The organism is Treponema pectinovorum, assembly GCF_900497595.1.
GTDB lineage: Bacteria > Spirochaetota > Spirochaetia > Treponematales > Treponemataceae > Treponema_D > Treponema_D pectinovorum.
Genome location: NZ_UFQO01000001.1, coordinates 461,372 through 542,463, shown reverse-complemented (window position 1 = coordinate 542,463; position 81,092 = coordinate 461,372). Strand labels below are relative to the sequence as shown.

The window sequence follows — 81,092 nt, the reverse complement described above, 5'->3', positions numbered from 1 at the left end:
CACTGTTTAATTTGCTGGTGGCCATAGTGGAGAGGTAATACCCGTTCCCATTCCGAACACGGAAGTCAAGCTCTCTTACGCCGATGATACTGCTCTTCGCGGGAAAGTAGGTAGCTGCCAGCTTTTTTCTTTTTAAATACTTTTTCTGCGCTTAAAAAATAGCTTATAGTTTAATCAACCTTTGTTACTTTCTCGAGAAATTGCGGTGGCGGTTGTGCCAACTTTTGCACAAGCGATTGGAAGGGCGCCGATGTGGCCACCGCAGCGAGCGTAAGCGTGTGAGGAGGCTGGAGCGCAAGCGTAACCCTGCAAAGCGCGCTCTTGTGCCTGTGAGCAACGCGAATTGGCTCAAGATGTGCCCTGATTTTTACAGCACGCTTTTTTCTGTTGTATTTTTGAATTATAACAAATGAGCGTTTACTTGATTTTTATGACGAACAAAATATAATTGGCATATGAATTTCCTTAGATTTTTTACGGTCTTTATTTTTGTTTGCACTGTCGCTGGATGCAATCTTTCTAATTATGACGGCGATGACAGGAACTCGATTCCAAAAACTGACAGTTCAAATTTTGTTTCGACAACAAAAATTATTTTTCCAAAAGATACAGACGCTTTGCACATATATAACTGTCTTTTTGAAAAATATGGTGAAGGAACTCATTCTGTAACAGCAGTTTATTCTCGTACAGTGACGGCAACTTTAAACGGAACTGCTTATTCAAATACGATTACGAAAAACATAGTTCAAATAAAAATAAGTAAAGAAATCTCTCCACCCACAAGCAAATTTATTGTTGATTTTATTACCGACACAAACGAAGTTTTGAGATTTTTTTATGAATGGCAATATCACAACACTAATGAGTGGAACAACAACAAAACCGACGGCTCTATTACTATTACACTTTGATCCTCAAATAGTTTTTGCTGTCTATTCAGATTGTATTTTGTTCATTTGGAATATTTGGTGCAAGGTTGAAATTTTGCTTTTTCTACACAGAAAGATGCAAGTAAACGGCTGGAATCCATTTGTTTTTTTCTTCGCCGTAAAATTTGTATTGCAAATAGGTTCCAAACGAAGTTTTGTACGCGCCTGAAGCAAAATAGCTTGTTCCAGGTCCTAAAACTATTTCCAGCGAAAATCTTAAAAGGTCGGAATAATCTTCTTTTGATATGTTTTTTGCAATTAGATAAAAATTTACAAAATCAATATAATCTTCACTTTTGTATTTAAAAGCGCCAGCATACATGGCTTTTAAATTTATGCGATAAGCGTATAAAGAAAAAAATGGGATTCCTTTTTGAATCTCAAAAGAATGTAAAATTGCCGAAAGAGAAAATTGCGAAAAATAATTTTTTTGAGGAAAAAAACTCTGCACAAATGAAACTGGAACCACGCCTGGAATTTTTATTCCATATTCGATGCCAATGTTTGCATATTGATTTTTATTCAAGTCTTTTTTGCCAACGCTCTCTGTATCTACAAAAAGCGACTCATATTGATAATCAAAAAAAGTTTTTGCATAAAAACCCGCATAATCTAAATATCTCGGGGACGCTTTGTGTAAAGATGAATATTGTGCAAAAAATTTTACATCGATATTTTTTCCGCCATAGATGCAGTTGTCCTCAAAAAAAGAAAGAGTCGATTCATCTTGCAATTTAACTTTTGTTTTTTTGTTTTCCTTTCCTAAAAATGTTTGTGCGTTTATTCCAAGCGATGCACTATCGATGAGCGAACGCCAGAATACGAGCGATAAAGTTCCTTTTGAATACGATTGAAGAAATCCTTTTTGATTAAAATTCAAACTTTCGCTGATTTCGTAAGAAAATAAATCATTTCGACTGCTTATAGAAGCGTATAAGCCTCCAGACGAAAAAGATGAATCTATTCCTGCGGATAAAATTGTAAATTTATCAACCCAGGGAGTTGAGCTTATGAAAGTTATTCCCAGTGGCGAAATTGACGAAGATGAAAAATCGCTTTTATATGTGCCTGCAATCGAGAAAGGAAGTTTTATTCCTTTGAAAAAATGATTGCTTGCACTGTAGTCTTTAAAAACGATTTGTTTTTTGAGCTGGCTTTCAATTTGACCGCGAGCATTTTTTTGCTCTTCCGCAGATTTTTTTTGTGAGCTTGGATTTTTTCTGCTTTCATCAAAATCTTCTTTTATAAAAGTTTCTGGATAAAAAAGATTCCAACCGCTTTCTTCCAACGAAAAATAACGCAATGGTTTTGAATAAAACTCTTCACTTACTACTGCATAATTTTTTCCGTCAAAAACACAGTTTAAAATTCCTGCTGGATTGTCTTGAGATTGCAGATAAGCTTTTGCTTCAAGAGTTTTTTTATTTATAACAATTCGCCCGATTCGGCTCAGCATTGTTGTTTTTAGCTCTGCCCAAGTAAATACAAATGAAATTTCTTCTTCTGTTTCTCTTTCAAAATGAAGGTTGTGGAGGATTTTTTCTTTAAAATCGTATCGAGCATTTTTGTTTGAATTTGTTGGTGAATATAAAAGGCTCCAGTTCAATCCTTCTTTTTTTATCTGACAGCCAAAAACTTCGTCAAATCTTTTTCGTTCGTGTTTTAGAGGTAATTTTTTTTGAGAAGCAAAATCATATTGGAAATCTTCACTTTTTACATTTGAATGTTCAACAAAATGATTTACAAAAAGTTTTTTTCCATCTTCTGAAAATCTCAATTTTTGGACAGAAAAGGCAGAAAAAAGTTTTTTACCGTCCAGATAGACCGCATTTGAAAAGGAATCATACCAGACGAGTTTTGATTTTCCTGTTGATTCTTCGTAAAACAAATCCAGCGCAACGATTGCAGTGTTATTTTTAGAAATTAAATTTTTTGACGAAATAAAATTTTTTCTATCTTGCGCTTTTATATTTTGAGGCAAAATTATGCTCTCTTTAAAATCGTTCCAGACCTCATCAAGTTTTAAATTGTATGTTCTCTTAAAAACGCCTGCACAAAAAGAAAGATTCGTGGAAGTTCCTGCGTTTTTCCAGAATTGAGCATATTTTTCAAAACCATAGGTTTTTACAAGATATTGAGCAAAAGTTGAACCAAAGGCGTAGGCATCGTTTCCGTAAGGATAGGTATCCCTTGCTCCGCTTACATCGCGCCAGGATGGGAAGTTTTTTTCGTTAAAATAATCCTTTAGTTTCGCTTCAACTGCTATCTGTGTAAAAAACGGATCGTTTAATCTGCCACCGTTTCCAAAGCTTTCAAACAAAACAGCTGCACCTTCAAACCAAAAAGATGTGAGCGAAAGTCCTGCCGGCGTAAAAAAATCTGCAAAAAAACTCATTTCCTGCCAAAACGGCGATTTTGCATTTAAAGTTACCGCATGAGTCAATTCGTGATAAAAAATCGACTGAACAGTGTCTTCATACATGTCTAAATGTTCGCCGAATTCCGTATCGTAAAAAACTATCAAATTGTAAGGAGCTAAAGAGAAGAACGCATTTGTTCGTTCAACCTGGCGCGTTATAGAAACTGGAAATCTTTGATACGGCTTTAATCCTAACTTTTGTGAAATTTCCAGATAGTAACTATCGCAAACATCTGCGATTTTTAAAGCAGTTTTTTCGCATTCAATAGGGAAGATAAGGTCAAAATATTTTGTAGAAAAGGTTTTTAGAGTTTTTTCTCCAGACATTATTCCGCCGTAAGAAAAAATCTTTAGAGAAAATAGCAAGAATAAAACTGTCCAAATACTTTTTTTCATCGTTTAATTTATTTTTTTTGCTACTAGGAAAATTAAAAAAGAAGACCTGCCCTTGCAGTTCCTATTATTATGTCGTCTTGTATAAAAATAGTTTCAAAGTGGATTCCTCGTTTTTTTGTAGCCCAGAGGTAAAGATATTTTTCAATTCGCTCCCTTACTTTAAAAGTTTTATAAAAAGTTGTTCCATTGCATACTATGCAAACTTTTTTTTCAGGCGATTTTCCTTTTCCACAAGTTACAAGAGCTGCTGCTAAAATTGACGCTGCATAATGAGCGCACCTGTCGATACAAGAATCTATAAGTAAAAAAGCGATTTTTATATCTTTTTTATTGGCACAGCAAAGCGAGATTGGATTTTTTGAATCTTTTGGAAGGTAGAACTTTCCAGTTTTATAAAATTGAATAAAATCGTCTGCTTCGATTGTAGAAAGCTCTTTTAATTCCAGTAATTTTTTTGCTGCAACAGGCGAAAAAAGTCCCTCGCGCGCAGCAAAATACAAAACAGACAGAACTGTGTTACCAAGATATGCACCAGAGCAGCATTTTTCCAATGGAAACTGATGAGGAACTGCCGTCCTTAAATCCGCATCCATATCGAAATCGCTGAGTTGGAAAGTGTCGCATTTTCCGCTTTCACAAACGATAATTTGTCCATCTTCTGTATTTTTTGAATAGTCCACAAAGGCTGCGTTCATTCCTGTTCCAAGAATAAAGCCAATGTACGAATCGTATTCGTTCAATGCACTTTTTCCTGCAAGCAAAGCGCTTACTGTGTCGTTGCAGACTGTAATCTTCTCTATGGATTTCCATCCGCGCCTTAAAAGTTCTTCTTTGAGGCATTTTCCCACTGCGAGCCCTATTATAGAACGCGCTTTTACTTCTTTGCTCAAAGCGTTTACTATGGCATCGTGATTTCTTTTCATATCAAGCGAATAAGAAAAACAAAAACCTATTTTTTGTGCCTTGTCCTTTAGATAATCTATTCTATCTGCAATCGCAGAGAAAAATTCATCCTTTGAATATTCACGCTCTAGAGCAGGCATAGAATTTTTTCTGTATTCGGTAATTTCAGGTTTCCCATCTTTCCCAAACGAAATAAGACAACTTCTAAAATTTGTTCCACCAGCATCTATTACAATAACTTTTTTTCCTTCTACATCTTTTTGAGGAACGCTCATCCAAGTTTCGCTCATATCCTGCCCACTTTTTTTAGGTTTTGGCTTTTTCATATCGGTCAGGATTTCATCAACAATCATCTTTGAATAAAAATGATGGCGCTTTAAAAATGATTTAACGACAAACTTTTGAAGAAACAAGGTATTAAAAATAAAATTCATAATTTAACTTTTATTATATCAATTTGCTATCGTTTCACAAATCTTTTTTGTAAGAGTATGTATTTGACGCGATTAAGTGCGGACAAAATCAAAAAAAATCACTATATTCATTTAACTATGCTGGCAGATTTACAAGATTTAAAAAATGAATTAAATCCAGAGCAGTACGAAGCGGTTATAACTGTAAACGGACCAATTTTGATAATCGCAGGCGCTGGTTCTGGAAAAACTCGCGTCATAACTTTTAGAATCGCTCACATGCTGGATTCTGGAATTCCGCAGAGTCAGATTCTTGCGTTAACATTTACAAATAAAGCTGCAAAGGAGATGACACAGCGCATAAAGGAATTGACTGGCAAAAAACTTCCGCTTTTGACGATTTCAACTTTTCATGCTTTTGGCGTAAAGGTTTTAAGGCAGGATATTGAAAAACTCGGCTGGCGAGCAAATTTTTCTATATATGATGAAACAGACAGAAATTCGCTGATAAAAGAAACTGGTCGGGAATTGCGATATTCACAGGAAGCGCTAGACATTTACAAGATTGGGATTTTGATTTCGGATATAAAGACCGGAAGAAAGCATTGGAATGCGGAAAACCAAATGTATCGTCAACTTTATGAAGGCTATCAGGAAGGATTAAAACTTTACAATGCAGTTGATTTTGATGATTTAATAGTTCTTCCGATAAGGCTTTTTAAAGAATTTCCTGAGATTCTCCAAAGTTACAAGCAACGCTATCGCTACATAATGGTTGATGAATTTCAAGACACAAGCCATCAACAATACGAGATGATGCATCTTTTGGCAGAAAACAACATTGCAGTTGTTGGCGATGACGACCAGAGCATTTATTCTTGGAGAGGGGCAGACTATCAAAACATAATCAACTTTGAAAAAGATTTTCCAAACGTAAAAGAAATTCGTCTCGAACAAAATTACCGCTCAACAGGAACGATACTCGCTGCGGCAAATGGCGTTATAAAACACAATACAAACCGCAAAGACAAAAATCTTTGGTCTGGAAATGGCGAAGGAAGACCGATAGAAGTTTATTCTCCAGATAACGAAACTTCCGAAGCGGATTTTGTGATAGAAACGATTCAATCAATTTGTGTGGAAGAAAAAAGAAAATACGACGATTTTTGCGTTTTGATGCGGGCGAATACTCAGTCCAGAGCTATTGAAGAAGCGTTTTTGCAGGAAAATGTGCCATATACGATGAGCGGCGGAACTTCATTTTTTCAGCGCAAAGAGATAAAAGATATAATTTCGTATTTAAGGGTGATTTCAAATCACGATGACGATGTAAATCTTTTAAGGATAATAAACACGCCAAGAAGGGGAATCGGCAGAAGCACTATCGAAAAATTAAATCAAATTTCAAAAAATCTGGGTTGCTCGCTGTATGAAGGCATAAAATCTCTGCTTGAAATTCCAGAAGACGAGGCTCAAGCATTTATGGAAAAAACTCCTTCATCATTTAAAGTTGGAATTGAAGAGATAGATTTTTCGGACGGCACAAAGGATTCTCTAAAATCTTTTGTAGAAATAATCGAAGGGAATAAAAGCATGCTCGGAGGTCATGGACTTTCTAAAAAAGTTAGAGCTATGGTTGAAGATATTCACTATTTTGATTATTTGATTAGCGAAAATCCCAAATCTGAAAAAGCAGCCAGATTCAAGTTTTTAAATATCGAATCGCTCGTAAATTCTATTGAAATGTGGGAAAACAATCCTGAAAATTCCGAGCCAACTCTCTACAACTATTTAAACAGGATAACCTTGCTTTCAAGGGACGATATGGAAGATGAAGATGATAAAGGAAAGGTCAATCTGATGACAATTCACGCTTCAAAGGGGCTTGAATTTCCTGTCGTTTTTATAATCGGCTGCGAAGAAGGGCTTATTCCACATGGGAGAGCGATTGATGAAGCTGGGGATGCTGCGGTAGAGGAGGAGCGAAGGCTTTTTTATGTTGCAATAACGCGAGCTCGCGACAAACTTTACATTTCGTCCTGTAAGCAAAGAAGGCATTTGCAATCGGTTGTCGAATCAACTACGAGCAGATTTTTAGAGGAAATTCCTGCAAATCTTGTAAAATATCATGAACCTGCCAAAGATGTTGAACCCCAAACCGCAGAAGAATTTTTTGCTCAGATGAGAAAGCGTTTTTCTGCTCCAAGAGTTCCTGGATTTTCGCACAATTAAATTTCAATCTCATAAAAATGAATATCGTAATTTTACAAAATAAAGACAGTAAAAAAAACAGATTGAACATTATTATAGAAATATCTCAAATATGGAGGAGATATAAAATGAAATTAGTTACAAAAGTAACAACAGTTATTGCAGCACTCGCAACAGTTGCAATGCTTGCATCATGTGGCTCAACAAGCGGAGCTGCTCCTAAAACATCTAGTTCAAAATCGACTGCATCAAAGGTTTCAGTTTGGGAATGGGCTACAATTCCTTTATCTGATATTGGCACAAGCGATACAGTAATTGACGATCGTTTTGTTCTTGACGCAGTTTCTAATCCTCTAGAAGCAGAATTTGCAGCAGTTGCAGGAAAAGCAAAATTTAAGACAGAAGAACTTGGAACAGCTCTTTATATGGGAAACAAAGGTGCAACAAACCTTTCTAACATCAAAGATGTTTTTCAGGCACAGTTTGAAATCGTAGTAAAGGCTCCAGCAAAAGTTACTTTGACAATCTCTGGAAACGGAGATGCAACTCCAGCTCGTGCATTTGCAATTTATGCTCCAGACGGAACAGTTCTTGCACAGGTTGATAACCTTGGAAAAGAAGCAAAATCAACACTCGAATTCAACGCTGCAACAGCAGGTGCTTACAAAATCAATACTTCAGGTACACGTATTTACGCTGTAAGAATTGAATAGGTTTTAATACAAGTGTAGACAAACCAAAGACCGGGTTCTATTATAGACCCGGTTTTTTTTTGACTTTTTATTTGGAGGAAAAATGGAATTAGTTTACGGAATAAAAGATAAACCAAGTTTTGGCAAAGTCTTTTTGTTTTCGCTACAGCAGTTGCTTGCAGTAATAGCAGCAACAATCGCAGTTCCAGCGATTGTTGGTAACGGACTTTCAGCATCAGCGGCACTTTTTGGAGCAGGAATAGGAACTTTCATCTATTTATTGTTTACAAAAAGTTCAAGTCCTGTCTTTCTTGGAAGCTCTTTCGCATTTATAGGTTCTATGTTCAGTGCCTTCGGAGGAGCGGCTTCGGTTGCTATAGGAACTTGGGGACTTATAATCGGTGCCATAATGGCAGGTCTTGTATATGTCATAATAGCGATAATCGTAAAATATTGCGGAATACGATGGATAGATAAACTCATGCCACCTGTAATAATAGGGCCTACGGTTTCAATAATTGGTTTAAGCCTCTCTTCTAATGCTGTAAGCGATTTGATGAAATCATCTGTCTCTGGCGGAAGCACCTATGTAGCGTTGATATGCGGTCTTATAACGCTTGCCGTTACTATGATATGCTCAACTTACGGTAAAAAAATAGGAAGATTGATTCCATTTATAATCGGCATTCTTGCAGGCTATCTTTGCGCATCGATTTTTTCGCTGATAGGATACACGACAAACAACCAAAACCTCATCGTAATAAATTACAGCGCATTTTTAGAAGTTACGAGTTTTTTTGCACTTCCAAAATTCACTTTTTTGTTGGGCGGTTTTGAAGGCTTAAAAGGAATTACTCCTACATACTTGCTCACAATTTTTGCAGCATACGTTCCTGTCGCTTTTGTAGTTTTTGCAGAGCACCTTGCAGACCATAAAAATCTTTCATCAATAGTCGAAGTCGATTTGCTAAAAGAGCCTGGTCTTACGAGAACCCTTCTTGGCGACGGAATTGGCACGATATTTTCAACCTTTTTTGGAGGTTGTCCAAGCACAACTTACGGAGAATCAATCGGTTGCGTAGCAATAACACGCAATGCTTCAACAATTTCAATTTGGGGCTGCGCTATAATGTGCATAGTTTTTTCATTGATAAGCCCTTTGGTAGCATTTTTAGAGACAATTCCAAACTGCGTAATGGGCGGAGTCTGCATCGCACTTTACGGATTTATTTCGATTTCCGGCTTTAAAATGTTTCAAAAAGTTGATTTAAATCTGAACAAAAATCTATTTGTCGCTTCGGTAATATTCATAACGGGAGTTGGCGGAATGGTTGTAAAATTTGGCAAGGTTGAAATTCGCACCGTTGCCTGCGCTTTGATATTGGGAATTTTAACAAACATTCTATTAAGTGGAAAATCTGCGGATGAAGAAGTAAAAAAGGGAGATTAAATTTATCAATAAAAATTGAAATAAAAATTTTTTACTAAAGATGCACCTATTAATTTCATATTGATGAAGTTTAAAAGGTGCATTTTATTTTTATCTTCATCTTGTCGATAATATGGGCATGAAAAAACTAAATCTTGTAAAAGGCGCAATAATTTTTTTTAGTATTGCGATGATTTCCTGTACTACAATACAAAAAAACAATGACAATATAAACTATAAACCGAACGAGCCGTGCGAGACTTTAGAATTCAATGAATTATGGGGATACGTTATGAGCGAAAGGGAAGGTGCATGGAACAATGAACTTCCTCTTACCGATATCTGCTATTTTTCGCCTGCAATAACAACTTTTAGCGAGGTTCCCTCATCTCCTCCAAAACAAAAATTCTTTTCAGAGACGAATGCTCGCGTTCACCTTGTAACAAGTTGTGACTCAAAAGCACAGACACATCTTCTTCTTTCCCCAAAACTTCCGCTTAGAGATAAAATTATAGACGATTTGGTAAAGGCAAGCGAAAGTTACGACGGACTTCAAATAGACTGGGAACTTGTAACTGCTTCTGATGATGAAAATTTTTTGGAATTTCTTTCTATTTTGAAAAAAAAGTTGGGCAGGAAAATTTTGAGCATTGCAGTTCCTGCCCGCCTGCGAACGCTGCAAAAAGATGCTTACAATTATGAAAAAATTGCTTCTCTTGTCGATAAGATAATCGTTATGGCATACGACCAACATTGGTCTACAAGCGAGCCAGGCCCTGTTGCAGGAACTTTATGGTGTCAAAAAATCGCAGAATATGCAAAAACGCAAATCCCTCGGGAAAAACTTGTGATGGGACTTTCGTTTTATGGCAGAGCATGGCGGGATGACAATTTAGGAGGCAAAGCCTACACTTATCCAACCTTAGAAGAAATTTTTGCAGAGCACGATATAAAACACTTTACAAGGGATGAATTTGATACGCCAAGTTTTAAAATCACAAAAAAACTTACGATAACGACGTGGTTCGATGATGAAAAATCTCTCGTAACGAGAACCAAGATGTACAAAGAAAATGGAATAAACGCATTGAGTTTTTGGCGAGTTGGACAGGAAGACAAATGCTATTGGAATCATTTAAAAATAAAAAATCAGGAAAGTTTTTATACGGGCACATCTGAGCCGTTCTAAATACGAACGGCTTCAGACCGCGCTTTGCAGGGTTGCGCTTACGCTTCAGCCTCCTCGCTCGCTTATGCTCGCTGCGGTGGCCGCTGTGCGCCCTTCCAATCGCTTGTGCAAATGTTTTTGCGAATATTGCGTGGTCACAAAAAATAAGTTAAACTAAATCTGTTATTCTGTGCGAGGGGAAAATGGCGAGAGGCAGTGGCTTAGGAAAATCTATAGTTTTGCTCATCCTTATAATTATTCTGATGCTGGGTGGGCTTTTGTGGTTTGACTATTTGGGAGCAATCAATTCAAAATCATTTTTTTCTCCAATTTATAAACTTTTAAGACTCCAAACCCAAACTTCGCAGACAGCAACGCAGACAAAACCACTCGAAGCCAATTTAGAAGATGACAGGCTTGCAAAACGCCTTGAAGCACTCGAAATACGAAAGCAAGAGTTGGATAAAAGAGAAGCCGATATTTCGCGTTCAGAAAATGCAAATGAATCCATAGCAAAAGAATTACAAGACAGACAGAAATTTCAGGAAGAAAGAGAAAAAACATTCAACACAGAGGTCAAAAAGTACGATGATAGAAATAGTAACATCGAACAAATTTCGGCCTATTTGACAAGCATGCCACCAAAAACTGCTGTAGAGCAACTTTTGGGAATGAGCGATCAGGATGTAATAGACATCCTTCGAAAGACCGACGCACTTGCGGAAGCTGCTAGAAAAACTTCTATGACTTCCGTTTGGCTTATGAATATGCCTGCGGAACGGGCGGCTATTATTCAAAGGAAGATGGCGAATAAACCAGAAACCTTGGACTAATCGCTCCAGTCAATTCAAAAAAGGCTTGATTTCTTCGATTTTGCTAAAAAAAGGAGGATCTTGCCAATGCAAGTAGTTGCTCTTGAAAACATTTTACCTGCAACAAATTTAAAAGAAACTTCTCCAAAGTTTTTTACTAATGAAGGAATCTCTTTTGAAGTTGCACTTAAAGAAGTAAAAAAAGAACTAGAAAGCGAAGATTCAAAAAGACTTGAAAAAGAAAAATCTAATCTGGGAAAAGATGAAAAATCAAAAAAAGAAAGTGATTTTTCTTTAAAAGAAAACGAAACTCCTCAAGTAAATCCTGTAGCAGTACAAGAAAATTCTCAAAAAATTGAAGAACAACTTGCGATTGAAGATTTTAAAGATTTAAAAGTTGAAGATTCAAAAATTCTCTCTCAAAAAAATGCAAAAGATGATATTGAACTTTCAGCAAAACAGTTTTTGTGGCTCGGAAACACGAATTTAACCGATTTTGAGCAGAATGAAATTTTATCAGAAGATTTTTCTTCGATGATAGATTCTGTAATCGATTTTATTCCGCATGAAGCCGATTCAAAAGAACTTTTAGAAACGGCACAAGAACTTTCCGTTGCAAATCCTTCTATGTTTTTGCAAAATTCAGAAAAAAATATTGAAAATCTTGCAATCGATTTTGATGAATTAAACTTAGAAAACAAAAATTTGCAACTCACAAAAAAAAGCGAAGATAAAGAAAAAATTGAACCTTTAAAAGAGCACAAAAAAGATTTAAAAATTGATGTTACAGATTTACGAACTCAAAATAAAATCAAAATTGAAGAAAGCCAAAATTTAAAAGTTAATTCTAAAAAAGACTACAATCTTTCTTATAAGAGAGAAGGCGAAAAAGATTTTCAGGTGAGTTTGGACTTATCTGCACTTTCTAAACAAAACATAACTTCTAGCGACAGCCAAACTGCAAGTGCAACAAGTTCGAATTTTCAGAATATGATTTCAAATGCTGTCCAAGAAAATGCTTTGGATTTTGTAAAAGTGGGCAACATCATTCTGAAAGACAACAACCAGGGAAACATCAATTTGATTTTGCATCCAGAAAAACTTGGAAATGTGAAAATTTCACTCAACCTTTCAGAAAAGATGATTTCTGCTTCTATAACCGTTCACTCACAGGAAGCGTATGAGGCAATGAAAGAAAGCCTTGAATCGTTAAAAAATGCTTTTGCTTCGAACGGATTTCAAACAGGCGAATTTAATTTGAATTTTTCCAATCAAAACCCTCAATTTGCTCAAGGCGGTTACGGTCATGGGCAAGAAGATAGTCAATCGTCATTTAGGGCAAATGCAACTTATGGCGAGTACGTCGCAGAAAAAGGAGTGGTTGAAACTTCCTCCGAAGTTTCATATACGGGTGGTGCAAAATATTCAGTAAATATTGTTGCATAATTTTCTAAACAAGGCGTTTTAAATGCCGAAATTCTTTATAGGGTTTGCCATCATGGTGAACAAACATGCACAGGAGAACTAAAAAGATGGATTTTACCGCTAAGATGAATGCATCTGAAAAACTTTATACACAGAATGCAGTTGATTCATTCAACAAAACGCTGACTGTAAACGGACGTAAAGCCAGTAATGAATTGGGCAAGGATGATTTTCTAAAAATTTTGATTGCACAACTTTCAAATCAAGATCCAACAAATCCGCTTGAAAATACTGAATTCATAGCACAGATGGCGCAATTCAGTTCTCTCGAGCAAATGACAAACATGAGCCAGAGTTTTGAAAAGATGTCACAATTTATCTCTTCAAACGAAGCACAGTCCATGCTTGGAAAAACAGTAGAACTTGACCTTGGCGATACAAGTGCAACAGGACTTGTAGAAGGAGCGACACGAGGTACAAATCCACAGGTTTTGGTAAACGGAATGTATTATAGCATGAACCAAATAAAGACAGTTTACGGTAACTGATATTAACACGAGGGTAGATATATGATGAGATCACTTTATTCAGGAGTTTCAGGATTGCAAAACCATCAGACAAGGATGGACGTAATTGGAAACAACATTTCAAACGTAAATACGACGGGATTTAAACGCGGTCGTGTAAATTTTCAGGATATGATAAGTCAGCAAACCGCAGGAGCTGCAAAGCCAACCGAAGAAAAGGGTGGGGTAAATCCTAAAGAAGTTGGGCTTGGAATGACAGTTGCTTCTATAGATACTGTATTTACACAGGGAAACTTGCAGTCAACAGGGGTTGCAACAGATGTTGCAATTCAAGGAAACGGTTTTTTCTTGGAAAAAAATGGTGAAAAATCCTACTATACTCGTGCAGGCGCATTTTCTTTAGATTCAAATGGAACACTTGTAAACCCAGCAAACGGTTTTCGTGTTCAAGGTTGGATGGCTCGTACAATAGACGGTGAAACAGTTTTGCAGACAGCAGCAACGCCAGAAGATTTAGTTATACCAGTAGGTTCAAAAGACCCAGCAAAAGAAACAAACCTCGTAAATTTTGCTTGCAACTTGAACAAGAATACTCCAGAAATTCCAGAAGGCGCAAACGCCGCAGATATAGCAAAGGGGACTTGGAATACAGAATTTAAAGTTTACGACAGTTTTGGAAATACTCATCTCCTTTCTGTAAATTTTACTCGTGTCACAGGAAATCCAAATCAGTGGCAAGCAACTGTAAATGTTGATGCAGACAATGCAGAATTTACACAGACAAGAGTTGGACTTGGCTCAACAGACGGAATGTCAAACGCTTTCCTTATAAACTTTGACAACACAGGAACTTTACAGTCTGTAACGGACAGTGCAGGAAATATCACAAATCCAGCAGGTCAGATAATTCTACAGGCAAGTTACACAGTTCCAGGAGCAAATCCAAATGCAGACGGAACTCCTTACCGCCAGACTATGAACATAAACCTTGGCACAATCGGGAGCCAGAAAAATACAGTAACTCAAAGTGCATCGCAGTCATCAACAAAGGCATTCTATCAAGACGGCTATACAATGGGCTATCTCGACAATTTTAAGATAGATTCATCGGGAATAATCACTGGAGTATATTCAAACGGAACAAACAGAACTTTAGGACAACTCGCGCTTGCAACCTTTACAAATCAGAACGGACTTGAAAAGGCAGGCGACAATACATATGTTCAAAGTAATAACTCAGGACTTGCAAATATAGGAGCATCTGGAATTGCAGGCAAGGGAAGCCTTCTTGCAGGAGCGCTGGAAATGTCAAACGTAGACCTTTCTGAACAATTTACAGATATGATAGTAACCCAGCGTGGATTCCAATCTAACGCAAAAACAATCCAAACTGCTGACACGCTTTTAGAAACAGTTCTTTCATTAAAACGCTAGTTTTAAGTAAAAGTCTTTTATAAAACAATTTAGGAGCATATCATAAAAAAATGGTATGCTCTTTTTTTAGGCAAATGCCACTAAAAAATACCCGCTTTTCGTGGTTGCGCTATCGCTTCATTGCTTCGTTCGCACAGGAGTGCTCACTATGCAACTTGCCTCCGGCAAGCCACTACAATCGGGGCTATAATTCTTTACTATGCCTCCTTAAGCGTAAAAAAAATAAAATTTATTTATGCAAAAAAATGTATTGTTTTTACAGATAAAATTCTATTAGTTGTTAATATATCTCCTATATAAGATGTTGACTAAATAAAAATGATAATAGATTATTTGAAAAAATACTTAAGGATAAATTCATGAGAAACAAATTTTTTATTTATGCTATGTTTATTGGTATTTTGCTTTCTTCATGTAAGGATAATTACGAGCAAAATGATTCTTCTGAGGCTAAGGTTGTTAAGGTACAAGATATTTCTATAAAAAATCTTACAAATCCTATTTCTTTGGTAAAAGATACGAAATATCAAATTGAGGCAACTGTATTGCCTGAAAATGCGACCGATAAGAAAATTTCATATTCTTCAAGCGATAAAAATATTGCCGCTGTCAATGAAAAAGGGCTCATCTTTGCAAAGTCTGTCGGAACTGCGTCTATCACGCTAAAAGCGGCAGATGGCGTTTCTAAAACGATAAGCGTAACCGTAACTGCGGCACGCATAAACGTAACGGAAATTGCCGTTCCTTCTACTGACGAAAATATTTCTATTGTAAAAGGCAGAACTCATCGGCTTAACGCCACAGTCAAGCCTGATAACGCAACCGATAAAACTCTGACATATTCTTCCGACCATAAAGATATTGCATCTGTTGATACAAACGGTTTGATTACCGCAAAGAAAGTCGGTGCTGCGGCACTGACGATAACCGCCGCAGATGGCATCACAAAAACTGTAAACGTGACCGTAACAGAAGCCGAAGTTGCCGTTACTGGCATTGAATTTGACCCGCCGCTTCCTGCGCAGCCGATTGAGTTGGGTATTGGTCAAGAATATAAAATCAATGCAAAAGTAAAACCTGACAACGCTACAAATAAATATGTCCGCATTACTAACAATGCTCCGGACTATATTTCTGTAAATGATAAAACTGTAGAAGGCTCAAAAGAAGGCGATGCAGAGGTGACTGTTGAATCTGTGTCCAATTCTGAAGTCAAAAAAATTATAAAATTTAAGATAACACAAAAACCTTCGATAAAAATAAAAACGATTCCTGCTTTGTGCGAAAGCAACGGTGGGGAAGTTACGTTTAAACTAGAAACGCTCAACGGAAAATTGAACTATGAGCTAGATGTTGTGAAAGGCGGCTCAAAGTGGATAAGTTTTGTCAGTAAAGACTCCTCAAATCCTGCTGAAGATACGATAAAACTAAACGTTTCTCAAAACAAAACAGTGTGGGCTAGAACTGCGGATATAAAGTTCATAGACAAAAGCACAAATCAATACGTCAAGGGCGACGATAAAAAAGACTTAACAGTGAAACTTGAGCAAAAAGCAAACGAGAATCCTACTGTGACAACAAAATGGGTTTCTGGAGTCGAAAAGCCGAATAATGGAGAAAAGGTTCCTGTTCTGGGCGAGGATGGAGCTCCATTACAAGAAGGTGGACAGACGCTCTACTACAATTCTGATTATGTCTCTGTGTGGGAAGAAAATTCAGATACAACGTTCTTCAATGTGCGAAAACTGAAATTTGTAATGCATGCTACTATGGCTCCTTATTGCTATCAAGGCTCTGACTCCAATATGTGTTGGGCAATGACTGCGAGCAATATGCTGCATTGGTGGGGTGAGCAAAACAAAGAGTTAATAAATAGATACAAAAATAAATACGGCTCTACCTACGATTTTTCATATACGAAAGGATTGCAAGATGACCAAGAATACGAGAAAAGTAAAATTGCGGCTTTATTCAGACGCAATTGTGTAAATAGCGGAAACGAGATTAGAAACGGTCTTGAAGGATTTTTATTTTCATCTGCTAACAGCCCATTTAAGGGAATCCCAAGTCCAAAATATTTTGATAAAGTTTTCAGTAAAGATAATAATATCGTGAATGTAGAGACACCTCACTCAAAGAAAGAGTTTGAAAGAATTTTAAAAGAAGCATTCAATTCTAAAAAAGCGATAGGATTAGATACGCGCGATGGACGTGGGAATTTGCACGCTATAACACTTTGGGGTGCTGCATTTGATGGAGATGAAAATATTATTGCAATTTATATTGCAGATAACAACAATCCGAACAATGAAATGATTACCTATGGAATTCGTTATCAAAAGAATATCTATGAAGAAAACGAAGAAGAAAACAATTATCCGTACCTTATAAACTATGCAGTAAAAAAGTCTATTATCAATATAGATAAATGGATAGATAGAATCACCACGCTCGATAAGGGTGAAAAGCAATGGCAAAAATGGCTTAATGAAAATTAGTAAGTGATTTGTGGACTTAAAAAGTTATAGGTTTTATAAATAACCAAAAAAAGGCTAAAGTAAAAGAAAATGCTTTAGCTTTTTTTATTTTGCCTAGCAGTTAATTTGTAAGCGAGTTTTAACTTAAAATCTAAATTTTAAGGTTAAATATAAACTTTAAGAAAAGCCTTCTATAAATATTTTTTAGTTTTTCGATTGCTTAAAATCATGCAATTTGTTATATTATCCAAATATGAGACTGTAGCTCAGCTGGATTAGAGCATCTGCCTTCTAAGCAGAGGGTCGGCAGTTCGAACCTGCCCAGTCTCATTTTTTATGTATTTGTGCCTAAATCTGCACAAGCGATTGTAAGGGCGCGTAGCGGCCACCGCAGCGAGCTAAAGCGAGCGAGGAGGCTGGAGCGAAAGCGCAACCCTGTAAAGCGCGGTCTTAAGCCGTTCTCTTCTGAATGGCTTAAGATGTGCCCGTATAAAAAATCTGATTTTTTATTTTTCTATTTCGTATGGCCAGTCTAAAATTCCGCCCATGTCTAAGATATTTTTGTAGCCCATTGAACTGAGTTTTTTTGCGGCGACTGCGCTTCTTCTTCCTGAGCGGCAGTAGATTATTATTTTGGTGTCTAAATTTGGCAGTTCTTTTGGACGAGTTGATTTTATTTCTTCGTTTGGAATTAAGATTGCTCCTGGAATGTGGCCTGTTTCGTATTCGCTTTTTGTGCGCACATCTACCAATATCACCTTTTCTTGTCCTTTAAGAAGTTTATTGCCTTCTTCCGCGCTTATTTTTTTGTAATTTTGTGCTGTGCTGCACGCTCCAAATGCAAGCATTGCGGTAAGAACACTGATTATATAACGCATTTTCATAGTTTCTTCCTTTTTGTCCTTAAAATTTTAATTTGATTTGAGATTTTTTGAAAATATTGCAAAAGTTCCTAATGCACATTTTATGTATTTTTTACTTTTGCGTATTTTCAACATAAAAAATGTAATGTTGCCGATTTTATAAGTCAAATAAAGCCTTTGTTATTGAACTTTTTATTGAAAAATCCGATTTGCCTTATTTTTGATTTTTGGGATATTGCAAAAATTTGCACTGTTGTTACTATTGCAAAATTTCATGCTTGAAGTTTTTTGTTTCAAGACTGTATAATTGATTTATGCAAGACACTACGATTGTTACAGATTCTCCTGTTGGGCAGCATTTGGAAAAAATTGCAGATTCTCAGCAGGTTTCTTACCTTATGTTCAACAAAAAAAAGATTAATCTCGTTGCGAAAATGACTATCGGTCGCTCGCCAGATTGCAGCATAGTTGTTGACAACAAATTGGCTAGCAGAGTTCACGCTTCGATTCAAAAGATTAAAGATGTCTTTTTTATTAAAGATGAAAATTCCACAAACGGAACTTTTATAAACGGAAAGCGAATTCCCAACGACAAATACGTAAAATTGAACGCGAACGATAAAATTACAATCGGTTCTGTAAATCTCATCATTTCTTAGGTTTTGCTGTGTCTTTAAGAGAAAATCTTCTCGATATTTGCAATTCAAACTTTCTTCCAGATTATTCTGTGCTTATGGATTTATCTTCTGCCTGCGTTAATCTGCTCGAAAACGAAGATTCTTCCTATCGTCCTCGTGAGCGAACGCAAAAAAAACTTTCTGGAGGACTTTTAAATTTTTGTAAAGAAAGCAAAAATCTTCCTGTTATAGTTATTCCTGATATTCACGCACGGTTTTATTTTTTAATGCACATTCTAGACTTTAAAATAGATGTTGATTGCAAAAAGATGTCTGTTTTACAGGCTTTGGAAAAAAATCTTATCTATGTGATTTGCGTCGGAGATTTGTTTCATTCTGAGGTTAGGGCTTATTCAAGATGGAAAAAAGCGTATGCGGCATTTAAAGATGGAAACCCAACCAGCGAGCCCATGTGCGAAGAGATGATTGAAAATTTAAAGACTGTTCAAATCGTTATGAAGTTAAAGCTTGCTTTTCCGGGAAATTTTCACTGTTTAAAAGGGAATCACGAAAATATCTTAAACGAAGAGGGGCGTGGAAATCATTCTTTTTACAAGATGGCTTTGGAAGGCGAAATGTTTTACAATTTTATGCGCGAAAAATATGACGATGCGCTTATCTACATGTGGAGTTGTTTTGAGCATTCGCTCCCTTTGTGTGCGGTTTTTCCAAATCTTGTTGTAAGCCATGCCGAACCCGCCTTTGTTCTAAATAAAACGAAAATAATAAATTTTAGAGACAATCCTGAAGTTGTTCTTGCTTTGACGTGGACTGCAAACGGCAAAGCGCAAGTTGGTTCCGTCTCTAAATCGATTAAAAATCTTGTTGGGAAAGATTGTGCAAAAGTGGTTTGGCTTGCAGGGCACAGACCTGTTGTTCAACGATATGCTTTAAGGCAGAGGGGAAAATTCATTCAAATTCATAATCCCAATATGGAAAACATCGCTTTTGTTCGGCCTTTTCAAAAATTTAATCCAGAAACCGATATTTTAAGCGTTCTAAAAGAGGAATAAGTTATGGCAGAAAAAATTCCTGAAATAATTGGTAAGTATAAGATTATGGGGCTTTTGGCTAAGGGCGGAATGGGCGCAGTCTATAAAGCGGTTCATCCTTCATTAAAGCGACTTGTAATTTTAAAAAAGCTTACGATACGAAATAATGCAACTGTTCGCGAGCGTTTTAAAAGGGAAGCACAGATTTTGCTCGACATGCAAAGTCCATATATCGTTCACCTTTTTGACTATTTTGTTGAAGGTCAAAGCCATTACATCGTTGAAGAATTTGTAGACGGACTTTCTCTTGCCCAAATTTTAGAAAAACAGGTTGCACTCTCTCCAGAAATCGCGCTTTTGATATTTCAAGATGCTTGCCTTGCCTTAAAATTTGCTCATGCTCATTCTATCGTGCACAGGGATATTAAACCTGGAAATATTTTGATTTCAAAAAGGGCAGGCGTTAAACTTGCTGATTTTGGAATTGCTTCTTCTGAAAGTGGCGATGACCTTTTAAAAGAAAAACCTTCGTCTAAAATACAAACTTCGACACAGGTGGATTCTTCGTTGACTAAGCATGGTGTTACTTTGGGAACTCCTGCTTATATGTCGCCAGAGCAGATTACCGACAGCCGAAATGTCGACAAGCGGGCAGACATCTATTCGATGGGCGTAATGCTTTACGAAATGCTTACTGGCAAAAAACCGTTTCCATCTAATATAAGCGAAGAAACCTTGCAAAAGATTAAAAAAGGCAAGTATGTTAATCCAAGAAAGATTGACAAATCGATTCCTCCAGAAATTTGTAGGATGATAAAAAAGATGCTAAAGGCAAATCCTGCAAGGAGATTTCAGTCTATAGAATCTGTCCTAAAAATCGTAAAAAAATATCTTTCGCATTACGACACTCATTCAATAAGGGTGGCACTTGCACAGACTGTAATTACAAAAAATCAGTTTTCGCCTCCAGCCTTTGAAAGAAAATCTCACCGTTTTAGAAACATTTTTTTTGCTTGTAGTGCTTGCGTTACGGTTTTGTTTTTGTTTTTTTGGGTCTGGTCTAAAGGCTATGTTCATAAAACGATTTTAAGCCATTGGTATACGCAGGTTGTGCTTAATATGGAGCTGCCGTCTACATCTTCTGTTGATTCTGATTTACCTGTGCGTTCTTTTTTCTTTGTTGATGACGGAAAGGATTTGCCAGAAGTAAAAAATACAAGGCGAGTTTTTGCCGAAAAAAAAGAAGTTTTGTTAAAAAATGGAGCAAAGACCACTGTAAAAACGAGTTCAGGCCGCGTTAAAAATTACGAAACCTATCCGATTTATCTTCGACCGGGAAAATACAGGATAAAAATCGCAGTTGGTTCTTATGTCATGTGGAATACTGTTGAAGTTGGAAAGAAAAATTTGAATTTTAAAATTTCAAATTTAAAAAATGCAAAAAGACCTTTAACCGTTCACGCTTTGAGTTATGATATTGATTCTAAAAAAGATATTTCTCAATCATCAAAATTTCAGGTGCTTTATCGGGGAAAATGGATTTTGCTTCAAGATTTGCCAGAAGCAGAATTAAAAACTGGAACTGTGCTAAAATTTCTTGTGAGTTGCGATGGCTACGAAGACGCTTTTTATTCGCTCATAATCGACTGGTATCAGGATGAACTTTTTATAACAGCTTCTCTTAAACGCAAACTCTAGAATAATATTTTCTTGTCGTCTTTGTTTTTTGTGAGTAGATTATATCTATGACAAAAGACAATAACGATGAAGATATTTCTATAGAAGAGCAGTTAAAAAATGCTATCGATGATGTGATTTCAAAAAATATTGATCCAAATGTTCCTGTGGACGTTGAAGTTACAGTGGAAAGTAAAGATAAAAATTCATCTTTAAAAAATGAAGATTCTATCGAAAATCCTTCAGAAAATTCAGAAAACTCGTCAAATTCTCAAAATAAAGAGCAAGCGCAGCCTTCAAAAAAAACAGGCTCAAAGCCAAAAGACAAAAATGATTTTGCAAGTGCTCTGGGTTCTATAATTCCTGTAGAGCAGACTTTGCCTGTAAAACTTTCAATTTTGGGGCTGAATGGGCATCCGATTTTTCCTGGAATCTTTACTCCTCTTATGATTTCAAATCAAGAAGACGTTAAAACTGTTGAGGACGCTTTTAATGGCTCTGGTTTTATAGGGCTCGTGCTTACAAAAGATGAAGTTGAAAGTGCAACTGTAAACGATATGTATGAAATTGGAACGGTTGCAAGGATTATTAAAAAAATAAATCTTCCTGACGGTGGAATCAACATCTTTGTTTCAACAATAAAGCGTTTTAAAATACGAAAATCTCTTTCTGTAAAAAATCCTGTGGTAGTTGCGGTTGAATATCTTGATGATGAAGAAGGTGAAACCTTTGAAACAAAAGCCTTGACTCGTGCTTTGATAAGCGAGATGAAAGAGATAAGCGACAATAATCCACTTTTTTCAGAAGAAATGCGATTGAATATGGTAAATATCGACAATCCTGGAAAAATTGCAGATTTTGTTGCTTCCATTTTGAATGTCGATAAAACCGACCAGCAAAAAGTTTTGGAGCAGTTGAATATTCGCTCAAGACTTGAACAAGTTCTTGTTTTTATCAAAAAAGAACAGGAACTTTTGCGCATGCAAAAGAAGATCCAAAACGAATTAAACGAAAAAATTGAAAAAAATCAACGTGAATATTTTTTAAGAGAAGAGATGAAGTCAATCCAAGATGAACTTGGAATTGGAGCGGATGGCGAAGGAAACGACTACACAAAATTTAAAGAAAAAATTGAAAGTTTTAAATTCTCTGGAGAATTAAAAGAAGAGACAGAAAGCGAACTTGAAAAATTTAAACTGATGGATCCAAGTTCTTCAGAATATTTTGTTTCTAGAAACTATCTTGAACTTATCTGCGCTCTTCCTTGGAACGAAGAAAAAAAAGAAAAACTCGACCTTGCAAAAGCGTATAAAATTTTGGAAAGAGATCACTACGGTCTTGACGATGTAAAAAAACGAATTCTCGAATACCTTGCTGTGCGAAAGATGAAAAATGACAATAAAGGTTCCATAATGATTTTGGTTGGACCTCCTGGTGTTGGAAAAACATCCATTGGTCATTCTATCGCAGATGCTATGGCAAAACCCTTTTACAGGTTTAGCGTAGGAGGAATGCGCGATGAGGCAGAAATTAAGGGGCACAGGCGAACCTATATAGGTGCAATGCCAGGAAAAATACTTCAAGGGTTAAAAATTACAAAGACAAAATCTCCAGTTTTTATGATTGATGAAGTTGATAAGATGGGCGTAAGTGCTCAAGGAGATCCTGCAAGTGCACTCTTGGAAGTATTGGACCCAGAGCAAAATATAAATTTCCGTGATAATTATCTTGATTTGCCTTTTGATGTCAGCAATGTTTTTTTTATCTTAACAGCAAACACTTTGGACAGCATTCCAGAGCCACTTTTAGACAGGGCGGAGATAATTCAACTTTCAGGCTATATAGATCAGGAAAAACTTGAAATTGCACGCAAATATCTTATTCCCAAAAATCTTGTAAAAAATGGACTTGCTCGAAATCAAGTAAAATACACAAAATCAGCACTTGCTCGCATAGCAGAAGAATATGCGCGAGAAGCTGGAGTGAGAAAATACGAAAAGTTAGTTGATAAGATTCATAGAAAAATCATCGCGGAAAAGCTTGCAGGTATTCCTGCAAATGTAAAAAAGTTAAGCGAGGTTGAAAAGATTTCTCAAGTTGAGCCTGAAAGTATAAAGGATTCAACTTATACGATTGATGCAAAAGATTTGGATAAATATCTTGGAAAGCCTGTGTTTGACGAAAGCGAGATAAAAAAAGCGGATATTCCTGGAACTTGCATAGGTCTTGCTTGGACTAGTATGGGTGGGGATACGCTTTTGATAGAAACCATAACTTTTCCGGATTCAAAAGGTGGGCTGGTGCTTACAGGGCAGATGGGCAATGTTATGAAGGAATCTTCTCAAATCGCTTTTAACTGGGCAAAAAAGTATGCGATAGAAAACAAGATAAAAAATCAAACTTGGTTCGAACAAAATGTTATTCATCTGCATATTCCAGAAGGGGCAACTCCAAAAGACGGTCCAAGTGCAGGAATAACGATGGCAACAACTTTTATGTCGCTGTTTACAGGAAGGATTGTAAAGCCGCACGTTGCGATGACGGGCGAACTAGACTTAACAGGAAGTGTTATGCCGATTGGAGGCTTGAGGGAAAAAACTGTCGCAGCAAAACGCAACGGAATCAAAACGATTTTTATTCCAAAGGCGAATCAAAGGGATTTGGAAGAAATTCCAGAAATCGTAAAAAGCGGAATAACTTTTATTCCTGTAAAAAATGCAATGGAAGTTATGACTCAAGTGTTTGTTCCAGCGAAAAAAACTGTTACAACTTTGAATTACGGTTTTTAATCTTTGATTTGAATTGTTAAAATCCGATGGGAAACACTTCTTGCCATAAGTTAAAACGCTCTGTTACAAGGGCGTTTTTTTTTGTATATTTATCGTAGTTATTTTTATCGAGGCATTTATGTTTCCACGCATATTTTTAAAACCAAAAGAGGATATGGAAGTTGCTCAGGGGTTTCCTTGGGTTTTTGACAACGAAATTGATTATGTAAAATTTGAACAAAAAAACGGTGTGAATAAATCTTCGCTTGAAGAATGCAAGGTTCAAGACGGGCAGGTTGTAGAAGTTTTTGCAAATGCCGGCGGATTTTTGGGAAGCGGTGTAATCAATCGAAAGTCAAAGATAACCGTCCGCCTTATCGGCCGCGAACATGCAGATAAAATCACTCAAGACACTTTTGCCTATTATGAAGAAAAAATTCAAAACGCTTATGACCTTAGAAAACTTTATTACGACATAAAAGACAGTTATCGTCTTGTTTACGGAGAAGCAGATTTTATTCCCGGGTTAATCGTTGAACGCTATTGCGACATAAAAAAGAATGTTTATCTTGTAGTTCAGTTTTTGTCATTGAGTGCAGAAGTTTTTAGAAAAGAAATTCTTTCAGCGCTTACAAAAATAATTCATCCTTATGGAATTTACGAAAGGGATGATGCAGGAGTTCGTGAAAAGGAAGGTTTGCAGGAAAAATCTTGCTGGCTTGGAGAAGTTCGGCAAGAAATCATAACGATAAAAGAAAACGATGTTCTTTTGGAAGTTGACCTTGCTCATGGGCAAAAAACTGGATATTTTTTGGATCAAAAATTTAATCGCGCTCAAGTTGCAAAACTCGCACAAGGAAAAAGGGTTTTAGATACTTTTACGCACACGGGGTCTTTTGGGCTTAACTGTTTTAAAGGCGGCGCAAAAGAAGTTATAAGCGTAGATTTGAGCCAGGAAGCGATTGACGTTGTAAACAAAAACATAAAATTGAACGGCGCAGAAAAAAAGATGACTGCGGTCTGTGCAGATGTTTTTGACCTTTTAAAAGATTATGAAGCAAAAAGCGAAAAATTTGACCTCATAATACTAGACCCACCAGCATTTACAAAAAATGCAAAAAATATTCAAAAGGCTTACGGTGGCTATAAAGAAATAAACTTACGCGCGATGAGGCTTTTAAATCCAAACGGAATACTTGTGACCTGTTCTTGCTCATATTTTTTTGATTCCCAGCATTTTTATGGAATGCTGATGAAGGCAGCCGAAGACAGTAAGAAAAAAGTTCAGATACTTGCAAAATACGGTGCAGGTCCAGATCATCCTGTTTTGGAAGGTTATCCAAAATCCGAATATCTAAAGTGTGCAGTCTGCCGCGTTATATAGTTTAAAATGGAACAGATGTCGTATAACTGTATCTTTGTAATAGGTCCAACAGCTCTAGGCAAAACTGCAATCGGTGTAAGGCTTGCAGCAAATCTTGGAGGAGAAATTTTAAGTGCAGACAGCAGACAGGTTTACAAAGGTTTGGACATTGGAAGCGGAAAAGATCTTTCAGATTTTAAAATTGAAAAAAATCTAGCTTTAAAATTAAATCTGTCACTTACGTCAAAAATAAAAGATGGATTCTATAATCTTCCGTATCATCTTATTGATGTTACTGATTTAAGTTACGAATACAGCCTTTTTGATTTTACCCGTGATTTTTATAAAGCATTTGCCGATTGCAAGGATAGGGGAGTTCTTCCTGTGATAGTTGGCGGAACCGGGATGTATCTGGATTCAATCTTGAGAAATTACGAGATGATTCCTTTTAATCCAAAAAAAGAGAAAATAGAGCAGCTTGAAAGTTTTTCTTTTGAAGATTTAAAATTGATTTTGATAAGGGAAAAAGAAAAAATTCACAACATAACAGAATTTGGCGATAAGGATAGATTGATAAAGGCAATTTTGCTGAACAGATTCAATAAATCAGAAGAATATAAAAAACTTCGAGATGAAATTCTTTCAAAAAGGCCAAAAGTAAATCCTCTGGTTTTAGGAACGACTTTGGACAGAAAAATCGTGCGGCAGAGAATCGAAAAACGGCTTAGAGCGCGAATTGATGAAGGTCTTATTGAAGAAGTAAAAAATCTTCACGAAGAAAAACATTTTTCGTGGCAAAGACTAGAATCTTTGGGGCTTGAATATCGCTTTGTAAGTGAATATTTGCAGGGAAAAATCGAAAGCAAAGAAAAAATGATAGAACTTTTAAATCTTGCAATAGGGCAGTTTGCTAAGCGTCAGGAAACCTGGTTTTTTGGAATGGAAAGAAAGGGGGTAAAAATAAACTGGCTGCCGCAAGACGAAAGCATAGATACTCGCTTTTTGGCAGCCTTAAATATTGTAAAACAAAATCTTAACCTTCCTGCGGAAAATAAAGATTAAAATTCAGATTAAAACGCGTTATGCTATTGCTTCAACAACAGCGGCAACCTTTGTAAGATAGCCAGTTCGTATGCAAGATTCAAAAAGAGCCTTGCTTATGTAATCTGTTGTGATGTCTTCGTATCCGTCTTCGTCGCGCACTATGCGTACAACATATCCATCTTCCATTTCTTTTACTACAGTCATATAGTCTGTTGTTTTGCCAATGCTTTTAAGAGTGTATGTACCCATTTTTTTCCTCCTACGCTTTTTTTCGCAAAAAATAATGTGCCGTACATAAATATTTTCGGTATAATAAAAAAAACATTAAGGTTTTTTGAAAAATTTGCCGGGATTTTATGAAAATTTTTGACAGCCATCTCCATTTAGTTCCTTCCGCCTCGATTCCAGACTTTAGTTCTTGTTCAAACGAAAAAATTGAATATTATGGAATAACCTGTGCGTTTTCTGAAGAAGAATTTAAAAAGCAGAACGAGATGATAAATTCAATCCCGAAAGATTCAAATATTTTTTTTTACAAAGCGTTTGGAATCCATCCTCAATGGCCTGATATTTCACAAAAAAATCAACTTGAAAAATTGCTAAAGGAAGGAAAAATCGATGCGATTGGAGAATGTGGCTTTGATTTTTTTACGCAGGAATTTAAAGATACGCTTTTGATGCAGGAAGAATGCTGGAAAGTTCAACTCGAATTTTCAGTCGAATACGAAAAACCTCTTATCATTCACGGAAGGAAATGTACAAATTATTTTTTTAGGGATGTCAAATTGCTAAAAAAAGTCCCAAAAGTAATCTTTCATTCGTGGGCGGGAACTTACAGGGAAGCACTCTCTCTGATTGAAAAAAATGTAGATGCGTATTTTTCGTTTGGAAAACCTTTGATAAACGGCAAAAAATCGGCGATTGAATGCGTGCAAAAACTTCCAGAAAAAAACATACTTTTAGAAACGGATAGCCCGTATCAGGCTTTAAAAGGCGAAAAAAAAACGTCTTTAGAAGATATTCTGCGTGTTTACAAAAAAGCATTTGAAATCAGGGGAAAAGAATTTTTTCCGCTTCCAGAACAGATTTTTAAATCTCCAGAGCAGAACTCCAGTGATTAAAGATTTAAAAAGCTACCTTTATAGTTTGAACGGTTTTTTCATAATCTGAATAAAAAGTTTCAATCAAGGTTTTTAAATCGCCTGTTTTTTTCCCTCGTAAGACATCTTCCAAAGCCTGTCCAGTAGAAGCGAGGGTTTCCATTGCAAGTTGCCGAGCGGCTCCTTTTATCCTGTGAACATAGCTTGCAGCTTCAACCAATTTTCTGTTTGCTATTAAATTGTTAAGCGTTTCTACAGAGAATTCCGTATCCAAAAATGACTTGAGTAAAATTTTTAAGAGTTCTTCGTCGTTATCCACAAAGGAAATCGCTTTTTCTTTATCAAATATTTTTTCCATAACTAAACTTCCTTTTTTGACGCATTATAGATTTTCATAAAAATCATTTCCGTTTTTATCGATAAGCACAAAGCACGGCAAATCTTTTACTGTTATCAGGCGGACTGCTTCCATTCCAAGTTCTTCGTAGTCGATTACTTCCTGCTCGGTTATATAGTTTGAAGCTATCAATGCGGCAATTCCTCCTGGCGTTCCAAGATAAAATCCACCGTATTTTTTACAGGCGTTTTTCCAGACGGCACTGCGGTTTCCTTTTGCAAGCGTTACCAAAGAAGCGTTATTTTCCATAAGTAAGTCTGCATAGCTGTCCATTCTACCTGCAGTTGTAGGCCCAAAAGAGCCGATTATTTTTGAATGAGGGGTGCGAGAAGGACCTGCGTAGCAGATAGGATATTTTTTTGTGTATTCGGGCAGTTTTCCTGTTGTATCGAACATTTTTTTCCAGCGAAGGTGTGCCGCATCGCGTGCAACTAAAATTTTTCCAGAAAGCAACAGCCTTTGTCCTGTTTTACAATCCGAAAGCTGTTGCAGGAGAAAATCCATCCCTTTATCTGTTTGTATGTGCTTTTCAGAACTTGAATTATTTTTTTCTTCGTCCAAGTAAGATATGCATTTATCAAAACCTTTTAATGCGGAAGGCTTATCAACGGTTTTTTCAAGGTAAATTCCTTCACCTGTAACGACCGCCTTTAGATTTCTGTGAGCACAGCAGCTAACTCCAATGCTCATTGGGCAACTGGCTCCGTGCCTGGAAAGTCGAATTACAATCGCTTCTAAGGCGAATTTTTTGCCACCGAATTGCGAGCCAAATCCTGTTTTTTCCGCAATCTGTAAAACTTGTTTTTCAAGTTCGCTATCCCTAAAGCCATCTGGACATGGAGCGTTTTGCATATTGTCGTAAGCACCTGCCGTCGCAAGTTTTAGTGTGAGTAGATTTTGCTCTGGGCTTAAACCTCCTACAACAACGGCAATCGTATAAGGAGGACAGGCGCTTGTTCCAAGTTTTTTTATCTGTTCTTCTAAAAATGTTTTTATAGATTCAGGATTTAAAAGCGCTTTTGTTCCCTGTATAAAACTCGTCTTATTGGAAGAACCGCCACCTTTGGCACAAAATATAAAACTCATAGAAGATTTGGGGGCAGCGCGAACAAAATCTGGAATGGGTGCAAGGCAGGCGTTATCTTCAAAGATTGAAATTTGAGCAGGCAGGTTATTTTTTGGATCTTTTTCTTCATAAAAAGAAGTGGGGCAAGTTGTAGAAAATCTGAGTTTGCATTCATCATAAACTTGAGCGCAGCCAGAAGAAAGCGCTTCAAAATCATTTTTTTCGTTCTGAGGTAAAGTTAAAAAAAGACCTTTTTGCCATGCAAATACATTTGCAATTCCGGTGTCCTGACATATAGGAAAAACATTTTGGCTTGCAATTTCTGCATTTTTTAGGATACAGGCAAGAACGTATTTGTCGTTTTCGCTTGTTTGGGGAGAAAGACAGGCATTTATAAGATTTTCGAGGTGATTTTTTGTAAAAGTAAAAGAAAGCCTTTTAAAAGCGTCATACGACAAGTTTTTTAAAACTTCACAATCTAAAACTGTTATCTTGAGTTTTGGGGAAAACTCAATTTTTTGTGAAGATTTATCTTTAAATGGGAAAAAATCAAAATCATTTTTCAGCGATATTTTTGTGTAACTCATCTGCACAGTATAGTTTGTTTCGATTCATTTTGCTATAATCGTCTCCAATCATGAATAAAACCAAATTAAAAACACTTTCGCTTGCGCTGTTTTTTTCTTCGGCGTTGTTTTCCTTGTTCAGTTTTCCAAATCACATAGATGTCTGCGTTCTTGCTCTTCCGCTTTCTCTATTATTCACCTTTTTTCTTTATTATGCAGGATATAACAGACTCTTTTGTCTTGGCGATTTAAAATTTTTAGGCGTTTACAGAACCCTCCTCCAATACGCACCTTATGTTTTTTTGATAGCATTTATAATTCGCCGCGCCGGCAATTTTTCTTCACCGTTTTTCATAGATTTTATTCAGGTAATTTTTTGGTGTGTTACAGGAATTTTAGATTTGATAATCTTGCACAATCTAAACCCAAAAAAGCTTTCAAAAATAGACGAAGCTTGGCACAAATACAGCCAGTCTCACAGTCTTTCGCGCAAAAAAGGTTTAAAAAGATTTTTCCTTGAAATTTTAAGCTGGATTGATGCTCTTGTTCAGGCGGTTTTTATGGTTCTTCTCTTGAACATTTTTATAGTGCAGTTGTACGAAATTCCTTCAGAATCCATGGTTCCAGAATTTTTGATAAAGGACAGGGTTGTAGTTTTTAAAACTTTGAGCGGACCAAGGTTTCCACTTTCTAAAGTTGGACTTCCGTATATAAAAGATTACAAACGAGGCGATATTGTAGTTTTTAGAAATCCTCATTATTCAGACGACAGAAAAAGCGAGGTTAAAACTTTTTTGAGCCAGCTCGTTTATATGTGCACTTTGACCAGCGTAAATTTAAATGTGGATTCAGACGGAAATCCTAAAGCAGACCCTCTTGTAAAAAGAATAGTTGGTGTTCACGGCGAACAGCTTATGATGCAGGACGGAATTCTTTATTCGCGTACACAAAAATCAGACGAGTGGGCTGCCGTAAAAGAAGATTCAAAATATGCTGAATGGAATCTCAATTCCCTAAAAAACTCAATAAAGCGAAGGCTTTCAAAAGAAAGTTTTATCGTAAGCCAAAGCGAATACGATTCGATGATTGAATGCGAAAAACTCAGAAATGACTTTGATATTTCTCTTTTTAAAATAGAAGCTGGAAGCCTTGCCCGCCAGTTTGAAGAAATTTCAAAATTTTACAAGGCAGAAAAAACAGATGAGAGTTTAGATTCATTCTTTAACGAAAAAACTCTCTTTGAATATTCACTTTTTGCAAGCCACCAGACTTATGCAAAAAAACTCCTTGCTTCCGCTAATGGTGCCTCTCTTTTTAACAATTTTATGACTTCGTGGATAGAAAAATCACCAAAGGATTTTTCAGGCGATTTATACAGCGAAGCAAATTTTAAATTCAACCTGATGATAAAAAAGACAGTTGCAAAACTCGTAATCCGCGACGCACAGCTTTTAGTGAACAATCAAGAACAAAACATCTCGACAGATGCTAAAATTCAAGAGCTTATGAGCGAAGCGCAAATGTTAAACTCTTACGCATTTTTGACGGACAGACGCAATATGCCGATTTTCCCTGCAAACGACAAAGACGGAAAACCTCAGTACATTCCAGAAAATTCTTATTTTATGATGGGCGACAACAGATTCAACTCGCTTGATATGAGGCATTCTTACGACGAGTGGCTGGCCCCCCTAACAGCACACGACCCTTATTCTGTAACCTATTACACAAATATGGCTCCGCAATATGTAAATAAATCGAAGATGCTTGGAACAACTAGCTACAGATTCTGGCCTTTGGACAGGCGTGGAGTTCCGGGGCATACAGGAAAATAATTTTATTTATAAGGGCGCATCTGCCTTTGGCAGACCAGGCTTTTCGGGGCTACGGCTTAAAGCCTCCGAACAAACGCAGTTCTTCGCCCTGCGTTTGTTTTCGCTTGCGCTCACCCCTACAATCCTTTGCGCAAATTTTAAAATCTTCCAATTCAATAAAAATTTCTTTTATAATCACCATTTAGTTTATTTTAAGGATTATAGAAAATTTGAAAAACCGCAAAAAATCGCTATAATTTGTCTGTAAAGAATTTTAGATTTTAGAGATTATGTGAGTACGCAATGAAAAAATCAGGCAGTGCAGGAGTAAAAGTCAAGTTTCCTATTGGTGTAAAACTTGCTTTCATTTTGGGTATTATAATTCTTGTTTCGCTTGGAACTGTAACAGTTCTTTCCAGCGTCCTTATGGGGCAGGATGTAAAAATAACTGCGGAGCGAAACAATCTTGCGCTAAACTCAAGGGCAAGCGACACGATCGAAGACAAACTTTCTTCTGTGCGTTCAAATGTTTTTCAGCTTTTAGATTTGATGAACGCTGTTTCTGGCGGAAAAAATGCAGGAAACGCAAAGCAAGCAATTTCTTTATTCTTAGAACGAAATGCCGACATAGCTTGCATCTATGTTCTTTCAAAAGATTCACTCACTCTAAAGAATCCTACAGACGACAGAATCGTAAACAACCGTTTTTTTATTTCCAACGAAATTGACACCTCTACGATTGACCTTTTCTTAAAACAAAATAGCCAAGCGCTAACAAGGGCGTGTTCTGGAGAAACAGTTGCTTTAAATGCAAGCCCATTTATCGGCATGCCAGTTCTTGCCCTATTTTTCCCGTGGAAAGAAAATGGGCGCGACCAAGCCTGCGTAATCATGTTTTCTATGGAAAGCATAACAGAGATTTTGGGCGTTGGAAGTGAAAATACAACTTTTGTCATAAACGACAACGACGACCTTCTTTCGCATCCTCAAACTGAGCGAATTTTAGCTGGCGAATCTTTTAAAAATCATCCGCTCATACAAGCGATGCGAAAAAATAACCAGAATAATCAGGATTCCAGACAAATTCCTTTTGTCTATACGGATTCTAATGGCAAAAAGCACAACTTTTACGGCGCGTACGAAAAACTTTCTTTTGGCGATATTGTTGTTCTTACTACAGTTGGACTTGAAACCGTTTTAGAAGGCGTTAGAAATACGCGAACGAACAACATCTTTATAACAGGCATAGTATTTTTCCTTGCAATCTTAATCATTCTCTTTTTTAGCCGATTTGCAATTTCAAACCACCTTAGAAAACTCTCTTCTGCTGCAAATGAAATTCAAAAAGGAAATTTCGATACAGATATAATCGACACTCTCAATACAAAGCGTCAGGACGAAATTGGCGTTTTAAACGAAGCGACAAAAAATGAGCGAGAATTCTTGAACACTTTTGCAAAATTTACAAACAAAGGCGTTGCAAAGGCTATTGCTCGCAAAGAGATTGATTTTACTCCTCACCTTAAAGATGTAACAATTTTTTTTAGCGATATTCGAGGATTTACCGCAATTTCTGACGGATTTAAAAATAAATTTGGAAACGAATCGCCTAAAGAGATAATCGGTTTTTTAAACGACTATATGGGGCGCATGGTCGAATGCATAACTTTGAGCGGAGGAAACGTAGATAAGTTTGAAGGCGATGCTATAATGGCTGTTTGGGGAATCTTAAGAGATGAAAGTTTAGATTTTGAAAAGATGAGCGATACAGACCCACAAAAAAAAGAATTAAAACAAAAGCACTACGCAAATGTTCTAGAAGATGCTTTGAATGCCGTAAAAGGCACTATTGCAATGCGCTACGCTTTGATGAAATACAACAAAGATGCTCAGGCGTTTACAAAACAGCACGAATCAGAAGAAAATGCAAAGTACAAGCCTCATATTCAGATTGGATGTGGTTTAAATACAGGGCGTGCGACCTGTGGAATTATGGGCGGAGAGGATAAACTTGAATACACGGCGATTGGAGATGCTGTAAACTTTGCAAGCCGCACAGAAAGTTCTAACAAAGCCTGTGGAACGGATATTTTAATTACAGAAGACACTTATCGTCTTTTAAAGACGAGATACATAAAAAACGAGACTAATAATTTTACCCTTAACGAAAAATTTATTGAGGATGAAATTGTTGTTGAAAAAATTCCGGTTGAGTTTGAGGTAAAAGGCAAAGGAGCTCAACATTTTTACGGTGTTGTAAATATGCCTAACTTTGACATAGAAAAGTTTTTTAAAGTAGAAAATGACTCTTTTGTCTTAGATGAAGATTGTGCAAGAGCTGTTGGAAAAACAGGACCTAAGACTTTAAACGAAGTGCGAACTTTGCTTGGAATTCCAATTCCTGATTTTGAAAAGGTCAACTTAAATGAAGAAGAAAACAAAGTCAAAGTCAAACAATAATATACAAAAAACATTCTTGCTTTCTGTGTTTGCTTGCATTTTGGGAGCGAGTATAAATTCAATTCTCTTTTACAATAACTTTTTTCAAACTCTTTCAAAGTTAAACGAAGAACCCATTGCGACAATCACTTTTAAGTATAAAACTGCACAACGAAAATTTTTGGAGAGGATGATTTGGGATCGCTTAAAACAAAATTCGCCTCTCTATAATGGCGACACCGTTCACACTTCGCCTTCTGCCGAGGCAACAATAACTTTTAACGATGGCAATGTTATGGTTTTGTCCGAAAGCACTATGGCTCAAGTTTTTGTCGATGAACAAAACTCTGCGTCTGCCCGTCTTTCTGGTGGCGAAGCGATGGTCGATTCTTCAAACTCTAATAATGGTTTTTCGCTTTCGTCTGGCTCTACTTTTATGAGCCTTGCTTCTGGTGCTCAGGTAAATGCTGCTACTGGAATTGATGCTGACATGAGAAAAGGCTTTGGACTTGAAGAAAAGAGCTCTTTATCAACATCGAGCGAAGAGTCTTTGCAAGAAAATCAATCTGGAAAAGCTTTAATTCAAGTCATAAAAGGCGAAGCGACGGTTTTAACTTCTTCCGGAGAAGAAAAAACTGTTCAAGAAGGGCAGAGCATTGAAATTTCAAAATCGGCTTTTGATAGCCCAAAACTTTCTGTAAAATCGCCACTGCCAAATCAAAAAATAATCTATTATACGCAAGGGCTTTGTGATGTTGATTTTAAATGGGAAGCGGAAAATTTAACTCCAATGGCAAAACTCTTTTTGGAAATTTCAAAAGATAAGTCTTTTAAAGAGCTTATAGATTCCAAAGAAGTGCAAGATTTAAAAGACTATTCAGTTTCTCTTGAAGATGGAAATTATTTTTGGAGGCTTTCTTTAGAAGATTCAGGAGAAAAAAATAGTTTAACTGGAAAATTCAATCTTACAAAAAGCCTTCCTCCAGATTTAGTTGCTCCTGCGAAGGACAATATTTTTATTTATAGAACAAAAAATCCTTCAGTTCGTTTTGTATGGACCGATTCACCTTTGGCTCAAAATTATAAACTTGAAATAAGCGATAACGAAAAGATGGAAAATCCGATTTTAACTCAACGGGTAAATTCAACTTCCAGCATTATCTCGACTTTAACCGAAGGAAAATATTTTTGGCAGGTAACTCCGTATTACAAAATAAATAATTTGGGCTTTGCTGCACAATCTATTGTACACTCGTTTGTTATAGAAAAAAAAGGCGGCTTAAATCCTGTTGAAATTTTTATTCCAGCAGACTCTAGCCTAGTCGATAACGATTCGCTTGCAGACAAAGCGTATTTTTCGTGGAAGAGCGATGTTGAAGCAGAAGAATACAATTTTAAAGCTTCAAAAAATCCAGACCTTTCAAATCCAAAGGTAAACTTAAAAACAAAAGAAAACTATGTTTCCTTAAAAGCCGCGGATTTTTTTGAGGAAGGAAAATGGTACTGGGGTGTAACTTTTAGCGATAGCGAAAAAAATGTTTCTCCGCCTTCTGCGATTCGTTCTTTTTATTCGATAAAAGGAAAGCCCAGCATTAGAGCAGTTGAACCTGCAAATATGTATCAGGTTTCAGAAAGCCTTGTTCAAGATTTGCGTTTTACATGGAAGAAAAATCTTCCGTCGTTTTACGAAAGCGAAATTCGAATAAGCACTGACGAAGCGATGAAAAACATAATCTATCGCTCAAAAATCGAAGGACACAGGCTTTCTGGATTAAAACTTGGTCTGGGAACTTATTATTGGAATTTGGTTGCATCGGCCTCGGATTCTTCCTTAACGATAGAAACTTCTCCGAGTCGTTTTTCTGTAATAGGAAATTTGAGTAAAGCAGAGTTAAAATCGCCTTTAGTTCGTGCTGTCGCAAGGGAAACCACGCCTTTTAAATTTGAATGGGATGCAGTCCCGGATGCAGATTCATACAAATTTGAAATTTATAAAGATTCTTCTGGCGAAGTAGTCTATACGGATACGATACTTGGAACTAGCACACAAGTCGATATGTTTTACGGTAAAGGCTTTGATGATAAGACCGATTACCGCTGGACTGTGCAGGCTAGGGCAAACGCAATTCCGGGGCTTGCTAGCCGAAGAATAGGTAATATTGCAGAAGAGAAATTTCTTCTTTTAAAATTGCGACCAGTTGAGATTTTGCTTCCGGGAAAAAATGCACAGATAAGTGGAGAAGATGCAATCTTGCGTCCAGGAAAAATAAAGTGGGATAGCGTTGACGCTGTTGAATATGCACAGCTTGTACTTACAAAAGTCGATGAAAAACCTGCAAAAGTTATCATAAAAACGCCTTCAGACGAGGTTATGCAGGCTCAAAATGCGGTAAAGATTGCACCAAAGGAGATTCCTCTTGACGCTCCAAATGGAATGCAAAGCGGTTCCTATGAAGTTGTAGTTTATGCAAAGACTTTAGACGGAATCGATATTTCAAACACAGAAGATGTGTATAAGGGACGGTTTACAATTCTTCCAATTCCAAAGCTTGAAACGGTTACGGCTTTAATCTCAAAACCTCAAAAATTTGATATAGATTATCTGCGTAATTTAAACAATAAGCGTTCTATCACACTTGAATGGGCAAAAGTTCCTAAGGCAACTTCTTATCTGGTAAAGGTTTATCTTGAACAATCGCGCTCAAAACAAACTCTCTTAATCGAAGACGAAATAGAAAAAAATTCTTATGCTATCGAATTTGAAAAAATGGATGAAAACTTGCGGGCTAAATTTCAGAGAGGAAACTTTTTATGGACAGTGCAGGCTATACGCAGGGTTGATTTTGACAATGATGGAATAAATGACAAAATTTTCCAGACGAGCGAAGTTTCTCCAAAAGCAAATTTTGTAACGGAAGTTCCCGAGGTAAGAAGAACTAGAAATATGGGAGCATCGAATACTTATGGCAAAAATTAAGTTTTATCCTGTATTTTTTTTAGTTTTTCTCTTTTGTTCTTTTTACTCTTTCGCTCAACAACAGGGCTTGCTTTCTACAGAGAGTCTTGCAAATCCAAACCAAAACATTCAAGAAGAAGCGATAGAGCAAGAAATTGTTACTGCCGAAAGTCAATGGCAGTATCTCGAATGGATTGAAGATTATCCAGAATACGTATCGCACTATGATGTTGTTGTAGAAAAACTTGAAGCAGGCAATTACGAGCAAGTGCGTAGCCTTTCTACAAATGACAATTCAACAAAAATTCAGATAACTCCTGCCTTAAAACCTGGGAATTATCGCTACAAAATAATAACCTACAATTTAATAGGAATTGCAGAAGTTGAGTCAGAATGGACATCTTTTAATATTTACATAGCGTATCAACCAGAAATAAAATCTGTAACTGTGGATTCAAATTTAACTTCAACAATCTATTTGGAAGAGGTAAACGATGGAATTATCTCGGTTTCTGGGCGAAACCTTTTTATGCCAAAGCAAAATCCGAACGACATAACTTTTACACAATATGTTTTAAAAAAAATAGACGAAAAGGAAACTTCAGAAATAACTTTTACGCCTTCAATCCTCAAACATTCAGAGAATAACAGGAACATAACTTTTCAATTTAATGCAAATTCGTTTGATGTTGGAACTTATAGTTTTATAGCACAAGATGCATCTGGTCTTGAAAATCCAATCGATTCTGCCAGCATGATAACCGTGAAATTTAGAAAAAAATTGGATATAGACTTGAGTGCAGGCTATGCTTGCCCTGTTGTTTTATTTGACGAAACAATCGAAGAATATTTTGGTACAAAGGTTTTTCCAGTTTCTGCATATTTTAAATTGAATATTATTCCGTTTAAGCACCGTTGGGGATATTTGGGATTTGGTTTGCAGTCTACATATACGAGGATGTTTGCAGACCATAACGATTATTCAATAGAAGGAAATCTTTTTACAGGATTTTTTACCGCTGTATACCAGTTTCCAATCCGCTTGGGAATAAAAAATTCAATTTCGACAAAGCATATTGCCACTATAGAATTGCACGGTGGGTTAGGGCTTATAATGTTCAACGATTTTGTTTTTAATTTTGGACACAGTGTAACTTCCCAAAAATTAAATAGTACAAACTTTTCTGTTGACGCTGGAATTTCGCTTCAATTTTATGTTTCAAATAGGCTTTTTATAGAAACTGATGCAGATTTTATCTGTGCTTATATTACGGATATGAACTTTGGAATGTTGTTTTCTTCTGTTGGAGTAGGGTGGCAGTTTTAAAAATATATATCATACACTTTTGCAAGATTTTTCACCTTGTAAAACTTGTGATTAACTTTTTGAATCTGAAATCCCTAATTTTTTGAGTTATAAATTTGAAAGAGATTTTCATTTATAAATTTTATATTTGAAAATTTTTATGGAGACGATTTTTATGAAAACAAAAATTGCATACAGATTCGCTTTTTTTTCAGCTTTCATTTTTGTTTTTTCTTTCTTTTTTTATTCGTGCACTTTTTTTAAGGATTCGTTTAATGAGCCTGTAAAAGATTTTTTTAAAGAATACACAGAAACGAGTGGCATTTTAGGATATAAAATTTCTTCTAGCGATTTTGTGCGAGGAAACGACGGTTCGCTGATAATTCCGTCTTATAAAGATGTTGAAGTGGATTTTTATCTTAGAAATCCGCAAAGGTATGTTTTTACAAGTGGCTCTAATATGAGCCTTGCTATGAATTCTTTGGATTGTGATAAATTTTTTGCTTTATGGGGAAGTTATCCAAATACAAATCTCGTAAAAATCTCGCAGGACAACTCCGATGTGTCTATTTTGCGTTTGGTCTATCCGAGTGATTTTTTAATAGGTGTGGATAATGGTTTTGATATAACCCCTACTGTAAGAATGTTTCATCCTCACACTGGTGCGGACTTTGGAACTTTTTCGCCAATAAAAATAATCTGCAACACACCTCCACCTCCAGTTTATGGCGCAGTTATCTATAAGGATGCAACTAATTATTACGTTCTTTTTAATATGCCAGAAAAATCCCTGTTAAAAGGTATTCATCGTGATATAGAAGTTGTTACTATAAATAATGCAATTTCATCAGACATAAGCATAAATAACTCTGACGGAACTTTTGTTTTTTCCAACGCTTCTTTTAAATTAGGAAATCCGATTTCTTCTTTAAGTTTGGAAAAATGTTCTCAAGAATTTACAGAACACGGTCAACCTGCATATTTTGAAACAGGCGATCTTGTCAGTTCAGAAAATAAATCCTACACAATAACGATAAAAGATAGTGCAGGTCTTTCGAGTGTAGTTACAACATCCGTTCAGTCTGTAAAACTTGGCCAAGTTACAGTTACGGATAAAAATGGTGCTGAAGTTCTTACAAATAGCGAGTTAAATCAGGATGAAGATTCTTCTTATGCAACTTTAACTATAATTCCTTCTGCTACAGGAAGCGATGGAAGTACGATAAGGGATACCGTCGTAATTTATGAGCTATATGAAGGTACAGACTCGAGTGGCAAACTCATTTTGAGCGGAAGCGGAACTAGTGGTTCTGTTAACATTGAAGTTCCTTGTGGAAATGCTTTTCTTAAAGTTTATTCGCACAAAGACTACTATGCAGATTCTCTTCCTGTGGAAATGAAAATAAAGGTCTTAAGAACAAACGTATATGTGTCTTCCAGCGGAAATGATATAACCAACAACGGAAGTAAAAATTCCCCATATAAAACTGTAAAAAATGCGATAAGCAATTTTAATTCTCCATCTGCAAATAATAAAATCACGCTCTTAACTGACATTATAGAAGAAAGTCCTGTGACGCTCGGTTCAACTTTCAATGTACAAATAGAAGGCAATGGTAAAAACTTAAATATTCCAGGAGTGGGATTAAACTTAAATGGAAAACTGACTATTAAAAATGCGATTATAAATTGTCAAAAAATATCTTTAAATAATGCGTCTGCAAGTTTGACTCTTGCAGGAAGTTCAAAAGTCCAAAATGAAAATGCAAGTGAGGTTGGAATAATAAACTTTGCTGGTGCTGGCTGTTTCGTTACAGTTGATGAAAATCTCAGTGCAAACTCATCTGTTGCAAAAATTGCTTGGAATTCAAGTCTTGCTAGCAGTTATACAAGAGGAACGGCTGTGCTAAAAGCTGTAAATGGAAAAACTCTTACACAGGATATATGCAATAAGTTTGAGCTTAGTTCTAATCAGTATGTAATAAAATTGGAAGATGGAATTGGTGTGCTTGCTCAGTCGGGTGGAAGTTTAAATGTAGTGCCACTTGCAGACGGAATAATTTTTGAACTTTCAAGCGAGGCTGTTTTTGTCTTTAAACTTGGAAAATCCATAACAGTTTCTGCTAAAAAAGATGGAGTAGATATTACCTCCAACTGCACTTGGACAACAAAGGTGTATAATAATGGTATTCATGTAAATGCACAGGCTATAGAAGATGCAGGCGGAACTCTAAATGGGAACACGCTTATTTTACCAAATGCATTTCCAACTGGAACATATTCAATTATTGCAACGGCAATTTACAACGGCAAAACTTACAGTGCAACCTTTAATATAAATGTGGAGGCGATGTAATTTTTTTGTAAGTGCAAAATATCTTGGGGAAATTTTATGAATAAAACTTTTTACAGACTTTTATGTTTATTTTTGACTGTTCTCACATGTTTTTCGGGATGTTTTAGCGGATTAGACGATTCTTCTTTAAATGTGGATTCAAAAAATTTTATAACAGTCTCTGGCTCTTTGCGCAGTTCTGGTGCTGTTCCTTCTCGTTTTGTGCTTTCCCCTTTTGATTCTTTTAGAACAGCATTTCCTAGTGAACAAAGTAGCATTTTTTATGAAGTAAAAGCGGTAAAAAAGACAGATTCAAACGAAATTTATGAAGCAACAATCACGGGGCTTAATTTTTCAATAAAACTTACAAAGGGAACTTGGATTTTAACAGCAAAAGGCTATAGCGATTCTGCTAAAACAAAAGAAATTTTTAGGGGGAGCACAGAACTTACCTTAGGTGTGAATGAAACAATAAAAACTGGAATTTCAATAAATTTAACTGCAAATAACAGTGGAGAAAAAAAAGGAAGGGTTCGCCTTACTCTCGAAAAAGATTCAAGTGCAACTGCAAGTAAAATAGCAAAAGTTTTGGCTTCTTGGAACGACGGCTCTCAAAAATCACAATATTTGCTTTTTGACTCATATAATCAGGCGAGTTTTAATATGGGCGGTGGCGAGATAAAATCAGGTGCATACTCTGTATGTTTTACTTTCTATGATAGTGAAGGTGGTGTTTTGTTTTTCTGTTCGGAAGTTATAAACATTTTTGACAACATGGAAACAAACAGATGGATTTCGTCCGATTCTTCTGCATCACCATATTTAAAAACGAGTGGCGGAACAACAAAATTCTTTGTTACAGAAGATCTCGTAAAAAATTTTGTAGGAACAACTTTTTATGTAAATGGTGCAGGCGGAAATATTGGCACACAAGGAAGTGATTCAACAGGAAATGGAGGATATTTTTCGCCCTTTGCTACAGTTTATAAAGCAGTAAAGGTTATAGAAAATAGTCCAAAGGATTCCAATACTGAATTTACAGTCTATGTCAGTGGGAAAACTTTAGAAACACGAACGATTGAAATAAAAAAGAATACAACGATAAAAAAAATTGATTTAGACACTACCAATGCAACTTTAGAGCGAAAATCAGATTTTACTACAGGTTCAATGATAAAAGTTGATTCAAACGCAAAACTAACGATGAACAACATCACTTTGGATGGAAAAGATATTGAAATTTCAGTTCCTAGTGCGGGAAGTTGTGGTGGAGGAATCTTTGCATTAGGAGAGGTCGATTTAAATAATTGCACGATAAAAAATTTCAATTTTTCTACAACTAAAAATTCTTTCGGAGGTGCAATAGCCTTTGCAAAAAAGTCAAAACTTACTAACTGTACAATTCAAGGCTGCAAGGCAAAAATTGGTGGTGCAATTTTAGTAGGAGTAGCAGATGGAGCGAGCATTGTCGTCGAGATGAATGGTGGAGAAGTTAAAAATTGCTCGGCTTTTTTTGGTGGTGGTGTTTTTGTAAACATAGATTGCACTTTTAAAATGACAGATGCAACAATTTTTTCTTGCCATTCACTTGATAATAAGCCTTCTGGAGTTTATTTGGAATCTAACAGTGCCGAACAAAAAAATTCAACTCTTGCTATTGGAGGTTCTTCAAAAATCGGAAGCGAAACGGATAAAACCGACATCATAGTTTCAAGCTATACTAATGGAACCGAAACTTCAGCATCAAAAATAAAGATAGAAAGTGAACTTAGCCAAAACTTTGTTGCTCATATAACTCCTTCTACTTACAAACAAGGCGTGGCGATAATCGACTTTGGCGATAATTTTTCTGGTAATAAACAAAATTTGCTTTTAAAATTTAAAGTAAACGCAGATTCTTCATTAAATCCTCCTACTGCTTACACTTTGGAATTAAAAAATGGAAAAGGAGTGCTTGTAAAACAGGGGCTAACAACAACTTTTACAGGGCCGCTTCCTTACATTGTCTCTGTTCCATCCGAAAATTTAAAATCAATAGTTGGAAATTCAAATACTGTTAGCGTAACTGTAAAAAAGACAGATAATACACAAATTTCATTCTCTGGTGCAGGCAATGCAAACTCAATAAGTTTAAGCCTTTTACAAAATGGCAATGTGTTTTTTACAAATGCATCACAAACGGATAAAACAAAAATAACGATTCCTGCGTGGCTCCAAGTTGGTCTATACGAGCTTCGTGCTGTTATAAAAATTGAAGGAAATACCTATGACTATACTGCACGATATGAGGTTACGGCAGACTAAAAAACTATGCAGAAGTTGCGATTAAAAAATAATTTGTGCTTATTTACCAAAAAACTGTAACTGTTATAATCTTAAAAATAGAAAAAAAATGCTTTTTGTGTTAAAATTCCACTGGTGGTTAGAGTGGCGTTTTGCCAAATTGTTATGGGTTTGCTTAGCAAATTTTTACCGTATGTTGATATAAATTGGAGGATTTTATGACTTATAAAAGGAAAATCTATGGCTTTTGCATTGGTGCGTTTTGTGCACTTTTTATGCTTGGCTGTTCCGCAATAGAAGAAACTTCTTCTGTCGCTTTTAATTTAGACCTTACTTCGCTTTCTTTAGAGAATTCTAATGCTAGGCAGGTTCTTGATTCTGAAGGACAAAACATAAAACTTAGAGTTCTTGCTCGACTGATGAAAGCCGATTTTGAACACAGTAGTCATCAGGAAGAAGAACGCAATAATCAAATGCTGGATATTTTTTATCCTCAAACTAAAAATGTAAACTTAGCTTTTAGAGATTTAGAAGTTGGAGAAAGTTACCGTATCTTTGTAAATGTATGGACTGTAGAAGAAGGTCAGGATTTTCAAATTAGTCTTGTTGCCGATGGAGAAGCAACCTTTGAAGTAAAATCTGGTGAAAATCAAGTACGATTAGAACTTACAAAAGATACTGGCATTACGGTTATGCTGGCTGCAGATATAAGTGAAATAGAGATTCCTTCATCGACAGAGTATCACCGTTATATTTTGTTTAAACTTACAAATACTCTAGATAACAAAACCTGGTATGGTTTGGAAGAGGCTAAAAAACTTGGAGAAGGAAAAGTCTGGCACGGTTTTGCAGGATATGGTGCGTTGTTGCGCACAAAGGCTCAGGTTTCTTATATAATAACAAAAGATGCGATTAGCTGGGCTGGAAAAGATCCTGCTGGAAAGTACCAAAATAAAACGTCTATTGATGGGTTAAAATATTCTGTTTTAGCAGCAAGCAATGAAAAAACTTATTTTGTTGCTCCAACGAGTTCTAATGACAGTGAAAAATTAGCAAACTTTACAATTAAGTTGGATACACTGCAATCGCAAAGTCAAGGTGTTGAAGTAGGTGTACTTGCCACACCGAAAATAGTATATGAAGCAAAAAATTGCACTGTAGTAGCTCCTCCTAGTCTAAGCACTATTTACGGTGTAACATTCTCTCAATTTCCAACAAGTCCAACAATAAAACTGACTGCAAAGACAAAAGATAATAATTCTTACGAGAGCGGAGTTGCGTACGAATGGTTCTTAAATGGCAGCAAAATGCAAGAAACAGATGGTGTTTCTAGTGATGGTTCTTTTAAACTAAAGCCAACTGAAAATTCAAAAATAAATAGTGAAGGTATAAATACCGTCATGGTTATTGTTAGCAAGGACGGTCAAATGCAGTCTGCTATTTGGCAATTTAATATTAAAGACTAGCTGAAATTGATTTAAATTATTTAAAAAGAAATACCCCTTGCAACATAAAGTTCAAGGGGCTTTTTTTGCGATGATTATTCTGCGTAAAGGATTGTAGCACCTTTAGTCCGCCGTTTAGGCGGATGAGCGGCGGCTAGACCGCGAAGTGCGAAAAGCCTGGTGCTGCAAAACAAAAGTTTTGCAGCATACGCCCATAGCTTTTATAGATGAATGGTTGTGAATATTATCGGCCGTGGCACTGCTTGTATTTTTTCCCGCTTCCGCATGGACAAGGGTCGTTTCTTCCAACTTTTGGCATTGTTCTTCTTACGGTTACGCTTTCGCCCTGTCTTGAAGATGCCATTACGCCGCTTGCTTGCTGTTTTGAATGGTATGCTCTGCTTGCAATAGAGTTTGAGGCTTGCCCCTGAGTGCGTGCCTGGTCGCTCATGCTTTGAGCCTGACTGTGTTGGGCGTTCATCTGTATATTGCGGTTTGCCTGTTGTGCTGGTGGATTTATCTGCACTCGGACTTTGAACACTCGTCCTGCTATTGTGAGGCGGATATTTTCTATCATATCTTCGAATGCGTTAAAACCGTCAATTTTGTATTCTGTTAAAGGATTTTTTGAACTGTAGGAACGAAGGTGAACGGCTTCTCGCAATGCATCCAAAAACTCAAGCTGGTCGAGCCACTTTCTGTCGATTAACTGCAAATATTGGTATCTTATGAACATATTAAACTGTTCGTGTCCAACCAATTCTTCTTTTTCTGTTAAATCGTTTTGCAAAAGTGCCAATACACTTTCTTTTGTGCATTCTTTTGCAGGAAGCTGAACTCCAAAATTTTCTCTTATCTGCTCTAAAAGTGGCGAAAGCCCATTTTTTCTGTTGTGCTCGTATTCTGTAAACCACTGCTCAAGATAGTCGTCTGCGGTTGTCATTATGCGCTGGGTCAATTTTTCGTCTGAAAGAATTCCATCCCTCTGCCCATAGATAAACTCTCGCTGGTCGTTTAATACATCGTCGTAGTCAATCAAGTTTTTTCGGATTTCAAAGTTTCGCTGTTCAACTTTTTTCTGTGCGTTTTCGATTCCCTTTGTAAGCCAAGGATGATATATAGGCTCGCCTGGTTCCATGCCGATTCTTTTCATTATGCCTTTCATCTTTTCGCCGCCAAAGAGCCTCATGAGATCGTCGTCCATCGATATAAAGAATTTTGACCTTCCTGGGTCTCCTTGTCGTCCAGAGCGACCGCGCAACTGGTTGTCGATACGGCGCGATTCATGGCGTTCGGAACCGATTACATAAAGTCCGCCAAGTGCTTTTACTTCTTCATAGTCGCCTTGCCATTTTTCTTTTTCTATTTGAAGTGCCTGTTTTAATTGTTCTGGAGTTGCGTTTGTTCCTGCACGTTTTGTCGCCCTCGATTCATAACTTCCGCCAAGTTTTATATCTGTACCGCGTCCTGCCATGTTTGTTGCAACCGTTACCGCACCTTTTGCACCTGCTTCTGCGATAATCAAGGCTTCGCGTGCGTGGTTTTTTGCGTTTAAAACTTCATGGCGAATTCCTGCTCTTGTAAGGAGGGTGGAAAGATGCTCTGACTTTTCTACGGAAACGGTGCCTACCAGAATAGGTTGCCCCTTATCGTGTGCAGTTTTTATTTCTTTTACGATTGCGTTCCATTTATCTTCTTCGTTTAAGTAAACCTCGTCATTTTCGTCAATTCGAGCGACAGGAAGATTTGTAGGAATTGCTACTACGTCGAGTTTGTATATCTTTGAAAATTCTACTGCTTCTGTTTGTGCAGTTCCTGTCATTCCCGAAAGTTTGTTGTACATTCTGAAAAAGTTCTGGAAAGTTACAGTTGCCATTGTCCTGTTGCGCTGTGCAATTTTTACTCGCTCTTTTGCTTCTATTGCTTGGTGCAATCCGTCTGAATAGCGGCGGCCTTCCAAAATGCGTCCTGTAAATTCGTCTACAATTTGAACTTGCCCGTCTTTTACAACATAATCAACATCGTTTTCGTAGAGCAGGTGAGCGCGAAGTGCCTGCGTAAAATAGTGCAAAAATTCAAAGTTTTGCTCGTCCTGCAATTTTGTGTCGCTGGGGATAAGGTTATGCTGGTGCAAAATTTTTTCGATATGCTCCATTCCTTTGTCTGTAAAAGAAATCCTTTTTGACTTTTCGTCAATCTTATAGTCGCCTTCCATTGCCGCTCGCTCTTCTGGAGTCATTTGAACTTCATCAGGATAGTCGTCTGTGGCAGGATCTTTTTTTACTTCTGTAAATTCTCCAACGTATTTGTCTACTTCATAATACTTGTATGTGTCGTCTTCGCCAGCACCAGAGATTATAAGTGGAGTTCTCGCTTCATCGATGAGGATGGAGTCAATTTCATCGACTATGCAATAGTTGAATCCTCTTTGAACCTTTGATGAAAGTTCTATCTGCATGTTGTCGCGAAGATAGTCAAAGCCAAGTTCGTTGTTTGTTCCGTATGTGATGTCGCAGTTGTATGCTTGGCGGCGAGCATCGTTATCCATATTTGAAAGTATTGCGCCTACTGTACAGCCAAGATAACTAAACACAGGACGCATAGTGTTTGCATCGCGCTCTGCAAGATAGTCGTTTACAGTAACTACGTGAACACCTTTTCCAGTAAGGCAGTTTAGATAGGAAGGTGCTACTGCAACGAGGGTTTTTCCTTCACCGGTTTTCATTTCGGTTATTCTTCCAAGGTGGAGATTTATTGACCCCATCACCTGTACGTCATAAGCACGCTCACCGCGAACTCTAAATGCCGCTTCCCTGCATAGCGCAAACGCTTCTGGAAGGATGTCGTCCAAAGTTTCACCATTTGCAAGTCGCTCTTTAAAAATTTGTGTCTGTTTAGGAAAATCCTGTTCGGAAAGGGATTTTGCCCAACTTTCTTTTTCGTTTACAGCAGCCACTATTGGCAGCATTTTTTTAATATCGCGTTCATTTTGTGAACCAAATATGGTTGTAAAAATTTTATCTAACATAATCTTAATAATATACTGAAAAACACTATGTATGAATAGAAAAAACTATAAAATAAAGGCGAGCCTAACTGTCTTTTTAAAAGTTGACGGTTTTTATTCAATTTTATATTCTATTTTTGTATGATTAAAATCTTTAAAAAATCTGTGTGGATTTTTTTGTCTTTGCTTTGTCTCTCTTTTTTTTCCTGCATCCGTTCAAATACTGTAAGTTCAATCGGCGAAAATTCTCTTTTTAAGATAAATTACGGCAGTTTTGAAGATGAATTAAATCTTTTTAACTTAAGTCTTTCTGGCTCTATAAATACTTATATGACGATGCAGGACGGTTTTTTTTACATTGCAAATGGCGAGTCAAAAAAAATTATGGAATTAAATTCCTATGGGGATTTGTTGAGCCTTTATTACAACGAAGATTTTACAAAGTTGCCTTCATTTGCAGACTCACAAACTGCCAATTCAACTAAAAAAGCGATTTCTTATCCTTTTAATTCTTTGGGTCCCTTGGCTGTAGATTCCAAAAAAAGCCTTTACGCTGTAGACACTCTTCCTTCCGACAGAAACGAAGTTGATTCAAAAAATCGTCTGCTTTTAAACTATGTTGTTTTAAGGTTTTCTAGCGATGGAAAATTCATAGATTATATTGGACAGGAAGGTCCAGGCGGAACGCCGTTTCCGTACATAAAAAAAATTTACATCACAAAGAATGATGAGCTTGTTGTTGTCTGCGAAACAAATGTTGGTCCTACAGTTTATTGGTTTAACGAAAGCGGATTTTTGCTCTATACGATTCCGTTTACGGAAGATACTGTGCCAAAATTAAAGAGCGATGACCCGGATTATGTTTCTTTTGTTTCCATAGAAAATGTAATTCCAGACAATATGGATTATAAACTTTATGTTCAAGTAAATTATTTTCAAAACTATCTCGACCCAGCGACAAAAGTTCAATCTGGAGTCGATTACGAAAAGACAATGCTTTATCCGTTGGATGTAGAAACCGCTTTGTATGAAGAAGGCCTTGATATTCCGTCTTTTGAAGAATCTATTTCTGGAAGCTTGAGCAAAGATGTCTTTTCTGTTCCTTTTGAATTGTTAGGCGTTACAGATAATGGCTGGTTTTTCTTTATTTTGCCGATAGAAAAAGGATATCTGGTGCAGATGGTGCAGCCAAATGGTCAAAAAATCTTAAAACGCTCGTTGCCTTTGGAGCACAGTTCAATCCTTTACAGTTCACTTTCTTTAAGCAGAAACGGAATTATAAGTGCACTTCTCATAAAAAATTCGCAGGCAGAAATTTCATGGTGGCGGACGGACTCCCTCGTTAGCGGTTTAATGAATTGATGTTCGCTTTTTAGAGGTTTGAAATTCAAGATGGATTTAGAAAATATCGAAGAAGGTCATGCAGACGGCGAAGAAAAATTGGTTTTTCATTACAACCGAGACGCAAGGCTCAGCCGTGCTCCCGAAATTGTACAGAATTTTTATTCAGGAAAGTTAAAAGCGTTTAAACCTGGAATTTTTAGGGCTCTTGTTTCTACAAAAGGCAACAGGCTTATGTTTGTAACCCTTTTGGTTTGCTTTTTTATCGTGGTATTTTTGGGATTTTTTAACAAAAAGGACAACGCAGTTTTAAATTCCATTCCCTTAAATCTTTCCGCTTTTTCGTTTGAAGAAAATGTTTATGTTAGCCTTTCTTTTGATGAAATTAAAAAAAACTCAGAATCAAAAAAAATTGCCGAAGGGCAGAATATTCAAATTGAATTGGCATTTTTGGATGGAGCGAAAATTCCTGTTGAAAAAAAATCCTTCAGTTTGCTCTATAAAGGTGAAAAAACATTTTTAAGGACAACATTTCACGATTATGATATATTTTATGTAAAAGCGAGCGTTTTTATTGCAGATAATTCTGTGGATTTAATCGCCACGATTGAAAAACGCTAAAAACGGAGAAAAATTATGCTTCAATTTTACTTTCTTTCTATTTTGCTGAATATTGTTTCTGGTCTTATTTTGGTTTATGCGACAAATTTTATGGTTGAAAAAAATAAGGATGCCCTTAACGAAAATCTTACCGATGAAAAACCACAAGATGATTCATTGACTACCGATAAAAATTCAGATGAAGATTCTTCGGATTCTTTTTTTGACAAAAAAATCCAGTTTGCAGTCAATTCAAAGGGAAGTTTTTTTGATGATATGACTTTTCGACTTGTGGTCGCTGTGCTTTCTGGTCTTACAGGTTTGATGAAACTCTTATCGACCGTTCAAAATGATGTTCCTGTAATTGGAGATTTAATTCCTGCTGTTGCTGGAATTGCAGCTTGCTTTGCACTTTTAATAGAATTTTATTCTACAAAATCAGAAACTCATCTTGTTCTTCCTTCGTTTGTTTCCACGATTTTTGTGGATGGAAGAAAATATTTGGGAATTTTTTGTATAATTGCAGGATTCCTTCATTTTATTTTTCCAAGAGTTTTGTTTTTATAGAATTTTAGATTTAAAAAATTTGGAGTAAAAATGAATAAAAAATCTATTGCCTGCATAGCATTTAAAGAGAATAAAGTTTTTATTGCAAAGCGAAACCCTGTTGGTCAGATGGGTGGGCGTTGGGAATTTCCAGGCGGAAAAGTTGATGCAGGCGAAACCGACGAGCAATCTGTAACGAGAGAATGTCACGAAGAATTTGGAGTGGAAGTTGAAGTAGGCGAAAAGATTGCTCAGGCAACTTTTAAGCATTTTGGCGATGATTTTGAACTCAACGCATATCTTGTGAGGTTTCCTCATGATGGAATCGCACAGAAGTTTACTCTTACAGAACATTCTGAATATCGCTGGGCTGAACTTTCTGAAATTCCAACCTTGTCATTTGTCGATTCTGACCTTTTGATATATCCGCAGGTTTGTAAATTTTTTGCTAATTCGATAGATTAACCGATGAAAAAACCTTTTTTAATTTTTGCCGTTTTTGTTTTTAGTCTTTTTTCAATTGTAAATTTTATTTCCTGCGAAAAAAGAAACGATTTACCCGTTTTTGATTCTCGTAATCCTCTTTCTGTAGAACCAGGAGTGGAGTGGGTTTTAATTACTTCTCCTTATGCAGCCTGCTATCGCTTGCCAAATTACGAGGCAGAAGTTACAAATCACCTTAGGCGAGGCGAGATAAGGATGATAGAGGGAATGTCTTCCACAAAAATGGAAGACAGTTACGAAAAATGGATTTTTATAGGAGAAGGCTGGATTCCAGAAAATTTGACTCAAATTTTTTCTAACAGATTAAAGGCAGAAAAAGCACTCAAGGATTTTGACCTTTAATCGATTTTGCGTTTTGATTGCAGGATTTTTTGTGCAGCGTCTTCTACGCTCAAGCTTTCAAAAATTTCTCGCGTGGAAAGATTTTTTAGATTGATTTTGTTCGATTGCGCATCTTTTTCTTCTATGATGATTCCCCAAGGAATTGTCTTTGATTCGCAATATGCATATTGATGCCCCATTTTTTTGTCGTCTGGAAAAACTTCTGTGTTTATTCCTTTATCCCTTAGCATAGAAGCGACTTTCTGGTAGTGAATGGAAAGAGCCTTGTCTAAACAGAAAATTTCTGCATCGAGATAACTGCCTTTTTTTTCGAGTTTTCCAAGTTGTTCAAGTCCTGCAATCAAGCGGTCAAGACCTATAGATGCTCCAACTCCAGGAAGATGAGTTTTTGTGTAAAGCCCTGCAAGGTTATCGTAGCGACCGCCGGAGCAAACTGAGCCAATGGATGGAAGTTCATTTAAAAATGTTTCGTAAACAATGCCTGTGTAGTAGTCGAGCCCTCTTGTTATGGAAGGATCTAAGACAAAACTTGCTTCTATGCCGCTTGCCTTCATCATCTCAAAAATTTCGCGCATCCTTTTTGTGTCGCTTTCGATTCCGCCAGCCATTTCTTCGAGCATATCCAAAGTTGAAAGGAAGTCTTTGTTGCCAGAGATATATTTTAGAATTTCTTCTGCTTTTTCTTTTGAGCCTGTATATTCGAGTAATTCGTTTTTAACTTCTTCTTTGCCTACTTTTGCAAGCTTGTCTACAGAGCGCAAAATTTCTTCTGATTTTTCACTTGAACCAATTTTTTTTAAGAAACGGTTGAAAATCCCTCTGTGGTTTACGTGAATCGTTATGTCTTTTACGCCGATTTCTTCAAAAGCGGCTTTCATCAAACTTAAAATTTCAAAATCTGTTGCAGCAGAATCTGAACCGACCGTATCTATATCGCATTGAACAAATTCTCTATAGCGGCCAGCTTGTGGTTTTTCGCCTCGCCAAACTTTTGAGATGTGATAGCGTTTAAAAGGAAAGTACAGTTCGCTTTCGTGTTCTGCTGTAAAGCGTGCAAAAGGCACAGTTAAGTCGAATCTGAGAGCAACGTCGCGATTGCCGTTATCTAAAAATCGAAAAACCTGCTTTTCTGTTTCGCCATTGGATTTTCGGAGTAAAATTTCTGAATATTCGAGAACTGGAGTATCGATTGGAACAAAACCGAACGAACGGTAAACTTTTGTAATTTTTTCTATAAGCTGTGAACGAAGAATTTCGTCTTGAGGAAGTATGTCGCGAAAGCCCTTTAACACTTTCGGGTGAATTAAATCTGCCATAATGCAATAGATGATAATGAAATTTTAATTTTTATACAATTAAAACGAAAAGTGTTGACATTTTGTTGTAAGTCGCACAGGAGGTGCGACAAATGCGGCAAGGGATTTGCGTTTCAAGAAAACTTCCGTGTTTTCTTGAAACAGACAGTTTTATTACTAAAACTGCCAACATTTGATTGTAGGTGTACATCCGTGTACACAGCGGCCAACGCAGCGAGCGAGGAGGCTGGAGCGAAAGCGGAACCCCGCAAAGCCCGTTTTTTGCGCAATGCAATGGAGCAAAAAGCCGCCCAAAATAAAATTCAAACTAAGAACACATTCATTTTACGAAAAATCTGTGAACAAAACCCCTTCTCCAGATTTTACGTCGCGCGTTAGAGTTTTTCCGATTGTGTTTTCGAGATAAAGAGGGCTTATTCCTGCGGTTAAATTTTTTTCGGTTCGCAAAACTGCTATGTCTTCTTTTTTTATGATTGCTCCTTTTTTTAGATTTTTTACAAAGTGGAGGCTTCGATTTGTTCTGCCATAATTTTGTTCTTCGATTGGAGCGAGTTTTTTTATTCCATCGCCAAGTATTTTTTCTATGCGTCCTTTGCCTTCTGTAGATTCAAGCTGGCGTATTATTTCTTTTTCGCCTTTTTCGGTCCCATAATGGCGCATAACCGCATCGCTTTGATGAACGCAGTGACACATCAGTGCAAAATCCTCTGGAGTGAGTGCAACTTTGTCGTCGAGGCCGTCTGTCAAATGACTTAAAGTTATGTGTTTTTCTATCATGCTCGCGCCTTGGCTTACTGCAAGGCTTGGAACGAGGATTGGGCTTAAAGAATGATCGCTAACGCCTGTTTTTATATTGAACTTTTGTGCCAGTGTTTTTATTAGACGAAGATTGTACTGTTCTTCTGGTGCCGGATAAAAAGTTATGCAGTGGAGAAGCGTGAGATTTTTTGTGCCTAGAAGCTCAATCGCATTTTGGATGTCCTGTAATTTTGAAACTCCGCTGGAAATTATTACAGGAATCATCTCCTGTAAGTTTTTTTCCTGCTGTGCTCTAAAATCTGCAAGTGATTTTAAAAGAGGAATGTGGTTTAACTCTGGGCTTGCAATTTTTATGTAGTCTGGTTTTATTTCTAAAAGTTCTTTTAATGAACGAAGTCCAAATGGAGAGCAGGCGAATTTGATTTTTTTTTCATGTGCATAAGAAAGGCAATCTCTAAAAAACTTTGGTTCAACTTCTAAAGATTTAAAACTGTCGTAGAGGCGAATTTTTCCGCCTGGCAAATCGACAAAGCCTGTATCTGGATGCAAAATTTCGTCAGCGTAAACCCATTGAAACTTTACCGCATCTGCTCCAGCTTCAAAGGCTGCATCTATTAGTTTTTTTGCTTTTTCAAAATTTCCTGAATGAGAAGTTCCAATTTCCGCAATGACAAATGTTTTATTTTGCATTTTTGACATCCAAATTTATTATTATTTTTTCGTTACCCAATTTTAACATTTTCCATTATTGTAGTAAAATGTCGGCATGGTTAAGAAAATTGTAAAATTATTAAAGGCGTTTAATTCAAATGTTAATCCAGCAGAAATTGCACACGCGTTTGCTTGCGGTGCGATTTTGGGGCTTATGCCAAAGGGCAACTTGTTATGGGTTTTGGCATTCGTTTTTATCTTGTTTGTGAGAATAAATCGTCCGTCTTATCTTTTGATGATTTTGATAGGTGCGGCGGTTTCCCCTGCTTTTGACGGCTTTTTTGATTTTGTGGGCTACTCTTTTTTAACGATTCCTTCGTTTGCTCCGTTTTTTGCAACCTTATTGGACATTCCTTTTGTTGCCTTTACAAAATTTAACAACTCTGTAGTTATGGGCTCTTTTTTATGCGGACTTGCTCTTTATGTTCCGCTTTATTTTTTAGGGCGACTTTTGGTTTTCCTCTGGAGAAAATACGCGGCTCCAATAGTGAAAGGCTCTAAAATCTGGAAGGCGATGACAAAACTTCCGCTCATTTCAAAATTGGCATCTATGGTTGGAGAAAAAGCATGAAAAAAGAAAAGATAGAAAAACGCTTTGCAGCAAAAAAACTTCCTGCACTTTTTAAAAAGAAGTATGCAAAAAAGAAATTTGAAAAAAAGATTTCTTCAAAATTATACATCGATAGCGATAAGGTATATGTCGTTTCGCTTTTTACCGAAGAAAAGGATAAAAAAGGTCGCGATGTGCTTGCTGTTTCAAAGGATTTAACTTTTACAAAAAAAGAATTGAAAAGGCTAAAAACTCTTTCTAAAGAAATAAAAGCAAATCGAGGTCGAATAAAACTTGCTTCGTTTATAGCGGTAGCTGTAGTTTTGGCAGCGATTGGAATTACTGTTACGATTTTTAAAAATCCGATTGCAAAATTTGCGATAAAAAGCGGAATGCAGGGAATTTTTGGTGCTAAGTGCGATATTGCCAGTGTAAATGTAGAAATTTTTGGCGCAAGACTCACCGTAAAAAATCTTGCGCAGGCTTCGGCAGAAGATGAAATGAAAAACCTCTTTCAATTTAATAAATTGGACTTGGATTTTAACCTTACTCAACTTTTGCGCGCTCGTTTTGATGCTCAAAATATCGAAATTACAGGAATTGCCTTGAATACAGACCGCACAAAAAGCGGTAAACTTCCAGCAAAAAAAGCCTCTCTGGAAAAAAAGGCCAAGAAAAATGACGATACAAAGTTTTATGATTCTCTAAAAGCAAAAATGGGCTCGAATCCAGACGAAGCAAAAAATGCGATTGCAGATTTATTTGCAAGTTATGATCCAAATGCAATTACAGAAAAAATAAAAGACGGTTTGCAGTCGCAAAAAGTTGCAAAAGAAGTTGAAGAAGAATTAAAAGTTCTCGTGGAAAAATGGAAGTCAAAACCAGAAGAATTAAAGGCGGAAGTTTCTAAAGTTCAGGAAAGCGTAAAAACGCTTACTTCAATAAATGTTTCAAACGTAAATGTTACAGAAATTCCTGCTCTTTTAAAACAGATTGAACAGGCTACAACCACAGTAAAAAATGCGAAAACTAATTTGGATTCTTCGATTTCTTCGTTTGAAAGCGACAGTTCCAGAGTTTCTCTTCTGCAAAAAAAATTAAACGATGCAATTTCAAGCGATAAGGATTTACTTTCTTCTCAACTTTCTATTTTAGATGTGGGAAAAGCAAAAAATGCATTGTCAGAAACTATCGAACGCTCTGGCTATGCTATGCTTGGAAAATATTATCCGTATTTAAAACAGTTGATTTCCTATGCTTCAAATATGAAATCTTCTTCCACAAATGAAAAATCTTCAAAAGCGGATAAAAAATCTGTCAAAAAAGCAAAGGAGGCTGACAAACGCTATGCAGGGCGAACAGTTTACTGGAAAAAAGACAATATTCCTTCTTTCTTAATTGAAAAGGCTCACGGTTCTGGTAGCGGAATTGACTTTTTTGCGACAAATATTTCAAACGACATGAATAAACGCGGCGAGCCTTGGGTGATTAAAGGCACTGTCGAAAGACAAAATCTTTTGCATAAAGCGAATTTAGTTGTTGACGCAAGAAGTCAAACTCAAAATCCGCTTGTTTTTGCAGATTATTCTGGCAGCAACTTTCCGTTGACGATTGACCTTGCAAAAAATGTATCTGTAAGCGGTGCTCCAAAATTTGAAGGAAAATCAAATCTTTCTGCAAAACTCACAGCGTCTTCGGATTTTAGTTTTTCTGGTGGAGCTTCAATTTTTATGAATCCTGCAAATGTAAGTTCACTCTCTCTCGATTCGGAACTTGCAAATAGAATTTATTCAACTGCGCTGGCTTCGATAAAGAGCGTCGAAGCAAAGGCTGATTTTTCATTTAGCGAGAAAAATGGAATAGGTTTAAAAATTGCTTCAAATTTTGAGGATTTGCTTTCAAATGCGATTTCGTCTGTGGCTAACAAAGAGCTTGCAAATGTAAGGGAACAGGCGGTTTCTAAGTTGAACGAAAAACTGGGTTCTTCAGAAGCGGTTAATCAATATATTTCGCAATTCAGTCAAATTTCAACCGGAATAAAGGATTCAAATTCTGCATTCGATGTTGTAAACAAGCAGTTAGAATCTAAAAGGGCGGAACTTAACAAAAAACTTGCAGATTCAGCTAAGGGAAAAGCATCTTCTGCTGCGGCAGAGGCGGCATCTTCGCTCAAAAACAAATTGAAATTCTAGGGATTGATAAAAATCGCATCTTTGTGATATAGTGATAAATCAATTCGTAATCTTTTAGAAGGAGTTATCCATGTCAGGACATAGTAAATGGGCAACCATAAAACATGCAAAAGGCATTGCAGATGCCAAGCGCGGTAAATTATTTACAAAATTCATAAAGGAAATTTCTATTGCCGCAAGGATGGGTGGTGGAGATCCTAACTCAAACCCTCGTCTTCGCACTGTAATAATTAAAGCACGTGCGGCAAATATGCCAAAAGATAACATTGACCGTGCAATCAAAAAGGGAACTGGAGAAGACGGCGCAACATCTTACGAAGAATTGGTATACGAAGGATACGCTCCTGGTGGAGTTGCAGTTATGGTTGAAGTTCTTACAGACAACCACAATCGTGCTGCTGCCGATGTACGAAATATCTTTTCAAAAAGTGGTGGAAACCTTGGAACAACAGGTTCTGTTAGCCGTATGTTCCAGCGCAAAGGTACGATTGAACTCGATGCAGAGAAAGTTAGCGAAGATGAAGTTATGGAAACTGCTTTGGAAGCCGGTGCTGATGATATCGTAAACGAGTCAGGTGTTATTACAGTAACTACATCTCCAGATGCATTTTCTGCTGTTGCAGATGCTTTAAACGAAAAGGGCTTTGAAACACTTTCTGCCGATGTAGGACTTGTTCCAGATGCTTATACAGCAGTTGATAGCGAAACTGCTGCAAAAGTTCAAAAGCTAATTGACAAACTCGAAGATAACGATGACGTTCAGAATGTTTATCATACCGCTGAATATCCTGAAGACTTTGTGATGGAATAATAGTTTTTAAGAAATTTTTTTTTCAAAAAAAACTTAAGACCACGGCTATGAAAATATAATCGAGCCGTGGTTTATTTTTTTCACGCTGCTTTATAAAAATGGATTCAAATCAATTTAATCAAATTCTATTTCAAAAAGAAACGAACTCTCCAAACGAAAAAAAACACAACGATTGCGTTAGGCGTGTGCTTGGAATTGATCCTGGCCTTGCAAATACGGGTTTTGGAATCGTCGATTATTTTAAAGGTCGTTACAGAATGGTGAGTTACGGTTGCATAACTACAAAAAGCGATGAAACTTTGGGAACACGACTTTTAAAAATCGCTTCGAGTTTGCAAGCGGTAATCGATGAATTTAAACCTTTAGAAGCGGGAATGGAAGAGCTCTTTTTTGTAAAAAATGTGTCATCAGGAATTTCTGTGGCAGAAGCTAAGGGTGTTTGCACTTTGGTTTTAGCTCAAAATTGTATTCCTCTAAGCGAGTATAAACCGAATCAAATAAAGCAGGCTGTAACAGGAACTGCCCGTGCAGATAAGGCTCTAGTAGAAAAATATGTAAAAATTTTACTCGGCCTAGAAACAGAGCCCAAACCAGATCACGCAGCGGACGCACTTGCAGGAGCTATAACACATCTTCATCACAAATTGAAAATCTGCTAAAATCGTACTATGTTCAATTCTATAACAGGTTTAATAACTGGAAAATTTCCTAAGCAGCTTTTTTTATCGCAAAACGGCATTGAATGGGATTTTTGCGTTCCAGATTCTAACCTCGAACTTTTTCCAAATGTTGGAGCGGAAGCAAAAGTTTATACTTGGTTACAGCACACAGATAATTTAATGACTTTGTACGGATTTTCTTCAAAAGAAGAAAGAGCGATTTTTCTCGATTTATTAAAGGTTGACGGAGTTGGGCCTAAAGGTGCTGTAAAAATAATGAGCAGTGTGAGTTCTTCCACTTTGATGCAGATTCTTGAAAGCGGCGATGTTGCAAGCCTCGAAAAAATTCAAGGAGTTGGGAAAAAGACCGCGGCAAAGATGATGCTCGCTTTAAAAGGCAAATTAACCTTGTTAGAAGATAGCAAAATCGTAAGGCTTGAAAATTCAAATCCTTTTGCAGATGTCGTTTCTTCATTGGTAAGCATGGGATACGAAAAAAAGAATGTTGAACAGAAAGTTTTGGAATTGGCGAGCAAAAATCAAGAGTTCTTAAAGGATAAATCTCAAAAAGAACAGGAAGATTTTATATTTAGAAAAGCGATTGTGGAGTTTGCATAATTATGGAAAATTCTACACAAATGCATTCTGATTTTTCGGCAATCGTCCGCTCCGATTTAACGGATTTTGATGAACAGGAAAACTCGTTACGCCCTCAACTTCTTTGTGATTTTTTAGGACAGGAAGGAGTTAAAAAGAATCTTTCGACTTTCATAAAAGCCGCAAAAATAAGGCAAGAGCCGCTCGACCACCTTTTGCTCATAGGCCCGCCAGGTCTTGGAAAAACTACTTTGGCACAAATTACAGCACACGAACTTGGCGTTGATTTTAAAGTTACAAGTGCACCTGCTCTTGATAAACCAAAGGATTTAGCAGGAATTTTATCTACAATCACGGAGAGAACGGTATTTTTTATAGATGAAATTCATCGGTTAAAACCTGCAATCGAAGAAATGCTTTACATTGCGATGGAAGACTTTGAATTAGACTGGATTATAGGGCAAGGAGCAGCCGCAAGAACAGTTCGTATTCCTCTTCCGCCTTTTACTTTGATTGGAGCAACGACAAAAGCGGGTGCTGTTTCAAGTCCACTTCGCAGTCGTTTTGGTTTTATTCCACGCTTTGAGTTTTACACTCAAAAAGAACTGGCTTCAATAATACACAGGAGTTCAAAAATATTAGAGATTGGAATTGAAGATGAAGCGGCATTGTACCTTGCAAAATGCTGCCGTGGCACTCCTCGTGTTGCAAACCGAGTATTGAGACGAATGAGAGATTTTGCACAGGTTGAAGGTTTTAAAGTGATTTCCGTAAAGACCGTTCAAAAAGGATTACAAAGGCTTGAAATTGATGAGATGGGGCTTGAAAAATACGACAGGGAAATTCTCCTTTCCATAATAAAAAACTTTGGTGGAGGTCCTGTGGGCGCGGAAACTCTTGCAATAAGCATTGGCGAAGCACAGGATACGCTTGAAGATTATTACGAGCCGTATCTTATTCAGTGTGGGCTTTTGCAGAGAACGCCACGCGGAAGAATCGTTACGGCAAAAGCTTATGAGCATTTGGGACTTGAGTACAAGGATAATTCTAACGGACAGAATAGTTTGTTTTGAGTTCAAATTTTTGTTTTGAATCCAGCGACAATTTGAACAAACAGAATAGTTTATTTTAAAGATAATATTTTATTATCTAAAATTGAGAATATTATGAAATTGACAGATTTTAATTTTGATTTACCGCAGGAGCTCATCGCTCAAAAACCATCTGGAATTCGCGGCGATGATAAACTCATGCTTTTGGGCAGAAACGATGGGAAAGTCAGCCATTTTAAAATGAAAGACCTTCCAAGTCTCATAGAAGAAGGCACTTTGATGGTTTTTAACAATTCAAAAGTTAGGCGAAGCCGCTGCTATGGAAGGCGAGAAGTTGAAAAACAGGGGCAGGGCGGACGAGAACAGGAATTTATGTTTTTGAATCAGATGAGTGCAGATTTAAAACTGTGGCAAACGATGGTAAAAGGTGCAAAAAAAGTTAAGAGAGGAAATCGCTATGTTTTTAACGATGGCTCTGTTGGAACAATAATCGATTCTCAGGGCGAACTTTCTGGAGAGTTTCGACTTATCAAATTTGATTTTCCTTTGGACGATTCTTGGTTTGCTGTAAACGGTCATATTCCGCTTCCTCCTTATATTAAACGAGAAGATGACGACACAGACTCTGAGCGTTACCAAACGATATATGCAAAAGAAACTGGAAGTTCTGCCTGTCCAACTGCTGGGCTTCATTTTACGCAAGCGATGTTTGAAAAATTGGACGCAAAAAAAATCGAGAGGGTTTTTCTTACTCTTCATGTTGGGCTTGGAACTTTTCTTCCAGTCCGCTCAGAAAATATCGAAGACCATAAGATGCATGAAGAAGTTTATTCTATTGGTTTTGATGTTGCAGAAAAAATAAATGCTGCAAAAGGAGAAGGCAGGCCAATTCTCGCTGTTGGCACAACTTCTGTCCGCACTCTCGAATCTGCAAGCGATGAAAACGGTTTTGTAAAAGGCGGCTCTTCTTCGACCCACATATTCATGTACCCTGGCTATAAATTTAGGTGCGTTGACCAGATGTTTACAAATTTTCACACTCCAGAAAGCACTTTGCTTATGTTGGTAAGCGCTTTTGCAGGACGAGAAAATATACTTTCGGCATACAAGCAGGCTATCGAAAATCGATACAGATTTTTTTCTTATGGAGACGCAATGCTTATTAAGTGAGCTGCTCGATAGAATATTTTAAGAGATTTAAAAACTGGTCTTTTAAAATCGGCGGAACTTTAGTTTTTGCCGATTCGCTGTCGTAAGTTTCTTCTGCCAGTTTTAGAAAGTCTTCTATGCTTGTCCTCGTCAAAGGCAGATATGAACCTACAAGGCTGTTTTCAAGGTCAAAACTTCTAAGGCAAAAAGATCCTGCAAACGCAATTTTAAGATTTGAGAGTTGACCTTTTACCGTGTTTGCAAGAAAAACAAACGAAGCGGAATTCCTGTCTATAGTGTGGAGAGGTCCCAATTTCTTAAAAAAAGCGACTTCCCAATCGTCTGTTGGTACAATAACTTTTGTTAAAACAAAATCTTTTGGAATTCCATTAAATTTTGCCATCTGTATGTATTCAGTTTTGTCTCGACTTTGAATTTCAAGTTTTGCGTCAAGCGCAACCAATGGTGCAACCAGCGTATGATAAAAATCATCTGCACAGATATTACCTGCTAGAGTTGCAATATTTCTGATGTTCGTATTTGCAATCGATTTTACCGCTTCATAAAAAACATGAGGAAGTTTTGCAGGATCAATCTTTAAGATTGAAGAAAGAGTTATCTCAGGTCCAAATTCAAAAAAACGTTCATATTTTCTTGAAAAATTTAGTTCTTCTATGTTTCTAACGCAGAGACTTACAGGTGGAATATGTTTTTTTTGTGTGCAACCGCTTACAAGTCGTATTCCCGGAATAGAGTTCATCTGATAGAAAATGTCGTTTAGACTATTTGCATAATAGATTTGAGAGTCTTTACACATTCTTTTTTCTTCCTTCGCTTTCGTGGCGATTTGCAGTTGCGTATAGAATTCCGTTTATAAATGCCCCTTGTTCTGTGCATGAGCATTTATCTTCAAAAGTCAATTCTAAAAGTTGCTCTTTTGAAGGTCTGTAATTTTCTTTTAAGAGCTTATAAACTTTTAGATATTTAAAAGAGCTGCAATATCCACACACGTTGAGGCCTGCTTTTTCAAAACCAGATTTTATATCCTGATATTCTTTTGTCTTTGAAAAATGTTCCAAAGTTACTATCTGGCAGTCTTTTACAATTCCCACAGGAATCATACAGGATGATACGGGATTGTCGTCCAATAAAACAGTGCAAAAACCACATTTTCCTCTTTCGCATCCTCGCTTTGGAGAGATAAATCCTCGTTTTCTAAGCACATATAGAAGTTTTTCATCGGGATTTTCGTCTATAATAAGTTTTTCATCGTTTATAGTTACAGGAATTTTCACTGTTTTTCTTCCTCTTTTTTTGTAAAAGAATTTTTTTGACTTTTTATCATCTTGTATATCAAATCGTCTTGCAAAGGTATTTTTGTTACCAATTTTCCTACAGCTTGAGAAAGCGCGCTTGAGTATGCTGCTAGCAAAAGCGAAGATGCAATTTCTCCAATCTGCTTAGGCTCTTCCTGAGATTGCATAAATTGAATAGAAATTGAAGTTTCTAGGTTGTAGTCGTCTTCTATGAGTTCTGCCAAATCTTCTTGAATTGTATTTTTTATAGATGTTTCTGCTGTTCGTGGATTTAGAATTTTTCCGGCATCTACTATAAACCAAATTCCGCGCAGAATCGGTTGATATATTGCGATATCAAGTTCAAGTTCCAAAACCATCGCTGCAAAACTTGTGCTTGCAAAAGGATGTCCACAAAAGTTTTCTTTGTCCCAACTTTTTCGAGAACTTGTAGAAAAATTTTTTCTTACTGTAACAGGCAGTTTTTGATTTGCTTGAAGTTTTTTTGCAAGACTTTCTGCTGCTTTTTTTATGAGCTGAGTGCAGATTGAAATAGAGGCGTATGTCGTTTGTGGAGATTCTGGTTCATCTTTATTTGTATATTCATTGTCTAAAATCACATCTTCTTTTGGAATATTGATTATTGTTGCTGCAAGGGTTTGCCATATTTCCCAAATATTTTTTGAAGATGGAATTGCCCTTATAAACAGTTTTTTTTCTTCTGTAAAAGTCAAATCGACACTCAGCCTCTTTTTTAGAAACTCCGAACCAAAATATCCTGTTCCTTCATAGGCACAGCAAAGTGCGATTCCTCGTATTGGAGGCGAATAAGGGGAAATCGTGTAGCGCTCAGCACCTCTTTTTTCTTCCATATTGTAAACGGCATTTTTTCGCAAAAATATGCTTTTTTTACAAACCGCATCGAGAGCTTCTTTTGCTTTTCCGATTTCTAATGATATTTTTTCTTTTGAATTTTTCTCTTGTTTTTTTAGGTTTAATAATCTTAATTCCAACGGATTTATTCCGCTTTGAAGTGAAATTTTATTCATTTGCGCTTCTATTGCAAAAAAGGATTTTGCATCTATCGTCGAAAAATCTATTGAACAAGGAATTCCGTGGCTTTTATAGATTTTTGTGCAGATTTTCAGATTAGGGCAGTGGTAAACTCCAGTGCAGGAAAGAGAAAGCCTGTCTGCAATTTCTTGTGCAAAAGGATTGTACGCCCCTGAATTTACGTTTATCGAAATATCCATGGACTTTATCAGGCCTGTTTTGCTTAAAACCGTTTTGTTAAAAATCTTTACAGAAGCACTGGCCTCTGCGTAAATGGATTGTTCTGTTCTAGTGAACTCGAGTTTCACTGGTCTTTTTGAATTGATTGCAGCTACTGCACACTGACAGCAAATAATCGTATTTAAGTAGAGGATGTTTTTATTTTTTGAAAGAATTTTTGTTCGGTTTATGTATATGTTTTCTTCAGCAAAGCCTGTTACATCTGCAAGGCTTTTTCTGAGAGAAGATAGCCATAAATTAGGCGTAAAAACATAGAGTTTGGAAGCTTTTACATAACAAAGAGCACCATTTGTTTCTGCAAAGTTTTGAACTTTTAATTCAGATTCCCATTCGCCTTCGATTTTTAAGTCGTCATTTTCTTCTTTAAAGTCTTTATCTGTTTGAATTTGCCTGCTGGCAAGTATGTTGTCTTCTTCCTGTTCTTTGTAGTAAAAATTCTCGTCAATATCTGTTTCTATATTGCGGCTCAAAAGACGTACCAGTTTTCTATCTGGACCTGCAATTATTCCAAGTGGTTGCCCAAAAAAATCCACATCGCTTTGTGCAAAAATTGGAATTTCAGTTTTTAAAATCTTTATGCTTTTTTTTCCAGGAATGTCGTCAAAGCCAAAAAATGAATATCCTTCTGGAAGATTCTCTAAATCTATTGCGTTTATTTTCCCTTTTGCGACAGGACTTCTGACGACAGAAGCGTGGAGCATATTTTCTTCATATCTGTCAGAATAAAATTCATCGCAAAATAGCAGATTTCTTTTTTGTTCCGATTTTTTTTTAGCACACATGATATTTGTTTCCTGTTTTTATTACGGCTTGAATAACTGCTTGAACCATCTCATCGCTCATTGCTGGCCAAAGCGGAATTGTTATAGTGTTTTGAAAGTGTCTTTCTGCATTTTGGAAATTTTTTGCTATAAACGAAGGATATCTTTCTTTCCACCATGAAAAATGGAACAGCGGAATAAAATGCATCGAAATTCCAATGCCTTCATTTTGTAATTCTTGCGCAAAATCATCTCGACAGCAGGAAAGTTTTTCTGGTCTTAGTTGAAGCAGATAAAGATGCCAGGCATTTCCCTGTGAATCTGGAGGCAAGGTTATAAAATCCAGTTTCGAAAATTCTTCGTTGTATTTTTTTACGATTTTTTTTCTTTGCTCACAAAAAAGATTCGCTTTTTTTAATTGAACGCGACCTATTGCACTTAAAATATCTGGAAGATTGAACTTGAATCCTGGAGAAACTATATCGTACTGCCAGCTTGCCTTTGGATTTGTGTATCTGTCCCAGGCGTCCCTGTTCATTCCGTGCAGCCGCATAATGCTCATAGTTTTTGCAAGAGAGTCGTCGTTTGTTGTAACCATTCCGCCTTCGCCTGTTGTGATAGTTTTTGTCGCATAGAACGAAAAAACTCCTATATCACCTAAAACACCAGCATACCCTTTATCTGTCCTGCTTGGAAACGAGTGAGCACAATCTTCAATCACGCGGATTTTATTTTTTTGTGTTGAATACTTTTTTGCTAAACTTGATATAGCATCCATATCGCATAAATTTCCTGCTATATGCACGGGAACTATAGCGGCAACGTCTTCGATTTTTCCTTCATTTTTTAAATTTTCGAGTATCGCTTCTATCGATTTTGGTGAAATTGAATACGAATCTTCTTCTGTGTCTGCAAATAAAACTTCTGCATTTAAATGAATTGCACTGGATGCTGTTGATACAAAAGTGTAGGGAGTTGTGATTACAATTTTTCCTTCTTTAACACTGCAAGCTTGCATTGCAAGAATCATCCCGCTCGTGTTGGAATTTACCGCCAGAGAATATTTTGCACCTATAAAGTTGGAAAATTCCTTTTCAAATTCGTGAGTTACATTTCCTGTTGTAAGCCAGCAAGTGTCTATAACAGAGCAAACAGCATCTTTTTCTTCTTGAGAAAACGAAGGCTTAAAAAAAGGAACTTTTATTTCTTGCATAAACACCTCTAAAATTAAAGCTCTTTTGAAGAAGGCTTTTCGCTTGAATAAAACTGCTGGAGACTTTTAAAAGCTTTGCACAAAAGATTCAGCAAAATTTCTTTGTTTCTAAAAACTTCTGGATTTTTTGAATCGAAAAAGCAGATTGGATACAAATTTTCTAAAAGAGAATCGAGTTTTTCGTCTGCAAATTCTATATTTTTAAGTTCAAAAAGTTTTTCGTATTTTGTCTTTTTTGGTTCTTCTTCTTTTAGCCAAAGCGGCTCAAAAAGTCGTTCTCCCTCGCGCCGACCGATTATTTTTATGTCTATATCTTTGTTTGGTTCAAGCCCTGAAAATTTTATTATCTGCTCTGCAAGTTCATAGATTTTAATCGGTTCTCCCATGTCCAACAAGTATGATTTTCCATTGGAGCCAATTCCGCCAGTCTGCAAAACGAGCGAGCAGGCTTCGGGAATCGTCATAAAAAATCTTTGCATTTCTTTGTCGGTAATTGTAACAGGTCCGCCGTTTTTTATCTGATTTTGAAACAGCGGAAGAATTGAACCGCGAGAGCCTAAAACATTTCCAAACCTTACAAACATGAACTTTTGGTTTTTCGCTGCCTTTTTTGAATATTGCAAAACCAGTTTTTCAGAAAGGGTTTTGCTCGCTCCGTAAACGCTTACTGGTTCAACAGCCTTATCTGTAGAAATCAACACAAAACGCTGAACTTTATTTTTTATCGCGGAATCCAAAAGATTTTTTGTGCCAAACACATTGTTTTCTATCGCGGCAACAGGATTTTCTTCAAGCATAGGAACGTGTTTATATGCAGCACAATGAAATATCACATCTGCTCTGGTTTTTGCTATTATGTAGTCTACATAGGCGGAATCCTTCATGTCGCCGATTATAGGAACTATTGTCGCTTTTTCTCCAACACCTTCCTGCTGCAATACGTGCAGTTCTCGGTAAATTTGAACGATAGAGTTTTCGCCATGGCCAAAAAGATATAGTCGCTCTGCGCCTCCAGATAAAAGCTGCCTTGCAAGTTCTGAACCTATAGAACCTCCAGCTCCAGTTACAAAGACCCTTTTTCCTCTAAGGTATTTTAAACTTTGGTGCAGTGGAATTATTACAGGAGTGCGCCCTAAGATGTCTAAGGGATCAATTTCCCTTGTTTGAACAAGATGCGCTTTGCCGTCGATTATCTGACTTATACTTGGAAGAATGCGTATTCGTGAAAATCCACCATTTTTTAGATTTTCGTATATCTGTTTTATCTTTTCTGTTGGTGCGCTTGGAATTGCAATTATCGCTTCGTCTAAAGCGCCGCATTTTACAAGGCTTGCAACTTCTGCAACAGGGCCTAAAACTGGAATCCCTTCGATTGACTTTCCTATTAGTTTTTTATCATCGTCTAAAAACGCTGCAACAGATCCAAAAATTTTTTTGCGCATCAAATCTTGAGCAATCATCTGACCTGCAAAACCTGCGCCTATTATGTATATTTTTGAATCGATTTTCTGCAACATAAAAAGGAATCCACCGATTTTTATCTTATCATTATCAAAAAGTATTTACAATGATGATAATTTCTCTGTTTACAATGAATTAGAGATAGGAAATTCATCGTATATTTTTTGCTATTGCAAAATTTGCTGAAAACTGCTAAGTTTTCCAAACTGATTAGCTTCCCTCTAAGCAGTACATAACTTTGAAAATCAAGTAACAATATCTGCGCGGCTTGTGGATATTAAAAACTTGATGAAAACTTTAGGAGCATAAAAATGGCTACAAAAAGAGGTCCTCGTTTTAAGGAATGTAGAAGACTTGGTGTAAACTTTTGTGGACACCCAAAGGCTATGGAAAGAGCAGGGGCACCAGCTTTCAAGAAAACAAAGAAAACTTCTGACTACGGTCTTCACTTGATTGAAAAACAGAAAGTAAAGGCTTATTACGGAATTCTTGAAAGACAACTTCGCCGCTATTTCGAATTAGCAAACAAATCTTCAGAAATGACTGGTGTTGCGTTGCTTGTTTCTCTTGAAACTCGCCTTGACAACCTTGTTTACCGTCTTGGATTTGCAAGTTCAATTCGCATGGCACGCCAGATGGTTTCACACTGCCACGTTCAAGTTGACGGAAAAAAGATTAACGTTCCTTCATACGCTGTAAAGGTAGGACAGGTTATCTCTTTGAGAGAGAAATCTCAGAAGAGCGAACAGTTCAAAAAGTCATGGCTTTCTGATAGCAAAGCTAGAATTGATTATCTTGACCGCGATGAAGAAAAATTCTCTGGAAAACTTACTCGTCTTCCATTGCGTTCTGAAATTCCTGTACAGATAAATGAACAGTTAGTAGTTGAATACTATTCAAAATAGTCTTAAAAAGACCTGTTTTAAGAACCGCTGGTTTTGCCAGCGGTTTTTTTTATATATTTGCTAAACATTAAAATTCAAATTCCGATATTTATAAAGATATGAAAAAGATTTTTATTTTTGCACTCGGTTTTATTTTTTTGCCCTGTGCATTTTCGAAAAATATAAATTTTCAGATTGTGCAAAATGCTTCTGTTCAAGAAAAGGTTTTTGCGATTTCGGAAGTTTTTGAACAGGCTCTTGCAGATTTCTTTTTTGAAGCCGGGCATATAGTTTCAAATTCACCTGTTTTTATAAAAACGGATGAAAAATCAGATAGTGCTGAATTAAAAAGAGTTCTAATTGAATCAAATTTGGGAAGTATGGACTTTTTTGTCCGAGTTCAAATTGATTATGCAAGCGATAGTGCACAAAATCCCAAAGCATATTTTTTAGATTTTATAAAAGATGTCACTTGGAAAAATTATGATGTTTCTACTGGAAAATTGATTTCAAGTGGAAGCGCAGAACCAAGTGAAATCGGTAAAAAAGAAAATAACGAAACCAGTGTCTATAATTTTGCCAGTTTTGTGGCATCAAAGATAAGCTCTGGCTTAAAGAAATCTAAGTAGAAGAGAGGGGCTTTTATGAAAAAGATTGTTTCATTCATTTTAACTGCTTTTACGGTTACAGTTCTTTTTGCAGTTGCAAGACCTTCGTTGGATGGACGCGCAGTTGTTGCAGACGAAGGACAGATGCCTAAGGGGCTTTTTGCCCGCACGATAGGTTATCTTCCTGGAGATAGCGTTACCGTTACAAATCCAGCAAATGGGAGCACTGTGGATGTTTTAATACTCGGTTCAATAGATTCAAGCGAGGGCGTTGCAATCTTGCTTTCTCCAGAAGCGGCAGAAAATCTTTCGATAAAAAAAGATTCAAATGTTCAGGTAAAAATTACAAAGCGAACAGGGAACCTTGACGAAAACGTATTTGGAACTGCAGTTCTTTCTGAAGAAGAAAAACCAGCAGAAATTTCAGAAAATACTGAAAGCGAAACTGAAACAACCTCTCAAGAAGAACAAAACCTAAGCGAAGAAGATAAAACTCAAGAAAACGACGTGGCTTTAGAAGAAAAGTCTCAAACCGAAGCTATTGTTGCAGAAGACGCAAGCGAGGCAGAGCGAATTGAAGTTGAAGAAAATAAAGGTGAAATTATCGAGAACTCTGACTCCTCTGAACTTCTCAACGAAAGCACAGCTCTCCCAGAAAAAAATGCTGAAAATCCCGAAACGGAAAATCCTCAAGTTATCGAAGAAGATGCAATTCCTGCAGATGCAATGGATGAACAAAAGGCAGAACTCGATAATTTAGAAAGCGAGAGCCAACCAAATCCAGTTGCAGAAGAAAAACTCGAAAGCGCACCTATCGCACCAGTAGAAAGCGAAGCGCAACCTATTGGCGAAGCAGTTGCAAGGGAAAATTTACCAAACCAAGCAGAAGAAAATTTAGAAAGCGTAAGCGATGAAATTCCTGAATACGAGGAAGATTCTCAAAAAGAAATCGTAGACGAAAAAGCACCGGAAATCGAAACCAGCACTCCAGAAGTTGTAGAAAGCGAAACTTTGCCTCAAGACGAAAAAATTCAGGAAGAGAGCGTAGAAAAAGAAGAGTTGCCAGAAGTTGAACAAGAAAAAGAAGCTGTCGACTCAGAAAAACTTTTGCCAGAACCTCAGGAACGTGCAAAAATTTCCGAAGAAGAAAAAATTGACAAAGAGCAAAAATTCGAAGAAAAAGAAAGTTACGAACCAATAGTTCTTGTTCCAACAGAATTAAATCCTCCAGCTGAAGAATCTGGCAAAGAAGAAGAAACTCGAAAAAACGAGGAAAATTCGCCAGAAACAGAAACTGTATCTGTAACAGAAAATCTTGCAGAAAAAGAGCCTTTTGTAAAGGTTGAAGATGAACGTTCTATTCCTGTAGAAGATCAAGCGGTTATCGAAACTCTAGCTTCTCCAAAAGAAGAAAAACTTTCAAAAACTCCAGATAAAAAACTTCAAGACTATGTAAAACAGGAAATTTCTTTGCAAAAAGGAAAGTATTATCTTCAAATAGCAACGCTTTCGAGCGTGGAAAACATCGAAAAACTTTTGAGCCGCTACGCAGATAAATATCCGGTTGTTCTAACCTTTGTTGAAGAAAAAAATGTCTACAAGGTTTTGATAGGCCCACTTACAGTAGACGAATACGGAATGATAAAAGAGCGCTTTGTTTCCTATGGCTTCAAGGACGCATTCCTAAGAAAAATAAAATAAAATAAATGACATCTGCTCTAAGGGCAGATGTTTTTTTTGCCCTGAATTTTTATGGGCGGCTTTTTGCTAAAGCAAAAACCAAGCTATCCGCGGCTACGGCATTTGCCTACGACCAAACACCACTAGCATTTTCAAAATCGAGCAAGAAAATATCTGAGCAACAGCAAGATGTAATTGTCCGCTAAAATAATGTTTTTAGAGGTGTTTGTTTTCGCTTCGCTCACCGCTCCTATCTTTGCCGCAAAAATCATTTAGGATTGTTGTTTAAGTTTTAAATGCAGATAGTGGAATACCGTTAAACTGCAAAATAGCAGTGCGAGTATCCAAGCAAAAGGGTTTGCAAGGCATATCCCAAAAAAGCCCAAAGTTTCGATTGCAAGCAAAGAGCCAATTCCGCGACCAATAATTTCGCAGATGCCGCTTAACAAAGCGATTATTGAATATCCCATTCCCTGAAGGGTGTTTCGCAATATCATCAAAGAACCATGAAAGATAAAAAAGCAACTTATTACAGAAAGGTATTTTACAGAATTATTGAATTCAGACGTTATTTCGTTTCCAAGCACAATAGACGTAAATAAATTTTTTAAGAGAAATATTACAATAAAACATACGACGCAATACACAAATTGAATTAAAATTCCAGATACGATTCCTTGTTTTATCCTTTTGCATTCTTTTGCACCCCAGTTTTGTCCTGTATACATTGCCTGTGCCATTCCAACGCTTTCCATGGGCAAAGTAAAAAGTTGCCTTATCTTTTCGCCAGCAGTTTGTCCTGTTATTACTGCTGTTCCCAACGTATTTATTGCACTCTGCATTATAATTGCACCAACAGAAGAAAAAGAATATTCAAGTCCCATAGGCAAAGCATTTTTAATCAATTCTTTTATGTGCTTATTCGAAATAAGTGCATTCGATTTAGAAAGTTCTATGATATTCGTCTTTTTTAAAATAAAAAATATGTTTAAGATTGTGCTGATTGCTTGGCACATAATTGTCGCAAGAGCAGCCCCTTTTACACCTAAGTTGAAGTATCCTATAAAAATGTAGTCAAGTATTATGTTAAGAAAATTTGTTGCTACCAAAAAATAAAATGGATGTTTAGAATCCCCATTTGAGCGTAAAACTGATGCGGAATAATTATAAAGAACAGAGAATGGAATTCCAGAAAAAATGATAAAAATATAATCTTTCGCCATATCAAAAATTTCTGCTGGCGTTTTAATAAGTTTTAAAAGTTCTTTTGAAAACAGCAAAGTCGAAAATGTTAAAATTATGCTTATCGCTAAACATATATAAAGAGCGTTATAAAAATATTTATTAAAATCAGTCTTATTCTTTGCTCCCATTGCGTGTGCTAAAGGAATTCCAAGTCCAATCGTAAATCCCTGAACAAAGCCTAAAATCAAAAAATTGAGTGGATACGAAACTCCAACCGCTCCCAAAGCGTCTGCACCTACAAGTCGACCAATCATTATCGTGTCGGCAAAGTTATAAAACTGCTGGAAAATAGTTCCTGCAATAAGTGGAATAGAAAATAGAATCAAATTTATTATTGGCGAGCCTTTCGTTAAATCTCTTGTCATATTTTTGCATATTATACTTTCTTTCAAATTTTTTTAATAAAAATACGTTTTTCACTTTTAAGAATATGAATAGATGCTATTATTAAGATTAAATAGTTAAATTTTTGCTGCAAAGGAGTATTTATGAATAAGATTAAAGGTGTGGTTGCAGGTTTTGCAGTTTTGGGACTGTTCACTTTGATGTCATGCAACGGGAAAAAAGTAGAAATTAAACTTGGACACAATTACAATGAACAACATCCTGTCCATATGGCTTTGAAAGATTTCTCTAATCGTGTAAAAACAAAATCTGATGGTAAAATTGAAATTCAAATCTATCCAAATGGGCAGCTCGGGGAAGAACCTGAAGAGCTTGAAAAGTTAAAAGCTGGCACTCTTGGAATGACAAATGTTTCTGCAACCGCATTGGCAACCTACAGTGAAGGTTATAATGCCTTTTCTCTTCCGTATGTTTTTGTTAATCAAGAGCACTTATATAAATGCATGGGAAGCGATGCTGTAAAAAGATTGTATACCTCTACTCATGAAAAAGGTTTTAGGGGAATTACATTTTATGATACTGGAGCAAGAAACTTCTATACAAAAAATAAACCAATCTTGGCACCTTCTGATCTTAAAGGTCAAAAAATTCGTGTAATGGGATATCAATCGCAGATGGATATGATTTGGGCTATTGGTGGTATTCCAAACACCATGCCTTTTTCAGAAGTTTATGCAGCCTTGGAGAATGGCGTAATTGATGGCGCAGAAAACAATGAAACAGTGCTTACATTAGGTGGGCGCCACGGTGAAATATGCAAACATTACAGTTTTGATGAACACACTCGTATTCCAGATATTCTTGTTATAGGTACACAAGTTTGGGATTCATTGACACCACAGCAGCAGAACATTATTCAGGAAGCAGCTGTTGAATCTACTACGTATCATAAAGGTTTTTTGAGAACGGCTATAGAGGCTGCAAAAAGCGAAGCTTCAGAAAAGATGAACGTTCAGTTTTACGAAGTTGATAAAGCACCTTTCCGCGAAGCTGTTGCCCCTGTTGTTCAAAGATATACATCAAGCATGAGCGATGTAAAATCGCTTGTTGAAGCTTTTGCTGCCTTAGAATAGTCCAAATTTAAAACTAATAAGCTAAAGATTTTAGAATTTCCGTTTGAGCATGCCTTTGGTTAATTGTATGTTTAAACGGAATTCAAAGTCGATTAGCGAAAATTTTGTTGAATTCTTTCTCATATTCAATATGTTTTAGATATTTTTGAATAATTCTTTAAAAATAATTTGTTTTTCGCTTTACAGAATAAAAATCGGTGGTATCATACGAAATGTAAACGATTACATTTTCGTTACAAAGGAGTATCTATGAATAAGATTAAATTTGGAGCTGCTAGCTTGGCAGTTTTGGGATTGTTTGCTTTTACATCGTGCAGTGGGAAAAAAGGCAAAAATATAGAAATTAAACTTGCACACAATCTCAACGAGAAGCACTCTGTTCACATCGCTTTAACGGACTTTGCAAACCGTGTAAGTGCAAAATCTGATGGTGAAATTACAATTCAAATCTACCCAAATGGACAGTTAGGTGGAGAAGCAGAAGAACTTGAGCAGTTGAAGGTTGGCGCTCTTGGTATGACAAAAGTTTCTGCTGCTGCTTTGACAACTTACAGCGAAGGTTACAATGCATTTACACTTCCGTATGTTTTTGCTAATGAAGCACACTACTACAAATGCATGGAAAGCGATGCTGTAAAAAGACTTTATACTTCAACTGATGGTATCGGATTTAGAGGGCTTACATTCTACGATTCTGGAGCAAGAAACTTCTATACAAAGAACCGCCCAATTTTAAAGCCATCTGATCTTAACGGTCTAAAAATTCGTGTAATGGGCTACCAGTCTCAAACAGATATGGTTAGAGCGATGGGAGGTACTCCTATCAGTATGTCATTTGGAGAAGTTTATACAGCTTTGCAGAGTGGTGTAATTGACGGTACAGAAAATAACGAAACCGCTCTTACAGTTGGTGGACGACACGGTGAAGTTTGTAAACATTACAGTTTTGATGAACACACTCGTATTCCAGACATCCTCGTTGTAAGCACAAAAGTGTGGAATTCATTGACACCTCAGCAGCAAAATATTATTCAGGAAGCTGCACTTGAATCTACCGAATACCATAAAGGACTTTGGAGAGCATCTGTAGAAGAAGCAAAGAAAGAAGCAGCAGAAAAGATGAATGTTCAGTTCTATGAAGTTGATAAAGCTCCTTTCCGTGCTGCCGTTGCACCTGTTGTTCAAGGCTACACTTCAAGTATGGCTGATGTAAAATCGCTTGTTGAGGCTTTTGCTGCATTAGAGTAGTTCAATTTTAAACCTAATACGCTGCTGTAAATATACTTTTATAGCAGCGATTTTTTTGGAGATTTATATGGAGAAATTTAAGCTTATCTTAAATAAAATCCTGTCAGTAATGGTTGCAGCGCTTCTGTGCGTTATGACGCTGCTCGTTTTGTGGCAGGTATTTACCCGCTATGTTGTTGGTAATCCAAGCATTTTTACAGAAGAACTTGTAATAATAATTTTGGTTTGGACTTCATTTATTGGTGCTTCTTACGCATTTGGAACAAGAGAACACATGGCTCTTGTATTTTTGCAGGAATCACTTAAAGGAAATAAACAGAAAGCACTAAATGTATTTATCGATTTATCAGTTTTTGTATTCGTCGTAATCATAATGATTGTTGGCGGTATAAAAATTACGCAGGCTGTTCAAGGAAATAAACTACCTATTATGGGCTTGCCTCGCGGAGTTATATATATTTCTATGTTTGTTTCTGGCGTTATTACTTTGCTTTATCAGGTAATAAATATTATCGAAGATTTTACAGGTAAAAAGGAGGCTTAAGATGGCACTTCAGGCATCGTTGGTTCTTTTCCTTTGTTTTTTTGCAATGCTCGTAATTGGTATTCCAATTTCTATAGGCATTGGTTTGTCGGCTTTAGTTACTGCTTGCGTAGTTGTATCTCCTGATATTGCAATTTTTACTATCGCTCAAAAGATGGTAAATGGTATTTCAAGTTTTTCACTTCTTGCTGTTCCTTTGTTTGTCCTTTCTGGAAATATAATGAATAACGGTGGAATCGCACGAAGGCTTGTTAATTTGGCAAAACTTTTGGCAGGTCGCATTCCAGGTTCTCTTGCTCACACAAATGTTCTTGGAAATATGCTTTTTGGTGCGTTGTCTGGCTCTGCTGTTGCTGCTTGTGCTGCAATTGGTGGTACAATGGCACCTCTTGAAAAAGAAGAAGGTTATGATGACTCTTTTGCTGCGGCTGTAAATATCGCTTCTTGTGCAACAGGTATGCTTATTCCTCCAAGTGGCGTATTGATTTTGTATGCTTTAACTGCTGGTGGAGTTTCAATTTCTGCTTTATTTATGGCAGGATATCTCCCTGGAATTCTTATGGGTGTTGCAGTCATGGTTGTTGCTTTCGTATATGCAAAAAAGAAGAACTACCCTGTAACTCCTAGAGTAAAATTTAGTGAAGCAGTAAAAATCGTTTTGGATTCACTTCCAAGCCTTTTGCTTATCGTAGTTGTTATCGGAGGAATCGTATTTGGTGCATTCACTGCTACAGAAGGTGCTGCAGTTTCTGTTGCTTACACACTCATTCTTTCTTTTATCTATAAAAGCATTACATTTAAGCAATTTATTCAGATAATTCTTAAGACAGCGCATACAACTGGTATTATCATGTTCTTGGTTGCTGCTTCTTCTGCAATGTCATGGGTTATGGCTTATACAGGAATTCCTGTTGCAATCAGCAATCTTATAATGTCTGTTTCAAGCAATAAGTATGTAATTATGTTAATTATGAATATTACACTTCTTATTGTTGGAACATTTATGGATTTAACACCTGCTTGTCTTATCTTCACTCCTATATTCTTCCCGATTGCAATGCAGATTGGCATGGATCCAGTTCATTTTGGTATTATGCTCGTATTCAACTTGTGTATCGGTATTATGACACCTCCAGTTGGTAGCGTATTGTTTGTAGGCTGTGGTGTAGGTGGAGTAACAATAGAAAAGGTATTAAAACCTCTTATTCCATTCTTTATTGCTTTGATTGCTGTATTGCTGATTATCACTTACATACCTGCGATTAGTCTTGTATTGCCAAAATTGATTGGGCTTATTTAATGCTTGTTTTGTGCAATTTTAGGAGATACTACCGCTAACGCGGAGTTCTATGGGAGAATAGATGATTTTAAGTCATGTTAATTATAAACTGGATGAAAACAAAGAAAATGTGCTCACTTTTAAAAGCAAAGAGATAAGTACAAAAATAAAAGTTTTTGTCTTAGAAGAAGATATTATCAGAGTATTTTTTTGTGAGGATACTTTGGTTATGGATAAAACTTGGACTGTGGCACCTGGAATGGGAGATATTCCACGCGAGGGGCGAGATAGGTTTGACCTTTCGCCTTTTTCAAAACCAAAATTTAAAACCGCTGGCGATGATAAGACTTTTACTGTAGAAACAAAACTTATCAAAATGGTGATTACACTCGACGGTTTTAAGGTGAGCTGGTTTTACAAGCATAACGGTAAAGATGTTCTTGTCCTAAAAGACAGACAGACGCAAGCGTATAACTTTAATCATTTTATGGGCAAGGGAGTTTATCATTTTACACAGCGCTCTTTAAACGAAAAGGTTTACGGGCTTGGCGAAAAATCTGGCAATATGGACAGAACGGGTAGAGAATTTAAAATGATGAGCATTGACCCTATGGGATACGATGCACAAACTTCCGATCCGCTGTACAAACATTATCCTTTTTATATCTGTCATAATGAAGAAACAAATCTTTCATACGGTTTGTTTTATGACAATTTAGCAACTTCACTCTTTGATATGGGAAAAACAATTGATAATTATCACGGTCCTTTCAGAAGCTATTATGCAGAAGATGGAGAACTTGATTATTACTTTATTGCAGGACCTCATATTAAAGATATTACGCCTAGATTTTCTTGGCTAACTGGAAAAACTCTCTTTATGCCAAAATGGAGTCTTGGATATTCAGGCTCTACAATGACGTACACAGACGCGCCAGATGCTCAGGTAAAATTGATGGATTTTATAAAAGAATGCGAAGAAAACAAAATTCCTTGCGATTCATTCCAGCTTTCTTCTGGTTATACATCTATAAACGGAAAGCGATACGTTTTTAACTGGAACTACGACAAATTTCCAGATCCAAAAGCGTTTGCAAAATCGTTTCACGATAGGGGAGTTCGTCTTTGCGCAAACATAAAACCTGCGTTGCTAGTTGATCATCCTTTGTATAAAGAAGTTGATTCAAATAAACTTTTTATAAAAGATAGCAATAACAATGTTAGCGAAATGGCGCAGTTCTGGGACGATTTGGGCTCTTATGTCGATTTTACAAATCCACAAGCGTTTGACTGGTGGAAAAAACAGGTTACGATGCAGCTTTTGGAATACGGAATCGACAGCACTTGGAACGACAACAATGAATTTGAAATTTGGGATGGAGATGCAAAAGCAGCAGGATTTGGTAAACCTGTAAGCGTTGGTTTAATTCGCCCGGTTTTAACACTGCTTATGATGAAGGCATCTTTTGAAGCTCAGAACGAATTTGAGTCTAAAAAACGCCCATATCTCATTTCTCGTTCAGGTTGCCCGGGAATGCAGCGTTATGTTCAAACCTGGTCTGGAGACAACAGAACAGACTGGAAGACGATTCGCTTTAACAACAAGATGGGGTCAAGTTTGAGCCTTTGCGGTATGTACAATATCGGGCACGACATAGGCGGTTTTGCAGGGCTCGCACCAGAACCAGAATTGTTTGTTCGCTGGGTGCAAAATGGTTCATTTACGCCTCGTTTTACAATTCATTCATGGAACGATGACAAAACCGTAAATGTGCCTTGGATGTATCCTGAATATACAGACCTCGTAAAAAAAGCAATGCTTCTAAGATGCAAGTTTATTCCACATTTCTACAATCTTTTGTATAAAGCTCATGCAGAGTATGAACCTTTCGTTCGGCCAGTTTTCTACAATTACGAAAACGATCCAAATACTTATGCAGAAAGCGATGACTTTATGGTTGGAAACGATTTGCTTGTCGCTTCGGTTGTAAATAAAGGTCAATACGAAAGAGAAGTTTATCTTCCTGTTGAAGAAAACGGCTGGGTCGACTATCACACAGGCTTGTGGTATGAAGGCGGACAGACTGTAAAAATTTCTGCTCCTATAGAATACAATCCTTTGCTCGTAAGAGGTGGAGCGATAATTGCAGTAAACGACGCAGAAATTGACTTTACAACAAAAGACACAGATAAGAGGGGCTTCCTTTTGTATCCTGCGTTAAAAGGCTCGGGAAAAACTGAATATCAGCTTTTTGAAGACGATGGAATCACCAAAGACTACGAAAGTAATTGTGCTTTTGTAAATGTTAAAATGAAATGGAGCGAAAACTCTGTTGACATTGAAGTTTCAAAACAAGGCAAATTTGCACTGCCGTACAAGACTGTTGCCCTCCATTTGCAAAATGCAGATAAGAGAACTGTAACTGTAAACGGCAAAAAAGTAACACCTAAAGATTTACAGAATATAGAACTGTAAACTTGCTTTAGATTGTTGACTCTCTCTGGATAAGATTGTATTCGGAGAGAGTCTTTTTTTTGATTTGACCTAAATTTTTTTTGTTATTGCAGATTTTTATAAAAAGTTTTGCAGCCTGTTCGCCCATAGAATACATTTTTTGATCTACTGTTGTAATTGTAGGCGTAACCAAAGCCGAAATCACAGTATTACTGAATCCTAAAATGCTGACTTGTTCAGGAATTTTTATTGAACGCTCAGATAACGCTTTTTTTGCACCAACGGCAATCTGATCAGAGGCACAGAACAAAAGAAGTGGGAATTTTGGATTTAAATTCAATAGTTTGTTTATGCCTTCTATGCCGCTGTTATAACCGTATTCGCAGTTTATAAAATGATTATCATCAATATAGAGATTATATTTTTTGCAGATATAATTTAAGGCTTGTATTTTTGCTTGTGTAGTTTTCCAGGCAGGATCCCCAAAAAAATAGATGTTTTTGTATCCTTTTTGGACGAGCAAATCCAAAGCGTTTTCTGCTGCTTCTTTTTCATCAACCATAACCGAATACAGTTTATCGCCACCTTCAATAAAACTGTTTATAAGCACAACAGGATAATTTTTGCTCAATTCAATAAGGTAAGCTTCATTTTTATCGTCAACGGGACGGCTTCCTGCCAAAATAAAACCGTCGACCTGTTTTTGTTTTAGAAGTTCAATCTGCTTTCTTTCTTGCTCAATATCATTTTGAGTTGAGCAGAGAAAGATTTTATAATCATTTTTTTGAGCAATCTGTTCAATAGATTTTACGATGTCCGTAAAAAAAGGATTTGCAATGTCGGAAATAAGAACGCCAATTATATTCATATTCATCTTTTTCATGCCTCTAGCAAGAGAATTCGGAGAATAGTTGTGTTCTTTCATTGCTTGTAATATCTTTTCTTTTGTTTTTGGACTTACTTTAGGACTATTATTTAACACTCTCGAAATTGTTGCGATTGAAACATTACATTCTTTTGCAAGATCATTTATTGTATATGCCATTTTTTTACCGAATAATTTTTTTATATTTGTATTTTTTATGTTTATATTATAGTAAGAAAAATCTACTTGGTCATTATAAATGCCAAATTTTACAAAATGTTAATGATAACAAAAATTGATTTTTGAAAAAAATAAAATAAAAAATCTGCAAGTCTTGTATAAATAGGTGTTTTTTTTTCCTACATTGTAATAAGATGTTTGAGTGAATAATAAGTTAAAATCGTTTAATCTGATGAGTCCTGCATTCAAAGCTTTTTTAGTTTTCTTTGCAATTTCATCGATATTTTTAATTTCTGTGCTGATTTTTTTAATTTTTAATTCAAATGAGAAACTTGAACTTTCAAATTTAAATCAAGATTTTTTTTCCAGTGATTATGAATTTTATTTTACACCTTCAAAAAAATGGGATGAAAAGGGAATTTTAAAAACAGGAGCACAGTACGATTGTAAATTCATAAATAAAACAAACAGAACTCTAAAAAAATGGGAATTCGTTTTAAAATTGCCAAAAAATTCGTATGTTGTAAGCGCTTGGAATGGAGTTTTTTATATGTTCAACGAAAATCTGCATATAATGCCACAAGAGCATAATGCAGAAATCCTTCCTGGTCAAAAACTAAGTTTTGGCTTCATTAGCCATTCTCAAGAACTTATAGAACGTGTTGATTTTTCAATGTCGTTTTATCGCGTATTTAAACCTTTCACTTCTTCTTTGTTTGTTTTTGCTTTTTCTTTTTGGATTTTGTTTTTAATTTTAGCCCTGTTTACATTTTATAGCACATTTAAATTTTTGCAGTTAAAACAGCTTTTAGATCAAACTTTTAATACGGTTGTAAATATTGTCGATTCTTTTGATGAATACACCTACAGCCATTCGCGAAATGTTGCTTTTTATTCTGCCGAACTTGCCAAAAGGATGAAACTCAAGCGAAAAGATGTTTTTTTTATATATTATGTTGCCCTCGTTCACGATATTGGAAAAGTTGCCATAATGCGCGATATGCTTCATAAAAAGGATTCTTTTACAGAAGAAGAAAGGCAGATAATGAAGGCGCACACTATTGCTGGTGGCGAAATTTTAAAGGATTTCATTTCAATTCCGCAGATAAAAGATGGGGCGCTGTATCATCACGAAAGGTTTGATGGGAGTGGATATCCAAGAGGTTTAGAAGGAGAAGAAATTCCACTCTTTGCACGCATAATCTGTGTCGCCGATAGTTTTGATGTTATGGCATCTAAAAGGGCGTACAAAGAAAAATTATCCGTATCAGACATAATTGAAGAGTTAAAAATTTGTTCTGGCACACAATTTGACCCAGTAATCGTCAAATATATGATAGATATGGTCAACGATGGAGTCGCGCCGCTCAAATAAAAAACAACTCAACATACACCAAATAAAAGTAACCTTGACGAGAATCGATTTTGCTAATATATTTACGCTGAATATGACTGGGGGTGCACCGGTTTCGACGATTGTGAATAATGCACTTACTGCATGTGGGAGTGAAGGTTCCCTAAACTGACAAAAAAATAACTGCAATTTTCGCAAGAAAAGAAGAAGAAGTTGTTGAAGCTTCTTCTGCAGAAGCTCTCGCTGCTTAAGTTAGCCTGAGCCGGAGTTCTAGGGGTGCTGTTCCTAACTTTTAGAATTTCCGACACAAATAGGGACTTGCTACTTTTTTTGTCAATCGAAAAAGTGGGACACTTAGATTGAATACGGAAAAGAGTCTTGTCATGCTGCTACCTTTTCCCGACAACTACCACGCATGACTAAACATGTAGATGTATTTGGATTACACTTTTGGACGGGGGTTCAACTCCCCCCATCTCCATTTTTAATTTACGACTATCCTTTTGCAATTCAGCATCTTACGATGGTTTATATTTTCTTAAACTGTATTTGAATAATTCACTTCTAAATTGAATAAAAAGTTTTTATCGTTAGTGGTGATTTAGGGAGCTTTTATGGCAGATTTAATCAAAAGTTATAAAGAATTTTTGAATAAAGGAAAAACTGAACGCGAATGTGTCGTTCAGCTTATAGATTGGGCAGAAAAAAATGGATACAAAAATATTGAACGCGTAAAAAAAATTAGTGTAGGGGACAAAGTTTATTTCCAGAAGATGAATAAGGC

At 36.6% G+C, this 81,092-nt stretch carries 63 protein-coding genes, 1 tRNA gene, 1 rRNA gene and 1 other RNA gene (1 of these 66 cut by a window edge); 50 read left to right on the top strand and 16 right to left on the bottom strand.

What is annotated here, in order from left to right; translation table 11 throughout:
* Positions 1–13 precede the first annotated feature (13 nt).
* Both rrf and FXX65_RS02380 read left to right on the top strand, forming a co-directional pair.
* A 5S ribosomal RNA gene (gene rrf / locus FXX65_RS02385) occupies positions 14–123 on the top strand.
* A gap of 332 nt (positions 124–455) precedes the next feature.
* Complete coding sequence (locus tag FXX65_RS02380; protein ID WP_147614916.1) at positions 456–914, top strand: hypothetical protein; 459 nt, start codon at positions 456–458, stop codon at positions 912–914.
* 82 nt (positions 915–996) lie between these two features.
* Here the strand turns inward: FXX65_RS02380 and FXX65_RS02375 are convergent, their stop codons facing one another.
* Together FXX65_RS02375 and FXX65_RS02370 are read right to left on the bottom strand one after the other, a co-directional pair.
* A complete protein-coding gene (locus tag FXX65_RS02375; protein ID WP_147614915.1) occupies positions 997–3,747 on the bottom strand; it encodes a hypothetical protein in 2,751 nt (916 codons plus the stop codon).
* Positions 3,748–3,779: 32 nt separating this feature from the next.
* Complete coding sequence (locus tag FXX65_RS02370; protein ID WP_147614914.1) at positions 3,780–5,084, bottom strand: hexokinase family protein; 1,305 nt, start codon at positions 5,082–5,084, stop codon at positions 3,780–3,782.
* Between the two features lie 117 nt (positions 5,085–5,201).
* On the opposite strand from FXX65_RS02370, the gene FXX65_RS02365 reads away from it, so the two are divergent.
* The 10 genes from FXX65_RS02365 to FXX65_RS02320 all read left to right on the top strand — a co-directional run bounded on the left by FXX65_RS02365 (position 5,202) and on the right by FXX65_RS02320 (position 17,568).
* Positions 5,202–7,295: an ATP-dependent helicase gene (locus FXX65_RS02365; RefSeq protein WP_147614913.1), complete on the top strand. Its 2,094-nt coding sequence runs from the start codon at positions 5,202–5,204 to the stop codon at positions 7,293–7,295.
* A 107-nt stretch (positions 7,296–7,402) separates the two neighbouring features.
* Entirely contained in the window at positions 7,403–7,987 is a 585-nt protein-coding gene (locus tag FXX65_RS02360; protein ID WP_147614912.1) for a hypothetical protein, read from the top strand.
* An 82-nt stretch (positions 7,988–8,069) separates the two neighbouring features.
* Complete coding sequence (locus FXX65_RS02355; protein ID WP_147612250.1) at positions 8,070–9,416, top strand: uracil-xanthine permease family protein; 1,347 nt, start codon at positions 8,070–8,072, stop codon at positions 9,414–9,416.
* A 118-nt stretch (positions 9,417–9,534) separates the two neighbouring features.
* Positions 9,535–10,584 carry a glycosyl hydrolase family 18 protein gene (locus FXX65_RS02350; RefSeq protein ID WP_187116194.1) on the top strand — a complete coding sequence of 350 codons (1,050 nt, stop codon included), beginning with the start codon at positions 9,535–9,537 and terminating at the stop codon, positions 10,582–10,584.
* Between the two features lie 182 nt (positions 10,585–10,766).
* On the top strand, positions 10,767–11,396 hold the full coding sequence (locus FXX65_RS02345; protein WP_147614910.1) for a periplasmic-type flagellar collar protein FlbB: 630 nt from the start codon (positions 10,767–10,769) through the stop codon (positions 11,394–11,396).
* Positions 11,397–11,462: 66 nt separating this feature from the next.
* A complete protein-coding gene (locus tag FXX65_RS02340) occupies positions 11,463–12,821 on the top strand; it encodes a flagellar hook-length control protein FliK (RefSeq protein WP_147614909.1) in 1,359 nt (452 codons plus the stop codon).
* An 86-nt stretch (positions 12,822–12,907) separates the two neighbouring features.
* Entirely contained in the window at positions 12,908–13,348 is a 441-nt protein-coding gene (flgD, locus tag FXX65_RS02335; protein WP_147614908.1) for a flagellar hook assembly protein FlgD, read from the top strand.
* Between the two features lie 21 nt (positions 13,349–13,369).
* Positions 13,370–14,761, top strand: coding sequence for a flagellar hook protein FlgE (flgE, locus tag FXX65_RS02330; protein WP_147614907.1), 1,392 nt, complete (start codon positions 13,370–13,372; stop codon positions 14,759–14,761).
* 359 nt (positions 14,762–15,120) lie between these two features.
* Entirely contained in the window at positions 15,121–17,259 is a 2,139-nt protein-coding gene (locus FXX65_RS02325; RefSeq protein WP_147614906.1) for an IdeS/Mac family cysteine endopeptidase, read from the top strand.
* 234 nt (positions 17,260–17,493) lie between these two features.
* A tRNA-Arg gene (locus FXX65_RS02320) sits at positions 17,494–17,568 on the top strand.
* Positions 17,569–17,744: 176 nt separating this feature from the next.
* On the opposite strand, the gene FXX65_RS02315 is transcribed toward FXX65_RS02320, so the two are convergent.
* Positions 17,745–18,122, bottom strand: a complete 378-nt coding sequence (locus tag FXX65_RS02315) for a rhodanese-like domain-containing protein (RefSeq protein ID WP_147612257.1) — start codon at positions 18,120–18,122, stop codon at positions 17,745–17,747.
* 293 nt (positions 18,123–18,415) lie between these two features.
* Between FXX65_RS02315 and FXX65_RS02310 the strand changes: the two genes are divergently transcribed.
* The 6 genes from FXX65_RS02310 to FXX65_RS02285 all read left to right on the top strand — a co-directional run bounded on the left by FXX65_RS02310 (position 18,416) and on the right by FXX65_RS02285 (position 26,640).
* Positions 18,416–18,760, top strand: a complete 345-nt coding sequence (locus FXX65_RS02310) for an FHA domain-containing protein (protein ID WP_147612258.1) — start codon at positions 18,416–18,418, stop codon at positions 18,758–18,760.
* Between the two features lie 8 nt (positions 18,761–18,768).
* Positions 18,769–19,791, top strand: a complete 1,023-nt coding sequence (locus tag FXX65_RS02305) for a metallophosphoesterase (protein ID WP_147614905.1) — start codon at positions 18,769–18,771, stop codon at positions 19,789–19,791.
* A gap of 3 nt (positions 19,792–19,794) precedes the next feature.
* Positions 19,795–21,468: a serine/threonine-protein kinase gene (locus FXX65_RS02300; RefSeq protein WP_147614904.1), complete on the top strand. Its 1,674-nt coding sequence runs from the start codon at positions 19,795–19,797 to the stop codon at positions 21,466–21,468.
* A gap of 47 nt (positions 21,469–21,515) precedes the next feature.
* Entirely contained in the window at positions 21,516–24,236 is a 2,721-nt protein-coding gene (gene lon, locus FXX65_RS02295; RefSeq protein ID WP_147614903.1) for an endopeptidase La, read from the top strand.
* Positions 24,237–24,354: 118 nt separating this feature from the next.
* Complete coding sequence (locus tag FXX65_RS02290) at positions 24,355–25,599, top strand: class I SAM-dependent rRNA methyltransferase (RefSeq protein WP_147614902.1); 1,245 nt, start codon at positions 24,355–24,357, stop codon at positions 25,597–25,599.
* Between the two features lie 15 nt (positions 25,600–25,614).
* The gene (locus FXX65_RS02285) at positions 25,615–26,640 is read left to right on the top strand and encodes a tRNA (adenosine(37)-N6)-dimethylallyltransferase (protein ID WP_246104329.1); all 1,026 of its coding nucleotides are present in this window, start codon (positions 25,615–25,617) and stop codon (positions 26,638–26,640) included.
* An 18-nt stretch (positions 26,641–26,658) separates the two neighbouring features.
* On the opposite strand, the gene FXX65_RS02280 is transcribed toward FXX65_RS02285, so the two are convergent.
* A complete protein-coding gene (locus tag FXX65_RS02280) occupies positions 26,659–26,871 on the bottom strand; it encodes a hypothetical protein (RefSeq protein ID WP_147612264.1) in 213 nt (70 codons plus the stop codon).
* Positions 26,872–26,978: 107 nt separating this feature from the next.
* On the opposite strand from FXX65_RS02280, the gene FXX65_RS02275 reads away from it, so the two are divergent.
* Positions 26,979–27,743 carry a TatD family hydrolase gene (locus FXX65_RS02275; protein ID WP_147614900.1) on the top strand — a complete coding sequence of 255 codons (765 nt, stop codon included), beginning with the start codon at positions 26,979–26,981 and terminating at the stop codon, positions 27,741–27,743.
* A 4-nt stretch (positions 27,744–27,747) separates the two neighbouring features.
* On the opposite strand, the gene FXX65_RS02270 is transcribed toward FXX65_RS02275, so the two are convergent.
* A complete protein-coding gene (locus tag FXX65_RS02270; protein WP_147614899.1) occupies positions 27,748–28,080 on the bottom strand; it encodes an Hpt domain-containing protein in 333 nt (110 codons plus the stop codon).
* A 24-nt stretch (positions 28,081–28,104) separates the two neighbouring features.
* Complete coding sequence (locus FXX65_RS02265) at positions 28,105–29,772, bottom strand: FumA C-terminus/TtdB family hydratase beta subunit (protein ID WP_147614898.1); 1,668 nt, start codon at positions 29,770–29,772, stop codon at positions 28,105–28,107.
* A gap of 50 nt (positions 29,773–29,822) precedes the next feature.
* On the opposite strand from FXX65_RS02265, the gene lepB reads away from it, so the two are divergent.
* The 7 genes from lepB to FXX65_RS02230 all read left to right on the top strand — a co-directional run bounded on the left by lepB (position 29,823) and on the right by FXX65_RS02230 (position 44,350).
* Positions 29,823–31,586: a signal peptidase I gene (gene lepB / locus FXX65_RS02260; RefSeq protein ID WP_147614897.1), complete on the top strand. Its 1,764-nt coding sequence runs from the start codon at positions 29,823–29,825 to the stop codon at positions 31,584–31,586.
* A 282-nt stretch (positions 31,587–31,868) separates the two neighbouring features.
* A complete protein-coding gene (locus FXX65_RS02255; protein WP_147614896.1) occupies positions 31,869–34,025 on the top strand; it encodes an adenylate/guanylate cyclase domain-containing protein in 2,157 nt (718 codons plus the stop codon).
* Positions 33,991–36,981 (top strand): FecR family protein, encoded by a 2,991-nt coding sequence (locus FXX65_RS02250; protein WP_147614895.1) that lies wholly within the window; start codon positions 33,991–33,993, stop codon positions 36,979–36,981. Before FXX65_RS02255 ends, FXX65_RS02250 begins: the two co-directional genes overlap by 35 nt.
* Positions 36,968–38,287: a hypothetical protein gene (locus FXX65_RS02245; RefSeq protein WP_147614894.1), complete on the top strand. Its 1,320-nt coding sequence runs from the start codon at positions 36,968–36,970 to the stop codon at positions 38,285–38,287. Before FXX65_RS02250 ends, FXX65_RS02245 begins: the two co-directional genes overlap by 14 nt.
* A 154-nt stretch (positions 38,288–38,441) precedes the next feature.
* Positions 38,442–40,622 carry a hypothetical protein gene (locus tag FXX65_RS02240; protein ID WP_147614893.1) on the top strand — a complete coding sequence of 727 codons (2,181 nt, stop codon included), beginning with the start codon at positions 38,442–38,444 and terminating at the stop codon, positions 40,620–40,622.
* Between the two features lie 36 nt (positions 40,623–40,658).
* Entirely contained in the window at positions 40,659–42,905 is a 2,247-nt protein-coding gene (locus FXX65_RS02235; protein ID WP_147614892.1) for a hypothetical protein, read from the top strand.
* A gap of 197 nt (positions 42,906–43,102) precedes the next feature.
* Positions 43,103–44,350: a hypothetical protein gene (locus FXX65_RS02230; RefSeq protein ID WP_147614891.1), complete on the top strand. Its 1,248-nt coding sequence runs from the start codon at positions 43,103–43,105 to the stop codon at positions 44,348–44,350.
* 223 nt (positions 44,351–44,573) lie between these two features.
* On the opposite strand, the gene secA is transcribed toward FXX65_RS02230, so the two are convergent.
* A complete protein-coding gene (gene secA / locus FXX65_RS02225; RefSeq protein ID WP_147612275.1) occupies positions 44,574–47,357 on the bottom strand; it encodes a preprotein translocase subunit SecA in 2,784 nt (927 codons plus the stop codon).
* 120 nt (positions 47,358–47,477) lie between these two features.
* Here secA and FXX65_RS02220 point away from each other — a divergent pair, with 120 nt between their 5' ends.
* The 5 genes from FXX65_RS02220 to FXX65_RS02200 are packed head-to-tail and all read left to right on the top strand — an operon-like array spanning position 47,478 to position 50,669.
* On the top strand, positions 47,478–48,698 hold the full coding sequence (locus tag FXX65_RS02220) for an LIC_12708 family protein (protein WP_187116193.1): 1,221 nt from the start codon (positions 47,478–47,480) through the stop codon (positions 48,696–48,698).
* Positions 48,699–48,728: 30 nt separating this feature from the next.
* Positions 48,729–49,298: a hypothetical protein gene (locus FXX65_RS02215; protein WP_147614890.1), complete on the top strand. Its 570-nt coding sequence runs from the start codon at positions 48,729–48,731 to the stop codon at positions 49,296–49,298.
* Between the two features lie 15 nt (positions 49,299–49,313).
* Positions 49,314–49,844: a hypothetical protein gene (locus FXX65_RS02210; RefSeq protein WP_147614889.1), complete on the top strand. Its 531-nt coding sequence runs from the start codon at positions 49,314–49,316 to the stop codon at positions 49,842–49,844.
* 30 nt (positions 49,845–49,874) lie between these two features.
* Positions 49,875–50,288 (top strand): (deoxy)nucleoside triphosphate pyrophosphohydrolase, encoded by a 414-nt coding sequence (locus FXX65_RS02205; protein ID WP_147614888.1) that lies wholly within the window; start codon positions 49,875–49,877, stop codon positions 50,286–50,288.
* 3 nt (positions 50,289–50,291) lie between these two features.
* Positions 50,292–50,669: a hypothetical protein gene (locus FXX65_RS02200; protein ID WP_147614887.1), complete on the top strand. Its 378-nt coding sequence runs from the start codon at positions 50,292–50,294 to the stop codon at positions 50,667–50,669.
* Here FXX65_RS02200 and hisS read toward each other — a convergent pair.
* Positions 50,666–51,985 (bottom strand): histidine--tRNA ligase, encoded by a 1,320-nt coding sequence (gene hisS / locus FXX65_RS02195; protein WP_147614886.1) that lies wholly within the window; start codon positions 51,983–51,985, stop codon positions 50,666–50,668. The two genes, FXX65_RS02200 and hisS, sit on opposite strands and share 4 nt — an antisense overlap.
* A 324-nt stretch (positions 51,986–52,309) precedes the next feature.
* On the bottom strand, positions 52,310–53,434 hold the full coding sequence (locus FXX65_RS02190; RefSeq protein WP_147614885.1) for an N-acetylneuraminate synthase family protein: 1,125 nt from the start codon (positions 53,432–53,434) through the stop codon (positions 52,310–52,312).
* 76 nt (positions 53,435–53,510) lie between these two features.
* Here FXX65_RS02190 and FXX65_RS02185 point away from each other — a divergent pair, with 76 nt between their 5' ends.
* The 7 genes from FXX65_RS02185 to queA all read left to right on the top strand — a co-directional run bounded on the left by FXX65_RS02185 (position 53,511) and on the right by queA (position 60,486).
* Entirely contained in the window at positions 53,511–54,026 is a 516-nt protein-coding gene (locus FXX65_RS02185) for a TIGR03546 family protein (RefSeq protein ID WP_147614884.1), read from the top strand.
* Positions 54,023–56,197 (top strand): TIGR03545 family protein, encoded by a 2,175-nt coding sequence (locus FXX65_RS02180; RefSeq protein ID WP_147614883.1) that lies wholly within the window; start codon positions 54,023–54,025, stop codon positions 56,195–56,197. The genes FXX65_RS02185 and FXX65_RS02180 overlap by 4 nt, the downstream gene beginning before the upstream one ends.
* A 70-nt stretch (positions 56,198–56,267) precedes the next feature.
* Positions 56,268–57,008, top strand: coding sequence for a YebC/PmpR family DNA-binding transcriptional regulator (locus FXX65_RS02175; RefSeq protein ID WP_147612284.1), 741 nt, complete (start codon positions 56,268–56,270; stop codon positions 57,006–57,008).
* Between the two features lie 98 nt (positions 57,009–57,106).
* Positions 57,107–57,667 carry a crossover junction endodeoxyribonuclease RuvC gene (gene ruvC / locus FXX65_RS02170; RefSeq protein WP_147614882.1) on the top strand — a complete coding sequence of 187 codons (561 nt, stop codon included), beginning with the start codon at positions 57,107–57,109 and terminating at the stop codon, positions 57,665–57,667.
* 9 nt (positions 57,668–57,676) lie between these two features.
* Positions 57,677–58,285 (top strand): Holliday junction branch migration protein RuvA, encoded by a 609-nt coding sequence (gene ruvA / locus FXX65_RS02165; protein ID WP_147614881.1) that lies wholly within the window; start codon positions 57,677–57,679, stop codon positions 58,283–58,285.
* A 2-nt stretch (positions 58,286–58,287) separates the two neighbouring features.
* Positions 58,288–59,337, top strand: coding sequence for a Holliday junction branch migration DNA helicase RuvB (gene ruvB / locus FXX65_RS02160; RefSeq protein WP_408057334.1), 1,050 nt, complete (start codon positions 58,288–58,290; stop codon positions 59,335–59,337).
* Between the two features lie 93 nt (positions 59,338–59,430).
* A complete protein-coding gene (queA, locus tag FXX65_RS02155; RefSeq protein ID WP_147614880.1) occupies positions 59,431–60,486 on the top strand; it encodes a tRNA preQ1(34) S-adenosylmethionine ribosyltransferase-isomerase QueA in 1,056 nt (351 codons plus the stop codon).
* Here queA and FXX65_RS02150 read toward each other — a convergent pair.
* From FXX65_RS02150 to FXX65_RS02130, 5 genes are read right to left on the bottom strand one after another with little or no spacing between them, the layout of a single operon-like run.
* Positions 60,479–61,282: an FAD binding domain-containing protein gene (locus FXX65_RS02150; RefSeq protein WP_147614879.1), complete on the bottom strand. Its 804-nt coding sequence runs from the start codon at positions 61,280–61,282 to the stop codon at positions 60,479–60,481. The genes queA and FXX65_RS02150 overlap by 8 nt on opposite strands.
* The gene (locus FXX65_RS02145) at positions 61,275–61,760 is read right to left on the bottom strand and encodes a (2Fe-2S)-binding protein (RefSeq protein WP_147614878.1); all 486 of its coding nucleotides are present in this window, start codon (positions 61,758–61,760) and stop codon (positions 61,275–61,277) included. The genes FXX65_RS02150 and FXX65_RS02145 overlap by 8 nt, the downstream gene beginning before the upstream one ends.
* Positions 61,757–63,835, bottom strand: coding sequence for a xanthine dehydrogenase family protein (locus FXX65_RS02140; RefSeq protein WP_147614877.1), 2,079 nt, complete (start codon positions 63,833–63,835; stop codon positions 61,757–61,759). The genes FXX65_RS02145 and FXX65_RS02140 overlap by 4 nt, the downstream gene beginning before the upstream one ends.
* Positions 63,825–65,027 (bottom strand): DegT/DnrJ/EryC1/StrS family aminotransferase, encoded by a 1,203-nt coding sequence (locus tag FXX65_RS02135; RefSeq protein ID WP_147614876.1) that lies wholly within the window; start codon positions 65,025–65,027, stop codon positions 63,825–63,827. The genes FXX65_RS02140 and FXX65_RS02135 overlap by 11 nt, the downstream gene beginning before the upstream one ends.
* Positions 65,028–65,041: 14 nt before the next feature.
* Positions 65,042–66,544, bottom strand: coding sequence for a polysaccharide biosynthesis protein (locus FXX65_RS02130; protein WP_147614875.1), 1,503 nt, complete (start codon positions 66,542–66,544; stop codon positions 65,042–65,044).
* Between the two features lie 255 nt (positions 66,545–66,799).
* Between FXX65_RS02130 and rpsD the strand changes: the two genes are divergently transcribed.
* From rpsD to FXX65_RS02110, 4 genes are all read left to right on the top strand, one after another.
* Positions 66,800–67,393, top strand: coding sequence for a 30S ribosomal protein S4 (gene rpsD, locus FXX65_RS02125; RefSeq protein ID WP_147612292.1), 594 nt, complete (start codon positions 66,800–66,802; stop codon positions 67,391–67,393).
* A gap of 98 nt (positions 67,394–67,491) precedes the next feature.
* Positions 67,492–68,001 (top strand): hypothetical protein, encoded by a 510-nt coding sequence (locus FXX65_RS02120; protein WP_147612293.1) that lies wholly within the window; start codon positions 67,492–67,494, stop codon positions 67,999–68,001.
* Positions 68,002–68,016: 15 nt separating this feature from the next.
* Complete coding sequence (locus FXX65_RS02115) at positions 68,017–69,681, top strand: SPOR domain-containing protein (RefSeq protein ID WP_147614874.1); 1,665 nt, start codon at positions 68,017–68,019, stop codon at positions 69,679–69,681.
* Positions 69,682–69,686: 5 nt separating this feature from the next.
* On the top strand, positions 69,687–69,866 hold the full coding sequence (locus tag FXX65_RS02110; RefSeq protein WP_147612295.1) for a hypothetical protein: 180 nt from the start codon (positions 69,687–69,689) through the stop codon (positions 69,864–69,866).
* A gap of 66 nt (positions 69,867–69,932) precedes the next feature.
* On the opposite strand, the gene FXX65_RS02105 is transcribed toward FXX65_RS02110, so the two are convergent.
* Entirely contained in the window at positions 69,933–71,270 is a 1,338-nt protein-coding gene (locus FXX65_RS02105; protein ID WP_147614873.1) for an MATE family efflux transporter, read from the bottom strand.
* Between the two features lie 123 nt (positions 71,271–71,393).
* On the opposite strand from FXX65_RS02105, the gene FXX65_RS02100 reads away from it, so the two are divergent.
* The 5 genes from FXX65_RS02100 (at position 71,394) to FXX65_RS02080 (ending at position 77,930) form a co-directional block, all read left to right on the top strand.
* The gene (locus FXX65_RS02100; RefSeq protein ID WP_222704210.1) at positions 71,394–72,383 is read left to right on the top strand and encodes a TRAP transporter substrate-binding protein; all 990 of its coding nucleotides are present in this window, start codon (positions 71,394–71,396) and stop codon (positions 72,381–72,383) included.
* Positions 72,384–72,632: 249 nt separating this feature from the next.
* Complete coding sequence (locus FXX65_RS02095; RefSeq protein WP_147614872.1) at positions 72,633–73,631, top strand: TRAP transporter substrate-binding protein; 999 nt, start codon at positions 72,633–72,635, stop codon at positions 73,629–73,631.
* A 67-nt stretch (positions 73,632–73,698) separates the two neighbouring features.
* Positions 73,699–74,175: a TRAP transporter small permease gene (locus FXX65_RS02090; protein ID WP_147614871.1), complete on the top strand. Its 477-nt coding sequence runs from the start codon at positions 73,699–73,701 to the stop codon at positions 74,173–74,175.
* Position 74,176: 1 nt separating this feature from the next.
* Positions 74,177–75,475, top strand: coding sequence for a TRAP transporter large permease (locus FXX65_RS02085; RefSeq protein WP_147614870.1), 1,299 nt, complete (start codon positions 74,177–74,179; stop codon positions 75,473–75,475).
* A 61-nt stretch (positions 75,476–75,536) separates the two neighbouring features.
* The gene (locus FXX65_RS02080; protein ID WP_147614869.1) at positions 75,537–77,930 is read left to right on the top strand and encodes a glycoside hydrolase family 31 protein; all 2,394 of its coding nucleotides are present in this window, start codon (positions 75,537–75,539) and stop codon (positions 77,928–77,930) included.
* A 7-nt stretch (positions 77,931–77,937) separates the two neighbouring features.
* Here FXX65_RS02080 and FXX65_RS02075 read toward each other — a convergent pair whose 3' ends face one another.
* A complete protein-coding gene (locus FXX65_RS02075; RefSeq protein ID WP_147614868.1) occupies positions 77,938–78,954 on the bottom strand; it encodes a LacI family DNA-binding transcriptional regulator in 1,017 nt (338 codons plus the stop codon).
* Between the two features lie 202 nt (positions 78,955–79,156).
* Here FXX65_RS02075 and FXX65_RS02070 point away from each other — a divergent pair, with 202 nt between their 5' ends.
* From FXX65_RS02070 to FXX65_RS02060, 3 genes are all read left to right on the top strand, one after another.
* Positions 79,157–80,329, top strand: a complete 1,173-nt coding sequence (locus FXX65_RS02070) for an HD domain-containing phosphohydrolase (protein ID WP_147614867.1) — start codon at positions 79,157–79,159, stop codon at positions 80,327–80,329.
* Positions 80,330–80,408: 79 nt separating this feature from the next.
* Positions 80,409–80,792, top strand: a transfer-messenger RNA (tmRNA) gene (gene ssrA / locus FXX65_RS02065).
* Between the two features lie 130 nt (positions 80,793–80,922).
* A protein-coding gene (locus FXX65_RS02060) for an aminopeptidase (RefSeq protein ID WP_147614866.1) crosses the window boundary here: on the top strand, positions 80,923–81,092 show its beginning. The gene runs 1,150 nt beyond the window's last position; only the first 170 of its 1,320 coding nucleotides appear in the window; it begins with the start codon at positions 80,923–80,925; its stop codon lies beyond the right edge, outside the window.

What these genes read in the sequence shown, in the direction of transcription:
- FXX65_RS02230 (WP_147614891.1), top strand. Translation starts at nt 43,103, where the DNA reads ATGACTTATAAAAGGAAAATCTATGGCTTTTGCATTGGTGCGTTTTGT.
- FXX65_RS02220 (WP_187116193.1), top strand. Translation starts at nt 47,478, where the DNA reads ATGATTAAAATCTTTAAAAAATCTGTGTGGATTTTTTTGTCTTTGCTT.
- secA (WP_147612275.1), bottom strand. Translation starts at nt 47,357, where the DNA reads ATGTTAGATAAAATTTTTACAACCATATTTGGTTCACAAAATGAACGC.
- FXX65_RS02375 (WP_147614915.1), bottom strand. Translation starts at nt 3,747, where the DNA reads ATGAAAAAAAGTATTTGGACAGTTTTATTCTTGCTATTTTCTCTAAAG.
- FXX65_RS02080 (WP_147614869.1), top strand. Translation starts at nt 75,537, where the DNA reads ATGATTTTAAGTCATGTTAATTATAAACTGGATGAAAACAAAGAAAAT.
- FXX65_RS02275 (WP_147614900.1), top strand. Translation starts at nt 26,979, where the DNA reads ATGAAAATTTTTGACAGCCATCTCCATTTAGTTCCTTCCGCCTCGATT.
- ruvB (WP_408057334.1), top strand. Translation starts at nt 58,288, where the DNA reads ATGGAAAATTCTACACAAATGCATTCTGATTTTTCGGCAATCGTCCGC.
- FXX65_RS02360 (WP_147614912.1), top strand. Translation starts at nt 7,403, where the DNA reads ATGAAATTAGTTACAAAAGTAACAACAGTTATTGCAGCACTCGCAACA.
- FXX65_RS02365 (WP_147614913.1), top strand. Translation starts at nt 5,202, where the DNA reads ATGCTGGCAGATTTACAAGATTTAAAAAATGAATTAAATCCAGAGCAG.
- FXX65_RS02250 (WP_147614895.1), top strand. Translation starts at nt 33,991, where the DNA reads ATGAAGAAGAAAACAAAGTCAAAGTCAAACAATAATATACAAAAAACA.
- rpsD (WP_147612292.1), top strand. Translation starts at nt 66,800, where the DNA reads ATGGCTACAAAAAGAGGTCCTCGTTTTAAGGAATGTAGAAGACTTGGT.
- FXX65_RS02140 (WP_147614877.1), bottom strand. Translation starts at nt 63,835, where the DNA reads ATGTGTGCTAAAAAAAAATCGGAACAAAAAAGAAATCTGCTATTTTGC.
- FXX65_RS02075 (WP_147614868.1), bottom strand. Translation starts at nt 78,954, where the DNA reads ATGGCATATACAATAAATGATCTTGCAAAAGAATGTAATGTTTCAATC.
- FXX65_RS02285 (WP_246104329.1), top strand. Translation starts at nt 25,615, where the DNA reads ATGTCGTATAACTGTATCTTTGTAATAGGTCCAACAGCTCTAGGCAAA.
- FXX65_RS02120 (WP_147612293.1), top strand. Translation starts at nt 67,492, where the DNA reads ATGAAAAAGATTTTTATTTTTGCACTCGGTTTTATTTTTTTGCCCTGT.
- FXX65_RS02310 (WP_147612258.1), top strand. Translation starts at nt 18,416, where the DNA reads ATGCAAGACACTACGATTGTTACAGATTCTCCTGTTGGGCAGCATTTG.
- FXX65_RS02100 (WP_222704210.1), top strand. Translation starts at nt 71,394, where the DNA reads ATGAATAAGATTAAAGGTGTGGTTGCAGGTTTTGCAGTTTTGGGACTG.
- hisS (WP_147614886.1), bottom strand. Translation starts at nt 51,985, where the DNA reads ATGGCAGATTTAATTCACCCGAAAGTGTTAAAGGGCTTTCGCGACATA.
- FXX65_RS02245 (WP_147614894.1), top strand. Translation starts at nt 36,968, where the DNA reads ATGGCAAAAATTAAGTTTTATCCTGTATTTTTTTTAGTTTTTCTCTTT.
- FXX65_RS02380 (WP_147614916.1), top strand. Translation starts at nt 456, where the DNA reads ATGAATTTCCTTAGATTTTTTACGGTCTTTATTTTTGTTTGCACTGTC.
- FXX65_RS02370 (WP_147614914.1), bottom strand. Translation starts at nt 5,084, where the DNA reads ATGAATTTTATTTTTAATACCTTGTTTCTTCAAAAGTTTGTCGTTAAA.
- FXX65_RS02130 (WP_147614875.1), bottom strand. Translation starts at nt 66,544, where the DNA reads ATGTTGCAGAAAATCGATTCAAAAATATACATAATAGGCGCAGGTTTT.
- FXX65_RS02110 (WP_147612295.1), top strand. Translation starts at nt 69,687, where the DNA reads ATGACATCTGCTCTAAGGGCAGATGTTTTTTTTGCCCTGAATTTTTAT.
- flgE (WP_147614907.1), top strand. Translation starts at nt 13,370, where the DNA reads ATGATGAGATCACTTTATTCAGGAGTTTCAGGATTGCAAAACCATCAG.
- FXX65_RS02105 (WP_147614873.1), bottom strand. Translation starts at nt 71,270, where the DNA reads ATGACAAGAGATTTAACGAAAGGCTCGCCAATAATAAATTTGATTCTA.
- FXX65_RS02280 (WP_147612264.1), bottom strand. Translation starts at nt 26,871, where the DNA reads ATGGGTACATACACTCTTAAAAGCATTGGCAAAACAACAGACTATATG.
- FXX65_RS02270 (WP_147614899.1), bottom strand. Translation starts at nt 28,080, where the DNA reads ATGGAAAAAATATTTGATAAAGAAAAAGCGATTTCCTTTGTGGATAAC.
- FXX65_RS02180 (WP_147614883.1), top strand. Translation starts at nt 54,023, where the DNA reads ATGAAAAAAGAAAAGATAGAAAAACGCTTTGCAGCAAAAAAACTTCCT.
- FXX65_RS02240 (WP_147614893.1), top strand. Translation starts at nt 38,442, where the DNA reads ATGAAAACAAAAATTGCATACAGATTCGCTTTTTTTTCAGCTTTCATT.
- FXX65_RS02205 (WP_147614888.1), top strand. Translation starts at nt 49,875, where the DNA reads ATGAATAAAAAATCTATTGCCTGCATAGCATTTAAAGAGAATAAAGTT.
- flgD (WP_147614908.1), top strand. Translation starts at nt 12,908, where the DNA reads ATGGATTTTACCGCTAAGATGAATGCATCTGAAAAACTTTATACACAG.
- FXX65_RS02085 (WP_147614870.1), top strand. Translation starts at nt 74,177, where the DNA reads ATGGCACTTCAGGCATCGTTGGTTCTTTTCCTTTGTTTTTTTGCAATG.
- FXX65_RS02235 (WP_147614892.1), top strand. Translation starts at nt 40,659, where the DNA reads ATGAATAAAACTTTTTACAGACTTTTATGTTTATTTTTGACTGTTCTC.
- FXX65_RS02350 (WP_187116194.1), top strand. Translation starts at nt 9,535, where the DNA reads ATGAAAAAACTAAATCTTGTAAAAGGCGCAATAATTTTTTTTAGTATT.
- FXX65_RS02210 (WP_147614889.1), top strand. Translation starts at nt 49,314, where the DNA reads ATGCTTCAATTTTACTTTCTTTCTATTTTGCTGAATATTGTTTCTGGT.
- FXX65_RS02325 (WP_147614906.1), top strand. Translation starts at nt 15,121, where the DNA reads ATGAGAAACAAATTTTTTATTTATGCTATGTTTATTGGTATTTTGCTT.
- FXX65_RS02345 (WP_147614910.1), top strand. Translation starts at nt 10,767, where the DNA reads ATGGCGAGAGGCAGTGGCTTAGGAAAATCTATAGTTTTGCTCATCCTT.
- FXX65_RS02200 (WP_147614887.1), top strand. Translation starts at nt 50,292, where the DNA reads ATGAAAAAACCTTTTTTAATTTTTGCCGTTTTTGTTTTTAGTCTTTTT.
- ruvA (WP_147614881.1), top strand. Translation starts at nt 57,677, where the DNA reads ATGTTCAATTCTATAACAGGTTTAATAACTGGAAAATTTCCTAAGCAG.
- FXX65_RS02135 (WP_147614876.1), bottom strand. Translation starts at nt 65,027, where the DNA reads ATGCAAGAAATAAAAGTTCCTTTTTTTAAGCCTTCGTTTTCTCAAGAA.
- FXX65_RS02215 (WP_147614890.1), top strand. Translation starts at nt 48,729, where the DNA reads ATGGATTTAGAAAATATCGAAGAAGGTCATGCAGACGGCGAAGAAAAA.
- lepB (WP_147614897.1), top strand. Translation starts at nt 29,823, where the DNA reads ATGAATAAAACCAAATTAAAAACACTTTCGCTTGCGCTGTTTTTTTCT.
- FXX65_RS02190 (WP_147614885.1), bottom strand. Translation starts at nt 53,434, where the DNA reads ATGCAAAATAAAACATTTGTCATTGCGGAAATTGGAACTTCTCATTCA.
- FXX65_RS02150 (WP_147614879.1), bottom strand. Translation starts at nt 61,282, where the DNA reads ATGTGTAAAGACTCTCAAATCTATTATGCAAATAGTCTAAACGACATT.
- FXX65_RS02095 (WP_147614872.1), top strand. Translation starts at nt 72,633, where the DNA reads ATGAATAAGATTAAATTTGGAGCTGCTAGCTTGGCAGTTTTGGGATTG.
- FXX65_RS02315 (WP_147612257.1), bottom strand. Translation starts at nt 18,122, where the DNA reads ATGAAAATGCGTTATATAATCAGTGTTCTTACCGCAATGCTTGCATTT.
- FXX65_RS02090 (WP_147614871.1), top strand. Translation starts at nt 73,699, where the DNA reads ATGGAGAAATTTAAGCTTATCTTAAATAAAATCCTGTCAGTAATGGTT.
- FXX65_RS02255 (WP_147614896.1), top strand. Translation starts at nt 31,869, where the DNA reads ATGAAAAAATCAGGCAGTGCAGGAGTAAAAGTCAAGTTTCCTATTGGT.
- FXX65_RS02185 (WP_147614884.1), top strand. Translation starts at nt 53,511, where the DNA reads ATGGTTAAGAAAATTGTAAAATTATTAAAGGCGTTTAATTCAAATGTT.
- FXX65_RS02290 (WP_147614902.1), top strand. Translation starts at nt 24,355, where the DNA reads ATGTTTCCACGCATATTTTTAAAACCAAAAGAGGATATGGAAGTTGCT.
- FXX65_RS02265 (WP_147614898.1), bottom strand. Translation starts at nt 29,772, where the DNA reads ATGAGTTACACAAAAATATCGCTGAAAAATGATTTTGATTTTTTCCCA.
- FXX65_RS02355 (WP_147612250.1), top strand. Translation starts at nt 8,070, where the DNA reads ATGGAATTAGTTTACGGAATAAAAGATAAACCAAGTTTTGGCAAAGTC.
- FXX65_RS02175 (WP_147612284.1), top strand. Translation starts at nt 56,268, where the DNA reads ATGTCAGGACATAGTAAATGGGCAACCATAAAACATGCAAAAGGCATT.
- FXX65_RS02300 (WP_147614904.1), top strand. Translation starts at nt 19,795, where the DNA reads ATGGCAGAAAAAATTCCTGAAATAATTGGTAAGTATAAGATTATGGGG.
- lon (WP_147614903.1), top strand. Translation starts at nt 21,516, where the DNA reads ATGACAAAAGACAATAACGATGAAGATATTTCTATAGAAGAGCAGTTA.
- FXX65_RS02340 (WP_147614909.1), top strand. Translation starts at nt 11,463, where the DNA reads ATGCAAGTAGTTGCTCTTGAAAACATTTTACCTGCAACAAATTTAAAA.
- ruvC (WP_147614882.1), top strand. Translation starts at nt 57,107, where the DNA reads ATGGATTCAAATCAATTTAATCAAATTCTATTTCAAAAAGAAACGAAC.
- queA (WP_147614880.1), top strand. Translation starts at nt 59,431, where the DNA reads ATGAAATTGACAGATTTTAATTTTGATTTACCGCAGGAGCTCATCGCT.
- FXX65_RS02115 (WP_147614874.1), top strand. Translation starts at nt 68,017, where the DNA reads ATGAAAAAGATTGTTTCATTCATTTTAACTGCTTTTACGGTTACAGTT.